Here is a 115,343-nt window from a genome sequence, read left to right as displayed (position 1 = left end):
TGGTATTGCGCCAGACTGTCGAAGTAACTGCGCCAGGTGGCAGCCGGCGCCTCCACACCCGGCACTGGTGGCGTGTCTGTATTGGGTGCTGCGGCCAGGATGTCATAACGGCCATTGCCGGCCCAGGGCTGGGCGCTGTCCAGCCAGGCGGGGAAAGGGAGGTCGCGCAGGGTTGTGAACAGACGCGCGCTGTCGGGCTGCCAGTCCAGTTCGTCAAAATGCAGGCTCATGTCCGGGTACCGATGGGCTGCGCTACAGTGAAGCCATGTTGACGCTGAGTATTTGCGTAAAGTAAGAGGTCGAAAACTACGCAATACGAGGTCAAATGGGGGGCGGGGCAGGGCATATGCGGTATCTTTTGCAGTCGCGTTAGCGGGCCGTTAAATTGACATTCCCACGCCTTGGAATTAATGTGGTGCGCCGAATTTGAGCCGGGGCGACATCGTAAGCCCGGCCACCGTCACAAGTAAACCCGGGAACCTCGACAGAAGGTAGAGGCAGTGGCCGGCTTTTCAGGAAGCGGCGTTGAACCAGCATGGAAAACAGAATGAAGAAAAGTACCGAGATCGACCTGATTGCCTCTCTCAACAACCCGTTTGCCACCGTGGATGAACAGGAATTCAAGGTACCCGGCCAGCTGGCGTCGGCACCCGGTTTGTACGAAAAATCCCTGAAGGCGGGCTGGGAACTGCAGCAGCGCCCGCTGAGAGCAGCGGGTGTGCGCAATACCCAGCGTCAACACCAGAAGAACCGGATGACGATCTGGGAGCGCATCGACTACCTCGCCGATGCTGCGCCCACGATCCTGTACCAGAACTGGGGGCCAAATCTCGACGGCGCCTCACTGGTCACGGCCCTGATCAAAGTCAACGGTCGCGACGTCGCCATCTACGGCCACGATTTTACGGTTCGGGCCGGCTCCATGGATGCCACCAATGGCAAGAAGCTGGCGCGGCTGTTCGAGTTGGCGGCCAAGCGCAAGATTCCCGTGGTCGGTCTCAATGATTCCGCAGGCGCCTATATCCCGGCTGGTGTCGGCGGCCTGGACGGCTATGCCGATGCCTTTACTGCGCTGCGCAAGATCAGCGGCGTGGTACCGAGCATCATGTGCATGTTCGGGTTCAACGCCGGTGGTGGTTCCTACCTGCCGCGCCAGGGCAGCTTCCTGATCCAGCCCAACGACACTTTCTTTGGTCTTACCGGCCCCGGCGTGGTGAAATCGGTCCTTGGTGAAGATGTGACTCCCGACGAACTCGGTGGCCCGGGGGTCCACAGCCAGAGCGGCGTTACCGATTTCGTGGTGCCGGACGAAGTGGCGGCATTGCGCAAGGTGCGGGCACTGCTGAACTACCTGCCGGACAACAACAGCAGCCTTGCACCCTACCTGGCATCCTCGGACCCTGTCAGTCGCAAGACCTGGGATATCGATATCCTGCTGAAAAAGGCCTTCAATTCCCCAACGGGCTACAATACCCCCATCGATATCAGCATTCTCATCCAGCAACTCTGCGACCACGGCGATTTCATCGAAATCCAGGCCGAGCGCGCCCGCAACACCATCACCGCTCTCGGGCGCCTTGGCGGCAACGTGGTGGGTTTCGTGGCCAACAACTCGGCGGTGGCCTCGGGCCAGATTGATATCGATGCGGCTTACAAGAACGCGCGTTTCATCCGCTTCTGCAATCTGTACAACATTCCCGTTATCTTCCTCGAGGATACTACTGGCTTCCTGCCCGGCAAGGAGCAGGAAGCACGCGGTATCGTGCAGGCCGGCCGCGCCATGCTCGACGCGATTGTCGATCTGCGCACACCGCGTTTCCTGGTGCTGGTGCGCAACGCTTTTGGCGGTGCCTACGCGTCCTACAACAACTATCCCACCGGGGCCGACTTCGTTGTTGCCCTGCCGACCACCCGGGTAGCGGTGATGGGGCCGGCGGGAGTGGAGTACGTGTACAAGGATGAACTGCGCCACATTCGCGCCGGCGTAGCCGACAAGATTGCCGCCGAGACCAGGGCGCAGATGACGGCGGGCCTCTCCGCTGACGAGGCGAAAACTGCCGCTACCCAGCTGGTCAATGCCTGGGTTCGAGCCGAGGAACAGCTGCTGGCCCAGCGCTACGAACAGGAACTGATGAACCCGAACGAGGCGCTCAGTCTTGGCTCCATTTCCCAGATCGTGATGCCCTCGGATCTACGCCAGGTGCTCGCCGAGCACATGGACTTCTGCCTGCGCCACTACACCGCGGAGCCGCTCACATCCGTGCAACGTGAGTTCCACTAAGCCCGCTCCGACTCCCGACAGAAAGACAGACAGACTGAGGAAAGATCGCGTGTCCAACGAATACTATCTGCGCAACCCCCTGATCCACCGCGACCGGCGTCTCGCGCGGCAAGTATCGCCCTGGGTGGCGCAGTTTGACTGCAGCGACCTGCGGCCGCTGATTATCTGCCGCGGCCCCATCCGCAAGGAGGCGATGGACGTCTTCGGTGAAATGGGGATTGAACATTTTGGCATCCTGCTCTCCGAGAAAGACTCGATTGTGTACCAGAATGCGCTGGCGCCTGAGCTTCGCTCCCTGACGGATCCAGACCGGGTTCACCGGGTGCCGGACTACACCGGCGCCAACAAGGAAGAACGCGACCAGCGCATCGCCCAGATCATCAGCATTGCCCGCGACAACAATTACAATGCCATATTCGCCGGCTATGGCTTCATGGCCGAGGACGAAACCATGGTGGCCGCCATGGAGCGCGCCGGCCTCAAATTTATCGGCCCCTGTTCACGCACCGTGCACGATGCCGGACTCAAGGATGAAGCCAAGCGCACCGCACTCAAGTCCGGTGTCTCGGTGACGCCCGGTATCGACAATGGCACCGCCCTGACCCTGTTGAAGAAATACCCCGATGTCGCCGCACTGACCGCACTGTGTCAGGCCGAAGGCCTGGCGGTAGACCCCGAGGTCCTCGACGATGACTCCCTGAGCATCGAAGACAAGGCCGACAAGGTATTGGCTGCGTCCTACAACAAGGGTATCGATCTCTACACGGTGGATGAACTCTGCGAAACCCTCACTGAAGCCGTGGGTCGCATGCAGGCGGATTATCCGCGCAACCGCGTGCGGCTGAAGGCGATCAGTGGCGGCGGCGGCAAGGGCCAGCGCATCCTTGGCGTCGGCCAGGCCGAGCGTACCGCGGAACTGGTTCGGGAAATCCTCAACGAGGTGAAGACCACCGGCGTTGGCGACAACAAGAACGTACTGGTCGAACTGAATATTGAGACCACTCGCCACCAGGAAATCCAGGTGCTAGGCAACGGCGACTGGTGCATCACCATGGGCGGCCGCGATTGCTCGCTGCAGATGCACGAGCAGAAATTGCTGGAAGTTTCGGTCACCGTGGAGTCCCTGCGCCGGGCCGTAGAGCAGGCGGAGGCGGCGGGCCAGGAGATTGAGGCCCAGGTGCTGCGCCAGGACCTGGTGACCCTGGAGGAAATGGAAGACGAGGCTGCCCGCTTCGGTGCTGCGGTGGGCCTGGATTCAGTGTCGACCTTCGAGTGCATCGTCGACGGCGACAAGCACTTCTTCATGGAGATGAATACCCGTATCCAGGTGGAGCACCGGGTGACCGAGCTCTGCTACGCGCTGCGCTTCTGCAATCCCGATGACCCCAACGACAGCTTTGTGGTGGAATCCCTGGTGGAGGCGATGGTGCTGCTGGCGGCCCATGGCCCGCGCCTGCCGAAGCCCAGTCGGATCCTGCGCCACAACGACAGTGTGGAGGCCCGCCTGAATGCGACCAACCAGGCGCTGCAGCCCTCCGCTGGCGGTGTGATCGAGTACTGGAGCGACGCCCTCGAAGGAGAGATCCGCGACGACCAGGGTATCAGCCTGCACAATCCCGACTCCGACGTGTTCATGAAGTACACCCTGGCCGGCGCCTACGATTCCAATATCGCGCTGTTGCTGACAGTGGGCGAAAGCCGGCTTGAGACCTATGAGAAGATGGCGGAAACCATCCGCCGCACCCGCATGCGCGGCAAGGATCTCGCCACCAACCTGGAGTTTCACTACGGTCTGGTGAACTGGTTTATTGGCCAGAACATCAACGCCCGGCCGACCACGCGCTTCATCGTGCCCTACCTGACAGCGGTGGGTGAGCTCAAGGACCAGGCCAACAACATCGATCTGGACTTCGCCTGGCGGGAAATCTGCCGTGCGCGAGTCAAAGGGCTGGAGGAGGCTGCCGCCAAGGCCCTGCACAGCGCGATGGAGCTGAAACAGACCCTGTTGCTGCGCCCCCTGCAGCGTCTGCTGGAAGAGCCCCATGTGCTCAGTGGCTGGCTCAGCATCAACCGCGACTGCTACACCGTGATCGAAGGCAAACTGAGCTGGAACGAGAATCCGGTGGAGTTGCTTGCGGATACCTACCACTTTCTCAACATGGACTTTACGCCGGGTGCGCCCGCTGCCCGCATGATCTGGGGCCATGACCACGATATCCTGCAGCAGGCGCTGGATTTCTACGCTGAACTCAACAACCGCCTCGACGCGCCGGACTGGATCGCCCTGCAATCCCTGCTGGCAGAGGACGCAGCGCCGACAGGCTTTACCGGGGCCAGCTGGAACGAGGTTCGCTCCGCACACCTGGGTTTTCAGGCCGGTGTCGATATCATGGCCGTCCTGCCCAGCATTGCTGAAGCCACCGGCTACTACAGCCTGACCGTGAACGATGACCTCAGCATTCACATTCCGGAAGGCCTGCTGGACCCGGAACACCAGGCCCGTATGGCCAAGGTGCTGGTGCCGCCCGTGGCCGCCCGTGGCGACGAGATCCTGGCTGAGAGCGGAGGCATGTTCTATGGTCGCGAATCGCCGCAACACGAACTTTTCGTCTGCGAGGGCGATCACTTCGAGGCCGGTGACCCGCTGTACATCGTTGAAGTCATGAAGATGTTCAACAAGGTCTATGCACCTTTTGCCGGCACCATCGACAAGGTGCTGGTGGAGACCGACGGGGTCATCATTCACAAGGGCCAGCCCCTGTTCAAGATTACCCCCGACGAAAAAATCGAAGTCGTGGCCCCGGAGGAGATTGCAGCCCGCAAGCGCAAACTCACCGCCGGCTTCCTGCAGCAAGTACTTTGAGAGGCAGACCATGATTACAGCCCTGGACCATATCGCCATTGCAGTGCCGGATTTCGACAAGGCCATCAAGCGCTTCATGGAGGACTTCGGCCTGCCCTTCGAGGGCACCGAGGATGTGGCGCCGGCCAAGACCTCAACGGCCTTTTTCCCGCTGCCGCCCACCAACATTGAACTGGTGCACCCGCTGAACGGCGAGGGCCCCATCGCCACCTACCTGGAAAAGCGCGGCGGCGGCCTGCACCACTTGTGCTTCCGCTCGGATAATATCGAGGAGGACGTAGAGCGGCTCAAGGCCAGGGGTTACCAGTTCCTCTCGGACGCACCGACCCCCGGCGCCCACAACTCCCGGGTGATCTTCATTCATCCGAAAAGCTGTGACGGCGTCCTGATCGAAATCAACCAGCCCGCCGACGAACACTGAGCGGGCCCGCGGAGACAGTTACCATGAGCGACAAGATCTACGACCCGGCCAGTGCCAACCCTGAAAGCTGGCGTGTTGAAGCGGAGAAAAGCCTCAAGGGCAAGGGTATCGACGCGCTGACCTGGAACACGCCGGAAGGGATCGACGTCAAGCCCCTGTATACCGCTGAAGACCTGGAAAACCTGCAGTACACCAATACCATGCCGGGACTCTCGCCCTACCTGCGCGGGCCCCAGGCCACCATGTATGCGGGCCGCCCCTGGACCATCCGCCAGTACGCGGGCTTCTCCACCGCCGAGGAATCCAATGCCTTTTACCGCAAGGCACTCGCCGCCGGGGGACAGGGCGTGTCGGTGGCCTTCGACCTCGCCACCCACCGCGGCTATGACTCCGATCACCCGCGGGTGGCCGGCGACGTTGGCAAGGCCGGTGTCGCCATTGATTCCGTCGAGGATATGAAAATACTCTTCGACGGCATTCCGCTGGAGCAGGTCTCGGTATCGATGACCATGAACGGTGCGGTGCTGCCGATCCTGGCGGGCTATATCGTGGCCGCGGAAGAGCAGGGCGTGAAACAGGAGCAATTGGCGGGCACCATCCAGAACGACATTCTGAAAGAATTCATGGTGCGCAACACCTACATCTACCCGCCGGCGCCGAGCATGAAGATCATCGGCGACATCATCGCCTATTGCTCGCGCAACATGCCCCGGTTCAATACCATTTCGATCTCCGGGTACCACATCCAGGAGGCCGGTGCCAACGCCGCGCTGGAACTGGCCTACACCCTGGCAGACGGCAAGGAGTACATCCGCACCGCCCTGGCGGCGGGCCTCGATATCGATGAGTTTGCGCCGCGCCTGTCCTTCTTCTGGGGCATCGGCATGAACTTCTACATGGAGATCGCCAAGCTGCGCGCAGCGCGCCTGCTGTGGACACGGATCGTCAGCGAGTTCAATCCGAAGAATCCGAAGAGCTCGATGTTGCGCACCCACAGCCAGACCTCCGGCTGGTCGCTGACCGAACAGGACCCCTACAACAACGTGGTGCGCACCACCATCGAAGCCATGGCGGCGGTCTTTGGCGGCACCCAGTCCCTGCATACCAACGCCCTGGACGAGGCGATTGCCCTGCCCACGGAGTTTTCCGCCCGCATAGCCCGCAATACCCAGCTGATTATCCAGGAAGAAACCGGCATCACCAATGTCGTTGATCCCTGGGGCGGCTCCTACATGATGGAAAGCCTGACACAGTCGATCGCCGACAAGGCCTGGGAGCTGATCGAAGAGGTCGAGCAGGCCGGCGGCATGGCCAAGGCGATCGAGACCGGCATGCCCAAGCTGCGCATCGAAGAGGCTGCGGCGCGCAAGCAGGCCCGGATCGACCGCGGCGAGGATGTCATCGTCGGGGTCAACAAGTACCGCACCGATGATGCCAGCGTGTTTGATGTGCTGCAGATCGATAACGATGCGGTACGCACTTCCCAGCTGGCGCGGCTGGCAAAGGTCCGGGAGAATCGTGATGAGGCTGCGGTGGAAGACATCCTCGAGCAGATCTACCAGGCGGCGGTCAGTGGCGAGGGCAACCTGCTGGAATTGTCCATCGAGGCGACCCGGCGCCGGGCCACGGTGGGGGAAATCTCCTTCGCCATGGAGCGCGAGTTCGGCCGCTTCAATGCCCAGGCCCAGACCGTGTCCGGCGTCTACGGCTCCGCCTTCCAGCAGGACGAGAATTGGCAGGGGATCAGCATGGATATCGATGAGTTTGTGGCCAAATACGGCCGCCGTCCGCGCATGCTGGTGTGCAAGATGGGCCAGGACGGTCACGACCGTGGTGCCAAAGTGGTCGCCACCGCCTTTGCCGATGTCGGCTTCGATATCGACCTGTCACCGATGTTTTCCACGCCGGAAGAAGTCGCCCGGCAGGCGATCGAGAACGACGTGCACGTGGTCGGCGCCTCATCGCTCGCAGCGGGTCACAAGACCCTGATTCCGCAGCTGGTGGAAGAGCTGCGCAAGCAGGGCGCGGAGGATATCGTGGTGATTGCCGGCGGCGTGATTCCGCGGCAGGACTACGACTTCCTCTACGAGGCCGGGGTCAAATGCATCTTCGGTCCGGGCACCCCGATTCCGGTCTGTGCCCGGGACGTGCTGGACGCGGTCAACGAGGCCCAGGGCGCGGCCTGACGCTGTGACCGGGATTGATCTCGAGGCGTTGCGCGGGGGCAACCGACGCGCCCTGGCCAAGGCCATTACCCTGGTGGAGAGCTCTTTGGAGACTCATCGGGAAGAGGCCCAGCACGTGCTGGAGGCGCTGTTGCCCGACACCGGCAACAGCATCCGCGTCGGCATATCCGGGGTGCCCGGAGTCGGCAAGTCGACCTTTATCGAGACCTTCGGCCTCTATCTGATCAGCCAGGGCAAGAAAGTCGCGGTGTTGGCGGTGGACCCCAGCTCGCCCATAGCGGGAGGCTCGATTCTCGGCGACAAGACCCGCATGGAACAGCTGTCGCGTCGCGACGAGGCCTTTATCCGGCCGTCGCCATCCTCTGGAGCCCTCGGCGGCGTGGCGCAGAAAACCCGGGAAACCATGCTTCTGTGCGAGGCTGCCGGTTACGACGTGATCCTGGTGGAAACCGTGGGGGTCGGCCAGTCCGAGTACCAGGTGGCCGGCATGGTGGACTTCTTCATGGTGCTGATGCTGCCGGGCGGGGGTGACGAGCTGCAGGGGATCAAGAAAGGCATTATGGAACTGGCCGACGCCCTGGTAATCAACAAGGCCGACGGCGACAGCGTGATGCTCGCCAAGCAGGCCCGGCAGCACTATTTGTCGGCCATGCACCTGCTGCGCCACAGCAGTTTCTGGACCCCGCAGGTAGTGACCTGCTCGGCGCTGAAGAACCAGGGCATCGACGCGGCCTGGGGCATGATCGTGGACTATTATTTCCAGGCCCTCAAGGCCGACGCGTTCCAGCGCAAGCGCGCGCGCCAGAACCGCGACTGGATGCGGCAGCTGCTGCATGAATTGTTGCTGCAGCGCCTGCGACAGAATCCGCGTATCAGCGCCCTGTTGCCGAAGCTGGAGCAGGCGGTGGAGGAGGGCAGTACCACGGCCTATCTGGCCGCACGGCGGCTTATTGAGCTATTGTAGGCAAGTGAGCTGCTATTCCGATTAGCCGGCTGTCAGTGGACTGACCCCCATGCGTTTCCAGCCCCTGGAAAAACTTATCAATCTACACGACGGCTACCGGCGTCACTTTCGCTTTGACGCACTGGCGCTTCTGTTGCTGCAGGACCAAGGCGAAGTGTACCTGATCGAACCCCGCTGCCCGCATCGGGAGCATCCCCTGGAAAACGCTCGCATTGAGCACGGCATGCTGGAATGTCCCCTGCACCACTATCGTTTCGCGCTCACGGACGGGCGCCTGCTGCGCGCTTCGGAGGAATCCTGCCGTAACCTGAAGACCTGGGCGTTGGTCTATGAGGGCAACGAGGTGGGTCTTTTGCTGCCTGACTGAGCCCGCCCCAACTGCTCCCGGCAGGCCCGCTGCTGCCACATCTGCAACGAATTCCCCCGCCTAACGTGTCCCATAGTGAAGGAAATATTTCATCAATCCTGAAATATATTTTCATCTATTCTATAAAATACCTAACAAATACCGTTTAAGCCTCTGAATATAAACAATAATATGTAAAAGTATTTTTTGAACAATTTCTTTGACTGAAATAAAACCTACATATAGGATTAAAGCATGAAAGAAAATAAATCAAAAAAGATGCAGGCTGATGGCGGTCCCGGGCTGCGCCAGAGGATTCTCCAGCACTCGGGCGAGCTCAGTCGCCAGCAGCGCGTGATCGCCGATTATCTGCTCAATCACCTGTCCGAAGCACCGTTCCTGTCCATTCTGGAGATTTCCGAGACCACCGGCACCTCCGAGGCGACGGTAGTCCGCTTTGCCCAGCGCATCGGCTACAGCGGCTATGCCCGCCTGAAAATGGCGCTGGTAGAAGCCCTGCGTGAGGAGCGCGCCCTGCAGGCCAGCGGCGGCGGTGCGCCTCCGCGCCAGGACATCCACAAGGACGCTCTGGCTGCTGTCGCCCGGCTGGCGGTGCACAATATCGGACGCACGGTGGATGAGCTGGACCGGGCCCAGTTCCGCGGCGCCGCCACCGCGCTGTTTCGCGGTGACCATATTTTTACCTTTGGCCTGGGTATTTCCGCCCACCTCGCGGATCTCGCCGCCTACCTGTTCACCGAACACGGGCTGCGTGCCAATAGTCTGGGAACACGCTACACCTCTCCCCGGGAACAGCTCGCAACGCTGCGGGCAACGGATATCGTGCTCGCCTTCTCCTTCCCTCCCTATTCGCGGGACACCCTGGAAGTGCTGCAGGAAGCGGCGGAGCGGGGCGTGACAACGGTCGCCATAACCGATCGGGCCACGGCGCCGGCGGTGGCCCTGGCCACCCACCCGCTACTGGTGTCCGCCCAGGGCATGACCTTCACCAGCACCACTGCTGCTGTCGACGTACTGCTGAACGCCCTGATCGTGGAGATCGGCAGCCACCACAAGGACGAGGCGGTGGAGGCCCTGTCCCGTATCAATCGCATACTCGACCAGGGGAGCAATGTCGTCGATGGCGAGTGAGGCGGGGAGCAATGCGTCCTCGCGGATGCCCGATACCTACCTGATTCTGGGTGCCATCGCGCTGCTGGTGTACGGTGTGAGCTTCCTGGTTGATCCCGGGGTGTTCGCGGTTGAGGAAATGCTCCGCGATGGTCGGGTCGTTTCCCTGATTGAACCCGACAGCTTTCGCAGCGTTCCTACCGGGGGCTTGCCGCTGTTTGCCAGCGATGGGCAGCCTGGCTTGTTTAACGCTCTGTATGAGGGCCTGGTGTCCGGCAGCCGCAGCGGCGGCGCGGTGGGCATTATCGCCTTTATCCTGGTCACCGGCGGTGCCTTCGGCGTGGTGATGGCCACTGGTGCCATTGACCGCGGCATCGGCCGGATTGCGGGGCTCTGTGGCGACAACAGCAATCTGCTCCTGAGTAGCCTGTTCCTGGTGTTCTCCCTTAGCGGTGCGGTGTTTGGCATGGGTGAGGAGGTGGCCCCCTTTGTGCTGATGCTGCTGCCGGTCATGCGGCGCCTGGGTTATGACGGCGTGACCACCGTGATGGTGACCTATGTCGCCACCCAGATTGGCTTTGCCACTTCCTGGATGAATCCTTTCAGCCTTGCCATTGCCCAGGGTATCGCGGGCCTCCCGCTGCTCAGTGGCATGGAATTCCGCCTCGGACTGTGGCTTGTCTTTACCCTGAGCGGCCTCCTGCTTACCCTTCACTATGCCGCCCGTCACCGGGCTGAGCCCCAGCAGGGGCTGGCCGTGGTCACGGAGAATCTCGATGCGCCCCTTCGGCACGGTGACCGCTGGATTCTCGCGGCCCTGTTCCTGACCATAGCCTGGTTGATCTGGGGTGTGGTGGCCGCCGGCTACTACCTGCCCGAGATCGCGACCCAGTTCGCGGTGCTGGGCATCCTGGCTGGCGCACTAGGCTGCTTCTTTCGACTCAACGATCTCACCGCCAACGCCGCCGTGGAGGCGTTTCGCCGCGGCGCCATGGATTTGTTGCCGGCGGCGATGGTGGTCGGCTTTGCCCGCGGCATCGTGTTTTTGCTCGGTGGCGACGACCCGACCGCGCCGAGCCTGTTGAATACCTTTCTCTATCACGCCAGTGCGGCACTCGGCGGGCTGCCGGCAATGCTTGCCGCCTGGCTGATGCTGCTGGGCCAGAGTCTGTTCAATTTCTTCGTCAGCTCAGGGTCGGGCCAGGCGGCGCTGACCATGCCGCTGATGGCGCCGCTGGCCGACCTGGTTGGCGTCAGCCGCCAGATCGCCGTCCTGGCCTTCCAGTTGGGGGACGGGCTGACCAACATCGCGGTACCCACCTCCGCAGGACTCATGGCCAGTCTCGGCGCCGCGCGTGTGGACTGGCTGCAGTGGCTGCGAGCCAGCGCAGTGTTTCTGTTGGTGCTGCTGGTGCTGGCCAGTGTGGGAATCCTGGTTGCCAGCGCCGTTGGTTACCAGTAGCGATTACGGTTTGGAGACTTGATGCTTACTCTGATTGACAACGCTTTCGTCCATGCACCCCGGCCACTTGGCGTGCAGCAAGTATTGGTCGCGGACGGACGCATTGCCGCGGTTGCCACGCAGATTGACCTTCAGGGTGCAGCGCTGCAGCGGCTTGATGCCGGCGGCCGCTGGTTGCTGCCCGGCTTCGTCGACCTGCTGACCCACCCCTGCGGCGGCGGTGGTGAGGGTGGCTTTGGCAACCGCACTGCCGAGTTGTCGCTGGCGGACTTTGTCCGCGCCGGGGTCACCTGCCCGGTGGGTGCGCTGGGGACCGATGCCCTGGGTCGCAGCCTGGAGGTTCTCTATGCCAGCGTCATGGCCTTGCGCGCCCGCGGACTGGATGCCTACATGTACAGCGGTTCCTACCGGGTGCCCCCGGTCACCCTGACCGGTGATGTGGCTCGGGACCTGGTCTTGATCGAGCCCGTGATCGGCGTCGGCGAGGTCGCCATCGCTGATCACCGCGGCACCCAGCCCAGTCCGGCGGAGCTGCGTCGGCTGGCGTCGGAAAGCCGCCTCGGCGCGACCATTGCCGGCAAGCGGGGCGCGGTACTGGTTCATGTGGGCGAGGGCGAACAGCGTCTTGCCCCCCTGCGCGCGGCGCTGGCGGACTCGGCTCTGCCGGGCAGCAGCTTCATTCCAACCCACTGCAATCGCAATCAGGCACTGTTGCTGGAAGCGTTTGACCTTGCCCGCCGCGGTGCCACGATCGACTTTACCGCGTCGACCACTCCGGAATTCATCGCTGCCGGGGAAGTGCCGGCGCTGGACGGGCTGCTGCAGGCCCTGGAGGCCGGCGTGGATCCCGCCTGCATCACCCTGTCCTCGGACGCCGGCGGCTCCCTGCCCCTGTATCGGGACGGTGAGCTGTGCGGGCTACAGCAGGCGGGGCCAGGCGCATTGCTGGCGCTGCTGCGCGAGGCACTGCGGCGTGGCGTGACTGATCTGGAACCGGTGCTGGCGGCCATGACCTCGAATCCCGCCCGCGCCCTGGGCCTCACGCGCAAGGGCTGTATTGCCCCTGGCGCGGACGCCGACCTGTTGCTGTTCGACCCCGAAACCGGGCGTCTCGAGGACGTCATGTGTCGGGGCCAGTGGCTGCTGCGTGACAACGATCTCACCGTTACTCCCATTACCGTTCAATCCTGACTTTCCGGAGAGCATTACCATGCAACGCACACCTAGACACATGAGTCCGCGCCCTCTCGTCATCGCCTGCAGTCTCGCTGCCGCAGCGCTGAGCCTGCCAGCCACTGCCCAGTCCGGAGCGCCGGCGCTGGAAGAAGTGCTGGTCACCGGTACCCACATCAAGGGCCTGGACCTGAAGGGCGCGGTACAGGCCATACAGATCAATCGCGAGGATATTCTCACCTCCGGGGCGGAGAGCATCGGTGAACTGATGCAGGACCTGACCGTCACCGGTGGTGGCACCGGCACCTTTTCCACCTCGACCGCGGGCGCGCTTTCCGGGGACACCCCGGTGGGCGCTTCCTCGGTATCCCTGCGCGGCCTCGGCACCGGTTCAACCCTGACCCTGATCAACGGCCGCCGTGCCTCTGTCAGCGCCTTCGCCAACGGCCAGGCCTCGTTTATCGACATCAACTCCATCCCTGCCGCGGCCATCGAGCGGATCGAGATTCTGCCCAACGGCGCCTCCGCCACCTACGGCGCTGACGCTGTTGCAGGGGTGGTGAACTATGTGCTGCGCCGGGATTACGAAGGCATCGAGATTTCCGGTTCCTACGGCGACTCCTGGGAGAGCACCGATGACAGCCGGCGCAATCTCAATCTCCTGGCGGGCGCCGGCAACGAGCGCCATCACGTGATGGCGCTGGTGGACTACTATGACCGCTCCGCGACCTTTGCCCGTGACCGGGAAATCAGCCGCGATTCCGTGCGACCCAGCCAGCAGGGCTTCCATCCCTCCTTCAACGACCTGTTCTTCATGTTCTTCGACCAGACCGAGGAGCCCGCCGATGGTGGCTGCGCCGCGGAGGATTTTGGCAGCGGCAACCTCGGCGAATTCTGCGAGGTCAACAACAACCGCTTTGTCTCGGTGCTGGACGAGTACGAGAGCATCGGCGGCATGCTGACCTATGAATTTACGCCCCGGGAGGGCTTCCGCTGGTTCAATGAGGCGATCTACCAGAAAACGGATTCCAACGGCACCAGCTCTCCCGCCAACTTCTCGCGCACGCCCATTGATCCGGAGAGCCCGCTGTGGCCCGAGGCCCTGGTGGAGGACATGGTCGAGGAGGGCAGCATTGAGGGGTTGGAGCAATTCAGCGATTTCTACGGTTTCCCGATCTTCGCCTGGGGCAAGTTCCCCGAGCCGCGGGCGGTGAACGTGGAGTCGGAAACGCTGCGCGTGGTGTCCGGCATCGAAATGGATCTCAGCGCCGGCTGGCAGCTGGAATCGGCACTGACCTACGGTCGCAACGAATCCACCCAGCGCGGGATTTCCGGCCTGGTAGTGTCCGAGGCGTTCTACGACGCCAACCTCGGCAATCTCTGCACTGACGGTAGCCGGGTAGAGCGCTGGGACGTGAATCTGGTGCGCCCCAGCGCCAGCTTTGTTGGCGATACCTGCGAAGAGCAGGGCAAGACGACACTGTGGTACAACCCCTTCGGCGGCCAGACCCAGCAGGCAGACGGCATCGATGAAGCGATTCGCACCACAGCGGAGCGCAACGGCGAATCCGAGCTGTTCGCGCTGGATGCGGTCGCATCAGGCCCGGTATTCGACTTCAACGGCCGCACTGTGCAGCTGGCCGTGGGCGGTGAATGGCGCCGGGAGGAAGTGCGCGACACACCGGCGGGTGTGGCGGTGGCGACCACCTTCAACCCGGAGCCGATCCTGGGCTTCAGCTCGACCTCCGCCGACGCCGAGCGCGACCAGTGGGCGCTGTTTGCGGAATTCTATATTCCCCTGACGGACAATCTCGACCTGCAGCTGGCCGGTCGCTACGACGATTACGACAGCTTTGGCAGTGACTTCAATCCGAAGGTGTCCCTGCGCTACCAGCCGCTGGAGAGCCTGGTATTCCGCGGTAACTACTCGACGTCCTTCCGCGCGCCGTCGCTGGCCCAGGTCGGCGCAGGTACGTTGCTCAGTTCCTACACGGTGGACTGTGGGGAAACCCCCGCGGCCTGTGCCGGCGACGCCGGGGCCAGCGGTGAAGCCCTGCTCTCGGAAGACGTGTCCAACGACGACCTCGAGCCAGAGGAGGCCGATACCTGGGGCATCGGCATGCTCGTTACCCCGACCAATGACATCGATATCACCCTCGATTACTGGAATATCAGTTACGAGAACGTCATTGGTATCGACGAGGACGACTTCATCCGCCGCGCCCTGAATGGCGAGTTCGCGGTCGTGGGCGAGGGCGAGCTGGCCACCGGTACGCCGGGTCTGGAGGTGGTCAACGACTTCGTGGTCGACGCCCACTTCCAGCTGACGAATCTGGGCTTCGAGGATGTCCAGGGTGTGGACCTGACCTACACCCAGGTCCTGGATGCCGGCCCCGGCACCCTGACCTTTACCGCGGATATCACCTACCTGCTGGAGTTCGAGCGCCAGGCCTCCAGCGCCTCCCCGGTGATCGATGAAGCCGGCGAGTTCCGTTTTCCGGAGCTCTTGGCCAACGCCCGCCTGCGCTACAGCATCGATGCCTGGCGTGCCAGCCTTGGGGTGCGCCACACCGACGGCTACCGCGATGACCCGGCGCCGCGCACCCTTGAGGCCGTGGGCCTGCCCGCCGATGCGCAGGTGAACGTGCCTTCCTGGACGGTCTGGGACATGAGCGTGGGTTATGACCTCAGCGAGGTCAGCAACCTGTCGCTGTCGGTGCGCAACCTGTTCGATCGCGAGCCGCCGCAGGTGCTGGGGCTGTCCTCCAACGTGGACTACATCAACCACGATGCCATGGGCCGCTTCCTGACTCTGCGCTATACCCACAGCTTCTAGGAGTGATGCCGATGCGCTACTGGCGGATTCTGCTGCTGGCCCTGCTCTGGGGCCTGGCCCAGCCCGGGTCCGTGGCAGCGCAGGCAGCTGCCGCGACGCAGGCGGCCGAGGTGCATGCCCAGGGCAGCCTGGTCATTGTTGGCGGCGCCCTGCGCACCGATAATGAAGCGGTGCACCGGGCGTTTATTGAACGGCTTCCAGCGACCGGCCCGGTGGTGATTATACCGGTGGCCAGCGGTCAGCCTGCGACCAGTGCCGCGCGCTTCGCTGCCACGCTAGAGGGTTACGGTGTGGCCCCGGAACGGCTGGTCACCTTCCCGCTGGCGCTGCTGGATGACCCGACCACTGAAGCACTGGACGAGAGCGGCTGGGCTGACAATGCCTGGGACGCTGCGCAGGTCGCGGCTGTGGCCGATGCCGCCGGCTTCTGGTTTACCGGTGGAGACCAGGTTCGTATCGTCACCAGTCTGCGCAAGGCCGATGGTAGTGCGTCCCCCTTGCTGCGCCTGGTTGACGCCCGTCTGGCTGCGGGTGCCGTGGTGGGAGGGACCAGTGCCGGGGCGGCAATTATGAGCCGGGACATGATCGCGGGTGGCGACAGCTTTACCGCGCTGACGCAGCCCTTGGCGGAGCACTATGCTGCGACCGAGGAGCAGGACAGCGGGCGCCTCAGTCTGCTGCCGGGCCTGGGATTCTTTACCGCCGGCATTGTCGATCAGCACTTTGATCGCAAGGCGCGGCTGGGACGGCTGGTTCGCGCCCTGGCCGCCACCGGCGCTGAGGCCGGCTTCGGGGTGGATGAGGACACCGCCCTGGTGGTCGATCTTGCGCAGGGGCGTGGGCGGGTCGTGGGCAGTGGCAGCGTGGTGCTGCTGGATGCCGGCAGTGCGCAGTTTGCACCGGGGACCGATCGGCTTGCCCTTGGCCTGCGCCTGGGAGTAGCCCACGATGGGGTGGAGATTGACCTGGCAAGCCAGCAACTGCTGAACGGTCTGGGCAAACCGACGGTCGCAAACCCCTATTACAACCACCAGCCCCGACACGGCGGCGGCATGGCTTTCGCCAATGCCCGTCTCGATCAGCTGCTGGGGCATGATCTGCTCGACAACCGCCGCAGCGACGAACTCCGGCGCCTGAGCCTGGACGGCGAGGGCACTCTGGTGACCTACCGGTTCTACGAGACCGCCAGCAGCCAGGGCTACTGGGATGACAGCAACGGCGATCGCTATAGCGCCAGCGGCGTGGGCTTCGATATTCTGCTTGGGCGCTGAAGCAAGCCTGATCCCTCCCTGCTGGCACAGGGCCCCGGGAGCCGTTACTGTTATGGCCGTGTGCCGTTGCCGTCAGGAAGCCTGTCCATGCTCGCCGTGATCAACCTTGTTGTTTTCCTTGCCCTGTGCATGTTTCTGTTCAGCCTGCGCCGGCGCGGCTGGAAGCTCTCCCGCCAGATTCTGGCGGGACTGGTGGCGGGCGTGGTGTATGGTCTGGGGCTGCAGCTGCTGTACGGCACCCAGTCCACTGTCGTGACTGCGACCCTGGAGTGGACCGGCGTGGTTGCAGCGGGCTACATCAATCTCCTGCGCATGATCATCATGCCCCTGGTCCTGGTGATGATGGTCGCCGCGGTATTGAAGCTGCGCGAAGTCGCGGACCTGGGGCGCATTGGTGGCGCCGTGGTCGGCCTGCTGATTGGCACCACGATGATCGCTGCGTTGGTGGGCATCCTGGTCACCAGCGCTTTTGGCCTTACCGCCGACAGCATCACCCAGGGCGCTCGTGAACTGGCGTCCGCCGAGGCGCTGGCGCAGCGCTACGAAACCGTGTCCGGTCTCAGTCTGCCCGAGGTGCTGGTGCGCTTCGTGCCCGCGAACATTTTCCACGACCTCACCGAGGCCCGCCCCACTTCGATCATCGCGGTGGTGCTGTTTGGCATCCTCTTTGGCATTGCTGCACTGGGTGTTGCCCGGGACAATCCCTCCCGTGGTGCACAGATCGAGGCCTTTGTGGAAACCACGCGCCTGATCGTGATGCGGCTGGTACACATTGTCATGGCGCTCACCCCCTACGGTATCCTGGCCCTGATCGGCGCTGTGGTGGCGAGTTCGGACGCTGGGGACATAGTGACGTTGCTGTCCTTCGTGGTCGCCTCCTATCTGGCGATTGCCATCATGTTTGCGGTCCACGCTGGCCTGCTCCTGCTGCACGGCGTCGGCCTGCCCACCTATTTTCGCGCGGTGTGGCCGGTACTGGCTTTTGCCTTTACCTCGCGCAGTTCGGCGGCGACCATTCCGCTCAACGTGGAAACCCAGGTCGAGTCGCTGCGCGTGGCAACGCCCATCGCCAGCCTCTCGGCCACTCTGGGCGCGACCATTGGCCAAAACGGCTGCGCCGGGATCTACCCGGCCATGCTGGCGGTGATGATCGCGCCGTCGATGGGGCTGGATCCGCTGGCGCTGGATTTCATGGCGGGATTGATCGGGGTGATTGCCATCAGCTCCTTTGGCGTGGCCGGGGTGGGGGGTGGGGCGACCTTTGCCGCGCTGATCGTGCTGCCGGCGATGGGGTTTCCGGTGACGGTGGCGGCGGTGCTGATCTCCATCGAACCGCTCATCGACATGGCGCGCACCGCGCTCAACGTCAACGGTTCCATGACCGCGGGTGTGGTGACCCAGCGCTGGCTGGGCGCCAGTATCGCGAAGTGACTACAGCGGCACGCTGCGAAACTCGATATGCGGGGCGCTGTGGCGCCACAGTTCATTGAACAGGTCCAGGTAGCGCTCTGCCCTGGCGCGGGAGTCGGGTTCGCAGAACGCGGCCTTGTCCGCCTCTGCCGGCTTGCAGAGCACGCCGCTGCGATCCTTTATTACCAGGGTTTCTCCTTTCCAGTCCGGGTGCTCGTTCAATTGTTGCAGCAGTATCGACGAAGGCAGGCGGCGTGCCAGGGCCAGCAGACGGTGACCGCGCTGCACCATGGGCCTGTAGTCACTGACCAGGATCCGCACCCGGGATTGGCGCGAGCGCCTGGCCAGTGCGCTGAGCGCCTCGGCAAGGCCCCGGTCGTCGAATACCCGGTGGTCCAGGTCGGGGCTGAGAATGCAGATTTCCCGGGAGGCATCTGTCGCCAGGGCCGTCGCCCAATCGGCAAAGGGCTGCGGGTACTCAATGCCGCTGGTGTAGACCCTGCCCAGGCGGGGCTGCAGCTGCTGGCGCATGGCGATATGGGCGATGCCCGCTTCCGCGAAGGGCTCGCCTTCAGGCTCGAAGCCGGCGCGGCGGTAGAAGTCGGCAGCATGCTGCTGGGCGTGCAGGTAGACCTCGTTCAAACCCTGTTCGCGGGCGGCGTCGACCAGTGCCTGTAAAACCGCTGCGCCATAGCCATGGCCGCGGTGTGACGCCAGCACGGCCATGCGCCCGATCTTGCCCTCCGGCAGCAGGCGCCCGCAGGCAATGGGAACGCCGTCCAGGGTCCCAAGAACGTGCAGGGCATCCTCGTCGCGGCCGTCCCACTCGATTTCCCGCGGTACCTGCTGTTCGACAATGAATACCTGCTCCCGCAGCGCGCGCAGGGTCTCGCGGTCAGTGTTCCAGGCCGCTACGCGCAGTTCCAGTTCCGGTAATGTGTCAGTCGACATCCAGGGCCCCCTGATCCAGCAGGAATTCCAGCACGGATTGTACCGTGGGAACGGCCGGCAAGGGCAGCGGTTCACCCGCACACAAAATGCACAGCGAATCCCTGGCAGAGGCGGGAAAGCCTTCGCTGGCACCGTTGGCAAATACCCGGATGCCCGTGTCTGCCACCTGCCAGGCAACACGCGCCCCGGGTGCGAGTCTTGCGCTGCCCGGTTCGCCGAGCTGCAGATGAAGTCTGCGCAGTGCCCTGCCTGCGGGTGGCTCCAGAACGCTTTCGGTCACCAGCTCGCCAAACCAGCTGTCATCCCCGCCGGCCTCCAGCAGCGCTCGCAGCTGCTGCAGTGTATTGTCAATGTCGCCACCAGTGATTTCTCCCGCTGCAGTCGCGCTGTCGCGCCCCGGATCCCGCAGCAACAGACTCTGTGGCAAGTGCTCCAGGCGCGCATCCAACCAGCGTGACAGCAGGTCTGCCATGCGCGGTGCCCTGAAGCCCAGGGAAAAACAGGTCGAGTCACCGCGGGAAATGCCCCAGTGGGCAACACCGGGCGGTAGGTACAGTACATCGCCGGTGCGGAGCGTGTATTCCGCCTCGCCATGAAACTCCGCCAGGAGTTTCAGGTCCGGGTGTGGCAGCAACGACGTAGTGTCATCGCAGCGCTGGCCGATGCGCCAGCTGCGCTCGCCCGCGCCCTGCAGCAGAAATACGTCGTAGAGATCGTAGTGGGGACCAATGCCGCCACCGTCATTGGCGTAGCTGACCATGATGTCGTCGAGACGCCAGCCGGGAATGAAGGCGGCCAGCGACCGTAGTGCAGCGACCTCCTCCAACAGCTGATCAACCCCCTGTACCAGCAGGGTCCAGGGGTGGCCGCGATCGAAGTCACTGGGCTGGAAAGGCCCGTGTTCGAGCTGCCAGGCCGCGGCGGTTGCCGGGTCGCCACGACATTCCGCAATGCGGGACTCCACCTCGGGCTCCAGGGCCAGCCCTGCCAGTTCTTCCGCGCTGACCGGCGGTACGAAGTCGGGTACCCCCGCGCGTATCAGCAGCGGCTCCCGCTGCCAGTAGCGCGCGAGAAAGTCGCTCTGGTCCAGCGCCAGCATGGCGCCGTCAGTCCTCGCGGATGGCACGGGCCTGGGCGGCCGCGTTGCCGGTGTAGCGGGCCGGGGTCAGCGCCAGCAGCTGCTCCCGGGCTTTTTGCGGCAGCGCAAGAGCGTTGATGAATTGTTCCAGGGTTTCCCGGTTCATGGCCTGGCCGCGGGTCAGTTCCTTGAGTTTCTCGTAGGGCTTTTCGATGCCGTAGCGGCGCATGACGGTCTGGATGGGTTCGGCGAGCACCTCCCAGCTGTGGTCCAGGTCCTCCGCCAGCCGGGCGTCGTTGAGCTGCAGCTTGCCAATGCCCTTGAGGCTGGCCTCGTAGGCGATCAGGCTGTAGCCGAAACCCACGCCCATGTTGCGCAGCACCGTGGAATCGGTCAGGTCCCGCTGCCAGCGACTGACCGGCAGCTTCGCCGCCAGGTGCTGGAACACGGCGTTGGCCAGGCCCAGGTTACCCTCGGAATTTTCGAAGTCGATCGGGTTGACCTTGTGCGGCATGGTGGATGAGCCCACTTCACCGGCGATGGTGCGCTGCTTGAAGTAACCGAGTGAAATGTAGCCCCAGATATCACGGTCCAGGTCCACCAGGATGGTGTTGAAGCGGGCGACGGCGTCAAACAGCTCGGCCATGTAGTCATGGGGTTCAATCTGGGTGGTGTAGGGGTTCCAGGTCAGCCCCAGGCCGCTGACAAACGCTTCGGCATTGGCCTGCCAGTCGACGTCGGGGTAGGCGGAGAGATGGGCATTGTAGTTGCCCACCGCGCCATTGATTTTGCCCAGGTACTCCATTGACTGCAGTTGTCGCAGTTGCCGCTGCAGGCGGGCAACCACATTGGCTATTTCCTTGCCCATGGTGGTGGGGCTGGCAGTCTGACCGTGAGTCCGCGACAGCATCGCCGCTTCGGCGTGGCTGCCTGCCAGTTCCGTGAGGGCCCCGATGATCTGGCCCATGGCGGGCAGCAGCACCTGCTCCATGCCGTCCCGCAGCATCAGTGCGTGGGACAGATTGTTGATGTCCTCGGAGGTGCAGGCGAAGTGCACGAATTCGGAGATCGCCTCCAGTTCGGTGTTGCCGGCAAAGCGCTCCTTGATGAAATACTCCACCGCCTTGACATCGTGGTTGGTCGTGGCCTCAATGTCCTTGATGCGGCGCGCATCGATCAGGGTGAACCCCGTAGCAATCTGCTCCAGCAGGCTATGGGCGGCCGGCGACAGTGCCGGCACCTCGGCAATGTCTGGCATCCGCGCCAGCTGCTGCAGCCAGCGCACCTCCACCAGCACGCGGCGCTTGATCAGGCCGTACTCGCTGAAGACTTCGCGCAGGCTGGCGGTTTTGGCGCCGTAGCGGCCGTCGATGGGCGATACGGCGGTGAGGGCATTGAGATCCATGCTGTACTCCAGAAAACCTGTCAAATAATGTTAGATCACGTCCAGCTCGCGAGACAGCCGCTGTGCACGGGCTCCGATGGCCCGACGCTGCAGCACCAGCTTCCAGCGCCGGCCACCGAGCTGACGCCAGAGGAAAGTCGCGCGAATGCCCGCCAGCAGCAGGGCGCGGATGGTGTCCGCAGTCTGGCTGTTCTGCAGATGCTGGGCGCTGCCGCTGACCTTGATCCGGAATTTCAGGTTGCTCAGCGTATCCTGATAGATGCCCGAGACGCTGTGGCAGATGTCCTTGCTGTGCGCGGCAAAATGCTCGGCGCGGAAGCTGGCGTGTTGCAGTCGCGAGCGCACGACCGCCATCATGGCCGGGTCCGCCGAGAACTTGCGCTCCAGGTAGAGCAGATTGAAAATGTAGCGCACCATATCCCGCTGTTCCGGCGAGTGCTGGTTGTGCAACACCATTGCCAGTGTGTCCAGCCCCAGCTTGATCCCGGGCAGGCCACCGTAGACCGCTTCAACGCTGTCCGTGTCGAAGGCAAACAGACTGTTCAGCGAAGCCTGCAGGAACGCCGGTGGGCAGGATCCCGTGCGCGAGACCTGATCCACCAGGCGCGCGGCCTGGGCGACGCCCGCGAGGGCGATGGTCTGCTCGTCCAGGCCACTGCGCCCCGGTTGGCCCGCCTCAACAGGTGCGCTCAATGATACCTCCTCCGAGACAGCGTTCGCCGCTGTAGAACACCACGGACTGACCCGGTGTGACTGCGCGCTGGGGAGCGTCGAACGCCACCCGGCAGCCATCTTCGGCGGCTGTCACCGTGCACTCCTGGTCCGCCTGCCGGTAGCGGACCTTGGCCGTGCACCGCAGCGGCAGGGCTGGTTCTTCGCCAGCGATCCAGCACAGCTGGCCGGCCTGCAGCGTGCTGCTGAACAGCGCCGGGTGGTTGTTGCCCTGGGCCACCAGCAGGACATTGCGTTCCAGATCCTTGGCGACGACATACCAGGGAGCATCGTCGTGATTGGCGAGTCCGCCGATACCCAGGCCCTGGCGCTGGCCGATGGTATGGTACATCAGACCCTGGTGGCGCCCGAGCAGCTCGCCTTCCAGGCTGTGAATCTCACCGGGCTGGGCGGGAAGGTACTGCTGCAGGAAATCCTTGAAGCGGCGCTCGCCGATAAAGCAGATGCCGGTGGAATCCTTTTTGCCGTGCGTCACCAGGCCGTGGGCCTGTGCCAGCGCCCGGACTTCGGGTTTTTCGATAGCGCCGATCGGGAACAGGGTTTGGGCCAGCTCCCGGTGGCCCACGGCGTGCAGAAAGTAGCTCTGGTCCTTGTTGCTGTCCAGACCGCGCAGCAGGGTGGCCTTGCCCTCGCACTCGCCGCGGCGTGCGTAGTGTCCGGTGGCAATGCAGTCGGCACCGAGCATCAGGGCGTAGTCGAGGAAAGCGCGAAACTTGATTTCCCGATTGCAGAGGATGTCCGGGTTGGGTGTGCGGCCGGCGCGGTATTCCGCGAGGAAGTGCTCGAATACGTGATCCCAGTACTCCGCGGCGAAATTGGCCCCGTGCAGGGTGATCCCCAGCTTGTCGGCAACGGCCTGGGCGTCCGCGTAGTCCTCCTTCGCGGTGCAGTATTCGGTGCCGTCATCTTCCTCCCAGTTCTTCATGAACAGGCCTTCGACGCGGTAGCCCTGCTCCTTGAGCAGCAGCGCGGCAACGGAGGAGTCGACGCCGCCGGACATGCCGACGATCACTGTGGTGGCTGCGTTGAGGCTCATGGCGGTGCAATCAGGTCCAGCGGATAACGGAGCCCGCTGCGGTGCTGCTCGATAGCGGCGAGCACCAGCGGGCTGCGCATTCTAGCAGAATTGGACACAATTGCCTCGTAATCCAGCCAGTGCACGGCAAGGATGTCCGGGTCCAGCTTCGCCCCTGCCCGGGGCTCAAGCGCACTGGCGCAGAAGGTGGTGCGATAGTAGGTCGCGCCGTTGCCTGGCGCGTTGTACAGCGCAAGTCCCAGAACCCCCTCGAGAGACACCAGCCAGCCGGTTTCCTCCAGGGTCTCCCGCAGGGCCGCCTGCTGCAGCGACTCGCCGCGCTCGAGGTGCCCCGCAGGCTGGTTGAAGACGATGCGGCCGCTGCTCTTGTCCCGCTCTTCCACCAGCAGATAGTGTCCTTTTCGCTCGACCACCGTGGCGACAGTGACATGTGGATACCAGCTCGACATTACGGTTGTCTCCGCGATCCTGGCGCTGGCTTGCCGCGTGCTGAGCCGCCTCGCGACACCGGGCGGCGCACCACGAGGCGGCGGTACTCCCCCGGCGCCAGGCCCTGCAGCGTCCAGTCACCAACCCGGTGGCGGATCAGGCGCAGGGTGGGCAGGTTCACCGCCGCAGTCATGCGCCGGACCTGGCGGTTGCGGCCTTCGCGAATGCTGAGTTCCAGCCAGCTGTCGGCAACGGTCAGACGCCTGCGCACCGGTGGATCACGGGGCCAGAGGCCTTCCGGTTCCGGAATGCGCTGCACCCTGGCGGGCAGGGTGGGGCCGTCCTTGAGTTCCACACCAATTTGCAGGCTGAGGATAGCGGCATCGTCGGCGATACCCTCGACCTGCACCCAGTAGGTTTTCCACAGTTTGTGGCGTGGATTGGCAATCTGCTGTTGCAATCGGCCGTCATCAGTCAGCAGCAACAGCCCCTCGGAGTCATAATCGAGGCGCCCGGCAACACGGAAGCCCGGTGCCTGCAGATAATCCGCGAGGGTTGCCCTCGCGGCACCTGCAGGTTCCCGGTCAGTGAACTGGCTCAGCACCTGGAACGGCTTGTTGAGGAGAATCAGTGTAGCCATCAAAGCTCCTGGGTGCGGCCAAAAATCTGCCCCCGGTTAATCAGAAACAGCAGGAAACCTGATACACTAGGCGCCGTTTTAGAGGGGCATCCTGCAAGGATACCGCACCCCGAGATTCAATGGACCCACATCTACGGAGAACAATCTATGGGCTACAAGCATATCCAGGTGCCGGCGACCGGTGAAAAAATCACGGTCAATGACGACTTCAGCCTGAACGTCCCCAACAACCCGATCATCCCCTACATCGAGGGCGACGGTATCGGTGTGGATATCAGCCCGGTCATGATCAACGTGGTTGACGCCGCAGTGGAGAAGGCCTTTGGTGGCCAGAAGAAGATCTCCTGGATGGAAATCTACACCGGCGAGAAAGCAGCCGAGTTGTACGATGGCGACTGGTTCCCGGAAGAGACCCTGGCGGCGATCAAGGAGTACTCCGTGGGCATCAAGGGCCCGTTGACGACCCCGGTAGGCGGCGGCTTTCGCTCCCTGAACGTGGCCCTGCGTCAGGAGCTGGACCTCTATACCTGCCTGCGGCCGGTGCGCTGGTTCGAAGGTGTGCCCTCGCCGGTGAAGGATCCCGGCTCCTGCAACATGGTCATTTTCCGCGAGAACTCGGAAGACATCTACGCCGGTATTGAATACCAGGCCGGCACTCCGGAAGCGCAGAAAGTCGTGGATTTCCTGATCAAGGAAATGGGCGCCACCAAGATTCGCTTCCCGCAGGAAGTGGGCATCGGCATCAAGCCGGTCTCCGAGGAGGGCACCAAGCGCCTGGTGCGCAAGGCCTTCCAGTACGCGATCGACCAGGACCTGCCCTCCGTGACCCTGGTGCACAAGGGCAACATCATGAAGTTCACCGAAGGCGCCTTTCGCGACTGGGGCTATGAACTGGCTCAGGAAGAATTTGGCGGGGAATTGCTGGACGGCGGCCCCTGGGTGACGTTCAAGAACCCGAAGAGCGGCAAGGACATCATTGTCAAGGACGTCATCGCCGATGCCATGCTGCAGCAGATCCTGACCCGACCCGGTGACTACAGTGTCATCGCCACCCTGAACCTGAACGGTGACTACTTGTCCGATGCCCTCGCGGCCCAGGTCGGCGGCATCGGCATCGCGCCCGGCGCCAACCTGTCCGACACCATCGCCCTGTTCGAAGCGACCCACGGTACCGCGCCCAAGTACGCCGGTCAGGACAAGGTCAACCCCGGTTCCCTGATCCTCTCGGCGGAAATGATGCTGCGCCACCTGGGCTGGAACGAGGCTGCCGACCTGATCATCAAGGGCATGAACGGTGCCATCCAGAACGGCACGGTCACCTATGACTTCGAGCGCCTGATGGAAGGGGCGACGCTGGTGAGCTGTTCCGAGTTTGGTCAAAAACTGATCGACAACATGTAATTCCGTTCGCGGCGTTACCAGCAAGGGCTCGTGGCAACACGGGCCCTTTTTTGTGCTCCGTTCTTCACGGTATTCCCCCTGATGGCGACCCCCCCTGACGCTGTCGCATCCCCCGGCATACGTACGCCGTGTCCGGAGCGGCGCAAGGTGTGGGGCGACCTCCTGCCGTGACGAATACACTTGGGGTCACCGGGCGCCGGCGGCGTGACCCTCCACCGCCACGCAACCTTGAATTGACTTATAATGAGCCCATATCCACTATCTGGTCATGGCAACGACATGAGAGGAAAGGCGTGAACGAAGTACCCGTAGTTGGTCATTGGCGGCTGTCTGCCGGCGATGAGCAGCGCGACAACGACGGCGGCTTGACGCTGCAGGAGTCCAAGCCGGAACTCAAGAAGCCGCCGCTGTTCAAAGTTGTATTGCTGAATGATGACTACACGCCCATGGAGTTCGTGGTCGAGGTGCTGGAAGTGTTCTTCCGCATGAACCGTGAACAGGCGACCCATGTCATGCTGACAGTCCATACCAAGGGCAAGGGCGTATGTGGTATCTATACCAGGGACATTGCCGAGACCAAGGCGACCCAGGTCAATCAGTACGCGCGGGAGAACCAGCACCCGCTGTTATGCGAAATCGAGGCATCTGAGGGCTAGCAGCCCGGGAGTGGTAAAGTATGCTGAGCAAGGACCTGGAACTGACGCTGAACGAGGCGTTTCGGGAGGCACGGGGCAAGCGTCACGAGTTCATGACGGTGGAGCACTTGTTGCTGGCACTGCTGGACAATAACGACGCAATTCGTGTCCTCAAGGCCTGCGGCGCTGATATCAAGGCTCTGCGGGGTGATCTGGTCGAGTTCGTGGATGCCACTACGCCACTGATTCCCGAGGACAATGACGAACGCGAGACCCAGCCGACCCTGGGCTTCCAGCGGGTGCTGCAGCGGGCGGTATTCCACGTCCAGTCCTCCGGTCGCAGCGAAGTCACCGGTGCCAATGTGCTGGTAGCGATCTTCAGCGAGCAGGAGAGCCAGGCCGTTTACTTCCTCAAGACCCAGAGCATTGCCCGCCTGGACGTCGTCAATTACATCACTCACGGCATTTCCAAGGTGTCCGAGGACAACGAGGGCGGTGAACCCGGTGCGGCAGGTGCCGAGGGTGTGCCGACAGAGGAGGGTGAGGGCAACCCGCTGGACAATTTTGCGACCAACCTCAACGAGGAAGCCAAGGCCGGGCGCATTGACCCACTGATCGGGCGCATACCGGAAGTGGAGCGGGTAGCCCAGATCCTGGCCCGCAGGCGCAAGAACAATCCCCTGCTGGTGGGCGAGTCCGGTGTTGGCAAGACGGCCATTGCCGAGGGGCTGGCGAAAATGATTGTGGACGGCGAAGTGCCGGAGATGCTCAAGGACAGCGTGGTCTACTCGCTGGACCTGGGCGCCCTGCTGGCCGGGACCAAGTATCGCGGTGACTTCGAAAAACGCTTCAAGGGCCTTTTGGCCAATCTGAAGAAGCGCGAGGGCGCGATCCTGTTTATCGACGAGATCCACACCATTATCGGCGCGGGCGCGGCCTCCGGTGGCGTCATGGATGCCAGCAATCTGCTCAAGCCGCTGCTGACGTCAGGCAAGATGCGCTGCATTGGCTCAACCACGTTCCAGGAATACCGCGGCATTTTCGACAAGGACAAGGCCCTGAGTCGCCGCTTTCAGAAGATCGACGTGATGGAGCCGACGCCTGATGATGCCTACAAGATCCTCAAGGGGCTGAAATCGCGCTTTGAGGAACACCACGGCCTGCGCTATACCAACAAGGCCTTGCGGGTCGCCACCGACCTCTCGGCCCGGTACATCAACGACCGATTCCTCCCGGACAAGGCCATCGACGTCATTGACGAAGCCGGTGCCTATCAGCAGTTGCAGCCGCCGTCGAAGCGGAAAAAAGTGATCGGGGTGGCGGATATTGAGGCCGTGGTGGCGAAAATAGCCCGAATTCCGCCGAAATCGGTCAGCTCGGATGACCGCGAGACCCTGCAGAAACTCGAGCAGAACCTGCAGATGGTGGTGTTTGGCCAGGATCGGGCCATCAGCAGTCTGGCGACGTCGATCAAGCTGGCGCGTGCCGGGCTGCGCTCCGGTGACAAGCCCATCGGCTCGTTCCTGCTGGCAGGCCCCACGGGTGTGGGTAAAACCGAGGTGACGCGCCAGCTGGCGCGGGTGCTGGGGCTGGAGCTGATCCGCTTCGACATGTCCGAATACATGGAGCGGCACACAGTGTCGCGCCTGATCGGTGCGCCTCCGGGCTATGTCGGCTTCGACCAGGGTGGTCTGCTGACGGACGCCGTGACCAAGCATCCGCATGCGGTCATCCTGCTGGACGAGATCGAGAAGGCTCACCCGGAAGTGTTCAACCTGTTGCTGCAGGTCATGGACCACGGTGCCCTGACCGACAACAACGGCCGCAAGGCCGACTTCCGCAACGTTATCCTGGTGATGACTACCAATGCTGGCGCCGAGAGCATCAGCCGCCGCACGATCGGGTTCACCACCCAGGATCACAGCACCGACGGGATGGAAGCGATCAATCGCCTGTTTACGCCGGAGTTCCGCAACCGTCTCGACAGCATTGTGCAGTTCGAGCCTCTTGGCGAGGACATTATCCTGACCGTGGTGGACAAGTTCCTGACCGAGCTGCAGGGTCAGCTGGACGAAAAGCGGGTAACGCTGGACGTGGACGAGGATGCGCGCCTGTGGCTGGTGGAGAAAGGCTACGACCGCAACATGGGCGCCCGGCCGATGGCCCGGGTCATCCAGGAGCACATCAAGAAGCCGCTGGCGGAGCTGGTATTGTTCGGTTCCCTGTCCCAGGCCGGTGGGGTGGCCCGGGTGCGCGTGAACACGGCACGCGATGACCTGGAGGTGCTGGTCGAGGAAACCGAGGCCGAACCGGCCTAGGAAAAGCCTACCGCTCGCGGTAGGTGATACGGCCCTTGGTCAGGTCATAGGGCGTGAGTTCCACCCGTACCTTGTCGCCGGTAAGGATGCGAATATAGTTTTTACGCATCTTGCCGGAGATATGGGCGGTCACAACGTGTCCGTTCTCCAGTTGGACGCGAAAGGTGGTATTGGGCAGGGTGTCGATAACCTCGCCCTCCATTTCGATCTGGTCTTCTTTTGCCATGCGGCGGCAACCCCTCGTAAAATCAGGGGCGCATTTTGCCCTAAAGCCGCCGCTGGTGCCAGTTCAATCTCCGGCACAAGTGCCGCTCAGTTGCCGAACAGCTTGCCAAAGGCCTTGCCGATCTCCTTGCCGGCGTTTTCTATCGGATTGGCCGCTTGATCTTCGGCTTCATCCTCTGGCTCGGCGGCTTTCTCCGCCGCGTTACCACCGAGGATCCCGGACATGAAACCGCCTTCACCGCCACCGGTAGCGCCTGCCCCGAACAGGCCACCCAGCCCGGACAGGTCTGTGGGCTCTGCGGGCAGCACGAAGCGGGCGTCGGCGACCTGGGTTTCGGTGATGGCAGTCACGCGCATGTCTTCGCCATAGCGCAACACACCGAGGTTCATGCCATCCAGTTGCGCCTGCAGGCGGTCGTGGGTGCCCTGTTGGGCGAGCATGCTGGACATGGTTGATGCCATGCGATGGACGGCGTCGCGGAACCCCATGGCACGGCGATCCGAAGACAGCACCATGTCTGATTCCTGGCGCCTGCCTTCCTGATCGGTATACTTGAGGTTGTACACTTCTCCGGGGATTCCGGCGACCGTTTCGCTGCGGCCGGTGGCTTCCAGTGATTCCACATTGACCGCAGCCATATCGGGAATCGCGGACTGGGCCATGTTGCCGAACATGGACAGGGTCTGCTTGACGTCGATAACCATGATTTCGCCGTCGTTGTCGGTGACCGCATAGATCTGCTCGCCCCGCACCAGCATGTAGCTGTTTTCCTGATTCATGTTGATGCGCAGCTGGTCGCCCTCGTATTCGAAGGACATCCTGTTGCCCTCGGCGTCGACCACCTCGGCGATATCCGCGCTGGCGGGGCCGGCACTGAGCCCAAGGGCCAGCAAGAGGGCCGGGTAGAGCGCGCTGCGTGCTGTTGTGATCATGTCGGTTCTCCAAATCTGGGATATGTAGGTTTCGGGGTGGCTGCTCCCGGTTGCTGTCTAGTATCGGCGTTGCGCCCACAGAATTCCAGTCGTCACCGCTTGTATCCGGGGGCGTATCAGCCGCTGCGGATCTGCTGATAGGCTGACAGTGCCGCCTCCCGGGCCTGGCGGTGATCAACCAGGGGACGCGGATAGTTGTCGCCGAGGACAACACCCGCCGCGGACAACACCTCGTCTGTAGCCTCCCAGGGCCGGTGTAGCCAGCGATCCGGCAGGCGGGCGACTTCAGGTACCCAGTGCCGCACATAGGCGCCGTCGGCATCGAACTTCTCGCCCTGGATGACCGGGTTGAAAATGCGGAAGTAAGGGGCCGCATCGGCGCCGCTGCCGGCAACCCACTGCCAGCTACAGGTATTGCTGGCGGGATCCGCGTCCACCAGGGTATCCCAGAACCAGCGTTCCCCTGCCCGCCAGTGGGTCAACAGGTGCTTGCTAAGGAAAGACGCCGTCACCATGCGGATACGATTGTGCATGTAGCCGGTGTGCCACAGTTCACGCATCCCGGCATCCACGACCGGGTACCCGGTCTGGCCTCGCTGCCAGGCCCGCAATTGCGCCTGGTTGCCCAGCCAGGGGAAGTCGGAGAACTGCTCCTTGAAGGGCTTTTCCGGAATGGTCGGGAAATGATACAGCAGGTGATAGGAGAACTCGCGCCAGCCGAGTTCGCTGAGGAACTTGTCCACCTGATCCTGCTGCTGTGGATTGCGCGCGGCGAGTTCCCGGGCCTTGTGCCAGATCTCGCGCGGCGAGATCTCGCCAAAACGGAGGTGTGGCGACAGCCGCGAGGTGGCATTCTCGGCCGGGTGGTCGCGGCCGCTGGCGTAGCGCTGCAAGCGGTGGCGCAGGAATTGCTCCAGGGCGTGCCGGGCCCCTGCGGTGCCGGGTGTCCACAGCTTTGGCCAATGCGCAGCCCAGTCCGGATTGCGCGGCAGCAGCGCCCAGTCCTCAAGCGAGTCGGAGCTGCTCTGTGGCTTGCTCCAGGTGACCCCGGACGGGGTGCGCAGCGGCAGCCCCGGACCGTTCTGGCGCCGGCAGTGGCGCCAGAACGGGGTGAAGACCTTGAACGGCTCTCCCGTCTGGTTGGCGATACTTTCTGGCTCATGCAGCAGCACGCCAGGGAAGCGCTTGAGGTGTACACCGCCATCGAACTCCTGCCTCAGCCTGGTTTCAAGGGCCCTCTCCCAGGGGCTGTAACTGCGGCTGAAGTGAATGGCACCGGCGCCGCTGACGGCGGCCAGTTCCTGCAGGCAGCTCACCGTATCGCCGCTGCGCAGCACCAGCTGCCCGCCACCGGCGGCGATATCGGCGGCCAGTGCCCGCAGGCTGTGGTGCAGCCACCAGCGGCTGGCGCCACCGTGAGCGCGATCACCAGCGGCGTCGTCATCGAGAATGTAGACGGGCAGTACCGGGCCGTTGGCCGCCGCAGCTGCAAGGCCCGGCAAGTCAGCCAGACGCAGGTCGTTGCGGAACAGGTAGATGGTTGTGGTCATGGTTGTCACTCGAGGACAGGGCAGTCGGGCAGAGGCGCATGATAACCCTTCGAGTGGCCTGCAACCGCGTACGTGTCCAGTTTTTGTCCCTGTTCTCCAGAGGATCCGCCTGCCACGGTTAATCTGGCTTTTGTCAGGGCAGCGTATTGATTGCTAACCCCACTGGAGAGGTAAAAAGTATGAAAGTGTCACGATCGTTGTGCCTGGCGGCAGTTCTGGCCACCATTGTTGGCTGTAGCGACAGTTCGGACAGTCCCGCCCAGCCGGAGGTGACCCCTCCGCCACCCCCGCCGCCAGCGGTCCAGCCCGCTCAGCTGCGCGTCACCCACGCCGGCGCGGATGCTCCCGATGTCAATGTGTATGTCGACGGCGAGCTTGCCCTGGAGGAGGTGGCATTCAGGCAGAGTTCCGGATTGCTCACAATTGACAACCCCGGCTCGATTGAAGTTGAGGTCAGGGGGGTGCTTGCGGATGGTTCCGAGGTCACCGTCATCGGGCCAGTGGAACTGGTGTTGGAGGAAGGTGTCAGGACCGATGTCGTCGCCTATGACGCGCTGTTTGATGCTGACGGAGAGCTGAATCTAAAGGCCAAAGTACTGGATCCGGTAGCCATTGAAGAAGATATTTCCGGTGTTCGTGTGTCGGTCATGCACGCTGCGCCTGTGGCTGGCGATGTGGATATCTACGTGACGGGTCCCGATGATCCCCTCGCTTCAGCCGCCCCGATTGATGCCGGGTTTGGTGATGCGCTCGGCCCTCTTGCGCTGGAGCCCGACACCGACTATCGGGTCAGGATTACCGGTGATGGCAGCGATGCGGTGGTGTACGACAGTGGGATCCTCAGTTTCCCCGCTGGCACTGAAGTACTGGTACTGGCAATCAATAACACCTTCAAGGTCGGCAGCAATCCTGTCAACCTGCTGGCGGTCGGTGCAGAGGGCGCAACAGAAGTTGTCGACCCGAGCATGGGTGCGTCCGTGCGTGTGGTGCACAATTCGGCAGATACGCCCGCCGTGGATGTGATTGTCGATGGAGCGACCGTACTTGCCAATGTGCCGTTTCCGGCAGCAAGTGCCTACGGAGATATCGAGGTGCCCGCGGGGACCTACAATGTGGTGGTCGCCGCCAACGCGGATAACAGTATCGCACCGATAGATGTCGACCTTGCTCTGGAGCAGACTGCAAGCTACACAGTGCTGGCCCTGGGCTCATTTGCGGCCAATTCAATCGAGGCTTTGGTTACCAGCGATGACCGCAGAAACATTGCCACTGCCGCCAGAGTCGAGGTCATCCACGGTTCCTCGATCGTCGCTGGCGAGATTCCGGTCGACGTCTATCTCACTGCCGACGGGGTGATCGCGGACGCCGATGCGGCAATCTCGGATCTCGCCTATCCCGGCACCACTGGGCAAATCGCGCTGACGCCGGGAAACTACTGGGTCACCGTTACCGCTGCCGGTGACAAGTCGGTGGTGGCGTTCGACAGCGGCGGCACGGTCACTCTCGAAGGGGGCGTCAACTATACTGTTATCGCCCGCGATCCGTCGCCGGCGGAAATTGCCGGAAGTCCGCTGATAGAGTTGACGATTCTTGTCGACTGAAGTCGCAAAAGGAAAGGAAAAACCCGCGCCAGAGAGCGCGGGTTTTTTTTGTCCTGTCCATCCCGCAGCTCAGGTATGGGCGGGGTGGCTGGCGCGGTCGCCCAGGATGTTTGCCAGCTCGTCAAGTAGCGGTTCGCAGGGCGTCGCCAGTTTCAGGCTGGCGATGGTGTCGGCGCGGGTGATGCCCGGGTTGATCACAATCAAAGGCTTGCCCGCGGCATGGGCCGCGCGGCAGAAGCGGAAGCCCGAGTAGACCTGCAGGGAAGAGCCGACAACCAGCAGGGCATCGGCAGCCGCGATTGCAGAAGTGACACGCGCAACTCGCTCCCTGGGTACCGTGCCGCCGAAAAAAACGACGTCGGGTATCAGGCCCCCCCCACAGACAAGGCACTGCGGGACAACCGTATGTCGCGCCTGGCTATCGGGCAGGGACATGTCGCCATCTGGTCTCGAACCGGCGCCGGCCGCCAGCGAGGAAAGGTGAGGGTTTGCCTGTAGGAGTCGGTGCTGCATGCCATCGCGTGGAGAATACACCCCGCAGGTGAGGCAGCGCACCCGGTCCAGACGCCCGTGCAGATCGACTACCGCGTCGCTGCCGGCACGCTGGTGCAGGCGGTCCACGTTCTGGGTGACCAGCAATTCAATGGCGCCGGCGTGTTCCAGCCGGGCCAGGGCCCGGTGCGCCATATTGGGGTTGGCATCGCGGACCCCCGGCCATCCCAGCCAGGACCGGGTCCAGTAGCGTTGCCGGATGGCGGGGTCCTGGAGGAAGTCCCGGTGCTGTATCGGAGTGCTGTAGAGCCACTGCCCGTCGGCGTCACGGTAGGTGGGGATACCCGAACTGGCGCTGATGCCCGCGCCGGTAAGTACCACCAGACGCGGCTGCTCCTGGAGCACGGCCAGCAGCTGTTGCAGTTCAGGCATGACATTGTTCATGATGGTGTCTTACGCTGCTGCGGAAGAGGAGAGGACATGCACATCCTGATCACGGGAGGTACCGGTTTCATCGGCCAGGCTCTGGTGCCGCATTTGCTCCAGGCGGGGCATCGCATCAGTATTCTCAGCCGCAGCCGGCACCGGGACACTGCCCAGTGTACTTTCTTGCGCTCCCTGGAAGAGTTGTCGCCTGATTCCGCGCCCGACGCGGTCATCAATCTTGCTGGCGCGTCCCTTGCGGGAAAGCGTTGGACCAGAGCCTACAAGGAGGAGCTGGTCGCCAGCCGCGTACAGGGAACCCGGGCGCTGGTGACGTATTTTGCTGAATCTGCCGAGCCCCCGCGGGTACTGCTGAGCGCGAGTGCAATCGGTTACTACGGTCCGCGCGGAGATGACGCGCTGACGGAAGAGGCAGCGCCCGGCAGCGGCTTTTCCAGCGAGCTGTGCCAAGCCTGGGAACAGGAGGCCGCCCGTGCAGCGGAGGCGGGAATACGCACCTGTCTGCTGCGCCTCGGCGTGGTTCTGGACCGGCAGGGCGGTGCCCTGAAGGAGATGGCGTTGCCGTTCCGTTTCGGTGTGGCGAGCTGGCCGGGCAGTGGCCACCAGTATCTGAGCTGGATTCACCGTCAGGATGTGGTGGCCGCAATGGAGTTTCTGCTTGCCGAGGATACGCTGGCAGGCCCCTTCAACCTTACCGCGCCAGGTCCGGTAACCCAGCGCGAATTCTGTCATGCCATGCGCAAGCACTTTCGGACCCTTCCAGGAATGCCCGTGCCCAGCCCTGTGATGCGGCTGCTGCTCGGGGAAATGGCTGGCGAACTGTTGCTCAGTGGCCAGCGGGTGTTGCCCGCCGGCCTGCGACGCGCCGGCTTCGAGTACCGCTATCCCGGCATTGACGACACACTGGCAGCGATTTTCGGTACTCAAGCTGGCGACAGGTTGCCGTGATCACGGGCGGCATCCTGTACAGTACTGTTGTGGCTCAGTTTTTCCAGCGCTGAACGCTCAAGTTGACGCACCCATTCGCGGCTGACCCGCATTTTGTCGGCAACTTCTGCCCGACTCAGGGGTGGCCCCCGATGCAGGCCCCAACGTGCGATGACGACCTCCTGTTCCGCAGGCTCCAGTTGCTCTATCTCCTGCAGCAGGCAACGTTGCAGGGAGGCGGTTTCCGCGCGTGCGGCAATGTCCTGAAACGGGCCGCCGGGAACGCTGTCGAGCAGTGATTCGTCATCATCCGCGTACTGTGGCTGGTCCAGGGATACGGCCATATTGCGCAGCTGTCGCAGCTGCCGGGCTTTTTCCGGTTCGATGCCGGCCGCGCTGGCAAGCGCTTCCTCGGAGGGTTCCTCTCCGGTGCTCGACCAGATGGCGTTGCGCTCACGGTAGAGTTTGCCTACCTGCTCGCGCACGTGGGTGGGGTATCGGATCAGTGCTGCGCCGTCGTTGACGTAGCGGCGCACCGCTTGCGAGATCCAGTTGTAGCAGTAGGTGCTGAACCGGTAGCCCTTGTGCGCCTCGAATTTCTCCGCGGCGCGAATCAGGCCCAGCGTCCCCTCCTGGATCAGGTCACGGTAGGGGGCGCCCTTGCCCAGGTATTTCCCGGCTATGGAGTAGACCAGGCGCAGATTGTGCAGAGTCAGGGTGTCACGGGCCTGGTTGAAGCGCGACAACGACAGTTTGAGACTCGCCGACTGGGCCGGCTCCAGACGGTAGCGGCGAACGCTCCGATCGGTGCCTTCCGCGGTCGCTTGCCACGCCAGCAGGGCGTCCGCCACCCGACATTTGGCGTCGTGCTTGTTATGGCGGCCGACCACACTGGCCATGCCGACCAGCAGGCTGGCCGGCAGAGCCATCTCGGTTGCGATTTCCCCGGCCGCAACAAGGTCATCAGCTGCCAGTGCTGATGCCAGCTGGACTACCCCACTGGCATGCGCTCCGCCGGGCAGGTACGCCACCAGTTCGCGGCGCAGCAGGAAGTGATGGTCGCGGTTGTCGAATTGTGCAACATCTGGTGGCTGGGCGACGATCCGGTCCAGCAGGTCGCGGAAGAATGCGCGCCCTCCCTCGCTGGCGAGCAGCAGTGCCTGGATGTCAGCTACGGCCTGCCATTTGCTGCCGTCAATGTCGCGCTCCTGGCCGGCACTCAGCAGTGGATAGCGGCGGGCTTCCGCAAACAGCCGTTCCAGTTCCCTGTCATCGGTTTCAGTTTTCCAGTTTTCCACAATACAGCTCCTTCCTGGTTTGCTGTTTATACGCCCTCTGGCATTTCCTTGGACAAGCAAACCAGACAGTTGTCCAGATAACATGCGAACACAAGTTGGGCAACTCATCCAGTCAGGCCATCGCAGCGTAACAAGTTCGACCAACTATCGAGGCTCTGCTCATGGATCAGGCTGTTATGGAACCCCGCCCCCTCTACGGAATTGGCACCGTTGCCCGACTTACGGGTCTCAAGCCGGATACACTGCGGGTGTGGGAGCGTCGCTACGGGCTGGGAGCCAGTCACAAGTCGGCAACTGGACGACGCCAGTATACCCAGGCCGATCTGGAGCATTTGCAGCTGGTTGCTGCGCTGGTGAGCAGCGGCTCCCGAATCGGTGAAATTGCCTCTACCGAACGCAAGACCCTGGAAATGCTGCTCCGCAGCCGCGGCAAGAGTGGCCGTGCTGCGGTGCCGACGCCCAAACCGAGAGTCATTTTCATTGGGCTCCAGCTCTGCGAGTGGCTGGAGGAACACCAGGGTTGCCTGGCAGGTGTGGATGCACTGCTGGTGCGGCTGCCGCTGGCGGAGATCAGCCCGCAGTTCTGCGAGGAAATCGGTCCGGCTGATTCCCTGGTCGTCGAATGTGCCAACCTCAGTGGCTCGCAGACCCGGCAAGTGGGGGATCTGATGCGGGACCTGGACGTCGAGAAGGCCCTGGTTACCTACCAGTTTGCCAACGAGCGCTGGCTGCAGGCGCTGGAACAGCAAAACATTGCTGCCACCACCTTCCCCCCGGAACCCGCTTATCTGGCGTTTGAACTCGCCCGCAGCGTGGCGGACAAAAGCACCAGTCAGGGGGATGCCAATCTCGGGGAATTGATGAGCGCCAAGCCGCGCCAGTTCAGTGAGCTGCAGCTGCGTGCAGCCCGGCAACTGAAAAGTACCCTCGACTGCGAGTGCCCTCGCCATATCGCCGACCTGATCCGTTCACTCAGCCATTTCGAGGAATACTCTTCGAGCTGCTCAATCGAAAACTGGCACGATGCGGCTGTACACGCCTGTATCTATGCCTACACCTGCCAGGCTCGCTGGCTGATGGAGCGCGCCCTGCAGGCGGTACTGGAGGAACGCGGGGAGGAGTACCAGGGGCTGCTCAGGGACGTCGCCGACAGCCCCGTGGGGGATGCCGCCTGAACGCGGGGGTATCACCGCTGCTGATCGCTGTCTGCAGCAGTACCTGTTGCCCGCCCCAGCAACAGCGCTTGCCAATGAGGGCTGTCACGCACGGCCCACGCCCAGAGCAGTATCGGCGCCACTGTCGGCACGATCAGCGTACTGAACTGGTACAGTAGCGCGATGGCGGAGGGTGGCGGCAGGGGCAGGGAGGAGGCCTCGTGCATCATCGGCCCGACAGCGACCATCACGTCCTTGAAAGCGACCGCCACGAAGCCTGTAAACATCAGGAACCACAGCACAATCACGCCTCTGGCATAGCGTCCAAGAGAGTCCTTGATGCGGCTGGCACAGTGCAGCGCTGTGTAGAAAGGGATGGAATAGGACAGGAGTCGGACACTCTGCGGGAACGCCAGTTGATACTCTGCCTGGGCGAGGGGAACGATGGCATCGTCACGCTCGCCGAAGCGACTGAAAACCATCAACTGGTGTTGATCCAGCGTTACCGAGTGGATGATATCCGGAGCCGCCCAGGGCAGGGCAAATTGAGTCAGCCAAATGGCAGGCGCTGCCGGCAGTGCCCCGAGGCCATACCAGAGTGCAAAGCAGGGGATCATCAGCAGGACCACCAGTCCGATGAATCGGTACAGGGTCATGCCTTGGTGACCGCTATCGGCCGGCGCCGCTCCAGGAAGCGCAGGTACAGGACAAACACAATCAGCACGTCAAGCATGATAAATACTGGCCGCAGGTACAGATGAGTCCATTCGAATATTTCATAGTTCCACTGCCCGAGGTAGAAAAGGCTGATGATGCGGGCAATGTTGAGCACCTGGATGGTCAGGAAGCCCGCGAGTATGGCCCCGATCCGAAAGAGCCAGGGCGCGGGATAGGCGAGAACGCCGGCAATCAGCACGATCGCGGCTTCGACGCCGTTGCACCCTGATTCTATGGATACCGCAAAATTGTTGACGCTGTGGGCAATAACCCTTCCGTATGCGAGCACGTTGCCGTCGAAGGGCGTGATCAAGGCGGCGCTCAGGGTCGCGAGCGAAGCGGTAAAAGGCTGAATGACCGCTGCCTGCACCGGCTGCAGCATTTCCACAGTGAACAAACCCACCAGGACCGACATGAAGATAACAATGAACTTTGCCATGCTAATGCTATTATGCGCTCCCGTGGCGGTTTCTGGACGGGATCGAGAATACCACAGTGGAGCGAAAAGGTGACACAGACTGCGCGGGCCATAGGAATTGTGGTGACCCTGGCGATGCTGGTGTTCAGCGGCTGGATGTATCTGCAAACGGGCGACTGGGTGGCAATGGTGTTCGCTGTGGCGAGCCTTGGTTACGGTATCTTTTTCCTGTCAGTTACCCCCCGCGACAGGGACGCATCATGACTGCGCACGGTATGCGTCTGTTGCTGGCGGCGATGCTGGCGCTGGCTCTGGGCGGCTGCAGTAGCCTGATGCAGGGGATCGAAGCCCCCAAGGTCAGTGTGGACAGCGTGCGCAGTCTTCCTGCCGGGGGTAATGGCCCACGCTTTCAGGTCGTCCTGCGCATCGCCAATCCCAATGCCCGGGCCCTGGATATCGCCGGGATCAGCTATGGCATGCAGCTGCTGGGACGGGAGCTGATCAGTGGGGTCAGCAACCAGGTGCCGCGCATCGAAGGGTATACGGAAGAACAGGTTGTCATCGACGCCGGGGTGAATCTGCTGGAAGTGCTGCGCCTGCTTGGCAATCTGGGTCACAGCCGCGGCGATGTGCTGGATTACCGGTTCACCGCCAAGATTGACTTTCGCGGCCTGCTGCCGACGCAGTACATCGAAGACAGCGGCAGCATCGCCCTCGCGGCGTTAACCCAGCAATGACTGGGCAAAAATCAGCAGGATGATGACCGGGCAAACCACGCGCACATAGCCGGGCCATATCTTCCAGAACAGGCTGTGCTCAACCAGGTCATTGCCCTTGCGCAGCTCCTGCAGCAGCTGATCCCGGCGCCATACCCAGCCAGCGTAGAGGCAGAACATGAAGCCGAGCAGCGGCTGGCTGTAGCGGGTGGTGGCGGCTATTACCAGTCCGAACAGCAGCTCGAAATTGAGCAGGATCACCGTGCTGGCAATGGCGATCAGGATACCGATCACCACCACCGCAACCTTGCGGTCGACACCGTGTTCCTCAATGGTATAGGCCACCGGCACCTCCAGCATGGAGATGGAGGAGGTGAGGGCGGCGATGCTCATGAGGAAGAAAAATACAAAGCCCACCAGCACTCCGGCCAGTCCCATGGTGTCGAACAGCCGTGGCAGGACGTTGAAAATCAGCGTGTCCTCGGAGATCAGCTCGCCGGTCGCGGTAAAGATTTCCACGCCGTTGTGCAGTGCCACGTACATGGCCGGCAACACCAGGAAGCCGGCCATGACCGCGATGCAGATGTCGACCAGCGTGACCAGGCCACCAACGACCGGCAGGTTCTCGCGATCGCTGATATAGGAGCCATAGATCAGCATGGTGCCGACGCCCAGTGACAGCGAGAAAAAGGCGGCCCCCAGCGCTTTCAGAATCAGATCCGGCGCCAGCGCGCGCTCGAAGTCCGGCAGCAGGTAGACACGCAGCCCGTCCATGGCGCCATCCAGGGTGAACACGTACACCACCAGGAGGACCAATGATACCAGTAACATGGGCATCAGCCGGCTGGACCAGCGTTCAATACCCTGCTGCACACCCTCGGAAATTATGCCCACCGTCAGCGCCATGAAGACCAGCATGAATCCCAGGTTGCGGGCAAAGCCGAACTCCGTCAGCCACGCGGCGACAGTGTCGAACCGGAACAACTCCACCAGAGCGGCCAGGCAGTGCGCCAGCATCCAGCCGGCAACAATGGCGTAGAAGCTGAGGATAAAACTGGCGACGATAAAACCGGTGACACCGGTCGCAGTGCCAATCCGTCGCAGTCCGGTATTGGGTGAGATCAGCCGCAGCGCATTGGCGGCGTTGGCATGAGCGTGCCGGCCTATGATCAGCTCTGCCATGAGTGCCGGATAGGCGAGAGTAAAGGCCAGCACCAGATAGACCAGCAGGAAAGCCGCACCGCCATTGCTCGCGGCCTGGGTCGGGAACCCCCAGATGTTGCCAAGGCCGACGGCGCTGCCGGCCGCTGCCATGATAAAACCGAATCTTGAACTGAATTCGCCCCGGGGAGATGCCATAGTCTGGTCCATCAGTGCCTGTCTTATTGTCTTCCGCAGTATACCACGATGGCTGCCGGTTCGGCCCGGTCTACGGGTTGACTGTAATCACGCAGCTGCGCTGCGCGCTCTTGTCGTGCTTGCCGATACCGAAAATCCTCAATACCAGGCGGGGCAGGAACAGCAGGGCCTCGCTGGTCATGTCCAGGGTAGTGGTGACAGGGGACACCGAGGTCCGTGGGCTGGCCATGTCCCCCCGCAGACTGATGCTGGAAGGGATCTGGATGCTGCGGGATTTCGAGCGCGGAGTGAGCGTCAGGGCCAGGGTCCTGGCGGGGAGGTTGAACTCGCCGCTACCGGTGGCGATCATGTTCGGTGATTCCACGAAGATGTCATTGCTGCGGGCGACGCCATCCTCCAGGCTGAACTGGGCCATCACGCAGTCCAGGTAGGTCGATTCCTCCCTGGCAGCGCCGGAGAACAGCCAGGTGAGGATGCCGCTTGCCAGCACATCATAGGCGGCGCCCTCAATGGTCGCGGCTTCCAGCGCGACCCCCACCGTGCCGTCCAGCTGGGCCAGCAGTTCGGCTCCGGTGGCGCCCTGACCGCTGAGGCCCCCGCGCACGTTCAGGGCACCGCTGATATCCGTCTCGATACCGAGGTCGCGCGACAGGGTGTTGAGCGGAATCGATTCCGCCTGGCCCGCGATACTGAGTCCCGGCGGGGTCAGGCTGATATCGATCACGCCGCGGATCTGGGCGGGAGCAGTGGCATAGACAAAGTCGAATTCCCGCAGCAGGTAGGTCGTGTCGGCGCCGGTGATGTGCACGTTGATGTCGTCGAAGCGGCTCTCGTCTCCCTGCAGACTACCCAGCGCCAGCCGCAGGTCCAGCGGGTACGTCGGTGCGAGCTCCAGCAGCCGTTGCAGCGTCGTGTTCTCGGCGACAGGTTCCAGCTTTTCTGCTGGCCGGTAGCTATCCTCATCGGTACCGGTGGCCTGCAAGCCCAGATCACGCAGTCTCGCCAGCGGCGACTCCAGGCTGGCGCTCAGGCCGCTGAGCTTGCCCTCACTGTGGCTGGCCTGGACATTCAGCGCCAGTTCCGTAGTGCCCACCCGGGTTTTGCTGGCAAGCGTGGCGGTGGCCGGGTCTATGCTCAGGGCCATGGAACCCCCCACCGGTGCCAGCGGCAGACCGCTCAATGCCTCCAGTAGGGCGCGATCATCGCTGCCGAAATCCAGGGTAAATTCGCCCTGCCAGGTCTGCTTCGCATTGTAGTTTCCGCCTCCATCCAGCCGCAGCTGCAGGGGGGATGATGACGGGCTGGCCAGCGCCAGATGTGACAGCGAGTAGTCGCCACCGCTGGCGTACATCTTGAAGCCCCCGGTCAGTGTGCCCAGGTTCACCGGGGGCGTTGTTGCCGGCGTCAACAGGGCGATGAGCCCGCCGATGTCCAGGTGATCCACGGCACTTTCCAGGCTGATCTCGCGCCCGCCGGCAATATCCCGGGCACTGCCGCGAGCCGTGATATCCAGCTGGGGGCCAGCCACTCTGGCAGTGATGTCCTGCAGGTCGATACGCTGGTCGCGCTGGCGCGCCCTGGCGGTAAGCTCCAGCCTGCCCAGGTCCGGCAGTGGCGATCCGGCGAGATCGGACAGGGACGCGAGCTCCTTTGCCCGCAAGTGCAAGCTGGCCTGCCCACCCAGGGGCCGGTAGTCCTCTGCCTGGTACAGCCGCACACCTGCCTCACTGAAGGTTATCTCAAGCTGCTCATGACGAACTGTCCCGACGCCGCCAGTGAGCGTCAGTTCCGCGCCGTTGCCCGTCAACCTGGTGCTCGCCTCCAAACTGAAGCCCGCAGGCAGCGATTGCCCCAGCCATCCGGCCGGCACCGCCAGATCAGAACTGGCCGCCGCAAGCGCTACATCAATGTCCTGGATCCCGCCCGGATCGTCCAATCGATCCAGGTCAATGCGCGCTGTGCCGTCAGTGGCGCGCAATAGCGTGGCAGCGGCGGCGCCCAGTTGTGCCTGGATATTTTGTATGCCGAGATCACCCTCCGCCTCCACCAGCCTGGCCGAGAGTTGCCAGGGGCCGGCATCAAAGCCGATCGGCTGGCTCAGCCAGGGATCGAGAACCGCAAGACCTGGTGCATGGGCGTGGAGGGTAAAGTCGGCGTCGGCGGGCAACTCGGCGCTGCCGAGGCTGCCGGGGCCAGAGGAACCGTTCAGGGTAATCCACAGTCCCTCACTGCTCTGGGTCACAATGGATAGCTGGTCGACGGCAGTCGCCGCCAGCGTCCCCGACAGGGCAATGCTGGCCCGGATGCCGCCCAGTGGTGCCAGATCCAGCTCGAGCCAGCGCAGAAAATACTTCAGAGAGTCCATTTCCCCGGACGCGATCAGGGACAGGGTCGGGTCCGCGCCATCGACCCGCTGCAGATCGCCGCTGGCCTCAAAAAAGTAGGCGGGACGGTTGTCCAGTTCAAAGCCGGCAGCGGAGAGTTCGTAGTCTTGCAGGTCGCCCGACAGTCGCCCCCGCAGCGACAGGGCGCCGGCCAGTGGCGGCGCAGCGGGAAATGCCGCGAGCAGGGTGGATACCTGCGGAAACCGTGCGTTGACTGTCACATCATAGTGAATGGACTCCGCATGAGCTTCAAACAGGCCCTCCAGCCGGGCTTCGGTGGCGCTATCCGGTGCTTCAACACTGGCCGTGAAGTTGACCCCGCCGCGATCCAGCTCCCGCCTGATGGAGCTCAGCGTGAGCGCAACGTCCAGCGGTGCGCCGTCTATGTCTGCGCGCAATTCGGCGGAGAACCCGTCGCTGCCGGTGCGTCGCCCGGAGAGGTTCTCGACTGGAAATATGGACACGTCACCATGCTGGTTGATGACATGGATCGTGGCGACATCCAGCTGCTGCGGCAGGAAGCGCAGGTACTGCAACCACTGCTCCGGGGTAGGGTCTTCAGCGGCGTCATCGGCGGCCACGTAGACGATGACGCTGTCTGCGCTCAGGGTGGTGTTGGCCAGGTCCTGTTGCCGGAGGTCCCGAAGGCGGCTGTCACCATTGAAACCGAGGACCGAGATCAGCGCGGGACCATCTACACCTTGCTGGTAAAGGTGCAGTGTCTCCAGGCTCAGGCCGACTGTGCGCGGCCGGATTTCCAGGCCCGTGATCTCCAGTCGGTAGCTGCTGAACCGCTCCACGCCCCATTGCAGTGTGGGCACCAGCAGCGCCGGCGAGGACAGCAGGACAGCACCGGCTGCCAGCAGTGCCAGCAGCAGCGCGACAGGCAAAATCCAGAGCTTGCGCATGTCCACCAAACAGGGAATTCAGTTGCCGCCAGTGTAGCACGCGGCGCGGCCGCAACTTGTTCACCAAAAGCGGTGTGCTATCATGCCGCCGCGCCGGTTATGGCGCCTCCACGCAGCGCCCGGGTGGTGAAATTGGTAGACACAGGAGACTTAAAATCTCCCGATCATTGCGATCGTACCGGTTCGATTCCGGTCCCGGGCACCAATGGTCGATATGAGGTAGTGTTACTGCATACCAAACAACGGACGCAACCACCGAGAGCGGCGCAGGAACAGTTCTGTTATCAGCAGGCAGCCGCCGACAGTGCCTGCAGCCACCAGCATCACCTCCAGCGCATGGGGCAGACGCAACGGGGTCAGATAGAAAGCCAACGGCACGATCAGGCTCTGATGCAGGATGTACCAGGGGTAAACCACCGCGTTGGCTCGCGGTATCCAGTTCCAGGGACGGTTGAGCCAACGCTGGGCTGCGCCCAATATGGCCAGTAGTGCGCACCACTGGTATGCGGCTTGCGTGCCTCGCGAGATAGCCATCCAGTTCCAGTCCGCCAGGGCGATCAGGCCGGTCTCACTCAGCTGTCGTACGCCCAGGCGCAGGCCTATGATAAGACACAGGGTCAGAATGGCCAGGCTGAAACTGACTGGCAACAACCGGTCTATGCGCCGCCAGAATGGCTCCGAGCGTGCCACAGCAAAGCCGAAGAGGAACATCGGCAGGTAGATTGCATGGCTGAACCAGTCGTCGAATAGCGCATGCGTGGCCTGGAAGCGCGGCTCAAGCCAGTAGAGGCCGGAGAACAGATATAGGATCGGCAGAGAGATCAACACCCCGGTTGGCCATCGGCCAGGCAGGATCTTCCCGATCCACATGAGGCTCCTGAGACGGGCGTAGGCAAGAGCCAGCAGAGCCAGCAGCAGTATCGTGTACAGCCAGAGATACGGCAGAAACCAGAGATGGTTCCAGGTAAATCCAAACGCCGCGCCGGCGAAGCCACCCTCTGGCCAGGGTCGAAACTGCAGGTAGCGGAGCATGAAGTCAAAGAAGCCAGGTGCGACGGCGTTATTGGACACTGCTTCGCAGTAGGCCTGTATGGGGACCACCGCGACGATGCCTACAGCCAGCGGCAGGAGCAGGCGCGTGGTTCTTCGCCCGGTGAAGGCCAGTAGCCGCCCCGGCTTCACGGTGAGCCCCAGCGCGAGCCCCGACACCAGGAATATCAGCGGCATACGCCAGCGGTTGACAGCAATCATGGGCCACTGCAGCCATTCCCATTGCTGTGGACTCTTGAAGTGGAATCCCCAGTCGGCAACGTAGACCATGCCGATGTGGTAGGCGATTAGAAGCGCAAAGGCGAGCACACGCAGGGCATCAATATCATAGCGGCGGTTCATCAGACAATCACTCGGATGACGGAAAAGTTCGGAGCAGCCTGGCGCAGCGCCTGTCGCCTGCCCAGAGCGTGGGGACGAATAGCCGGGAGTGGGGGGCGAACGGTGGGTGCCGGGGATGAATTTCGGCTAGAATCCCGCCAATGAAAGCTGACAGTGCAGAATGGTATCGGCGCTACGCGCCGCTGAGCCGCTACGTCGAGACCAGTTACTGGATTATCGTCTACACGGTTTCTGCCGTGTTCAACAGCATCACCGAGGTCATGGAGATCCAGCGGCGCGGACTGGATATCGCCCCATGGGAGCCCGTGGTCTGGGAATCGACCAGCGCGTTGTCTTTCCTGTTATTGATCCCCGCCCTGGTGATCCTGACGCGCCGGACTTCTCTTCAGGTTAACAACTGGCGACGAGTTCTATTTATCTATTTGCTGGCCAGCGTGGCGTACAGCCTGGGCCATGTCCTGATGATGGTCAGCTTTCGCGAAGCGGTTTACTGGCTGGCCGGTGGCAACTACAGCTTCGGACCGTGGCCACGCGAGCTTATATATGAATACATGAAGGACGTGCGCTCCTTCCTGGTCAATGTCCTGATCATCCAATTGTATCGCTTTGTGCTGCTGCGACTCCAGGGGGAAGCGCGCATACTCGACCGGGGGCCAGATCCGGAACCCGATCCGGGCTCCCAGAATCGCCCCGCGCGCTTTCTGGTCAAGATGCTGGGGCGCGAGTTCCTGGTCGATGCCGCGCGAATCGAATGGGCCCAGGCGGCCGGCAACTACGTTAACCTGCACGTAGGCGAGCGTGATTACCCCCTGCGCAGCACGCTCTCCGCGCTTGAAGACCGGCTTGATCCGGAGCGTTTTGTACGAGTTCACCGAAGCTACATTGTCAACCTCGACTGTGTCGCCTCCATCGAACCGCTGGATTCAGGCGACGCCCGTCTTCATATGCTGGGCGGCCGCACCATCCCCTGCAGCCGCCGGTATCGGGAGGCACTGCTGACGCGGCTGTCTCCGGCTGCATGAGGAAATGGTCGAGTCCCGCGTCGGTTCCTTCCGGTTCCAGCATGCCGGGTCCGTGAGTTGACTACCGCCGGTTCACTTTGTTGCACCCTCTGCAGTCGATTCCGCCACCACCGGCTTGCGCCACCAGTACCCGCCACTGCCCATGGCCTGCCAGGTCCAGCGCAGCCAGCCGAGCAGGGCCGAGGCCAGCCATACCGACCACAGCAGGATCGCAAGCCGGTACACCCATAGCGGCGCGCTCACAATACTGATTTCGGGCAGCGCGGGCGCGCTGCGGTCGACAAACCAGCGCAGTTCGCTACTGCTGGAACCGTTGCCCACGACCTGCATGTCCGGTTGCCCGAGCAGCCCGGCGGGAATCACGCTGAACAGCACTATCAGCGCCAGCACGGTCAGCAGGCCCAGGCCCAGCTGGACGCCGTTGCGCTGCCTGCCCGTGAGCTCGGCCCCGTTGCGCTCGCGCCAGTCGACCGCCAGCAACCAACTCGCCACCAGTACCAGTGCCGGCCAGGAAACGGTGGAGAACCCCAGGCCCAGCAACAGCCAGTGATGCAAGCGCAACGGGGTGCGGCCGCTGCGTGAGAGCGCGAAGGCGACCAGCAGCATCACCGCCAGGGCGGCCCAGTACAGCACTGCGGGTCCCAGCAGCGGGCCACCGGTCCAGAGCACCCAGCGGCGGTCGGAGAGGGTGGCAGTGGTACTGACATTGGCCGCTGCAACGCCAAGGTCCGGAACCGCGCTGCGCCAGAGGATTCCCGTGCTTTCCGGCTGGTGCCAGCGCACCACCAGCTGTTGCTCGCCCGGGGCCAGCGCCAGGCGCAGGGCGCCATCCTCCGCCTGCAGGTTTTGCGCACGGTTCTCGATGTTTGCCTCCAGCAACTCCGCCCCGGGCGGCAGTTGCACGGTATGGGTACCTGCACGGGTGGCACGCAGGCGCGCGTGCAGGGTGTATTCCGCGCTGCGTGCACCGAGACGGATATCCAGTCCCACCCGGTCCGCTGCCAGCCAGGGGCCCTCCAGTGGCGATATTGGCGCAATCTCCAACATCAGGGTTTCCCCCGGCAATGGTCGGAAGTGCTGGCGGCCGCCGGGATCGTTGATGGCGACCAGGGGCGTGCCGCTGGCGTCCACCCGCCACAGGCCCGAGCTGCTTATTTCCCACTGCTCGCTGCGTTCGTCCAGGGCACCAGCGGTCACCTCCATGTGGGTCACCGGCGCGATGCTCGACAGCCACTGTCGCTGCTCTGTGCCCGCCGGCAGTGTCAGCTCAACCGCACCACCGCGCACGGCGAGATTATCGTCCAGCGGATTTTCGCCCGGCCACAGAGGAACCGTCAGGACGAGGTTGCCGCCAGCCGGAGCGAGGCGTTGCACCCTGGTCTGCAGGCGCCATTCGTTGCCCAGGTACAGCTGTCGTTGCACCCGGTAAAACGGGCTGGCGTCGAAACCCCGGCGGCTCAATGCCGGCGCCTCCGCGGCAGTCCCGGCCCTGGCGGTTTCCCGGTGCAGTTCCAGGGTGTCGCCGGCAAGACGTCCGGCGCTGACCCCGGCCGCGCTCCAGCCCGGGCCAGTATCCACAAGGACCGCCCGCGGCGGAATGGCAAACTGCAGCGAGGCCCTGTCTGCCTGGGCTGTCAGGGCGGCCCGCAATTCGACCCGGTGCACGCCCCGTTGCAGCCACAGCCAGCGCTCATTTCCGCTCCGGCGCAGACTGTTGACCTCTGCGCCGTCAACCCTGAGTTCCAGCACTTGCCACCCCGGTTGCACCCGGGGCAGCGCCAGACCGGCGTCAGCCGCGGCATGCACATCCATCCGCAGGTGCAGATGGCTGCCTTCGATTCGGAGTGCGAGCGCGGGCAGTTCCAGGCAGGCGGGCGCGCACGCGGGTGGCCGCAGGAGCCATTGGCGCAGTTCCTGCAGCTGTTCCGGGGGCGGTATTGGACCATCCGCTGCAGTGGCCTGTAGCGGCACCAGCAGCGTGGTCGCAAGCAATACCAGCACCAGGGGCACCGCAGCGCTGCTGCCCATGCCGGATCGTGGAGAGGGCAGTTGAGCCCGGAACCAGCGCCAGCACAGTGCCCCGAGCGCCACCACGGTGAGCACGCGCAGCAGGGTAGTGAGCCAACGCGGCAGGATGACCAGGCGCATGGTCTGCTCGCTGACAACCGGGCCACTCCAGCTGAGCTCGGCGCGGCGCCAGCTCCAATCCGGCTGCCCGGGCCCGGCCAGGGCCTGGGGGCTGATTTCCGCAGTGGGGGGCGGCTCACTGGCCAGAACAGAGTCGGGTGCCACTCTGTCGAAGCGTACTCCTCCAGCCGCGAATTTTCTGCTCTCCGCGCTGGCCGGGGCGGCCGCCTCCGCCATGTCCTGTCCCGTCTGGACGATGCTGCGATGAAGAGGCTGGGCCTGATCAATCTGGTACAGCTCCAGCTGCGGATAGAGCGCCAGCCGCAATTGTCCGGCGATAAAGGGCAGGGCGACCAGGACCAGCCCGATCACCAGGCCCCGATACACCACCCCGATAGCATTTGCGAACAACCCGCTGCCTCCAACTGCTTGACGCAACAATTGCACGGCGGCGGTGCCGCCCAGCAGGTACAGCAGGACCGGGTAGTCCGGATAAGCCAGGGCCAGCAGGAGCAGCCCCAGCAGCCCCCAGGCACGGCCCAGCAGGCGTCCCAGCAGCATGCCGGTCACCAACACCAGGAACAGGTCCAGCAGGTCCCAGCCTGCGAGCCACGTATGCGGCGCCCGGTCTGCGCCTGGCGCCGCGACCAGAATCTGCCCCGGCGGCAGGTGCAGGGTCGTGTCGATGCGGTCAAAGGTCTGATCCCAGCCGCTGACCCGGATGTTGCCGTCGCTTGGCACTCTGGCACTGGCCCGCAGCGCGAGCTCCAGGGTTCGCAGTTCTACGCCGCTGCCGCCGTCCGTGCCCGCGCTGAGGGGCTGGGGTACACCGTCGAGCTCTGCTCGCAGGAGACGCCAGGGCGCGCTCTGCTGCAGACGCTGGAGGCCTCCGGTGGTGCCAGTGATAGTGTCGGTGACATGCAGGACGGGCTGGTGAAAATCCAGCCAGGCCTGACGCAGCAGTGTGAGTCGGGGCCGTCCGACGCTGCCGAGTCCGCGGCTGCGGAGCTCGGTGGCCAGGGTTTCACCGGCATCGAGGCGCCAGGCCGGAAGCTGCCTCCAGGCTGCCGGAATGTTTTCCTGCAGCGGATCTACCGCACGGCCGCCGCTCAGTTCCAGGGTCCGCAGGGCGGGGTCCGCGGTATAGCTCCACAGCTCACTGTCGGGCCAGGGCGCCGTGCCGGCGATTGCGCTCAAGGTGGGCAGCGAGGAACGGGCGCGGGCAACTATGGTCACGCGATGCTCTCCGGGTCGCAGCAGCAGGAACAGGCCCTGTTCCGGATGCAGGCCCGCTTCCAGCGATGAGGTCAGACTCATGGCTTCGAAATCCGCTGGCAATACCGGTCCCAGCGCCAGCTCCCGCAATGCGCCGGACACCGTCAGACGGAGCCGGGTTTCAAGCAGAACCGGGACGCCGTCTTCAACCCGCCGGAACACCTCGATCTCAAGTGCGTCGGCAGCCACAGCGCTGGCAGTGTCAGTCCTTGGCAAGCCCAGCCATAGTCCTTGTTGGTCGTGTTCGGGGGCAACGCGGGCCTTACCGTCCACGGACAGCGTAACCCAGCCATACAGTGCGGGCAGGGGCAGATAATTGGGTCGCTCGGACCAGTCCAGACGGCCCTCTATGCGGTGGCTTCCCGCGGGCAGGCGCAGGGCCGGCAGGCCGTCGTGACGTACCACCGGCCAGGCCTCGCCGTCGACCAGCACCGCGTGCGGCCACAGTGCAAAACTCCCGGGTAGCGGCAACCAGTCTTCGGCGTAGAGCGTTGCGCCGCCCCGGAAAACGGCTCCACGGTTGTCCACAATGAGGTCCAGGCGCTCCGGCCAGACGCAGGCCCAGGCCGCTGGTTCTGGAATCCGGGAAGAGTGCAGCAGCGGGCAGCGGTGTTCGGGAAGCTCCCGCAATACCCACGCCTGCCAGTCACCCAGCGGTTCGGGCACGGCGATGGTTTGGGCCTGTACCCAGAGTGGCAACAAAAAAAAGGCAAGAAACCTGAACATTCTATCCTCCTGCATCCGGGGCCAGCCGCGCCGTCAGCTGGTCGAGTCCCTCGCCTTTGCGCAGGTTGAGGTCCACCTGCGGAAAGGCAATTTCGATGTTGTGCTCGCGGAACAGGCGATCGACCTCCCGGTTCAGCTCATCAATGGCTGGCAGACGGTCGCCGACATCCTTGACGTGCACTCGCAGTTCATGTTCCAGGGTACTGTCGCCGAAATTGAGGAACAGTACCTGGAGAGGTGGGTCCTTGAGCACGCGCGGGTTGTCATTGGCAACCTGCTGGAGCAGCTTCCGCGTCAGCGCCAGATCGGATCCATAGGCAACTCCGACACGAATTGACACCCGGGTTATGGTGTCGTGCAGTGACCAGTTGATCAGCTGTCCGGTGACGAAATTCTTGTTGGGGACGATGATTTCCTTGCGGTCGAAGTCAGTGATCGTGGTGGCGCGAATCCGTATTCGGCTGACAGTGCCCGACAGGTCTCCGATAGTGACGACATCGCCGATACGAACCGGGCGCTCGAACAGGATGATAATGCCGGAGACCGCGTTGGCGAATATTTCCTGCAGACCGAAACCCAGGCCCACGCTGAGCGCGGCGACCAGCCATTGCAGCTTGTTCCAACTCACGCCGAGGGCGGCGAGCCCGGTAATGAAGCCGACGCTGACGATCACATAACTGAGCAGGGTGGTGACCGCGTAGCTGCTGCCCTGTTGCAGATTTATCCGCGACAGCACAAGGATTTCCAGTAGCCCCGGGAGGTTGCGCGCGAGCGCGACGGTGAACACGATGATGAGCAGGGCACCGAGTACATCCGCGGCACTCATCGGCGCGAGCTCGGGTACCTCGCTGCTGCCAGCGTTGTACTCCCAGAGGGTGATGGAGTCCAGGTACGTTGTGGCGCTCACCAGATCCGACCAGACCAGATAGATGAGGAGCGAAAACAGCGCCAGCATCGCGAGCTTCGCCAGGCGCAGGGATTGCTCGTTGACCTGGGCAATGCCGAGCTCAGGTACTTCCACTGCCACCTCGTTCTCTGCGCCTTCGCGACTCAGGTCTGCTTCGCGACGCGCAACAGCACGCTGGTAGGCGAGGCGGCGTCCGGCCACGCTCAGGTTGCGCACGATGGTGCCCTCGACAAGCATCCACAGGACTATCAGGTACAGGGTATACCAGTACCTGTGGGCGAGATTCACCGCCGTGTACTGGAATCCCCAGAAGGTCATTCCGGCGAGGAGCAGGGGCGTTGCCGCCAGCGCCAGAGTGATGCCAAAGTGGGCCGTTCTCGAACTGTAGAGCGGTTGCGTATTCCACATGCTGCGTCCCAGCAGTATGCCCAGCAGAGTCATGCCGACAATGATAAACAGGCGCCCCAGCGCATCCTGCTCCTGGTAGTCGGGGATCTCCACGTTGATGGTAGTGACCAATACCAGCGGCAGCAAAATCCAGGCGGTATTGCGGACCAGGTTGTGCAGCTGTTGCACCAGTCTGTTTTGCCAGCGGAAATGCCGCCCGGCAAGCCCTGCCGGATCCAGGACTCGATACAACAAATGCAGTATGAACCAGGCGAGTGCCAGCTGTATCAGCGCCGTACCGGTTACCGGCAGTACCGGTTCCAGGCGCAGGCACATCAGACCCGTGGTCACCAGCACCAGCGGTACCGGGGCGACCTGAATCACCGTCAGCAACAGTGCCAGCGGCGTATGGGCGGTCGTATCCTGGCGGAAGTGCCTGACTTCCTCATGCAGGGTCGCCAGTCGCGCCCGGAGCTTTCCCCGGACACGGAAATAGACGCCAAGCAGCGCCAGGAAGGGCAGCAGCCAGGGCCAGTTCTCGCGCAGATTGGTGAACAGGTCGCCTGTCAGTTCGGTGAGATCCAGGTCCTGCCATTGCGATTTCAGGATCACTGGCAGGGCCGTCAACCATTTACTGTCGACCGGGCGGGTACTGGCAACCCAGATCAGCTGGTCATCAATCCTGCGCCGGAGGTTGTCGCTCAGGGTTCGCAGGCGCTGCTGGTTGAGCTGCAGGGCAATGGCCTGGCTGAGTCGGGCATTGGTAATGGGCTCCAGCTGCGCGATCAGGCTCGCCCGGTTGCTGATGACCTTTTGCATATCCGCCCGCAGTGCCTGCTGCTGTTCCCTTGGCAGCACTGCAAGAAGCCGGTCCACCAGTTGCGCCTGATCCTCCAGCTCACTCTTCATTGCGTTCAGCTCGAACTGCCGCAGCCTGAGGTCGGCGATCTGGTCAGTTGTGGTGAGGGAGCCACGGACCCCGGGCAGCTCCCGTTTCTGTTGGTGAAGGATGCGCGACAGCAGCACGCTGCCCTGCAGGACCTCGATCTGTTGCTCCAGAGCCTGCTCGATCTGCAGCAGGCTTTCGATTTGCTGGGCAGTGGCGATGCCACTCCGGGTCATCTCTCCGACATTGACCGACGCGGCCAGCAGCTCCTCGCTGAGTTGCTGGTTGAGCTGGACGTGTTTCCGCAGGAGTTGGTGGTGGCTGGTCAGGTGCAGACTGTCGGTGGCTTCCGAGACTGTCTGCAATGACTGGCTGCGCCGGGTTTCTTCGAGAAGATCCTGAAGTGTGTCTGTTTCTGTTTCCAGCGCACTGATTTGACCACGCAGCAGTGCCCGCTGGGCCTCGGCAAGCTCATGCAGGACAGCGTTGCTCAACAATTTGCGCCGCAGCAGACTAGTGGTTTCAGTCAGACTTGCCTGCTCTGCCCGCAGGCGGGCGATACGGGCACGCTTGAGCCGACTCTCTGGCTGCCGTTCGAGCTGTCGCAGTTGCTCATTGAGCTCCTGTTCACGTGCCTGGTTGCTCGCGATTTGGCCCTGTGCTGTCTCTGGCAGGGTTTGAGCCGCAACCAGCTCGCCGTTGACTGCCGCCAGCTCGCCCTGCAGGGCAAACATGACGCTGACCTGTTCCCGCAGCCGCGCCTCAAGCGTGTTGAGGTCTGCGGCCTGAAAACTGCGTCGAATGGACTCGGTCGAGGGCGGCTGCAGGCTCTCCAATTGTTGCCGGTAACGGCGTAGTTGTTCGGGAGCTCGCTCGATCAGGGCGTCCAGGGCAGCCTGACTCTCCAGCTGTGCGTCGCGCCTGCGCAGAAATTCGATCCCTGACTGGTACAGCTCCTGGAGTTCCTGCTTCTCGGCATCGGACTGGCTGGCCTCGACGACTTGCTGCATTTCGTCCTGCAACGATCCAATACTGTCAGAGGTGGCGGCAGCTGCCAGCTGCGGCAGGGCGCAAGCGAGCAACAGCAAGGTGACGATTCGGCCAAACCTGAACATCGGCAGCACTTCCAGCGTTAATTGCGAGCAAGGGTAGTCTGCCTGTCGCTGTTTGGGAAGAAGCTGGTATCCTTTGCCCAGACCAGACAGCAGCCCACAGGAGCTTCCCCTTGGAACAGGCACTCAGAACCATGCTGGCCATGCAGGACCGGATGAACACGCGGATCCATCCCCACTGGATCAGCCAGGAGTTCGCCTGGTACCGCGCGCTGTGGATCGAGTGCGCGGAGCTGGTCGAACACTATGGCTACAAATGGTGGAAAAAGCAGTCTCCGGACCTGGAGCAGGTCCAGCTGGAGGTCATTGATATCTGGCATTTCGGGCTCTCGGCCCTGTTCGCCAGCGGCGACAGCATTGACACCATGGCCGCGAGCATTGCAGCGGAAGTCGGCGATTTCCAGCCGCAGGGGCTGGGGGTGCGCGAGGCCACCGAGGCGCTGGCCCTGCATTCGCTGCAGACCAGGAGCTTTTCGCCGTCCCGCTTCTGGGAGCTTCTGCTGGCCGCGGGGCTGGACTTTGAGCGTCTCTACAGTGCCTATGTTGGCAAGAACGTGCTCAACTTTTTCCGCCAGGATCATGGTTACCAGGATGGCAGCTACCAGAAATTGTGGCAGGGGCGAGAGGACAACGAGCATCTGGTAGAGGTTCTGGCGACGCTGGACAGCAATGCCCCGGACTACGCCGACTGTGTCTATGCTGCCCTGCAGGCCCGCTATCCCGGCACCGCGGTGACCGCCAGCGCATGAACGGCGCAGAGGAGGGCCTGTCCACTACCGCGCTGGCACGGGCCCTGGAGATTCCGGTGCAACAGCTTTTTGTCACTCTCAAGGATTACGGCTGGATCCAGCGCCATGACGACACCTGGCTGCTGACGCCCAAGGGCGAATACGAGGGTGGCCGCTACCGCGACAGCAAACGCTTTGGTCGCTATATTGTCTGGCCGCCGGCGCTGGCGCAGCACCCGCTGCTCAGCGCCATCGAATCCAACCAGCGTATTACTGCCAGCCAGATGCGGCGCTATTACCCGCGCTTGCAGCCACGACAGCTGAACCGGGCACTGGCCGAGCTGGGGCTGCAGCAGCACAGTATCCTGGGCTGGGAACTGACGGAGTTCGGCCGCCAATTGGGCGGGCAGCAAACCGAGAGCGAGAGCACCGGCGCGTTCTATGTCAACTGGCCCCACGAAATTGTCGATCACCCGGTCATTCACCGGGAACTGGAGCGTCTCTCGGGCCAGCCCGACTGCGCCAGCGGCGAGGGTGTGTTGCCCGCGCAGGATCCCCAGGCGCCGGACCTGTTTGCTCCAGAGCAAGCCGGCGCGCCGGCCCTGGGGCGTGGTTGTAGCGGTATCGACGGCCACCGCACGGACTCCCGATTGCAGGCGCTGGTCTGCAACTGGCTGTATCTGGCACAGCTGGCGCATGCCACGCAGCGTGCGCTGCCGGTGGAGGAATCCCTGCATGCGGACTTCTACCTGCCCGCTGGCAGTGTCTACATCGACTGCTGGCAGGACGGTGCGGCGCCGTCACACCTGTCCGCCAAGCTGCGCAACAAGGAAGTCTGCAAGGACCACGGACTGCGCTATCTCGAGGTCAAGGACAGTGATGCCGAACGCCTGGACGAAGTCCTCGGGCGCGGTCTGCTGGCCTTCGGCATCCGCTGCTAGTCGAATCGCTGCAGCAGTACTCCACACTCCATATGGTCGGTGTAGGGGAACTGGTCGAACAGGGACAGCGCCGCCACCCGGTGTGTCTGGCTTAGCTCCGACAGATTGGCGGCCAGGGTCTCGGGGTTGCAGGATACGTAGAGGATGGTGGGGAAGCGCCGCACCATCGACGTCGTGGCCGGGTCCAGCCCTGCCCGCGGCGGGTCCACAAACACCGTGTTCAGCCGGTACTCCGCCAGCGGCTTCGGCAGGCCGGCCAGGCGCCGGAACACGCGTTCGCCATTGATCGCCTGGGTTACCTCCTCGGCTGCCAGCCTGATCATCTGCACATTGTCGACGTTGTTGGCCTCCAGATTCCACTGGGCCGCGCGGATGGAGGTCTTGGCCAGCTCGGTGGCGATCACCTGGCCAAAGTGCCGGGCCAGAGGCAGGGTGAAATTGCCGTTGCCACAATATAGCTCCAGCAGATCGCCGCCGAGAGGTGCTGCGGCGCGACAGGCCCACTCGATCATCCGCACGTTGACCTTGGCGTTGGGCTGGGTGAAGGCCTGTTCGTACTGGCGATAGTGGTAGTCGCGGTCGCCTATGTGCAGTCGCTCGGTGACAAAGTCGCGACCGATCACTTCCTTCTGCTTGCGGCTGCGCCCGACCAGGGCAATGCCCAGGTCGGTAGCGAGGGCTGTCGCCCGCGCTCGCCAAGCCTCCTCCAGCCGCCGGTGATAGACCAGCGTTACCAGGGTGTCTCCCGCCAGGGTGCTCAGGAATTCCACCTGGAACAGCTTGCGGCGGAGCTCGCTGTCATCCCGCAGAGATGCCAGCAGTCTCGGCATCAGCTGCTGGATGTGTTCGCAGGCAATGGGAAAGTGTTTTATCGGCACCGGCGTGGCGGGTTCACCGCGGCGGAACATCACATAGTCGAGGTCGTCGCCATCGTGCCAGAGACGGAACTCGGCGCGCATGCGAAATCCTGAGCTCGGCGAGGCCACGATTTCCGCAGCGGGGCCGCCGAAGGGCGCCAGTAATCCCTGCACACGGCCACTCTTGGCAGCGAGCAGTTCGTGGTAACGTTCGGGGTCGAAGGTACTCAGGGGCATGGGTGGCTACAGGCAGTTGTCGGGTTTCGGGAGGCCGGCGATCTTGCTGCCGAGCTTGGCCGGCGAGCCGGGGAAAAGGGACAGCAGGTAGATGCTCTTGCCCTTGTCGCGCCCCAGCTGTTGCGCTACCCACTTGACCAGGGGGCGCATGGCGGGGGAGCTGTCAAAGCGCTGGTAGTAGGCTCGCAGCAACTCGATAATCTCCCAGTGCGCGGGGGTCAGCCGGATATTCTCGTTCTCTGCAATTTGCTGCGCGACTTCGGGAGTCCAGTCCCCCAGGTCCCGCAGAAAACCTTCCCGGTCGAAGGCGCTATCTGGCAGCACGGACGCTAGTACCAGGCCAACTGACGGCTATAGCGCTCGGTCAGGGCGACGAAGCCATCGTCATCCACGACAGTAGCGCCGGGCAGCAATCGACCTTGTATGCCCGCCAGGGCGGCATCGGCTTCGAGTATGAATACGGTGACGCCGCTGGCGTCCAGCAGCGCGGCCGCTTCACTGCCGGCCAGTGCCGCGTAGACACCGTCGCCCAGCAGCAGCAGGGCATCATCCGGCCCCAGCAGCGCCACGCAATCGCGCAGCGCAGTGTGGGCGGGAGAGCGACTGACGGTGTGCAGCAGCATGGCTCAGAATCCCAGGACGTGGTCGTGACGGGCCAGCAGCGCCTGTACGCCGGCGGCATCCAGCCACTGGGCGCCCTCGGGCAGGGCGTCCGGCGGCAGGCCCAAGGCGGATGCGGCGGCGGCATCCACATACAGTGTCTCGATGTCGTACAGTGGCAGTGAATCGATCACCTTGCGGAGGTTGCGCACACCCGCCGCACGGCTGTCCTGGCCCGGCAGCAGCTGCAGCACGCCCTCGCCCTGGAACAGCAGCGTCACCGGCTGGTCGAAGGCTGCCGCCGCCAATGCAGTATCCAGCGCCGAGCGCGGCAGGCTGCTGCCCGGATGGGCGTGACGGCTGACCACCAGGATGGATTTGCGCGCAGCCGCGGGCACAGGGCTCATCCGAACGTCACCAGACGGTCTGCGGTCTGGGCCGCCTCGACCAGCAGGCCCAGGCCGCCCAGCTCGAAGGCCGGGTGCGCAGTAGCGGCGGGGCGCTCGTGGCGGGTGGCCTCGGTGCTGTCCAGGAGGCCGCGCTTCAGGGCGGAGCTGATGCAGAGGATGAGTTCGGTCTGGTGCTCCGCGGCCAGCTGTACCCACTGCTCCAGAGCGCCCTGCTCATCCTGGGGCGTGACCGCGCTGGCAAGGCCGGTCAGGGTGCCGTTGTCGAGAAAGAAAACCCGCTGCAGGTGGTGGCCCCGGGCCAGCAGTGCGCGCGCAAACCGGGCTGCGGTGAGACTGCTGTGGCCGGAGGCAGGGCCGGCGAGGACCAGCAGGGCGTAGCTCAGGGGCATGTCAGCAGCTCAACAAAAAACCCCGGCACTGGCCGGGGTTCGGGGCTTTCACCACTGCTGTCTCAGTCATCGCCGCCCAGGGCGGTGAGCAGGTGCAGCATGTGGATGAACAGGTTGTAAATGTTCAGGTACAGGCCCACGGTGGCGCGGATGTAGTTGGTTTCGCCCCCGTGAATGATACGGCTGGTATCGAACAGGATCAGGCCGGACATGATCATGACCACTGCCGCGGAAATAGTCAGGGACAGTGCCGGGATGGCCAGGAAGATATTGGCAATCATGGCAACCACCGCCACTATCAGGCCCACCATCAGGAAGCCGCCCATGAAGGAGAAGTCCTTGCGGGTGGTCAGTGCGTACGCGGACAGGCTGAAGAAAACCAGCGCGGTGCCGCCCATGGCCTGCATCACCAGGGAGGGGCCGCCGGGCATCGACAGATAGTGGTTCAGCATGGGACCAATGGAGGCTCCCATGACGCCGGTGAAGGCGAAAATGGCCAGCAGCCCTTTGCTGGTATCGGCCATCTTGTGGACCACGAACAGAAGCCCGAAGCCAACCAGCATCAGCACCAGGGCGGCGCCGTGGGGCAGGCCCACGGCCATGGAAATGCCGGCGGTGACCGCGCTGAACAACAGGGTCATGCCCAGCAGCATGTAGGTGTTCCTGAGCACCTTGTTGGTGCTGACCACAGACTCCATGCCCGCTGTGTTCAGATTGTAGAAACCTTTCTCTTGCATCGCTTGCTGCTCCATTGCCGTGCACACGTGGTGCGTTCAACCATTGGACTCAATGTTAGAGCCAAAGTTTCCAAAAACCAACTGTTTCCGCTCGGCACTATGGCGATTATAGCCATAATAATCAAATGGTTATTAAGGGTCCGCTGTCCTCGCCCGGTTGTTGCGGCCGGCTACTGACGGCCCGCTTCACGGTGCCAATCCGTATGGATTGGTAGTCCGATTGCGCTTTTTTGCCCGCCTGCGGCTGCAGATCTCCCGCTGCCGCTTCGCAGGCGACGGGGCAGGGCTTTAGACTGTGCTCCAGCGCGTGGTTGCGGCCGCGGCCGGGCAAATTGGGCAAGACCTCATGAGGACTAGGCATTATGAAAGTATTGGTTGTAGGCGGTACCGGCCTGATAGGCGGGCATGCGGCGTTGTATCTCGCCGGCAAGGGGCACGACGTTACCCTGATGGCGCGGTCAGCGCCCTCGGTGCCGGCCCTGGCAGAGTTGCCCTTTATCCCTACACATTATGTGGAGGATGATGTTACCGATGGCCGCCTCGCCGGGTTTGACTGGCTGGTTTTTGCCGCCGGCGTCGACATCCGCCAGTTGCCCCAGGATGGGTCCGTGACCGAAGACGCCTTCTACACCCGCTACAATACCGAGGGTATACCGCGTTTCTTTGCCGCCGCGAAGGCGGCGGGCATCAAGCGTGCAGCCTATATCGGCACCTTTTACCCACAGGTGGCGCCGGAGAAAATCGAGACCAGCCCCTACGTGCGTTCGCGCGCGCTCGCCGACGACGCCATCCGCGCCATGAGTGATGACACCTTTGCCGTCTGCAGCCTCAATGCCCCATTTGTTCTGGGCCATCTGCCGGGGCTGGAGGTCGAGCATCTGTACTACAATTATCTGTACGCCAAGGGCTTCATGGAGGGCGTGCCAATGTTTGCCCCTGAAGGCGGCACCAACCACATCACCACGCCCTCCCTGTCGGAGGCGGTACTCGGCGCCCTGGAACACGGCGAGTCCGGTCGCGCCTACCTGGTGGGCGATGAAAACCTGACCTGGAAGGCCTATTTTGAATTGTGGTGCGATGCGGTGGGCAATCCCCAGGACCTGGAAGTGCGCAGCGAAGAGCACCCCTTGCTGCCGGACGTCATCATGTTTGCCGGCCGTGGCGCCACCGTCAGCTACCAGCCGGAGGGCGTGGAGGAGCTCGGCTACGGCACTGGGCGGGTGGCGGCCACCATCGCGGAGCTGGTGGCCCACTTTGAGGCCCGCCAATGAACCAGGACGCGATCCCAGGGTCCCTGGCTGCGCGCTATGCGCAGCTGGTGGATGGTCGGGATTTTGCCGCCATGGAAGCCATCATGTGGCCTGAGTTCACCCAGGAGGGTCCCGGCTTCCGGGCTGAATCCCGCGCTGTCTTCATCGGCAACCTCGAGTTCCTGCGCCAGTTTGACCGGACGTTCCACCTGCTCGGGCAAGTCAGCGGGGAGTGGCAGGGCGATACCTGCAGGGGCGAGACTTACTGTGTGGCCTCCCATTTCTACCAGCGTGACGGCCGCGAGCTGTGCCTCGACATGTACATCCGATATCGGGACGTGATTGAGCTCCGGGATGGCGATGCTCGCTACCTGCAGCGCGATCTCATCGTGGTTGCCCAGGATGAGCGCGAGGTGCGGGCACCGTCCTTCGGCGGCTAACAGTCCCCAACAGGGGGCAGTTTTGGCGTATCCTCGAGCTGATGAGCAAGGCTTGAGCTGATGCGCTAAAAGGACGTACCTGTGTTGGATCGCTTAACAGAAATCCGCCTGCCTGCCCTCGGCGCAGGAATGCGAGCAGGGCTGGGTGGGGGCTATGGCCTGGCCGGCCTGCGCGCCGACATCATGGCCGGACTCACCATTGGTACAGTCGCCATTCCCCTGTCCATGGCGCTCGCGATAGCCATCGGCGTGCCACCCCAGCACGGTCTGTACACGGCCATTATTGCCGGCGCGCTGATTGCGCTGGCGGGTGGTTCGCGTTTCAACATTTCCGGGCCTACCGCCGCGTTCGTGGTCATTCTTATCCCCATTGTGCAACAGTTCGGGCTCGGTGGACTGCTCCTGGCCACCATGATGGCGGGAGTCATACTCATTGCTTTCGGGGTCAGCGGTCTCGGACGCATGGTGATGTACATACCCTATCCGGTGGTGCTGGGGTTTACCGCGGGTATCGCGGTGGTCATTGCGGTGTTGCAGCTGCCGGACTTCTTTGGCCTGGTGATCGAACAACCCGGTGTGCACTTCCCCGACAAGGTCGCGGGCATCGTCCGGGCATTGCCGGCGATCAACCCCGCCGAGCTGGGTGTGGGTGTCTTCACGCTGGTCATATTGCTCTCCTGGCCGCGGCTGCGGTTGCCCATACCCGCGCCCCTGGTGGCCCTGACTTTGGCGGCATTGGCGGGCTGGGGACTGGAGCGCGTACTCGGTACATCCTCTTTTTCCGTGGCAACCATTGCTTCCCGCTTCAGCTGGTCAACAGGCGCTTTGTCCGGCAGCGGCATCCCGCCGGTATTGCCGGAGCTGGCGTTGCCCTGGCGCTTGCCGGGGGCGGATGGGCTACCGCTGGTGGTGGACTTCAGTCTCTTCAGGGCCCTGCTGGGGCCCGCTGTCGCCATTGCCATTCTGGGCGCGATCGAATCGCTGCTCTGTGCGGTGGTCGCCGACGGCCTGACCAAAACCCGCCACGACTCCAACGCGGAGCTGGTGGGACAGGGTATCGGCAATCTGGTGGCGCCCCTGTTCGGTGGTATCACCGCCACCGCGGCACTGGCGCGAACGGCCACCAGCATTCGCAGTGGCGCGCGCTCGCCGGTGGCGGCACTGGTCCACGCCCTGGTGGTACTGGCGGCGCTGACTTTCCTCTCGGGGCTGCTCGGGCTGGTGCCGATGAGTGCGCTGGCGGCACTGCTATTGGTGGTTGCCTGGAACATGAGTGAATCCCGTCATTTCCGTCACACCCTGCGCTCGGCTCCGCCGGGGGATGTTGCGGTGCTGGTGGTCTGCTTCCTGCTTACGGTGCTGTTCGACATGGTCATTGCCGTGGCGGTGGGCATCGGCCTGGCGGCGGCGCTGCTGATCGGACGCATGGCGGGCCTGAGCCACACCCGGCAATTGCACAAGGCGGCGGAGCCGCTGCTGCAGGGCTTGCCCGACAGCGTCGCAGTCTATGACATGAGCGGCCCCCTGTTTTTTGCCGCTGCCGAGCGCGCGCTGGCAGCCCTGCGGGTGGTGGACCCGGGGGTGAAGGTAGTGATCATCGACATGGGTGATGTGTCGACCATGGATTTTACCGCCATCGTGGCGCTGCAGTCCCTCATTGCCGACCTGCACAGCGAGGGCATTGCCGTGATCATGGCGGGACTGCCGGCACGGATCATTCTCAAGCTCAAGCGGGCGGGGATTCATCCGCAAAAGGGTCAGCTGGCGTGGGCCTCCAGCCTGGCCCAGGCGGGTGCCCGGGCGCGCCGCTGGAGCGCCCGGTGAGCGGTATCAGGCCAGCACTTCCAGCCCGCGCTCAATGCACCACAGGGCGGACAGGGCACCGAGCAGGTAGACCGGTAGCGGCCGCAGTTGTGCCTGCCACTCGCCGACAAGCCGGCGCAGGCTCTGCCACAGGAGCAGGGTCAACAGGATAAAGGCGATCTGGCCCAGTTCGATGCCGATGTTGAAGAACAGCAGGGCCAGGGGCATATTGCCTGCGGGCAGCCCGGTCTCCGCCAGGGCGCCCGCAAAACCCATGCCGTGGAGCAGGCCGAACCCGCCTGCCAGCCACCAGGGATGGCGCCGAAACAAGCTGCGTTCGCCGCTCTGGCTCAATGCCACCGCGAGCCAGAAGATACTGACGGCGATGGTGAACTCCACCAGGGCCACGGGATAGTCGAAAAATCCCAGAGTGACCAGGGACAGGGTGACACTGTGGCCGACGGTGAAGGCGGTGATGGTCCACAGCAGGCGAACGTTGCCGCCCACCAGCAACAGCAGGCCGAACACAAACAGCAGATGATCAATACCGGTCCAGATGTGGTCGACGCCCAGCACCGTGTAGTCCGTCATGACCTGGCCTGCGCCCGGCTCCTCCGGTACCGTAAACCGCGGCTGCTCCGCGTTCAGCACCTGCTGGTACTGGCGCCCGTCCAGCAGGGTCAGCATCAGCATCACGCTGGCCTGGTTGGCGGCGAGGCCGTTTACCCCCAGTGTCTGCCCCACCAGGCCGGCGCCACCCAGGCCCGCGCAGTGCAATTGCAGGCTGGTGACCAGCCCGGTCCCTTCGGGCTGGGCCGGGCTGGCACTGGCCACGCTGCAGTCCTCCGGCCAGGCCGGTGTCAGTGGTACCGGGCTGGTGGCCTGGGCCGGTGTCTTCCAGACCACGTTGTAGGAACCTGGGGCCAGCTCCACCAGTTGCAGCAGCGTGGGTGCGAAGCGGTGGGCCTGTGCCGTCGTGCCCAGGCAGGCTGCCAGCAGCAGGATAGCGAACCTGGCCAGGCGTATGCAGCGGTTCACAGCAGCAACTCGTAGCGGTCGGCGAGCACCGCGATGGCGTCTGCCAGCGCCTGTTTGCGCGCCTCCAGCTCAAGGTCACGCCGCAGAATGGGGCGAACCTCCTCCAGTTTGGCGGGCCGAGCCGGGGTGACACTGTCCACCCACACGTAGTGCCAGCCGTAGGCAGAGCGCAGCGGTCCGTGCCAGCGGTTTGGGGTCGGATCCGTGGCCATCAGATTGCTGACGAATACAGCCCCGAAAATCCGGGCAAGCTGGTCCGGTGTCTGGGCGCGGAAAGTGTAACCGTGCATGAAGGGTGAGCTCAGTTGCAGGGCAGCTTCCGGGTCCATGCCTGCGCCTTCGATTCGCGCCACCAGGGTTTCCAGCTCCGGCTCCCGCTGGCGATCGAAGAAAAGCTGCAGGATCGAATAGCGGGGAGGGTGTCGCAGTTCCTCGGCGCGCTGTGCAAACGCGGCGGCTATCGCCTCGGCGGATGGCGGCTGCGGTGGATTGGTCGCCAACAGCAGCTGTTCCATGACCTGCAGCAGCCGTCGCCGCACGACTTCATCGCCCAGATGCAGCCGCAGGTCCAGGGCGCGCTCGAACAGCTCGGCGTCAGTGTCACCTTCCGCGCCGAGGCCCAGGAACTGCATGTTCAGCACCAGGCGCTGGAACACCACCGGGTCCTGATGGTGCAGATTCATGCTGACTGCGTGCTGGAACAGCATGTCCTGTTCCAGCTCCGCCCGCAGTATCCGCTCCAGTTCGGCACCCTGGGGGCGCCGGCCGGTGGCCGCATGCCACTGACTGATGAGGCCCTCAACACGTGCGTCACCGAGCGGCCCGACCACGGGTTTGGGTACAGGGAAGAGCTGACTCTGCAGCCAGAACAGCAGCATGCCCAGAAGCAGGAAGTGGAGCCAGGGGCGGCGGAGAAGTGTTCGCAACAACGTGTAGATCTCTTGGATTGATTCAAGGGCGCGATTTCATTCGCATGGTCGCACCCGGCTACCGCAATGGATAGTCGCAACTGTCTGGATCCAGTCCGGGTATGGAGTTTTACACCCTGCCTGCCTGCAGCTAGTTGCAGGCCACATTGCAGACTGCGGCATAGGCTGTGGACTCCTGTTGCAGCACGACGTGCTGGATGTCGAAGTGTTGCGCCAGCAGTGTCGTAGCCTGCCGCAACAGCGCGTCGTCAGCGGAGGCGGTCTCCGAAAGCACAAGGTGGGCCGTGACTGCGTTTTCCGAGGTGCTCAGGGCCCAGATGTGCAGGTCATGCACAGACACTACTCCGGGCAGGGAGAGCATGCAGTCGCGCACGGCGTCCAGGTCCACACCCTCGGGAACACCGTCGAAAAGCAGGTGTAACGAGCGCCGGAACAGAGACCAGGTGCCGATGATCACCACCAGGGCGATAAGCAGGCTCATGACCGGATCCACCCAGGTCCAGCCCTGCCACAGGTATAGAAAGCCGGCAATCACTACGCCCAGCGAAACCAGGGCGTCTGCAGCCATGTGCAGAAATGCGCCGCGCAGGTTCAGATCCCGCTTGCCGCCAGCAACGAATAGCCAGGCGGTGACGGCGTTGATGACCACACCAATGCTGGCCACGATGATGACCGTCGTTGCGGCCATGCCGGCGCCGGCCTGCAGGCGCTGCAGGGCCTCCCAGGACAGTGAACCCATGGCCAGCAACAGGACAATCGCATTGGTGAAGCTGGCCAGGATGGAGCCACGGCGCCAGCCGTAGCTGTGGCGCCGGTTCGTCGCCAGTCTTGCGGCGGCAAAGGCAGCCCAGGCCAGAACCAGCGCGCCGACATCACTCAGGTTGTGGAAGGCGTCCGCAAGCAGCGCCAGGGACTGTACCTGCCAGCCATACCAAGCCTCGATCGCCACAAAGGCCGAGTTGAGGCCAATGCCGATGGCAAACGCCTTGCCATAATGTGTCGGGCCATGGTTGTGTGCCTGCATGTTATCCTGTTCCACTCCCTACAACTGTGCTCTGTCATGAATCATCTAGCCCATGCCTTCCTTGCCGGCGCCAATCCCCAGCATCTTGTCGGCAATGTGGCGGGAGACTTCCTCAAGGGCCCGCTGCAGGCGCTGGACCTGGTGCCGGGGATCAGGCAGGGAGTACAACAACATCGGCGGATTGATGCCTTCGCCGACGGGCATCCACTGCTGGCTGAACTCAGGGGCACGTTTCCGGCCATTCAGCGCCGGTATGCGGGTATTGTGCTGGATGTTGCCTTTGATCACTATCTCATTCGTCACTGGGAGCGTTTTGCAGCCAGGGGGCGCCGGGAATTCATTGACAGCGTCTATGGCACACTCTCCGAAAATCGCCGGCGACTGCCCGCTCCGCTGGCTGGATACCTGCCGCGCCTGATCGCCCATGACTGGCTGGATCGCTGCGCCACCATGGAGGGCGTGGAAGCAACGCTGCACGGCATCTCCCGGCGCCTGCGGCGGGATAATCCGCTGCCGCTGGCGGCTGCTGTCATCGCCCACAAGGACGCCGAGCTGGAGCGTGTTTTTCTGGCATTTTTCCCCGACGTCCTGGCGTTTGCGGCGTCGACGCCGGACTAAGGTCCTGGCTCCTGCTGGCAAGGTAGCCTGCGTGCCAGCCGGCTCAGCTGGCCATCCAGGACGGGAATGGCAGTTTGTGTCGCATGAGGAAATCCGGGTTGAACAGCTTGCTGTGGTAGCGGCTACCGGCATCGCACAGGATCGTCACGATCGTGTGTCCCGGGCCCAGTTCCCGCGCCATGGCCACCGCCCCGGCGATATTGATGCCCGAGGAACCGCCCACCGAGATCCCCTCGTGCTTGAGCAGATTGAAGATGTACGGCAGTGCAGCATCGTCATCCACCTGGCAAGCGAAATCCGGCGTCAAGCCATCGAGGTTGCCTGGCAGGAAGGATACACCAATGCCCTCGACGATGGAGTTGCCTGCACCCCGCAGCGGGCCGCCGTCAAAATGGCTGTACAGCGCCGAGCCCATCGGGTCCACCAGGCCGATCTTCACCGCCGGCTTGCGTTCGCGCAGGGCCGCAGCAACCCCGGCCAGGGTTCCCCCGGTGCCCACCGCGCAGATGAAGCCGTCCAGTTTGCCTCCGGTCTGGGTCCAGATCTCGCGGCCCGTGGTTTCATAGTGCACCATCCGGTTGGCGGGATTGTCGAACTGGCGCGCCCAGGTGGCGCCATTGGGCTCGCTGCTGGCCCGGCCCCGGGCCACATTCTCGGCGGTGTGGATGTAATGCCCGGGGTTGTCGTAGGGAGCCGACGGTACCAGGATCAGGTCCGCCCCCAGCATTTCCAGCTGGTCGATTTTCTCCTGGCTGGCAGTCTGCGGCATCACGATCACCGACTGATAGCCCAGGGCGTTGGCCACCAGCGTCAGACCGATGCCGGTATTGCCCACCGTGCCCTCGACGATAACACCGCCAGGGTGGAGCTCTCCCGCCGCCTCGGCGGCGCGAACAATGCCCAGCGCGGTGCGATCCTTGACCGAGCCACCGGGGTTCATGAACTCCGCCTTGCCGTAGATATGGCAGCCGGTGAGTTCCGAGACCTCCCGCAGGTACAGCAGGGGAGTGTTGCCGATCAGGTCAAGAATCCGGGATTTTTCTGGCATTGGTTACTCCCAGGCTGGTGGTTTGCGGTGGCACGGGCTCCAGACTACCCGCACAGTCAAGTGTAGTGCATCACCCTGTTGGGGATCGCGGTTGCGCTGAACATGGCTGCATTTTACTGCCAGCCGTCCTATGATGGGACATCTGAGAACCGAGGTCACTCCAGTGTCAGGACAGATCAGGGTAAATAATGGCGGGGGCGGTATGATAGCTTTTTTGGGCAAATTCCCCTGGGTGTTAGTGGTCATTGCCTTCCCGGTCATCATGTACCAGCTGCAGGTGGACATGGCGGCCCAGATCCACTTCGGCTTCGCCTATATCGCGATCGGGGTATTTGTGCTGTTCGTCGAGTTCTTCAAGTCCGGCGATATCAATGCCGCGTCCTTTCTGCTGGATCTGTTCTGGTCCATTGTCGCGGTCATGCTGGGGACGGCCCTGATGACCTGGTTCCTGCTGGAGGGGCGGCCCGCGAGCAACGCGGGCGAGAGCTGGCAGCAGCTGAACTATTTCCACTGGTTCGGCTGTGCGATTGTGCTGGGTGACGCCATCATCAGCCCCTTCAACGCATTCCGCACCGCGTTGCGCAATCTCGGGCTGGGAGCCTCTGTGTGACAGGGCTGCCCGCAGTTTCGCGGGCGGTGGCGGTCGCCTATCGCTGCCGTTGAGCAGGTTTACGTGAGCGAATCCCGGTGGCACACGCTTTCCACTGCGGAACTGGAACAGCTACTGCAGGTCGATGCAAGCGTCGGGCTGCAGCCACAGGATGCCGCGGAGCGCCTCGCCCGGCACGGGCCGAACCAGCTCGCCGAGTCCCGCTTCCACCCGCTGTGGCGGATCGTCCTCGAGCAGTTCCAGGACTTCATGATCCTGGTGTTGCTGGCTGCTGCCCTGGTAGCCGGATTTGTTGGCGATCTGGTCGATACCGTGGCTATCCTGGTGATTGTTGCGCTCAACGCCGTCATCGGTGCGGTTCAGGAGTCGCGTGCGCAACGGGCAATGGCTTCCCTGAGGGCGATGGCAGCGCCTGTCGCAGTCGTACGCCGTTCTGGCGAGATCCTTGAGGTACCTGCCATTGAGCTGGTTCCCGGCGACCTGGTTCTTCTGGAGGCGGGCAGCCTGGTGCCAGCGGATCTGCGTCTGCTGCAGGCAGCGGACTTGCAGGTTGACGAGTCCATGTTGACCGGTGAATCCACCGGCGTATTGAAACATGTACAAGCGCTGGCGGAGCCCGACCTGCCGGTAGCCGAGCGGCGCAATATGGCCTTCAAGGGCAGTCAGGTAAGCGTTGGCAGGGCCGAGGGAGTGGTGGTGGCGACTGCCGCCGCCACCGAACTGGGCCGGATAGCCGACCTGCTGGAGCAAACGCCGCAACTCAAGACACCCTTGCAGCAGCGTCTCGCTCGCTTCGGTCGCCGCCTGGCGCTGGTGGTGCTGGCAATTTGCGCGCTGATTTTTACCGTCGGTCTACTGCGCGGGGAGCCTGCGCTGCTGATGCTGCTCACCGCCATCAGCCTGGCGGTCGCGGCCATTCCCGAGGCCCTGCCCGCGGTGATCAGCGTGGCGCTTGCGTTCGGCGCATTGAGCATGGGACGCAAACACGCGCTGGTGCGCAATCTGCCCGCCGTCGAGACCCTGGGGTCGGTCACCTTTATCTGCACCGACAAGACCGGGACGCTGACCGAGAACCGGATGCACGCCGAAAGCTTTGTCGTCGACGGCCAGTCCTGTGCCCGCATACCGCAAGGAGCCGAACGCCTGGGCCAGGCACTGGCTCTCAGTAACGACGTGGAGGCCGGTGCCGGCGGTTCTCTGCGCGGCGAACCTACCGAAATTGCCCTGTTTCAGGCGGCGCTGAACGACGGCTACGACAAGAACGAGTTGGCGAGGGAGCTGCCCAGGGTGGCCGAGCTTCCGTTTGACGCCGAGCGCAAGCGCATGTCGACCCTGCACGGCGCGGCAGGTGGAGTGGTCGTATTCTGCAAGGGGGCACCGGAACAGGTGGTGCCACTGTGTCCCTCGGCGGACGCCAGCAAGGTGCTGGCGGAGGCCAATCGACTTGCTGCAGAGGGCTATCGGGTGCTCGCCCTGGCCACTCGCGAGCTGCCCCGGCTTCCGGATGCCGCTGAACTGGCCGCGGTGGAGAGCGACCTGACCCTGCTGGGCCTGGTCGCCCTGATCGACCCGCCGCGCCCCGAGGTTCCGCAGGCGGTACGGGACTGCCTGGCCGCTGGCATTACCCCGGTGATGATCACTGGCGATCATCCTGCTACCGCGCTGGCGATCGCGCGTCGCCTGGGTATCACTGACAGTGAATCCACGCTGATAACGGGCTCGGAGCTGGTACAACTGCCCGATGCGGAGTTGCAGGCAAGGATACGGAAATTGCGGGTATACGCCCGGGTCAGCCCGCAGCAGAAGATTCGCATCGTCAAGGCCCTGCAGGCGGCCGGCGAGTTCTGCGCCATGACCGGTGACGGGGTCAATGATGCCCCGGCGCTGAAACAGGCCGATATCGGTATCGCCATGGGGGCCAAGGGCACAGACGTTGCCCGCGATGCCGCCGACATGATTCTGCTGGATGACAACTTTGCCACGATCGCCGGCGCGGTACGCGAGGGCAGGCGGATATTCGACAACATTCGCAAGTTCATCAAGTACACAATGACCAGCAACTCCGGCGAAATCTGGGTGCTGCTGCTGGCTCCTTTTCTGGGGCTGCCGATCCCCTTGCTCCCCATCCATATTCTCTGGATCAACCTGGTCACGGACGGTCTGCCCGGCCTGGCGCTGGGCGTTGAGCCAGCCGAGCGTGGGATCATGCAGCGCCCGCCGCGGCCACCCGGCGAAAGCATCTTCGCTGGCGGGATGTGGCAACACATGATCTGGGTGGGGCTGCTGATCGGCGGGATTACCCTGAGTGCGCAGGCCTGGGCGCTGGGCAGTGGTGCAGCACACTGGCAGACCGTGGTATTCACGGTGCTGGTGTTCTGCCAGTTGGCCAATGTACTCGCCATTCGATCCGAATCCGAATCGCTGTGGCGGCAGGGGCTGTTCAGCAACAAGCCGCTGTTGCTGGCGGTGGCGCTGACCGTTCTGTTGCAACTGGCGGTGATTTATCTACCAGTACTGAATGGCATTTTCAAGACCCAGCCCCTGGACGCGGACGAGTTGCTGGTCTGTTTCAGCTTGCCGCTGCTGGTGTTGCTGGCGGTGGAGCTGGAAAAGCTGTTGCGGCGAAGGGGGCTGATCTACCGGCAACCGGTTTAAAAAAGGCCCCCGGTTGTCGGGAGCCTTTTCAGTTGCGCAGTGCGGCTCGGCGCCCCATTGATTCGACAAGTCTGACCGGTCAGGCAGCGCCCGGTGAGCGGCGCCGGCGCGCCAGCCCGGTTCCTCGTCATCGATCACGCCCTCGAAGCCGGCGTTGACTGCGAGCCAACCGTTGCGGAACGCATCGCGTTCGATCGCCAGCGCGGTGATCGACAACTGGTTGGCGACCAAGTCGAGGATGCCGCTATCCATGCCCGAGGTCAGGAACGCGAACGGGTTTGTAAAGTCGCCCAGGTCGAGGAACAGGCCGTCCAGATCAATGCCGGCGGACTCTGTGGCCTTGAACTCCACCTTCTGTGCCATCGCCGGGACGAAGGCGCTGGAGCGACAGGGTGCGCCTTCCTCTTCCTCCTGCTCCCCACCGCCGCCCTGGTCGGTGGTGCCGGGATTGTCGGTTTTTTTTACATTTTGGATTCGAAATCCGCCCAGGCTGTCCAATATATCTTATTTATCAATGCGTTGAAGTTGTGGCATAGGTTTTGCTTAATACTAATGTGGATGATCAGGGAGCTGACAAGCAGGGCGGCTGTCGAGATCTCGGGAAATTACTTAACCAGATTCAAGGGACTAAAGTCATGGCGACAAAGATGAAATGCCTGATTGCGGGTGCGGTGCTGGCAGCCGCTACAACCGGTCCGGCCCATGCCGCACTCATTACGGCAACCAATTCCACGGGCGGCTCAGCCGATCAATCGTTCATTGATCGTTCGGTTGGCATAGTATCGACCGGAACCATTCTTGACCTCGATATCACGGTGGAATGGAGCAAGTGTGGTTCGGGTGTAACCGCTGACTTTTTCTGCAGCAGCGGCGGCTTTCCTTATCCGGGTGAAGCCTTCATGAACCTGACTGGACCGACCGGGACCAATGTTGTGTTGTTTTCCAGCAGCTATTTTTCCGGGCCGGGCAGCAGCATTGACGTGACCAATACCTTCAATGACGAGGCCGTGTCCTCTCTGCCGACCACCATTCAGTCGGGAACGTTCCAACCGGTCGGTGCCCTGTCCGCCTTCGATGGCGACGATGTCGCCGGCACGTGGACGCTGCGGATAGGTGATACGGTCGGTGCGGATCCCATCCTGTTCCGCTCCTTCACCCTGAATATCAGGACAACAGGCGACAGCGTCAGTGTTCCCGAGCCCGGCTCCCTGGCATTGTTCGGTCTTGGCCTGGCCGGTCTGGGCTTCTTGCGCCGTCGTCGCAGCTGATCAACTGACGCTTTTTCCCCGGCTTTCACGTCGGCTAGGCAGCAAGCAAAAAAAAGGGGCGCCCGCAAGGGCGCCCCTTTTTCTGTTTGTGCGCCAGGCATGGCGCGTAGCGCCGTGACTGGCGCTGTTCCGGTACACGTGGTGGTGGCCGGATGACTTGGCGGTGCAAGTCCGCCATCGGCCCGGTAAGGGGAACGATTAGCCGAACGGCAAGGGTGTCTACCGCGAGGTGGAATCTGAAGGAAGCCGCAGGCAAAACACTGGCCCGACGAAGACTAGGCGTCCCCCAGGAATCGCATAGGAGGCGGTCGCAGTGGGTAAGAAGGCAAATATCTTCGAAGCCCGGTACTTGCACGGAAACGGCGGACGTAGATGCGGCGGGTATAAGTGGGAAGGTCACGCGCATTACCCTGGGAGGTCTGATGCCCTGCCATCGGCTACCGCCATTGAGAGGTGGCGGGATGGGGTATCAGAAGTCAGCAGAGGCCATAGTAGGTGGTTTACCGGCCACTGAAGGGCTGAACATGTGGAACAGATTGGGGACCTGATTCTCGATGACACTGGAAAGAGCAGACAGGGTGGTTGAAACACCGCCCCTGATCACCGGGGAGCGCGGGCAGTACCTGCGCGGTACGGCGGACCAGTGCGCGGGTGACACGGTGAGGAGGGGCTATCCCCATGAGGAGCCGATGGATGTGATATCGGCGGTCCTGGAACGACCGAATATGCAGCGGGCCTACGACCGGGTGATGCGGAACAAGGGCGCACCCGGCGTGGATGGGCTGACGGTGGCCGATCTCAAAGGTTACCTGAAGGTCCACTGGCCCCGGCATAGGCAAGAGTTGCTTGAGGGGACGTACCAGCCACAGCCAGTGCGAGCGGTAGAGATACCCAAGCCCGGTGGTGGTGTGCGCCAGTTGGGGATACCCACGGTGCTGGACCGGCTCATTCAGCAGGCACTGCATCAGGTATTGAGCCCCGTGTTCGAACCGGGGTTCTCGGAATCCAGCTACGGGTTCAGGCCGGGACGGAACGCGGGTCAGGCGGTAAAGCAGGCCCGCGACTACGTTGAGGCGGGATACCGCTGGGTAGTGGATATCGACCTTGAGGCGTTCTTCGACCGGGTCAACCACGACATGCTGATGGCACGCGTGGCGCGGCAGGTGAAGGACAAGCGGGCATTGAAACTGATACGCGGGTACCTTGAGGCGGGCATCTGCACCGGCGGACTGGTGACGGCGAGGCGGGAAGGCACCCCACAGGGTGGCCCCTTGTCACCGCTGTTATCCAACATCCTGCTGACCGATCTGGATCGGGAGCTGGGAAAGCGCGGGCACGCGTTCTGCCGCTACGCCGATGACTGCAATATCTACGTCAGAAGCGAACGGGCGGGGGAGCGGGTGCTGGAATCAGTCACGCACTATCTTGAAAAGACCCTGAAGTTGAAGGTCAATCGGGAGAAGAGCGGGGTGGGCCGCCCTTGGCAGCGAAAGTTCCTCGGCTACACGGTGTGTAATCGGAGGTACAACGTTCGCCTGAGAGTTGATCCGAAGGCGGTTAAACGCCTGCGGGGCGACTTGAAGGCGATCTACCGCCGGGGCCGTGGGCGTTCGCTGGGCCGGATCATTGAAGAACTGAACCCCAAATTACGCGGATGGATTAATTACTTCCGTCACATCGGGGTCAAGAGCGTTCTGGAGGAGCTGGACGGCTGGATACGCCGCCACTTACGCCAGGTACTGTGGCTTCAATGGAAACGGTCCTATACGCGTGCGAAGAACCTGATGCGACTGGGGCTTGAGGAAGAGCGGGCGTGGAATAGTGCCCAGAACGGGCGCGGTCCCTGGTGGAATGCCGGCGCCTCGCACCTGAATCAAGCTCTGCCGAAGAAGCTCTTTGACCGGTTGGGACTGGTATCGCTGATAGACTATTATCACCGGCTCAAATGGGCCATATGAACCGCCGTGGTACGGAACCGTATGCCCGGTGGTGTGGGAGGACGGCGGGAGCAATCCCGCCTCCTACCCGATTGGCGGTGGGCCAGGGATGAATCACAACAGCCTCAAGGCTGTTGTGACCCCTCCGGGCCTTCGGCGCTGCGCGCCTCGTTGCAAAACGCTCCCGGGGTCGCGTTTTGTCGAACCGGGGGGTTCGAACCAAGTCCGGGCTCATCCACCACCAAAAAAAGGGGCACCCTTGGGGGAGCCCCTTTTTCTTTGATTGGCGGTGGGCCAGGGATTCGAACCCCGGGAGGGTTGCCCCTCAACGGTTTTCAAGACCGCCGCTTTCGACCACTCAGCCAGCCCACCGGATTGTTTTCCCGCGTTGCGCGAGAGTGCGCGATTATACAGGGCCGCTCCGCGCACACAAGAGCCTGGTCCCAGGCAAGTGCCTGCAGAGTTGCAAGCATTGCTATTGCTGTTATGTTGATCGGCGTTCATGCGAGCTGTCGGTGAAGTTGTGGAGACATCCGAAGACTACGGTGCGGTGTCACCAAACCGCAGAGGGTCGTAATGGAGCACATAGACCTGCGAGGCTGTTGGTCATTCCGCGGGCTCCCCGGCTATACTCTTGGTAAAGTTTAGCAAGAGAGTAACGTTATGGGTTTCGCATTGTCCGAACTGCAACTCACCAGCTCCGCCTTTGGCAACGGAGATAACATCCCGGCACAGTACACTGGGGAGGGTGAAGATCTGTCCCCGCCTCTATCCTGGAACAATGCGCCGGCAGATACCAGGGCGTTTGCGATAATCTGCCACGATCCGGATGCGCCACTGGTCAGCCCACGCGGGACCTACGGGTTCGTGCACTGGGTGCTCTACAATATCCCTGGCAACGTCACAAGTCTGGCAGCGGGTGACAGCGGCTACACCAACGGCAAGAACGATTTCGGTGATGCCGCTTATGGCGGGCCGATGCCGCCCAACGGGCATGGCGATCACTCGTACTATTTCTGGGTGCTTGCCCTCGATGATGACGCGCCGCTCGAGGAGGGGCTCACCCTGTGGGAGCTGCTGGCGAGGATCGAGCCGCACCTGCGGGGGATGAATCGCCTGGTTGGCCGCTACCGCCGCGATTGAGGGGGGATCTCCCCTGGCAGCCGCTCAGGGATTCGAGCCCCGGGAGGGTTGGGGCTTGCATCTGCTCCAGTGGTGTCTGCGCTAGTGCTTGTGCCCCAGCTTGTATTGGAGATAGCGGCTCTTGCGAAAGAAGTCTTCCTGTTCGTTGTCACCCAGATCGGCAAAATCATATAAGGTATAGGTGTTGATGCGGGCCAGCGCCTGATCGATCTCCATGCGACTGGTTACCAGTTGATCGAGAGACCAGGTTTTGGTGGCGTTGCCGGTTTCGCGCCGTATGGACGCCGGCAGGTCTATCTGCGGCAGATAAGTCACCACAACATGGGCGCCATCGCTGTTCTTGCCGGCGTATTCAACTGCTGTCAGACAATGAACCTCGCTTTCACCGATGGCCTTGAGCTCGTTCAAGCTGGAGGCTGGGAAAATCTGGTACATCGAGAGCCAGTCATTGGATGGGTGGGTCGGTGCGGGGTCATGCTCCACGCCGATGGACTCGACGTCAAAATACTCTATCAACTTGACCAGTGTCTCCGAGTAGCGTTCGTATACCTGGGTAAGATGGTCGTCGGGAGACAGGTAGATCAGACGTGATGGGGTTTGCCGCAAGATAGTGATCTCCCGCTCCTTGTCGGCATCGTCACTACTTGATATCAAGTAGCGAGCGCCGACGATTTCATCGGGCTTGTAGCAGGCTGTGCCCGCAGCGGTACTCGCCGAGGCGATGGCAAGTGTGAGGAAAAGGGTTGTCCTGTACATGTTCGCTCCTGAAGTAAAAAGACCATCGGCCACTGGCCGATGGTCTTGAAAAGTATTGCTGGTGAGTGGATCAGTTGGCCGCAGCATTCGCCCTGGCAATCAGATCCAGAGCATAGTCGGTGATGTGGAACAAAACGTTCTGTTCGTTGGTGCCGCGCACCAAGGATGCTCCCGGGCCGCTTGCATATACCGCGACGTCCTCTCCGGCATGAGTTTCCGATGACAATGGAATCAGTGCTTCCTGATGGTAGCCCGGAGCCTCGGTGTCCACCGAACTGATGTCTACCCTGCCACTGGTGATAGCGCATCCGTACCCAGCATCGGAATCCGTCTCGGAGCCAAGGTCACAAAAGCCACGGCCGTTGGTATAGCCCAGAGTCGTAAAGGGCAATCCGTCAGCAGCCAGCGCCTCGGCATCAGAACCCGCGTAGATGGCCTTGCCGAGTATCGGATTGCCGCGCTTGACGTAGCCGCCAATGGTAAAGACATGGCTGTGGTCCGCCGTGACCAGGATGAGCGTATCTTCGTCGCTGGTCAGATCTACCGCTGTCTGGACCGCCCTGGCGAACTCAATTGTATCCGCAAGGGCACCTGCCGCATTGCCAGCGTGGTGTGCATGGTCAATCCGTCCCGACTCGATCTGCAGAAAGTACCCATTGGGGTTGTTGTCGAGAACTCGAATGGCCTTGGAAGTCATCTCGGATAGTGACGGCTCACCTGCGATGTCGTTGCTGCGGTCGAGTTCGTAGTTCATGTGGGATTCCTGGAACAATCCGAACACCTTGTCGGTTTCCTCCGTGTTAATAGCATTGAATCCGGCGTTATCGGTCACGTACACACCCTCTGGATACAGTGCCTGCCATTCCGATGGTAGGTCGCGGCCGTCGGTGCGGTCACCCTCAGCGCCAGCGTTGACCGGTTTTTCCACGTTAAACGCGGTGCTGTTTGGAAGGAAGTGACGGCGGCCCCCGCCCATAACAACGTCAATACCGTCAACCACATAGCCCATCTCTTCCAGCCGGGTCTCGAAAGAGATGAGTTGGGAAGCGATATCTTCCTGCACCCCGAAGCAGTTGCCGCTTGCGGGAATATCGGAAATGTCCTCATAGTTGCGATCAACGGACTTGGCGTAGTTGGCGCCGGGGGTCGCGTGCGTAATGCGTGCTGTAGAGATGATCCCCGTAGACATTCCGGCAATTTCGGCGAGTTCCAGACTGGTTACCAGCTGGTTACCCGTGTTGCCGGTAGTGCAGTCGCCCCGAACTACCGTTTGGTCGTATCCGAACACACCGATGTCGGTCTTCACGCCTGTGACCATGGCGCCCATGGTGCCAGCAGAATCTGGCACCTGTGAGTTGGTGTTGTATGTCTTTGCCAAACCAGCAAACGGGAACCTGTCGAAAGAGAGATCGTTGGATTCCGGCCCGTCGAAGTCGCGCGAGACCCCATCTTCCCAGGTCATGCCTTTGAGCTCTCCATCGCGAATACGCGCAGCCGTTACTGTAGACGGCCCCATGCCGTCACCAACGAACAGAATGACGTTTTTCGCCGCTCCACGGACCTCGCTCAGATCACTGCTGGACATTTCAGCAACGCGCCCTTCGCCGTTAACATAGAACGCGTTGTCAACGTTGTTGCGCAGATCCATGCGATCCAGAGACGACCTGGACTGCTCTTGCCCTTCGTCCTGAGCGGGGTCTTCAGCAGGCCCTGGCGGGGCGGGTGTCGTGTCATCTCCATTATCGCTGCAACCGATCAAGATCAGAGACATCAACGCTGCCGCAAGCAGTTTGTATTCATTCTTCGGTTTCATTGTCATTAGCTCCTTACTCCCCGATCAACGGCCGAGCGTTATTCATAATGTGAAAGACCATGCTCTGTTCAACGGTGCCGCGCACAAAAGCCGAACCCGGGCCGGTGGCGTGGATGGTGATATCTTCGCCAGCATGCGTTTCCGAATCGAGAGGAACCAATGCTTCCTGGTGGTATCCATCCGTCTCTGTTTCGACAGCGCTGAGATCGCTGCGCATGCCGGCAGTAATAGCGCATCCATATCCTGCATCAGAGTCGGTTTCGCCGCCAAGATCACAGAAGCCCCGACCGTTGTTGTAGTTCAAGGTGGTAAAGGGCAGTGAGTCGTGCGCCAGTTCCGGGCCGGCCCCTTCGGAATAGACGGCCTTGCCGAGGATTGGATTGCCTCGTACCACGTAGCCGCCCATGGTCATGACATGGCTGTGGTCGGCCGTAACAAGAATCAGCGTGTCGTCGGGATCGGTCGCATCGTATGCTGCCTTCACCGCTTCCGCCATCGCGATGGTGTCGGTGAGGGCGCCTGCTGCGTTGCCGGCGTGGTGGGCGTGGTCTATACGGCCGGATTCCACCATCAGGAAAAATCCGTTGGGGTTGTTGTCCAGCACCTCTATTGCTTTCCTGGTCATCTCTGCAATTGACGGCTCACCGGCGATGTCATTGCTGCGGTCTGCCTCGTACTGCATGTGGGACTCGTTGAACAGGCCCAGGATCTTGTCAGTGCTCTCGGTATCGATCGCGTCGAATCCGGCCTGGTCGGTAACGTAGACAGCCCCGGATCCGTACAACTCCAGCCACTCGGCAGGAAGATCACGGCCATCGGTGCGATCGCCTTCCGCGCCCGCGTCTGCTGGCTTCTCCACATTGAAGCCGGCGTCGTTCGGGATGAAGTGGCGGCGACCGCCACCCAACACTACCTCGATACCATCCACATCAATGTTCTCGAAGGAGGCTTCCATGTTCGATTCGAAATTGATCAGTTGGCTCGCGATATCCTCGATTTGACCAGCACAGCTACCATCCTCGGGTATGTCGGAAACATCTTCATAATTGCGGTCGGGCGTCTTGGCGTAAAGCGCTCCAGGTGTGGCATGGGTGACGCGAGCGGTCGAGACGATTCCGGTGGACATGCCCGCAACCTCGGCCATTTCAAGATAGGTAGCCAACTTGTTGTCATCGCCGATGGAGCTGCAATCGCCACGTTCGACGGTTTCGTCGTAGCCAAATACTCCAATGTCAGTCTTTAAACCGGTGACCATCGCACCCATGGTTCCCGCTGAATCCGGTACCTGCGAATTGGTGTTGTAGGTTTTCACCAGGGCGGTATGGGGAAAATTCTCGAAGTAGAGTTCATTCTCTTCACCAAATTCAGCTCCGGCGCGCTGCGCTTCGAGAATGCGCGCCGCCGTCAGAGTGCTGATACCCATGCCGTCGCCGACAAACAGAATCACGTTTCTGGCAGTGGCAGAGGGGGCGCTCATGGTCTGTTCCTTGAAAGCGATACTGTCATTCGCTTGCTGGAACCAGGGGCTGGAAGTCTGATGGTCAGGGAGGACCTGAGTGTTCCCGAGGGCGCTCGCAGTTGCAAGTGCAACAGCGATGCAGATTCTGGTTTTCTTTGTAATCATGCTCGACACCTTGTTGAAGTTGAAGATCGGTAGTTTTCAGAGATTCGCGATACTTGAAGAATGCCCATAAAATGTGACATTAAGGCGAAGGAGTCTTTACAAGGAGATGAAGAAGGCATGACTGCCCCGGGGGCTGTTGTGGCCCCTCTTGGGCTTCGGCGCTGCGCGCCTCGTTGCAAAACGCTCCCGGGGCCGCGTTTTGTCGAACCGGGGGGGGCCGAACCAAGTCCGGGCTCATCCACCATCAAAGAAAAAAGGGGCACCCTTGCGGGAGCCCCTTTTCCTTTGATTGGCGGTGGGCCAGGGATTCGAACCCCGGGAGGGTTGCCCCTCAACGGTTTTCAAGACCGCCGCTTTCGACCACTCAGCCAGCCCACCGTATTGTTTTCCCGCGTTGCGCGGGAGTGCGCGATTATACAGGGCCCACTTGCGCGCACAAGAATCTGAGTCCCTGTGCGCGCACATTTCACCTGCTGATCAGCCTTCGGCAGCCCCCCGTGTGCCAGCGCCTGACCGCTGACCGCGTGGATCATTGCTGGCGCGCGGAGCGTTGCCGCCACCGCCCTGGACCGGGGGATACTGCTCTTCCCGGAACAGGGTCGGGTGGACAGTGGTGATCTCGACCCGGCCGGGCGGACGCGGTGCGATCCGGGGGTCGTTGGCCGCGCGACCATCAGCCGTAATGCCCGCGGGCTTGCTGGCGGCGGGAGCGGAGGGGGCGACCGGAGTCGTTTCGGGCGCGGGTTCTACCTCGGCCTCTTCAGCAGCGGCTGGTTCCACATCGGCCTTTGCCGTTTCAGGTTCGGGAGTCGCCTCAGCCAGCGGCTCGGCACTTTCCGCTTCCGGTTCAACCTTGGCAACCACTTCAGTTTTGGCTCCTTCCACTGCCTCGGCGGGGCTGGCATCCGCTCCAGAGGTATCTGCGCCGGTGTCCGCGGTTGACTCAGCCTCAACCGCCGTCACGGGCGCGCTGGCCTCGGCGCGAGCCTGGGCCGGGTCAAGCGCCTGCTCAGCGCTGCTGTCATCGCTGTCTCCCGCTTTGACAGCGTTTTCTGCAGTCGCATTGGTCACTGCTTCAGCGTCGGCCTGGGCACGCGGGCGGCGACGGCGGCGGGGCTCGCCGCGCTTCATGTCGCTGGGACGCTTGCGCGGCTTGTCAGCGTTTTCTTCCTGCAGTTGGGCGAAGATCTCCAGACTGTCGTCATCACTGGCATCAGTATCGATGTCTTCCTGCGGCTGTTCGACAGGCTCCGGTCGCTTTTCCCCGTCGGGACGGCGTCGCCCCTTGCCGCCACGCCTGCGCGGCTTGGGTGCGGAGGCCTGTTCCTCGGAGGAGGAGTCATCCTGCTGCGAGCGCTGTTCACTTTTCTGGACTTTTTCGGGCTTTTCAGCTTTTTCCGGCTTCTCACCCCGTGGCTGCTCGCTGCTGCGCTCGGTGCGTTCACCGCCGCTGCGCCGACGGCCACCGCGACTGCGCTTGCGGCCACTGCCACCGCGGCTCTCCGCTTTCTTTTCGGTATCGTCGTCCTGCTCCTGGGCGGCAGGTTTGCGGGGTTTCGCAACCGGCTCCTCGGCCTTGCTCGCTTCTCCGAACAGCATGCCCATCAGGCGTGTTACCAGGCCGGTCTTGACCGGCGCTGCAGTGGGTGCGGGCGCTGCTGCAGCCCTGGTCCTGCCACCGCGGCCGCCGCTATTGCGTTTGCGCTCCGCGGGAGCTTCCGTTGCCTCGGCTGCCGGTGCGACTTCAGGAGCCGGCATCTGCGGAGCGACGCGCTGTACCGCAGCCTGCTGGACCGGGATATTGGCAGAATGGGAGTCGCTGATGAGATCGGCATCGGGAACGGCGATGTCAATCTTGTAGCTGACCGCGCGGTCTTCGCTGACTTCATCATCGCGCAGGCGCGTCACTTCAAAGTGCGGCGTTTCCAGGTTTGGGTTGGGGATGACCAGGAGCCGGGTCCGGGTCACCTGTTCGATCTCGGACAGGGCGGCGCGCTTCTCGTTGAGCAGGTAGGCCGCCACGTCCACCGGCACAATGCCGCGCACTTCGGCGCTGCGGTCCTTGATGGCTTCCTCTTCCATCAGGCGCAGGATGGACAGGGCCAGTGATTTGGTATCCCGAATCGATCCCTGGCCGGTACAGCGCGGGCACACAATGGCGCTGGTCTCACCGAGGGAAGGGCGCAGACGCTGGCGCGACATCTCCAGCAACCCGAAACGGGAAATGCGCCCAACCTGGACCCGGGCGCGGTCCAGCTCCAGCGCATCGCGCATGCGGTTCTCCACGTTGCGCTGGTTTTTCGCGGCCAGCATGTCGATGAAGTCGATTACCACCAGGCCACCCATGTCCCGCAGACGCAGTTGCCGCGCGATCTCGTCAGCGGCTTCCAGGTTGGTCTGCAGGGCGGTGTCCTCAATATCGGAACCCTTGGTGGCTCGGGCCGAGTTGATGTCGATGGAGACCAGGGCCTCGGTGGGGTCAATGACTATGGAGCCGCCGGAAGGCAGGCGCACTTCGCGCTGGAATGCAGTTTCGATCTGACTCTCGATCTGGAAGCGGTTGAAGAGGGGGATGGAGTCTTCGTAGCGCTTGATGCGATTCTTGTATTTGGGCATCACCATGCTGACGAACTCTATCGCCTCAGCCAGGGCGTCATCGGAGTCGATCAGGACCTGGTCGATGTCGTCGCGCAGGTAGTCGCGCACGGCGCGGATGATGACGTTGCTTTCCTGGAACAGCAGTGCGGGGGCCTTGACCTCCTGGTTGGCGGTGGTGATCGATTCCCAAAGCTGCAGCAGGTAATTCAGGTCCCACTGCAGTTCCTCCGTGGTGCGGCCAACGCCGGCGGTGCGGATGATGACGCCCATGCCGTTGGGAATCTCCAGGCCGCCCAGGGCTTCACGCAGTTCACTGCGGTCGTCACCCTCGATGCGCCGGGAGATGCCGCCGGCCTTGGGGTTGTTGGGCATGAGGACCATGTAGCGGCCGGCCATGCTGATGAAGGTGGTGAGTGCGGCGCCCTTGTTGCCGCGCTCTTCCTTGTCAACCTGAACGATGATTTCAGTGCCTTCCTTGACCACTTCCTTGATCTTCAGGCGGCCCTCGACATTGCCCGGATCCTTGTAAAAGTACTCGCGGGCAATTTCCTTCAGCGGCAGGAAGCCGTGGCGCTCGGCGCCGAAGTCGACAAATGCGGCTTCGAGGCTGGGTTCAACACGGGTAATCCTGCCTTTGTAGATGTTGGATTTCTTTTGCAGACGGGTGCGGTTTTCGATGTCCAGATCATACAGACGCTGGCCGTCAACGAGGGCAACGCGCAGCTCTTCGGGCTGGGTTGCATTGATAAGCATTTTTTTCATGTTTGCCATTTACCTGGTGCGCGCAGGCCTGGCGGGGCGGGGAATCAGCCATACAGCCGGCATCGCTGCCGGACATAACCGAGTATGCGTGCCTGTCGCAGGTGCTGCCGGCCGTTGGGGCCGGGTCGCATTGCGCCAGTGGCAGTACTCCGTACGCTCAGGTGATTTGTATTGTGGCGGCTCTCCGCGGGGGAGTGCCGCCAGGCAACGCTGGCAAGGGGCCCCGCGCTGGCGCGGGCCTGACCTTTTTGTTAGGGTCGCATCACCTGACGAATACGACCGCGTTGCCTTGAGCAATTACTGATTCTGTGACCCGGCATAGGTACTGCGCGGTTCATAATGTATCGGTGCGGAATTGCCTGTTAAGGCCCGGGGCAGAGCCCGGCGGGTAGCGCGCACCGACAACCTTTGTGTGCCTGCACGCGCAAGTGCGGGTATCATCTATCCGATGGAGCCTTGCGATTACTTCGGCAGGCCCTGCTGTCACCGGAACGGCTGCGTCGTGCGTCGGAGGCAAAAACAGTGCCCCGAGCCCAGCTACACGGCGCGGAGTATAACCTGAAACGGTAAGTGCTTCAATTATCAAGTGATTTCCAGAAACGATGAGTGATTCCAGCTCCAGGCAGGTGACAAGCGGGGTCCGCCAGCTGCTGATCGAGGCGGACAGCGCCGGTCAGCGGCTGGACAACTACCTGTTGAAAGTACTCAAGGGCGTGCCCAAGACCCGTATCTACCGCGGTCTGCGCAAGGGTGAGTTCCGCATCAACAAGGGCCGGGTCAAGGCGGACTACCGCCTGGCGGAGGGCGATGTATTGCGAGTACCGCCGTTGCATCAACCGGAGCCGGGGGCGGCGCCCGTGATTCCGGGGTTCTGGGCCGGCGCGATACAGGACCGTATCGTCTACGAAGACCCCGGGTTGCTGGTCATCAACAAGCCCTCCGGGCTGGCGGTACACGGCGGCAGCGGTTTGAACTTCGGCCTGATCGAATGCCTGCGTCAATTGCGTCCGCAGGACCGCTATCTGGAACTGGTCCACCGCCTGGATCGGGATACATCGGGGTTGATCCTGGTGGCGCGCAAGCCCGCGATCCTGCGCGAGTTGCACCGGCAGTTGCGCGGCGACGGTGTGGACAAGCGCTACCTCGCCCTGGTGGCGGGGCGCTGGCCGAAGGAGCGGCGCATCGTGGAGGCGCCGCTGCAGAAAAACATCGTCCAGTCCGGTGAGCGCATGGTCAAGGTGGCGAAGGAGGGCAGGGCCTCGATTACCGGCTTTGCGGCGCTCGAGCAATTTCCGGAGGCGACGCTGGTGGAGGCGCGGCCGCATACCGGTCGCACTCACCAGATCCGGGTCCACGCCCAGTTCGCTGGGCACCCGATTCTCGGTGATGACAAGTACATGGACGACGCTACCCGGGCACTGGCTCGCAGGCTGGGGGTAAAGAGACTGTTCCTGCACGCCCGCGCGCTCTCCTTTACCCTCCCGGACCAGCCCCGACTGCAGCTTGAGGCGCCGCTCGAGCCTGAGCTCGAACTGATATTACAAAATATGCGTAACTAACTGATTATGATAGTTATATTTGACTGGGACGGGACCCTTTGCGACTCTGTGGAGCAAATTGTCGCCGCCATGCAGACGGCGGCAGAGGAGTGCAGGCTCCCGATCCCCGAGGCGGCCGCGGTGCGCCACATTATCGGCCTCAGCCTGCCGCAGGCCATGCCCATTTTGTTTCCGGGGCAGCCGCTGGCAGCCTGGGACAGGATGCGAGAGGCTTATTCACGCTGTTATGTCGCGCTGGATCAGGGGCCGGCGCGCCTGCACACAGGCGCGCTGGAAACCCTGGAGTCCCTGCGCGGCTCCGGCTTCGAGCTGGCCGTGGCGACGGGTAAAAGCCGTCGCGGCCTGGATCGGGTGTTGCGCGGCCTGGGTCTGGAGAATTATTTTGACAGCACCCGTTGCGCCGACGAGACCCGCTCGAAGCCGGATCCGCTGATGCTGCAACAGATTCTGGCGGAGCGTAGCAAGACCTCGGAACTGGCGTTGATGGTGGGTGACTCGGAATACGATCTGGCCATGGCGCGACAAATCAATATGGCGTCAGTCGGGGTCAGCTTCGGCGTGCACTCGCCTGCGCAGTTGGCGCAGCATCAGCCACGGGCCGTCATCGACAGCCTGCTGGACCTCTGCGCTTTGCCGGAACTGATTGCTCACGCCAGGACCGGGTAGCCCGCCTGCTGCAGCAGGCTGGTGAGGCCTATCAGTGGCAAACCTTCCAGGCTGGTGGGGTCGTCGCCACGCATGCGCTCGAACAAGGTGATACCCAGCCCTTCGCACTTGAAACTGCCGGCGCAGTCGAAGGGCTGCTCCCTGTCCAGGTAATTGTCGATGGCGGTGCTGTCCAGGGCGCGAAACTGCACGGCAAAAGGCGCCACCAGTACGGCCTCGAAGTCGGCTTCTTCGCGGCACAGGGCCAGCCCGGTGAAGAACTGCACTGTCTTGCCGGCGCTGGCCAGGAGCTGTTGCCGGGCATTGGCGCGGTTGCCGGGCTTGCCCAACAGGGCTCCATCCAGGGTCGCGACCTGGTCGCTGCCGATGACCAGGCTGGCCGGGTGGGCACTGCTGATGGAACGGGCTTTTGCCAGCGCCAGGCGTGCTGCCAGAGATTCGGGGGCCTCCTCCCGCCGCGGGGTTTCATCCGCGTCCGGTGCCAGGCAACGGAATGGCAGTTGCAGGCGCTGGAGCAGCTCTCGGCGATAGGGCGAAGTGGAGGCGAGGATCAGATCCATGAGCAGTTTTCCGTGGCTGCGGGCGGGCGCCCTGAACTGGTTGTATTCTAAAGAATTTTTTTGACAAAGGGGGAAACCGCCCCTATGATGCGCGCCTATGTTGACCGACCCCCTCCCCGACACGCTGGATGTCCGCAAGGCCGCCACGCGTGGCGCGATCGCCAGGGGCACGTTGAAACCGCTGCAGTTGCCCCGTTTTCGGGATCTGCTCGCCGCAGGCGAGGGCATTATCGAAGCGGAACTGACGTTCTCCAGGGACGAGGAGGGCAGGTATGTTGTGCGGGCCATCACCAACAGTACGGTGACGGTAACCTGCCAGCGGTGCCTGCAGCCGATGCCGGTGCAGTTGCATGCCGACAGCACCCTGGCGGTGGTCTGGACGGACGAACAGGCCAGGCAGTTACCTGCCTCACTGGAACCGGCCATTGTGACTGAGGAGGAGTGTTCGCTGCGGGAACTGGTCGAGGATGAGCTGATACTGGCCTTGCCGCCCTTCAGCTACCACGAGCAGGCGGATTGCAACACAGTTTTGGCGGACCTGACCGCGGAGCCCGAAGCAGACGGGCCCCCGAAGAAGTCCAACCCGTTTGACGTGCTGGCGCAGTTAAAGCCCGGCGATACCCATCAGGAGTAAGACATGGCTGTTCAAAAGGACAAGAAATCACGTTCACGCCGCGGTATGCGCCGTTCCCACGACGCTCTCACCGGCCCGACCCTCAGCGTGGACCAGACGTCCGGTGAAACCCACCGTCGTCATCACGTCACTGCGGACGGTTTCTACCGTGGCAAGAAAGTCGTCAACACCGGTAACGACGAGTAAGTCCGGACCCGATTCATCGGGCGCGGCAGGCACCTGCGTGCCGACTGCACTGGAAAACACAAAACGGGAGCCCAGGCTCCCGTTTTGTGTTTGCGCGCCTTCTTTTCCGCTCTGTTCTACAATGCCGGCAGACAGGCCAGATCTGGCCTGAACCTGCCTGCACGTCATCGAGGAGACCTGCCACACCATGACCGCCCGTCACATTGCTTTTGTTTTTCCCGGCCAGGGCTCGCAGAAGGTAGGCATGCTCGCCGCTGCGCACACCGAGTACCAGACTGTTCGCGATACTTTTGCCGAGGCATCGGAGGCGCTGGATCTTGATCTGTGGGCGCTGGTGCAGTCGGGGCCGCAGGAGGCGCTGAACCTGACCGCGACGACACAGCCTGTGCTGCTGACTGCCAGCGTGGCCCTGTGGCGCGCCTGGCAGACGTCCGGTGGGGTCGCACCCGCCCTGCTTGCCGGCCACAGTCTCGGCGAGTTTTCGGCGCTGGTCTGCGCGGGTTCTCTGGACTTTGCCGATGCGGTATCCCTGGTACGCCAGCGCGGCGAGTTCATGCAGACCGCGGTGCCGGTGGGTGAGGGCGCCATGGCCGCGATCATCGGCCTTGATGACGACAGCATCAACCGCATATGCGGCGAAATTGCCGCAGAAGGTGTCGGTGAGGTTGCGGCGGTAAATTTTAATTCCCCCGGGCAGGTAGTTATCGCAGGCCATGCCGCAGCGGTGGAGCGCGCGAGTGCCGCTCTCAAGGCAGCCGGGGCGAAACGCGCCCTGCCGCTGCCCGTCAGCGCGCCATTCCATACGGTTTTGATGCGACCTGCCGGTGAGAAGCTGGCCCAGGCCCTGGCGACAGTGCCTGTCAGTGCCCCCGCGATACCTGTGGTACACAATGTGCATGCCCGGCCGGAGTCCGATCCGGAGCGCATTCGCGGTCTGCTGGTGGAACAGATCTACAGTCCAGTGCAATGGACGCGCTGTGTCGAATACATGGCCGCCAATGGCGTACGCAGCGTCGTGGAATGCGGCCCCGGCAAGGTCCTCAGCGGTCTCAACAAGCGCATAGACGGGGAACTCGACAGCTATTCGGTGGAGGAGCCAGCGAGTCTGCAGGATGCCATCGCTGCGCTTGCAGCCGCCTGAAGGACATTTAACACGCAATTGGGAGCGAGAGCATGAGCAATGACAGCAAAGTGGCCCTGGTCACCGGCGCCAGCCGCGGTATCGGCCGCGCTATCGCCGAGCAACTGGCAGGTGATGGCTATACCGTCGTCGGCACCGCGACCACGGAACAGGGGGCGGCGGCGATCAGCGAGTACCTCAAGGCGGCGGGTTATGGCGGCTGTGGGATGTCACTGGATGTCGCTGATCAGGTGGCGGTTGACGATTGTGTGAAAGGCATCACCTCAGAGTTTGGAGCGCCGCTGGTGCTGGTCAATAATGCCGGCATTACCCGCGACAATATTCTGCTGCGGATGAAGGCGGATGAATGGCAGTCGGTTATCGATACCAATCTCAATGCACTCTACCGGGTCAGCAAGGCCTGCCTGCGCGGCATGACCAAGGCGCGCTGGGGCCGCATCGTCAACATCACCTCGGTGGTGGGCGCGATGGGCAATGCCGGCCAGAGCAATTACGCTGCCAGCAAGGCGGGGGCTGAAGGTTTTTCCCGCGCCCTGGCACGAGAACTGGGTTCGCGGGCAGTAACGGTGAACTGCGTTGCGCCTGGCTTTATCGATACCGACATGACTCGCTCACTGTCGGACGAGCAACGCAGCCAGATGCTGGGCCAGATTCCTCTCGGCCGGCTCGGCGAGGCAGAGGAAATTGGCGCCCTGGTTGGCTTTTTATGCAGTGAAGTGGCAGGCTACATCACCGGCGAGACGATTCACATCAACGGCGGTATGAACATGGCCTGAGTCTCGGGCTTCAAGGCGGGCCTTGCCGGTCCAAAAAAAATTATTACTCGGCGGAAAAACAGAGTAAAATGCCGCCTCGGGCCGGGTGACCAGGTTTCATTCAGAATTAAATTTTCAGGAGTTACCAATACAATGAGCAGCATCGAAGAACGCGTTAAGAAGATTGTCGCAGAACAGCTTGGCGTTAAAGAAGAAGAAGTACAGACGGAGGCATCGTTCGTTGAGGATCTGGGCGCCGATTCCCTCGATACCGTTGAACTGGTAATGGCGCTCGAAGAAGAATTCGAGACAGAAATCCCCGATGAAGAAGCCGAAAAGATCACCACTGTGAAGTTGGCGATTGACTACATCAAGGAAAACCTCGCCTGATCTGATTCTCGGTAAACCGGAAAGCCGCCTCAGTGTTTTGATGGAGCGGCTTTTCTTATTTATGCTTCCAGTTCCTGAGTCAACCGGGGAGTACGTGCGGTGATTGGCAGACGCGTTGTAGTCACAGGCCTCGGCATGGTCAGCCCCGTGGGGTTGAATGTCGATGAGACCTGGGCAAATATTCTTGCGGGCAAGAGCGGCGTTGCGCCGATAGTCGATTTCGACGTCGCCTCCTACACAACCCGTTTCAGCGCCAGTGTCCGGGGCTTCGATCCCGCGCCCTATTTCAGTGACAAGGATGCCCGCAAAATGGATATCTTTGTCCAGTTCGGCATGGCTGCAGGTATCCAGGCCATGCTCGATTCCGGCCTCGAAATCACCGAGGGGAACGCGGACCGGGTTGGCTGTGCCATCGGCTCCGGCATTGGCGGCATTGGCCAGATCGAGAAGAATTCCGAGATCGTTGCCAATTCCGGCCCGCGCAAGGTTTCTCCCTTCTTCGTCCCCGGCTCCATCATCAACATGATTTCCGGCAATCTTTCAGTGCGCTTCAATATGCGGGGGCCGAACCTCGCAGTGGTAACCGCCTGTACCTCCGGTACCCATAACATTGGTCTCGGTGCGCGCCTGATTGCCCTGGGCGATGCGGATGCGATGCTGGTGGGAGGTGCGGAAATGGCGACCACTCCGGTCGGGCTCGCCGGGTTCGCTGCCGCCCGCGCGCTGTCCACTCGCAACGATGATCCCGCCGCAGCCTCGCGCCCCTGGGATCGCGACCGCGACGGGTTTGTGCTCGGTGACGGCGCCGGCGTCCTGATGATTGAAGAGTACGAGTCCGCCAAGGCTCGCGGCGCGCACATCTATGCGGAAATCAGCGGTTTTGGCATGAGTGGCGACGCCTACCACATGACCCTGCCGCCGGAAGACGGTCGCGGTGCAGCGGCTGCAATGCGCAATGCCATTCGCGACGCCGGTGTGGCCATTGACCAGATCGATTACATCAATGCACACGGCACCTCCACCAATGCGGGCGACCTGGCGGAAAGTCGCGCCATTGAGGCTGTGCTGGGTACTGCGGCCGAAGCGGTAGCGGTGAGTTCGACCAAGTCCATGATCGGCCACCTGTTGGGCGCCGCCGGGGCAGTGGAGGCGATTTTTGCCATTCTCTCGCTCCGGGATCAGGTTGCCCCACCGACCATTAATCTGGACAACCCGGACCAAGGCTGCACCCTCAACTACGTTCCCCATACTGCCCAGGAGCGTCAAATACGCTACGCACTGTCGAATTCCTTCGGTTTTGGTGGCACCAACGGGTCGTTGTTGTTCAGTCAGCCTGGCTGACGCCGCGCGGGTGGTGGGCGAGGCCAATACCAATACCTGGATTGACGGCGTCCCAGCTGACGCGTTACCCCTTCCTGATCGCGCTTTTGCCTATGGCGACGGTCTGTTCGAGACCATACTGCTGCGTGGCGACCGGCCCCTGTTGCCTGAGTTCCACCTCGACCGCCTGGGGGCGGGCCTGCAGCGTCTGCACTTTCCCGATTGCCTTGAGTCCGTGCGCAAGCACCTTGCGCAAGCCGCGGCCTCCAGTCCTGATTCGTCTCCCTTCCGGGTGCTGCGCCTTACGGTCAGTCGCGGCCCCGGGCCGCGAGGTTACGCGCCTCCAGCGGACTGCCGGCCAAGGGTGATCATCAGCGTTTCGGCGCTCGCGAGTGATCCCACCGAGATGGCAGCTCCGGCAAACCTCGGAGAGACTGCGGTGCGCTGGGCGCGCCAGCCCCTGTTGGCGGGTCTCAAGCACCTCAACCGGCTGGAACAGGTGCTTGCCGCTGCCGACTGTGATGCGCAGGGCACTGATGAAGTCCTGTTGCTGGAGCAGTCTGGTGCGCCCCTGTCGGTATCTGCGGGCAACCTGTTTCTGGTTGCGGGCAAGAGTCTGTTGACGCCGGTGCTGAATGAAGCCGGGATCGCCGGCACCCGGCGCCGCCTGGTACTGGAGCGGCTCGCCACAGCCTGCGGATTACGGGTAACGGAGTCGCGCCTGGAGCTGTCACAGCTGCTGGGAGCGGACGAATTGTTCTACTGCAATACGGTTGTCGGCTTGCGCCCCGTGGCGGCGTTTCGCGACCGCCGCTGGCGCCGGCACCCGGTAACCCGGGACCTGCATGCCGCGTATGTGGAGTGCCTGCGCGAGTGAAAGACAGGGCGCGGATCCTGTTGACGCTTGCGCTGGTGGCAATGGTGCTGACGGCACTGGTGGCACGCGAAGTGGTACAGCGCTGGTCGGCTCCGCTGAATCTGCCCGAGAACGGATTGGTAATGAGTGTGCAGCCCGGCGACAGCCTGCGCAGCGTTGCCAGACGCCTGCATGACCAGGGCGTCCTTCCCCACCCCGAGTTGCTCGTCGCCTGGGCGCGCTACCATGGCCTGGATGCACGCATTCGTCGCGGCGAATACCGGCTGGTCCCCGGGCTGAGCGCAGAATCGTTGCTGGACCTGCTGGTCAGCGGCCAGGTGATTCAGTATCAGGTGACCCTGCCGGAAGGTATTGTTCTCAGCCGGGCCTTGGCAATCCTGGCCGCGGAGCCGACGCTGGAGGCAGTGCTCGACGGTACCGATGACCCGCGTCTGCTGCAGCTGGTGGCGCCACATGAGGCTCCCGAGGGGCTGTTTCTTCCCGAATCCTACCGTTACGAGCGCGGTGCCAGTGACCTCGATATACTCCGTCGCGCTCACGATGCCCTGCAGCGGGCCCTGGCTGCCGAATGGGAGCAGCGTGCGCCGGACCTGCCCTATGCCACGCCCTACGAGGCCCTGATAATGGCGTCCATCATCGAGCGCGAGACCGGTGTGCCAGAGGAGCGCGAGGAAATTGCGGGCGTATTTGTGCGGCGGCTGGAGCTCGGCATGCGGCTGCAAACAGACCCGACCATCATCTATGGTCTCGGTGAATCCTTTGACGGCAATCTCCGACGCCGGCATTTGCGCGATGCAGGCAATTTGTTCAATACCTATCGCCACGGCGGTTTGCCGCCGACGCCCATCGCATTGCCGGGCAGAGCTGCGATTCACGCCGCGCTGCAGCCCGCAGCTGGTGACGCCCTGTTTTTCGTCGCTCGCGGCGACGGTACGCATGAATTCAATGCCACCCTTGAAGGCCACGAGCGGGCTGTGCGTAAATATCAGTTGCAGCGACGGGATGACTATCGCTCGACACCAGGGACGCAATAGCAATGCAAACAGGACGCGGCTTGTTTATCACTGTCGAAGGGGGCGAGGGCGCCGGCAAGTCCACCAATATCGCCTGTATCGCCGCCTACCTGGAGAGCCACGGAGTAGAGTTGGTGGTTACCCGTGAACCTGGCGGCACCCGCCTGGGTGAGGAGATTCGCGATGTTTTGCTGCGGGTTCGCGAGGAGCCCGTCGCGCCAATGGCGGAACTGTTGCTGTTGTTTGCGGCGCGTGCCCAGCATCTGCAGCAGGTTATTCAGCCCGCCCTGGCGGCCGGTCAGTGGGTTATTTGCGATCGCTTCACCGATGCCAGCTACGCCTACCAGTGTGGCGGGCGGGGGATGCCGGCATCCGCGGTGCGTACCCTGGAGACGCTGGTGCAGGGCGAGCTGCGCCCGGACTACACCCTGTTGCTGGACGCGCCGGTGGAAACCGGCCTGGAACGGGTGCGTGGCAGGGGTGAGCTGGACCGTTTCGAGCAGGAGCAGCTGGCGTTCTTTCAGCGGGTACGGGACACCTATCTGCAATTGGCGCGGGAAAGCAGTGGTCGCTACCACCTGGTTGATGCCAGCCTGCCGCTTCCTGAGGTACAGGAGCGCCTGCAGGAAATCTGCGAGGAGCTTTACGCTTGCTGGCGACCGCGACACCCGGGGCGGCCATGAACCTGCTTGAGCTGCCACCCATCAGTGCCCCATTGCCCTGGCAGGGTGAGGCCTGGAATCGTTTACAGGAACAGCTGGAATCAGGGCAACTGCCGCACGCGTTATTGTTGGCGGGTCCTGCGGACATTGGCAAGGCGCGCCTGGCGCTGGCGCTGGCGCGCCTGCTGCTGTGCCATGCGCCGGTGGCGGGGCACAATTGCGGCACCTGTCCGGGTTGCCGCTACAGCCAGTCCGGCAGTCACGGCGACTTTCGCTGGCTGCAGCCGGAGGGCAAGAGCAAGGTCATCAAGATTGAACAGATTCGGGATGCCGTGGCCTTCGCGTTTCGCACCGCCAGTTTCGGCAGGCGCAAGGTGCTGGTTCTGGCACCGGCCGAGGCCATGACCACGAACGCCGCCAATGCCCTGCTCAAGTGCCTGGAAGAGCCCGCCGGCGACACCCACATCATTCTCGCTTGCGAGCGGCTGCAGGGCGTACCTGCCACGGTGCGCTCGCGCTGTCAGCTATTGAAATTGCCGCTGCCACCCACGACGCAGTGCCTGCCGTGGCTGGACCACCTGACCGGAACACGCGAGGCCAGTGCAGACCTTCTGCACCTGGCCGCAGGCATGCCGCTGCGGGCGGAACGCCTGTACCGTGAATCGGGTAGCGACAGTCTGCAGGCGCGGCATGCGGGCCTGCAGGCACTGGCGGCCGGTGAACCCGCGGTTGCCCGGGTGGTCTCGCTCTTCAGTCAGCTGGATCTGGCGCTGGCACTGGAGGAAATTGCGCTATTCCTGCAGCAACATCTGCGCCAGCAGCGCGCCGCCACACTACCGGATTGCCGCGACCATTTTCATTTGCTGGATCGCCTGCAAAGACTGCGTGGAGCCGTTGCCGCCGGCTCCAACCCGAATCCACAGCTGGTGCTGGAGAGTGCCCTGATGGGCCTGCGTGACTGCTTTGGCAAGCCGCAGGGCAATGCTACTATGGCGACTCGGACCGGGGGGATACAAACATGAGTGATACAGCTGCAGGCAGTCGCAACGGCATTCTGTCGCTCACCATCAAGGACAAGGCGGTACTCTATTCCGCCTACATGCCGTTTCTCAATAACGGTGGACTGTTCGTGCCCACCAACAAGAGCTACAGCGTCGGCGACGAAGTCTTCATGTTGCTGACCCTGATGGACGAGCCGGAAAAGATCCCGATCTCCGGCAGGGTGGTCTGGGTCACACCGCGAGGCGCCCAGGGCAATCGCACGGCGGGTATCGGGGTGCAGTTCAGTGAGCAGGATGCGGTCGCCAACAGCAAGATCGAAAACCATCTCGCGGGATCCCTCAGCTCCGACAGACCCACCCACACCATGTAGCGGCAGCAAAAAAATGGGTCCCGAAGGGGACCCAAGAAGACCATTAGGAGTGAAACACAAAGGGATTGCTTCCCTGTAGGAGCAAAAAGGGACTCCTGCGACCGTTAGCTAAATTCAGGGATGTAACGGCCACGACATAAGTATCGTCGATCAGTGGTAATTTTCCACATGAAAGCGGCGGATTATTAGGCTAATTCGGAATATATTGCTTGATTCACGCTTCGAAAAGTAATAAGGGCTCTCTTGGCCGTGTCTTCTGAATTCCTCTCTGGTGTGGTGGAGGGGTTTTACGGGCGTCCCTGGGGCCAGCAGTTGCGGCTGGATTATGCGGATATCTTGTGCCAGCTCGGCCTCAACAGCTTCCTCTACGCCCCCAAGGCTGACCCTTTCCTGCGCAGGCAGTGGCAGAATGACTGGCCCGCAGCCGAATGGCGACAGCTGCTGGAACTGAGTCGCCACTATGCCGCTGCAGGGCTGCGCTTTGGTATCGGCCTGTCACCTTTTCAGCTCTACGCCGGCTATGGCACGCTGGAGCAGCGGCGCCTGCGGGGCAAGATCCAGCGGCTGAACGAGCTGGAGGCGCCCCTGCTCGCGGTACTTTTTGACGATATGCCCGGCGACCAGGCAGACCTCGCCGGGCGACAGGCTGAGATCGTGGCCGACATTGAGCACTGGACCACGGCCGCCCGGTTACTGGTCTGTCCGACCTACTATTCATTTGATCCGGTGTTGGAGCGGCATTTCGGCCCGCGGCCGGCATCCTACTGGGCGGAACTCGGCCACCTGCTGCCCGCTGGGGTCGACGTGTTCTGGACCGGCAATGAAGTCTGTTCGAAGTCCATTCTGGCCCGGGATGTGGCGCGGGCGCGGGCGGCGCTGGGGCGGCCTCTGGTACTGTGGGACAACTATCCGGTGAACGACGGCGCATTGCGCAGTCGCCACCTCTATCTGGAGCCGCTGGCGCAGCGTCCTGAGTACGCAGCCGACGCACTGCGCGGGCACTTCTGCAACCCGATGATCCAGGGGCTGTGCTCAGTGCCGGCCCTGCTGGGGCTGGCGCGGCTGTATGCCGGGGAGAGGGCGGCCGGCGACGATGTTCCCGGCGCAATCCTTGGCGCGGCTGCCTGGCAGCAGTTGCAGCGCGACAGCGCCCTGTTTCGCGATCAGGGGCTGGATATGCCGGAGAAGCGCCGCAGTGATCTCGAGGCTCTCTACCGCACACTGCCGGGACCCGCAGCAGTCGAAGTGGTGCGCTGGCTGCGCGGCGAGGATGCTTTTGACCCTGCCTGCCTGACCGATTGATCGCCACCGGCTGTGTCTGCGGTGAATGCCTGCGCGGTTGTGTAGAGGCTGGGTTTGTGGCAGAATCTGCGCCCTTGTGAGAGCTCCAGATTGCGCGTGGACGGGGCGTTTACCCCTGAAGAATCAAAAAGTTACGGCGTGTTTGCAGGATTATTCCAGCATGCCGACCGGGCGCAATGGTAGTTTCCCTACAGGCGGAAGTGGCGAAATTGGTATACGCGCTGGATTTAGGTTCCAGTGCCGCAAGGCGTGAGAGTTCGAGTCTCTCCTTCCGCACCAACTTGCCGTGACCTTGCCCCGGGCAAGGTTGCACCAGATGACCGGGCGCCGTGGCGCCCTCTACCGATTGGATTGTGAGGAATAAGCATGCAGGTGTCCATTGAAACGACTTCAGGCCTGGAGCGACGTTTGACCGTGGGTGTTCCCGCCGCGCGCGTTGACAGCGAGGTCGATTCCCGGCTGCAGAAAGCGGCCCAGAACGTGCGCTTGCCAGGCTTTCGCCCGGGCAAGGTGCCGATGAAGGTCATGCGCCAGCGCTTCGGTGCCGGCGTGCGCCAGGAAGTGCTTGGCGAGGTCATGAGTCGTTCCTTCCAGGAGGCGGTAGTACAGGAAAAGCTGCGCCCTGCCGGCCAGCCCAGCATCGAGCCGCGGAACCTGGAGCCCGGCAGGGACCTGGAGTACGTGGCGACGTTCGAGGTGTTCCCGGAAGTGGAAGTGGTCGCCATGGCCGGTTTCGAGGTGACCCGGCCGGCGGCGGAGGTCACCGATGCGGATATCGACACCATTATTGATGTGTTCCGCAAGCAGCAGGGTAGCTGGGACGAGGTGCAGCGCGCCGCCGCTACTGGCGACCAGGTCAATATTGACTACACCGGCACCCGCGATGGCGAACCCTTCGAAGGTGGCAGCGCAGAGGGTGCTGACCTGGAACTGGGCTCCGGGCGCATGATCCCGGGCTTCGAGGATGGTATCGTCGGCATGCAGCCAGGGGAAGAAAAGACCCTGGACCTGAGTTTTCCCGATGACTATCACAACGAGGATCTGCGCGGGGCCGCCGTGGAGTTTGTGGTCAAGCTCAACAGCATCAAGGAATTGACCCCGGCACCACTGAACGACGAGTTGTTCAGGCTCTATGGCGTGGAAGAGGGAGGTGAGGAACAATTTCGCAAGGAAGTTGCGGAAAATATGAGCCGGGAGCTCAAAAATGCCGTAAACAACAAGGTCAAGCAGCAGGTGATGGACGCGGTAGTTGAAGCCCACAAGGCGCTTGAGGTTCCCCGGGCGCTGGTTGCCCAGGAAATAGACGCGCTCCGCGGGCAGATGTTCCAGCAGTTTGGCGGCGCCGCACCCGAGGGGCTGGATCTCAAGTCGATACTTCCCGACGACATGTTCCGGGACAACGCCGAGCGCCGCGTCAAGCTGGGCCTGATCCTCTCCGAGATGATCAACAAGCACGGCCTCAAGGCGGATCCCGCCAAGGTGCGTGCAACCATCGAGGAATTGGCCGCCACTTATCAGGACTCGGAAGAGGTTGTTAACTGGTACTATGGGAACCCGGACCAGCTGGCGTCGGTAGAGTCCAAGGTGCTGGAAGACAGCGTCGTGGAAAAACTGCTGGAAGACGCCAACATCACGGAACAGGCCTGTACCTACCAGGAAGCGATCGCCCAGGCGCAACAGAACCAGGGCTGACCCAAGACCGGGCACCACCGCAGGTGGCGCCCGCCAGATTGATAGCCAAGGAACAGTCGACCATGTCAAACCTGCCAGACGGCCGTAACAGCAACACCATCAGCAACCTCGGTTTGATCCCGATGGTTGTGGAGCAGACCGCCCGCGGGGAGCGCTCCTATGACATCTACTCGCGCCTGCTCAAGGAGCGGGTCGTATTCGTGGTGGGAGCGGTTGAAGACCACATGGCGAACCTGATTGTGGCCCAGCTCCTGTTTCTCGAATCCGAGAACCCGGACAAGGATATCCACCTCTACATCAACTCGCCCGGGGGCTCGGTTACCGCGGGGATGTCGATCTACGACACCATGCAATTCATCAAGCCGGATGTCAGCACCATGTGCATCGGTCAGGCGGCGTCAATGGGGGCTTTCCTGCTCGGTGGCGGAGCCAAGGGCAAGCGCTTCATCCTGCCCAATGCCCGCACCATGATTCACCAGCCCAGCGGCGGTGCGCAGGGCCAGGCCTCGGACATCGAGATCCACGCCCGTGAGATTCTCATCATTCGCCGGCGGCTCAATGAACTGATGGCCGAACACACGGGTCAGACGCTGGAAACCATAGAGCGCGACACCGAGCGCGATCGCTTCCTGAATGCGGAGCAGAGCAAGGAATACGGTTTGGTCGACGAGGTCATCAACCGCCGGGCTGCGGCGGCGAAGTAACTGGCCCCTATCTCCACAGCGGTTCCGCGGGACTTGCAAATGGTGGGAAAAAACATCATCTTTGAATAAGGTGAGTTGGCAGAATACACGGACCACAGGGCAGAGCATGACTAAAGACACCACAAAATCAGGCGACGACGGTGGCAAGCTGCTGTATTGCTCATTTTGCGGCAAGAGCCAGCACGAAGTACGCAAGTTGATTGCCGGTCCATCGGTGTTCATCTGCGATGAGTGTGTGGATCTATGCAACGACATCATCCGCGAGGAGGTGCAGGAAAGCAGCAGTGAAGCCAAGCGCGACAACCTGCCGACGCCGCACGAGATCAAGGCCATTCTCGACGAGTATGTGATCGGCCAGCAGCGTGCCAAAAAAGTACTTTCTGTCGCTGTCTACAACCACTACAAGCGTCTGCGCCACGGCCAATCCAGTACCCGCGGTGAAGACGTCGAACTCGGCAAGAGCAATATCCTGCTGGTGGGTCCAACCGGCAGCGGCAAGACATTGCTGGCCGAGACCCTGGCCCGGCTGCTGGATGTGCCCTTCACGATTGCCGACGCGACCACGCTGACCGAAGCGGGCTATGTGGGGGAAGACGTCGAGAACATCATCCAGAAGCTGTTGCAGAAGTGCGACTACGATGTCGAGAAAGCCCAGGTAGGTATCGTCTACATAGATGAAATCGACAAGATCTCGCGCAAGTCAGACAATCCATCCATCACCCGTGACGTTTCCGGGGAGGGTGTGCAGCAGGCGCTGTTGAAGCTTATTGAAGGCACGGTCGCGTCGGTGCCGCCGCAGGGCGGGCGCAAGCACCCACAGCAGGAATTCCTGCAGGTGGACACCTCCAATATCCTGTTCATCTGTGGCGGCGCCTTCGCCGGTCTCGACAAGGTTATCCGCAACCGTTCGGAAAAGGGCGGTATCGGCTTCAATGCCGAGGTCAAGAGCAAGGACGAGCGCCGCAATGTTGGCGAGTTGCTGTTCGAGCTGGAACCCGAGGACCTGGTGCAGTACGGCCTGATCCCGGAGTTTGTCGGCCGCCTGCCAGTGATCGCGACCCTGGAAGAACTGGACGTGCCGGCTCTGGTGCAGATTCTTACCGAGCCGCGCAATTCCCTGACCAAGCAGTACAGCAAGCTGTTCGAGATGGAGGGCGTTGAAGTCGATTTCCGCGAGGACGGTTTGCGCGCGGTGGCAGAGCGCGCCATGGAGCGCAAGACCGGGGCCCGGGGGCTGCGCTCCATCCTCGAAGGGGTGCTGCTGGACTCCATGTACAACATCCCTTCCCGGAGCGATGTCAGCAAGGTGGTTATCGACGAATCCGTGATTCGCGGCGACTCGGAGCCCCTGCTGGTCTACCAGAATCACGAACCCGCTCCCCGGACCGCCTCCAAGGACGACTGAGTGCGGTCCGCCCGGCGGCCGCATTTGTCCGCCGCTGCCTCGGCGGCTTGTGTTTTCTGGAGGCGCCCCCATCTATGGGTCAGGCGTGACCATTTCTAACCCGGAGATTCCTATGGGTTCATCATCTGTTGTTGATCTTCCTCTGCTGCCCCTGCGCGATGTCGTTGTGTACCCGCACATGGTATTGCCGCTGTTTGTGGGGCGCGAAAAATCCGTCGAGGCGCTGGAAGACGCCATGGCCGGTGGCAAGCAGGTCCTGCTGGTAGCGCAGCGCAATGCCGCCGACGACAATCCCGGTGTAGACGACATCTACCAGGTGGGTACGGTTTCCAACATCCTGCAATTGCTCAAGCTCCCTGACGGCACCATCAAGGTATTGGTGGAGGGCAGTTACCGGGCTGTGATTGATAACGTCGATGATGAAGGCCGCTTCACTGTGGCCGGTGTGCGGGAAATCGAAAGTGAAGAAATCCCCGACGACGAGGCCGAGGGGCTGCTGCGCTCCACCGTCTCCCAGTTCGAAAAATACGTAAACCTGAGCAAGAAAGTTCCCGCGGAAGTGCTGACCTCCCTCTCGGGCATCGACGAACCAGGACGGCTGGCAGATACCATCGCCGCCCACATGAGCGTGGACCTGCAGGAGAAGCAGAAGATCCTGGAGGTGGCCCAGGTGCGTGCGCGGCTGGAACATCTGATGGGCCTGATGGAGGCGGAAATCGACCTGTTCCAGGTCGAAAAACGCATCCGCGGCCGAGTCAAGAAGCAGATGGAGAAGAGCCAGCGCGAGTATTACCTGAACGAACAGATGAAGGCGATCCAGAAGGAGCTGGGAGATCTCGATGAAGCTCCCAGCGAACTGGATGACTTGCAGGCACGCATTGAAGATGCGCGCATGCCCGACGAGGCCAGGACCAAGGCGCTGGCGGAGTTGAACAAGCTCAAGATGATGTCGCCCATGTCCGCCGAGGCATCGGTAGTGCGCAGCTACATCGACTGGATGGTCAGCGTGCCCTGGTCCAAGCGCAGCAAGGTCAAGCATGACCTGAAGCGCGCCTCGACCATTCTCAACGAAGACCACTTCGGACTGGAGGAGGTCAAGGAGCGTATCCTCGAATACCTGGCGGTACAGAAGCGCGTGCGCAAGGTCAAGGGCCCGGTCCTGTGCCTGGTGGGTCCGCCCGGGGTCGGCAAGACGTCACTGGGTGAATCCCTCGCCCGTGCCACCAATCGCAAATTTGTGCGCATGGCGCTGGGCGGAGTCCGGGACGAAGCCGAGATTCGCGGCCACCGCCGTACCTATATTGGCTCAATGCCCGGCAAGCTGCTGCAAAAAATGTCCAAGGCCGGGGTCCGGAACCCGCTGTTCCTGCTCGACGAAATCGACAAGATGGGCATGGATCATCGGGGTGACCCTGCATCGGCGATGCTGGAAGTGCTGGATCCGGAACAGAACCACGCCTTCAACGACCACTACCTCGAGGTCGACTATGACCTCTCGGATGTCATGTTCGTCTGTACCTCCAATACCATGAACATCCCCGGTCCGCTACTGGATCGCATGGAGGTCATTCGTATCCCCGGCTATACCGAGGACGAAAAGGTCAACATTGCCGAGCGTTACCTGATCCCCAAGCAGCTGCGGCAGAACGGTCTGGCCAAGGACGAGGTCAGCATTGCCGAAGGTACCGTGATCGACATTATTCGCTACTACACGCGGGAAGCCGGGGTGCGGTCACTGGAGCGGGAGATTGCCAAGATCTGCCGCAAGATGGTCAAGCGCTTCGCCCTCAATGAGGTCGACTCCGATACCGTGGTGACGGCGGAGATGCTCCCGGATCTGCTCGGGGTGCGCAAATTCAACTACGGGATTGCGGAAGACGAGAACAAGATCGGGCAGGTTACCGGGCTCGCCTGGACGTCGGTCGGCGGTGAATTGCTCACCATCGAGGCCGCGTCCGTGGCCGGCAAGGGCCGCTATGTCAAGACCGGTTCCCTGGGCGATGTGATGCAGGAGTCCATTCAGGCGGCGACCACGGTGATCCGCAGCCGCTCGCAGATGCTGGGTATTCCGGCATCCTGGCATGAAAAACATGACGTCCACATCCATGTCCCCGAAGGGGCGACCCCCAAGGACGGCCCCAGCGCCGGCGTCGCCATGTGCACCGCGCTGGTCTCGGTCTGTGCGGGAATCCCGGTGCGCGCCGATGTGGCGATGACCGGGGAGATTACCCTGCGCGGCGAGGTGCTGCCCATCGGTGGTCTCAAGGAAAAGCTTCTGGCAGCTCGCCGCGGCGGCATCAAGACCGTCATCATTCCGAAGGAGAATGAGCGCGATCTCAAGGAAGTGCCTGACAATATCAAGCAGGACCTGCAGATCCGGCCGGTGAAATGGATTGACGAAGTGCTGGCTATCGCCCTGGAGCAGATGCCGGAACCGCTGACCGACGAGGAGTATCTGGCGCCGGCTCCGGGTACCGGGCAGGATAGTGGCCAGGGCGAGAAAAACCGGATTAATACGCACTGAAACAGGGGTTTCGGTTGACCCTGAGTTGAGCTCTGGTATACAGTCGGAGCCCTGAATCCAGCGGTGTTCCTCCCTGTTGCGGCGTCTTTGGGCGCCCGGGATGGGTCACCCGGAAACACTTTCTGGTGCATTCCGCCGTACCATGAATTTGGTCGCGCTTTGCCGCGGCTACACTGAGCGACACTTTGTCAAATAACACTCCAAGGGGATATTTGTGAACAAGACCGAACTTATCGATGCCATTGCCGCCGCCGCTGACCTGCCCAAAGCTTCCGCCGGCCGTGCCCTCGACGCTGTTGTAGACAGCATTACTGAAGCGCTTGGCAAGGGCGACCAGGTGACGCTGGTGGGCTTTGGCACCTTTGCCGTAAAACACCGCGCCGCACGTGAAGGCCGCAACCCGCAAACCGGGCAAAGCATCCAGATCAAGGCGTCCAATGTCCCCGGCTTCAAGCCCGGCAAGGCGCTCAAGGATGCAGTCAACACCTGAGTCACAATGTCAGGGACAGGCCCCCGGCCGGTAACCCGCAGTTTCCGGCTCCGCCAGTGATGTTGTAACTGTCCAGGGAAAGGCGCACTCAAGGGTGCGCTTTTTTGTTGATACACAGTGGAAAAATGACCCATGCTTCAGGATATTCGCAAGAGCACCCAGGGAACCGCCGCCAAGGTTGTAATCGGCCTCATTGTCATTTCCTTTGCCCTCTTTGGTATCGAATCGATTCTTCTGGGTGGCGGTGGCAACAGCGTCGCGGAAGTCAACGGTGAATCGGTCACTCCCCTGGAACTGCAGCAGGCGGTGGATACCCAGCGCAGGCAGCTGATGGCGATGATGGGGAATGACCTGGATCCGGAGCTGCTGGATGAGCAGCGCCTGGGCGCTCGGGCGCTGGAGGGTATCATCAACCGCAAGCTGTTGATGCAGTCCGCCCGTGCGCTGGACCTGACTGTATCCGAGGCGGAGCTGGGAGCTGTTATCGGTGGTATGGAGCAGTTCCAGATCGACGGCCAGTTCTCGCCGGAGATGTACAGGAGCCTGCTGGCGTCCGCGGGCTATACGCCCGGGACCTTCAAGCAGGCGTTGCAGGATGACCTGGTGCTGAACCAGCTCCGCTCGGGGCTGGCAGGCAGCGATTTCGCGACCTCCGCCGAAATGGCGCTGAACGCCCGTATCCTTGCCGAACAGCGCGACATTCGCTATCTGACGATCCCGCTGGAGCCGTTCCTCGGTATATCGGAGCCCGATAGCGCCGAGATTGAGGCCTGGTATCAGGCCAATGAGGAGCGCTTCATGACTCCCGAGTCGGTCGTGCTTGATTATGTCGAATTGACCCTGGAGGATTTCCGCGAACCGGTGGCGGAGCGTGATCTTGAGGAAGAGTACCGGATCGAACTCGGCAGCTACCAGTACCAGACCGAGAATCGGGTGGCGCATATCCTTCTGCAACAGGCCAGTGGCGAGAGCGATTCCGAGTTCGCCGGCCGCGTCGAAGCAGTGCAGGCGGCGCTGGATGCGGGCGAGGAGTTTGCGGCGGTTGCCGCAGAGCGTTCCGACGATATTGGCTCGGCAGGTAATGGCGGTGATCTCGGTTTCAGTGCCGGCGATGCGTTTCCCGAAGAGATGGAAGCAGCTATTGCCGAGCTGGACGTCAACACCATTTCCGAGCCAGTTGTGACCGAGGCTGGCACCCACTTCCTGCTGGTAACAGAGCGCCGCGAGGCCGACCCGCCCAGTCTTGCCGAAATGCGCCCGCAACTTGAGGCGCGCCTGCAGGATCGCGACGCCCGGGTCGCGCTGCTGCTGGCAGTGGAACAACTGCGTGATCTTGCATTTACCGCGAGCAACCTTTCGCGACCGGCGGAGGAACTGGGTTTGGAGGTCAAGCGTAGCGGCCCCGTAACCCGTGACCAGCAAGCCGGTCCGCTGGCAGCGCCCGCGATTTTGCGCGCAGCTTTCTCGGAAGATGTTCTCGAGTTGGGGCACAACAGCGAGGTCGTTGAACTCAGCGACGACCGTTTTGTTGCTGTGCACCTGCATCAACACAACAAGCCCGAGTTGCAACCGCTCAAGGCGGTGCGGGAAGAAATCGTTGCGGCACTGACCCGGGAGCGGGCGCAGGAAGCACTTGAGCGCGCCGCCGAGACAGCGGTCGCGGCATTGGCTTCTGGTGAAGACACGGTCGAGGCCATTGCGCAGCGCGAGGGCTACGAGTGGCAGGTTGAAATCGGGGCGCGACGCGACAATCGCACCGTGCCAGGCGCAGTGCTGGAGCGCGCCTTCAGCCTGCCGGCGCCTGCTGCCGGACCGGTAGTTGACTATGTTGTCGAAGCCTCGGGCGATGCCCGGGTACTGCAGCTGGTGCGGGTCGAGGCCGGCGAGCTGGCCAGCTTGCCGCCAGAGCAGCAAGAGAGCCTGCGGCAGCGTATCGGCGGCGAGTTTGGGGCCGTGCTGCAGGTTGAACACGAGCAGGCCCTGCGTGCCGACGCCGAGATTTCCGTTCTTTGACGCCAACTGACAGGATAGTGACCAATACCATGGGCAGACGCATTCTTACGCTCAACCAGATTTCAGTGAAGGGGTTGGAGCGCCTGCCCCGGGATGCTTACGAAATTGCCAGCGAATTCACCCATCCGGACGCCATCCTCCTGCGCAGTCACAAACTGCAGGCGGCGGATATTGCCGATTCGGTGCTGGCGATTGCCCGTGCCGGTGCCGGGGTCAACAATATTCCAGTGGCGGAATGTACCCGCCGTGGCATACCCGTGTTCAACTCCCCGGGCGCCAACGCCAATGCGGTCAAGGAGCTGGTCGCTGTCGGCCTGCTGCTGGGTTCCCGCGGCATCATCGAGGGTCTGGCCTACGTCGATGGCCTCACCGGCATCGCTGACGCCGCGGAACTGCACCAGACCCTGGAAGCCAACAAGAAAAACTTCAAGGGCAATGAGCTGCGCGGCAAAACCCTGGGCATAGTCGGTCTCGGCGCGATCGGCTCCCTGGTGGCCGACATGGCCCTGACCCTGGGAATGGACGTGATTGGTTACGATCCCGCCCTGTCAGTGGATGCTGCCTGGCGACTGTCCAGTCAGGTGCGCAAGGCAGATACCTTGTCGGCAGTATTCACGCGCAGCGACTACGTCACCCTGCACCTGCCGGCGCTGGAGTCCACGCGTGGGCTGGTCAATGCCGAAATGCTGGCGGCGATGCCTGCCCACGCCTGCCTGCTGAACTTTGCCCGCCAGGAGATTGTCGATGAGGCTGCGTTGCTGGCGGCTTTGGAGCGTGGTCAGCTGCGCAAGTATATCGCCGACTTCCCCAGCCCCGCACTGATCGGGCGCAGGGATGTGGTGCTGATGCCGCACATTGGCGCCAGTACCGACGAGGCCGAGGACAACTGCGCCGTCATGGCCGCGGACCAGCTGCGCGACTTTCTCGAGAACGGCAATATCCGCAACTCGGTGAACTTCCCGACCTTGCAGCTGGAAAGGGCGGGTGGCTGCCGCCTGGCGGTCACCAATACCAACGTCCCGAAAATTCTCGGGAGTGTACTGTCCATCCTGGCCGAGCTGGACATCAACGTTGTCGACATGCTGAACAAGAGCCGCGACGACATCGCCTATAATCTGATCGACATGGATGTTTGCCCCGCCGAGTCCAGCCTGGCATCCATGCGTGCGCTGGATGGCGTGGTCAATGTCCGAGTGATTCCGTAACCGGAGGCAGGGACAATGGCCGATGCGCTCGATACCCTCGCAAGTCAGGTTCGCAAAACCCGCAATTTCGACAATCCTCCCCTGGAGCGCTGGCATCCACCACTGTCCGGGGATATCGATATCCGCATCGCAGCGGATGGTGGCTGGTACCACGAAGGCAGGATCATAGCCCGCGAGGCGATTGTGCGCCTGTTCGCCAGTATCCTGCGGCGCGAGGAAGACGGCGACTACTACCTGGTGACCCCCGGAGAAAAATGGCGTGTGCAGGTTGAACTGCACCCGCTGATTGTCACCGAGATCAATCAGCGCGAGGAAGCCAACAGTCCGCTGCTGGTTGCGCGCCTGAATACCGGCCGCGAGGTACCCATAGACAGGGATCACCCCCTGTTCCTGGAGCCCGCTGTCGGCGATGTTGCCGCCATTTCCCTGCCCCACGGACTCAGTGCCCTGTTGTCACGGGCTGCCTGGTATCGACTGGTGGAGAGCGCGGAGGAGAGGGAAGGGCGCCTGCAGGTCACAAGCGCCGGAGAGTGGTTCCCGCTGCAGTAAACTGCAGCGGGAACAGGTGGCCTGCGCGGCCCGACCTGCCCGACCCGACCTACGCGGCCCGACCTACGCGGCCCGACCTACGCGGCCCGACCTACGCGGCCCGACCTACATGTTCGGGTAGTTGGGCCCGCCAAAGCCTTCCGGAGTGACCCAGGCGATATTCTGCGCGGGATCCTTGATGTCGCAGGTCTTGCAGTGGACGCAGTTCTGGGCGTTGATCTGGAAGCGCTGACCCTTGGCATCTTCCACGATTTCATATACGCCCGCCGGGCAGTAACGCTGGGCCGGCTCGTCATACAGTGGCAGGTTCTTCGCCAGCGGCACATCCGGGTCGATCAGGGTCAGGTGGCAGGGCTGGTCTTCCTCGTGGTTGGTGTTGGACAGGAATACCGAGGACAGGCGGTCGAAAGTGATCTTGTTGTCGGGCTTCGGGTAGACCGGCTGCTTGCTCTCGCTGGCCGGCTTCAGGGTGGCGTAATCCGGCACCGTATCGTTCAGGGTAAAGGGCAGTTTGCCACCGAAGATGGTCTGGTCGATCCATACCATGGCCGAGCCAAACAGGAAGCCGAACTTGTGCATGAAGCCGCTGAAATTGCGGGTGGTGTACAGCTCTTCGTGGAGCCAGGAATTCTTGACCTTGTCGGCATAGGAGGCCAGGTCAGCCGGAGCCGATTCCCCCTGGGCGAGCGCCTCCACCACGGCTTCCGCGGCCAGCATGCCGCTTTTCATCGCAGTGTGGTTGCCCTTGATTTTCACCGCGTTGAGAGTGCCGGCATCGCAGCCGATCAACAGGCCGCCGGGAAAGTGCATCTTCGGCAGGGAGTTGTAGCCGCCTTTGGCAATGGCGCGCGCACCGTAACTCAGGCGTGAGCCACCTTCGAGGTACTTGAGTGTTTCCGGGTGCAGCTTCCAGCGCTGGAATTCCGCGAAGGGGTTCAGGTGGGGATTGCTGTAGTTCAGGTCGGTAATCAGGCCCAGATAGACCTGGTTGTTTTCCGCGTGATACAGGAAGGCGCCACCGCTGGCACCGTTTTCCTGCAGCGGCCAGCCGAGGCCGTGTACGACCAGGCCCTCCTGGTGCTTGTCCGCGGGGATTTCCCAGATTTCCTTGATGCCTATCCCGTAGTGCTGGGGATCCCGGTCCTTGTCCAGTTCCAGCTGGCGGATCAACTGCTTGCCCAGATGGCCCCGACAGCCTTCGGCGAACAGCGTGTATTTGGCGTGCAACTCCATGCCCGGGGTGTAGCTGTCCTTTTTTTCGCCATTGGCGCCAATGCCCATGTCGCCGGTGGCGATACCCTTGACGCTGCCGTCAGGATGAAACAGCACTTCTGCAGCCGAGAAGCCCGGATAGACCTCGACCCCCAGGTTTTCCGCCTGCTCCGCCAGCCAGCGACAGACATTACCCATGGACACAATAAAGTTTCCTTCGTTGTGTGTGGGCTTGGGGATCATGAAGTTCGGCAGCTTGATCGCTTTTTTCGCGCTGGTGTAGAAGAAAAAGCGGTCTTCCGTCACCTCGGTCGGCAGCGGTGCTCCCATTTCCTTCCAGTCCGGAAACAGTTCCGCGAGGGCGCGTGGTTCCAGTACCGCACCGGACAGTATATGGGCGCCGACCTCGGAGCCCTTTTCCACAACGCAGACGGTGACTTCGCGCTCCTGCTCCTGGGCCAGTTGCATGATGCGACAGGCGGCGGACAGACCCGCGGGTCCGGCACCAACAATCACGACGTCAAATTCCATTGATTCACGTTCCACGGCAGCATCCTCTGGTTGCGGGGGCAGACAAGCTATTCAATTCCGGTCTGATAAAAGCGGTGCAAGTATATAATTTTTAACGGTTAAAGGCCATCAGCACGATGGATGCCCGGTATCCAGGTTGTGTCCACCATGGTTAATTTACTGCCACCTGACCTGCGCGGCCCGACCTGCGCGGCCCGACCTATTGACCTGCCGTGGCTTTGGCGGCAACATACCCGCCCGAACTCAAACCAGTGGCCCTCCATCCCCGGTCCGGCCTCTGCAACCCACCCGAAACTAGCGTTGGAAATCCTATGAAGGTTCTTGTTGCCGTAAAGCGCGTCGTTGACTACAACGTCAAGGTCCGTGCCAAAGGCGATGGCAGTGATGTTGATCTGAACAATGTCAAAATGGCCATCAACCCGTTCTGTGAAATCGCTGTCGAGGAAGCCGTGCGGCTGAAGGAAGCCGGTGTCGCCACGGAAGTGATCGCGGTATCCGTGGGCGAGAAGCCCTGCCAGGAGCAGATCCGCACCGCGCTGGCGCTGGGTGCTGACCGCGGTATTCACGTAGAAACAGAGGGGCGCGTGGAGCCGCTGGTCGTGGCCAAGTTGCTCAAGGGCGTGATCGAGAAAGAGCAGCCGCAGCTGGTCATCCTGGGCAAGCAGTCCATCGATGGCGACAACAACCAGACCGGGCAGATGCTGGGTGCACTGGCCAACTTGCCCCAGGGCACTTTTGCCTCTGAAATCAAGGTTGAAGGCGACAATCTTAATGTCGTTCGTGAAGTGGATGGTGGCTTCCAGACCGTTCGCCTGACGCTGCCGGCAATCGTCACCACCGATCTGCGCCTGAACGAGCCGCGCTACGCATCGCTGCCCAATATCATGAAGGCGAAGAAGAAGCAGCTGGATGTGTTCACGCCCGCTGACCTGGGTGTCGAAGTCACCACGCACCTGACCCAGATCAAGGTCGAGCCGCCGCCCGAGCGCCAGGCGGGCATCAAGGTTGAGGACGTCGCCCAGTTGGTCGACAAATTGAAGAACGAGGCGAAGGTAATCTCATGAGTACACTGGTTATTGCAGAGCACGACAACAGCAGTCTCAAGCCTGCCACCCTCAATGCCGTTGCCGCAGCCGAGGCCATGGGTGCCGAGATCGATATCCTGGTAGCTGGCGCCGGCTGCAGCGCCGTTGCCGACCAGGCTGCGGCCGTGCCTGGCGTGGGCAAGGTGCTGCTGGCGGACAACGCCGCCTATGAACATCAGCTGGCGGAGAATGTCAGCCTGTTGATCGCCGAAGTGGCGGCCAACTACGATAACATCATCGCTCCCTCGACCACCAACGGCAAAAACACCTTGCCGCGGGTTGCCGCACTGCTGGATGTCGCCCAGATCTCGGACATTATCTCGGTTGAATCCGCGGATACCTTCAAGCGCCCGATCTATGCCGGTAACGTGATTGCCACTGTGCAGACCACCGATGCCAAGAAGGTGATCACTGTGCGCACCACCGCCTTTGATGCCGTTGCGGCAGAGGGTGGTTCCGCCAGCATTGAAGCGGTTGACTCCGTGCATGATGCGGGCATTTCCACCTTTGTCGGCGAGGAAGTGGCAGTATCCGATCGTCCCGAGCTGACTGCCGCGCCGGTCGTTATTTCCGGTGGTCGTGGCATGCAGAATGGCGACAACTTCAAACTGCTGGAGGGGATTGCAGACAAGCTGGGAGCCGCCATTGGTGCCTCACGCGCAGCTGTGGATGCCGGCTTTGTTCCCAATGACATGCAGGTTGGCCAGACCGGCAAGATTGTGGCCCCGGATCTGTACATAGCCGTCGGCATTTCCGGTGCGATCCAGCACCTGGCGGGGATGAAGGATTCCAAGGTTATTGTCGCCATCAACAAGGACGAGGACGCGCCGATCTTCCAGGTGGCCGATTATGGTCTGGTGGCAGATCTGTTCGACGCTCTCCCCGAGCTGGAAGCCGCGCTCTGATCATCTGCGGCGGGTAATATAAAAAAGCCGGCTGCAAGCCGGCTTTTTTGTGTCTTCGGACCGCGGGTAGTGCGGATTCTACTGGCGTCGCCGGAACAGCGGTTGCGGGTCGTCGATAGCGCCCTGGTAGTGCTCGGAGAAGATGTCCAGCTGCCGCAGCCCCGCTTCCAGGCGGGACTCATCGCTGAACTGGAAGGCGTCGAAGCCGCAACGACGCAGGTAATGCAGCTGGTCGGGGAGGAAAGCTCCCACGGCCCGCAGTTCGCCTGCATACCCACGCTCGCGCAGTTCCCGGGCGTAGGAAAACCCGCGCCCGTCCGTGAACAGGGGGAAATTCACTGCCACCAGGCGGACCGCGTCCAGCGCCGGCAGCAGTTCGCTGACGCCGTCGCCAGGTTCGATTTGCACCGCGGAGCCCGCCTTGTCGGCAAGGGACAGCCATTGGCTCAGGGTGGGCAGGTGCGATTCCGGTGCTGTCTCGGCTTCGGCCTCAGGCGGTAGCCAGGGATCGCTGGTAATCTGGCCCTGCTTAATGAGTCTTGGCATAGACTCGCTCCTTGAAGGGTTCGATACCGACCCGGTTGTAGGTTTGCAGAAACGTTTCCTCTTCCTGGCGCAGGCCGACGAAGGTGTCGAGGATATTCTCGACCACATCCGGAATGTCCTCCTGACTGAAAGACGGGCCCAGGATCTTGCCGATGGCGGCCTGCTTGGACTGGCTGCCACCGAGGCTGACCTGGTAGAACTCGGCCCCTTTCTTGTCTACTCCGAGGATACCAATGTGGCCTATATGATGGTGGCCGCAGGCATTCATGCAGCCGCTGATATTGAGTTCGATCGGGCCCAGGTCATACAGGTAGTCCAGGTCTTCGAAGCGGGCCTGGATGGCTTCGGCAACAGGGATGGATTTGGCATTGGCGAGGGAGCAGTAATCGCCGCCGGGGCAGCAGATGACATCGGTGATGTAGCCGATGTTCGGTGTCGCCAGGCCCGCAGCTTGCAGCTGCTGCCACAGGGTGTAGAGTGCGCTGGTCTCGACATCCGCGAGTACCATGTTCTGCTGGTGAGTGGTGCGCAATTCGCCGAAGGAATAGTTATCCGCCAGGTCCGCGAGCAGTTCCAGTTGGCGATCGGTGATGTCTCCGGGAGCCACACCGGTCGCCTTCAGCGAGATGCTCACGGCGCGGTAACCGGGGACGCGGTGCGCCAGGGTGTTGCGCGCAACCCAGTTGCCGAAAATGGGCTCTGCCGCGCAGCGATCCCGCAGGGCCTCGGCAGCTGCTTCACCGTCCACTTGCGCGTAGGGCGGTGCGGTAAAGAAGGATTTGGCGCGTGCGATTTCCTCGTCGGTGAGGGTGCTGGGACCGTCTTTCAGCAGCGCCCATTCCCGTTCCACCGCGTCCCGGAAAGCCTCGACTCCCATGGCCTTGACCAGGATCTTGATCCGCGCCTTGTACTTGTTGTCGCGGCGACCGTGCTGGTTGTAGACCCGCAGGATTGCTTCCAGGTAGGTAAGCAGGTGGCGTTTTTCCAGCCACTCGCTGATCACGGAACCGATTACCGGAGTGCGGCCGAGGCCGCCACCGGCAAGTACCTTGAAACCATACTCGCCGGCGGCGTTGGCCAGCAGTTCAACACCGATATCATGAGCGTGAATGGCAGCGCGGTCCTGCTCGCTGGCGCACACCGCGATCTTGAACTTGCGCGGCAAAAAGGCGAATTCCGGGTGCAGTGTGGACCACTGGCGAATGATCTCGCACCAGGGGCGCGGGTCTTCACGTTCGTCGGCGGCCACGCCGGCAAACTGGTCTGTGGTGGTATTGCGTATGCAGTTGCCGCTGGTCTGGATCGCGTGCATCTGTACGCTGGCAAGCTCCTCCAGAATGTCCGGCACCTCTTCCAGTTGCGGCCAGTTCAGCTGGATATTCTGCCGGGTGCTGACGTGGGCATAGCCCTTGTCGTAGTGGCGGCTGATGTGGGCCAGCTTGCGCAACTGGGTGCTGGACAGCAGCCCATAGGGTACGGCTATGCGGAGCATGGGCGCCAGGCGTTGCACGTAGAGCCCATTCTGCAGTCGCAGCGGCAGGAACTCAGCGGCGCTCAGTTCGCCAGCCAGGAAGCGCCGCGTCTGGTCTCGAAACTGGGCCACGCGTTCATCGACAATGCGCTGATCATATTGGTCGTAAAGGTACATCGAGAGGTCCTAATAGCAGGAGCGTTTGTAGCGGAGGCGCTACCTTACCAGAAAACCCGGGAGACGATTTATGCTGATTTTTTATAAGTTTAGAACTCGCGCTGAGCAATGAGACGGGCTTCCATCCTGGAATTTCCTGATATAATCCCGCGAACCGGTACGCCGGCCCGACGCCGCGCCCACAGCAGACGAGGAGTTCCCGCATGTCAGGTTCAACCAGGAAAGACGATGGCATGGCCGACGCCATTGCCGCCACCGCCATCATTGCGATTGTTGTTGTTGCTTCCTACCTCTGGTTGGCGGCAATGCCCGGCTAGGCGCCCCCGGCTAGGCGCCCCCACTAGCCCGCGCTTTTCAGTACCAGCTGTACGATAATCACCATTGCCACAATAAACAGCAGGGTAAAAATCAGGCCGGCGGCAATAAAGACGCCGGCCTTGCCCTGCTTGAAGTCGCGCTCGCGGTTGCGGCTGCTCTGAACTCCGAGGCCAGCTGCAAATACGCTGCTGATGACGTGCCACGGACGCAGGCGGTGCTTGCCAGCGTCGGTTGACTGCTCTTCGTTCTCCCCTGCGGGGGCGTGTTCTGCTTCGCTGTGGTCAGACATGATTCTGCTCCAAATAATCAGTTGTGGTCGCCGTGTCTGCGCTCAATAGTCCAGCACCGGCGCCAGCCAGCGCTCCACCTCGGCAATACTCATGCCCTTGCGGGCGGCCACATCCGCGACCTGGTCGCGGCCGATCTTGCCGACGGCAAAATAGCGCGCGTCCGGGTGTGAAAAATAAAACCCGCTTACCGATGACGCCGGCGACATGGCGTAACTTTCCGAGAGCGTGACACCGCAGGTGTCGGGAGCCTGCAGCAACTCGAACAGGGTGGCTTTCTCGGTATGATCTGGACAGGCCGGATAGCCGGGTGCAGGGCGAATGCCGCGGTATTTCTCCCGGATCAGTTCCTCGACACTCAACTGCTCATCCGCTGCATAACCCCACAGCTCGGTGCGCACCCAGCGGTGCAGGTACTCGGCGAAGGCCTCGGCCAGGCGATCGGCCAGGGCCTTTACCAGGATGCTGTTGTAGTCGTCGTGCTCGGCCAGGAAGCGCTCCGAGAGTTCGTCGACACCGTGACCGGTGGTGACGCAGAAGGCGCCCACATAGTCGGGGGCCGCTCCGGCGGGGGCCACGTAATCTGCCAGGCACAGGTTGGGTTCGGCATTGGGCTTGTCCATCTGCTGCCGGAGGTGGTGCAGGGTGGCGATGATCTCGCTGCGGGATTCATCCGCAAACAGGTCGATATCGTCGCTGCCATTGCGCGCAGCGGGCCAGAAGCCCAGGGTGGCACGGGCAGTTATCAGTTTTTGGTCGATGATTTTCTGCAGCATCGCCTGGGCGTCAGCGAACAACTCCCGTGCCTGCTCCCCGACCACTGCATCCTCAAGGATTTTCGGGTACTTTCCCGCCAGTTCCCAGGAGATGAAAAACGGTGTCCAGTCAATGATATCCACCAGCTTCTGCAATGGGAAATCATCCAGCACCCGGGTGCCGATAAAGCTCGGCTTCGGAGGCGTATAGCCATCCCAGTCCAGTGCCGGCGCGTGCGCCACTGCCTCGGCGTAGGGCAGCTGACGGGTGCGCGGCTGACGGTTTGCAACCCGCTCGCGCACCGCGGTGTATTCGCTGCGCCGCTCGGCGACATACTTTGCCTTGCCCAGGCCCATCAGGGCAGTCGCCACGGATACGCTGCGGGAGGCGTCCGGTACGTAGACCACCAGGTCGTTCTGGTAGCGCGGCTCGATCTTCACCGCGGTGTGGGCCTTGGAGGTCGTGGCGCCGCCGATCATCAGCGGCACCTGGAAGTCCTGGCGCTGCATCTCGCTGGCGACATGCACCATCTCGTCCAGCGAGGGCGTGATCAGGCCCGACAGGCCGATGATGTCGACGTTTTCCTCGCGGGCGACGCTGAGAATCTTTTCACAGTGGACCATGACCCCGAGGTCGATGACCTCGAAATTGTTGCACTGCAGGACCACGCCAACGATGTTCTTGCCGATGTCGTGGACATCGCCCTTGACCGTGGCCATCAGGATTTTGCCATTGGTCTGGTTGCTGTCGGTCTTCTCTGCCTCGATGTAGGGCTGCAGGTAGGCCACCGCCTGTTTCATGACCCGCGCACTCTTGACCACCTGGGGCAGGAACATCTTGCCTTCCCCGAACAGGTCGCCGACCACGTTCATGCCGTCCATCAGCGGACCTTCGATGACCTCGATCGGGTGCGCGAACAGTTGCCGGGCCTCCTCGGCGTCCTCCAGAATGAAGCTGTTGATGCCCTTGACGAGGGCGTGTTCGATGCGCTTGCCGACCGGTTTTTCGCGCCAGCCCAGATCCTCCACGCGCGCGCTGCCGGTGCCGCTGTCGCGATAGGTCTCGGCCAGCTCCAGCAGCCGCTCGGTGCCGTCGCTGCGGCGGTTGAGGATCACGTCCTCGACTGCGTCGCGCAGCTCTCCCGGCAGCTCGTCGTAGACCGCCAGCTGGCCGGCGTTGACGATCCCCATGTTCATGCCGGCGCGGATCGCGTGGTAGAGGAATACCGAGTGGATTGCCTCGCGTACAACGTTGTTGCCGCGGAAGGAAAATGACACGTTGGAAACGCCGCCGGAGACGAGGGCACCGGGCAGCTGGTCGCGGATCCAGCGCGTGGCTTCGATAAACTCCACGGCGTAATTGTTGTGCTCTTCGATGCCGGTGGCGACCGCGAAAATGTTGGGATCGAAAATGATGTCGTTGGGGTTGAAGCCGACCGTGTTGACCAGCAGGTCCCAGGAGCGCCGGCAGATGGCCTTGCGCCGGCCCAGGTTGTCAGCCTGGCCGTCCTCGTCGAAGGCCATGACCACGACTGCGGCGCCGTAGCGCTTGCAGAGGGTGGCCTGCTCGATGAATTCGGCTTCCCCGGCCTTGAGACTGATGGAGTTCACCACCGGCTTGCCCTGGATACAGCGCAGGCCGGCCTCGATCACCGACCAGCGCGAGGAGTCGACCATGATTGGCACCCGGGAGATATCCGGTTCGGAGGCCACCAGGTTGAGGAAGGTCACCATCGCCTCTTCGGCGTCGAGCATGCCCTCATCCATGTTGATGTCGATGATCTGGGCGCCGTCCTCCACCTGCACCCGGGCAACATCCAGCGCGGCCTCGTAATTGCCGTCCAGGACCAGGCGCTTGAAGCGGGCGGAACCGGTGACGTTGCAGCGTTCCCCGACATTCACGAACAGGCTGTCGGCATCGATGTTGAAGGGCTCCAGACCGCTGAGGCGACAGGCCGGCGGCCGCTGGGGCAGGGGGCGCGGGGCAATGCCGGCCACTGCCCTGGCGATGGCCTCGATGTGGTGGGGCGTGGTGCCACAGCAGCCGCCCGCAAGGTTGAGAAAGCCGCGTTCGGCAAAGCCGCGGAAGTCCGCGTACATGTCGTCGGGAGTCTCATCGTACTCGCCGAAGGCATTGGGCAGGCCGGCGTTGAGGTGGGCGCTGAAAAAACACTCGGCGGCGTTGGCCAGTTCTTCCAGGAAGGGGCGTATTTCCTTGAAGCGACGGCCGCAGTTGCTGCCCACGATCAACGGTTTGGCGTGGGCAACGGCGTTCCAGAACGCCTCCGGGCTCTGGCCCGACAGCACCCGGCCGCTGGTATCCGGGAAGGTCACCGAAATCATCAGTGGCAGTTCGGTGCCCATTTCCGCAAACACCGATTGCACGGCAAAGATCGCGGCCTTGGCGTTGAGGGTATCGAATACTGTTTCGATCAGGATCAGGTCGACCCCGCCTTCGATCAGGGCGCGAGTAGCGACTGCATAGTCTTCCTGCAGCTCCGCGAAATAAATGTTGCGGGCGCCGGGATCATTCACGTCCGGCGAGATGGAGGCCGTGCGCGGCGTGGGGCCGAGGATACCCGCTACATAGCGCGGCTTCTCCGGCTCCCTGGTGGTCAGTTCGTCGGCCACCTGGCGGGCGATGCGGGCTCCGGCCAGGTTGAGTTCAGTGGCCAGTTCCGACAGGTTGTAATCGCCCTGGGCAACTGCGGTACTGTTGAAGGTATTGGTGCCGATAATGTCGGCGCCGGCTTCGAGGTAGCGGCGGTGGATGCGGGCGACGATGTCAGGACGGGTCAGGGACAGCAGGTCGTTGTTGCCCTTGAGATCCGCCGGGTGTGCGCCGAAGCGCTCGCCGCGGTAGTCTGCCTCCTGCAGGTCCTCGGCCTGGATC

The 115,343-nt window shown here is 62.5% G+C and carries 96 protein-coding genes and 4 tRNA genes (2 of these 100 cut by a window edge); 58 read left to right on the top strand and 42 right to left on the bottom strand.

Annotation, left to right across the window (positions count from 1 at the left end; translation table 11 throughout):
* Nucleotides 1-230, bottom strand: partial view of an aminodeoxychorismate synthase component I gene (pabB, locus tag RLO07_RS17125; protein ID WP_462293353.1) — the beginning only. 1,135 nt of this gene lie to the left of the window's left edge; 230 of the gene's 1,365 nt are visible here — the first part of the coding sequence; its start codon is at nucleotides 228-230; its stop codon lies off the left edge, out of view.
* A gap of 317 nt (nucleotides 231-547) precedes the next feature.
* Here pabB and RLO07_RS17120 point away from each other — a divergent pair, with 317 nt between their 5' ends.
* The 12 genes from RLO07_RS17120 to RLO07_RS17065 all read left to right on the top strand — a co-directional run bounded on the left by RLO07_RS17120 (nucleotide 548) and on the right by RLO07_RS17065 (nucleotide 18,365).
* Nucleotides 548-2,281, top strand: a complete 1,734-nt coding sequence (locus RLO07_RS17120; RefSeq protein WP_462293352.1) for an acyl-CoA carboxylase subunit beta — start codon at nucleotides 548-550, stop codon at nucleotides 2,279-2,281.
* Nucleotides 2,282-2,330: 49 nt separating this feature from the next.
* Entirely contained in the window at nucleotides 2,331-5,144 is a 2,814-nt protein-coding gene (locus RLO07_RS17115; protein WP_462293351.1) for an ATP-binding protein, read from the top strand.
* A 10-nt stretch (nucleotides 5,145-5,154) separates the two neighbouring features.
* Entirely contained in the window at nucleotides 5,155-5,565 is a 411-nt protein-coding gene (gene mce / locus RLO07_RS17110) for a methylmalonyl-CoA epimerase (protein WP_462293350.1), read from the top strand.
* A 23-nt stretch (nucleotides 5,566-5,588) separates the two neighbouring features.
* Nucleotides 5,589-7,751, top strand: a complete 2,163-nt coding sequence (gene scpA, locus RLO07_RS17105) for a methylmalonyl-CoA mutase (RefSeq protein WP_462293349.1) — start codon at nucleotides 5,589-5,591, stop codon at nucleotides 7,749-7,751.
* 4 nt (nucleotides 7,752-7,755) lie between these two features.
* Entirely contained in the window at nucleotides 7,756-8,715 is a 960-nt protein-coding gene (gene meaB, locus RLO07_RS17100) for a methylmalonyl Co-A mutase-associated GTPase MeaB (RefSeq protein ID WP_462293348.1), read from the top strand.
* A 49-nt stretch (nucleotides 8,716-8,764) separates the two neighbouring features.
* On the top strand, nucleotides 8,765-9,082 hold the full coding sequence (locus RLO07_RS17095; protein WP_462293347.1) for a Rieske (2Fe-2S) protein: 318 nt from the start codon (nucleotides 8,765-8,767) through the stop codon (nucleotides 9,080-9,082).
* A gap of 234 nt (nucleotides 9,083-9,316) precedes the next feature.
* Nucleotides 9,317-10,213, top strand: a complete 897-nt coding sequence (locus tag RLO07_RS17090; protein ID WP_462293346.1) for a MurR/RpiR family transcriptional regulator — start codon at nucleotides 9,317-9,319, stop codon at nucleotides 10,211-10,213.
* Nucleotides 10,203-11,654: a putative basic amino acid antiporter YfcC gene (yfcC, locus tag RLO07_RS17085; RefSeq protein ID WP_462293345.1), complete on the top strand. Its 1,452-nt coding sequence runs from the start codon at nucleotides 10,203-10,205 to the stop codon at nucleotides 11,652-11,654. The genes RLO07_RS17090 and yfcC overlap by 11 nt, the downstream gene beginning before the upstream one ends.
* Nucleotides 11,655-11,675: 21 nt before the next feature.
* The gene (iadA, locus tag RLO07_RS17080) at nucleotides 11,676-12,845 is read left to right on the top strand and encodes a beta-aspartyl-peptidase (RefSeq protein ID WP_462293344.1); all 1,170 of its coding nucleotides are present in this window, start codon (nucleotides 11,676-11,678) and stop codon (nucleotides 12,843-12,845) included.
* A gap of 19 nt (nucleotides 12,846-12,864) precedes the next feature.
* Entirely contained in the window at nucleotides 12,865-15,663 is a 2,799-nt protein-coding gene (locus tag RLO07_RS17075) for a TonB-dependent receptor (protein WP_462293343.1), read from the top strand.
* An 11-nt stretch (nucleotides 15,664-15,674) separates the two neighbouring features.
* Complete coding sequence (locus RLO07_RS17070; RefSeq protein WP_462293342.1) at nucleotides 15,675-16,934, top strand: cyanophycinase; 1,260 nt, start codon at nucleotides 15,675-15,677, stop codon at nucleotides 16,932-16,934.
* Nucleotides 16,935-17,021: 87 nt separating this feature from the next.
* On the top strand, nucleotides 17,022-18,365 hold the full coding sequence (locus tag RLO07_RS17065; RefSeq protein ID WP_462293341.1) for a cation:dicarboxylate symporter family transporter: 1,344 nt from the start codon (nucleotides 17,022-17,024) through the stop codon (nucleotides 18,363-18,365).
* Here the strand turns inward: RLO07_RS17065 and RLO07_RS17060 are convergent, their stop codons facing one another.
* Genes RLO07_RS17060 through RLO07_RS17030 form a run of 7 tightly spaced genes read right to left on the bottom strand, consistent with a single transcriptional unit; the run spans nucleotide 18,366 to nucleotide 24,615 of the window.
* Nucleotides 18,366-19,295 (bottom strand): GNAT family N-acetyltransferase, encoded by a 930-nt coding sequence (locus RLO07_RS17060; protein WP_462293340.1) that lies wholly within the window; start codon nucleotides 19,293-19,295, stop codon nucleotides 18,366-18,368.
* Nucleotides 19,285-20,394: a cupin domain-containing protein gene (locus RLO07_RS17055; protein WP_462293339.1), complete on the bottom strand. Its 1,110-nt coding sequence runs from the start codon at nucleotides 20,392-20,394 to the stop codon at nucleotides 19,285-19,287. The genes RLO07_RS17060 and RLO07_RS17055 overlap by 11 nt, the downstream gene beginning before the upstream one ends.
* 7 nt (nucleotides 20,395-20,401) lie before the next feature.
* Complete coding sequence (purB, locus tag RLO07_RS17050) at nucleotides 20,402-21,778, bottom strand: adenylosuccinate lyase (RefSeq protein WP_462293338.1); 1,377 nt, start codon at nucleotides 21,776-21,778, stop codon at nucleotides 20,402-20,404.
* Nucleotides 21,779-21,808: 30 nt separating this feature from the next.
* Entirely contained in the window at nucleotides 21,809-22,471 is a 663-nt protein-coding gene (gene hflD / locus RLO07_RS17045) for a high frequency lysogenization protein HflD (protein ID WP_462293337.1), read from the bottom strand.
* The gene (gene mnmA, locus RLO07_RS17040) at nucleotides 22,455-23,546 is read right to left on the bottom strand and encodes a tRNA 2-thiouridine(34) synthase MnmA (RefSeq protein WP_462293336.1); all 1,092 of its coding nucleotides are present in this window, start codon (nucleotides 23,544-23,546) and stop codon (nucleotides 22,455-22,457) included. The genes hflD and mnmA overlap by 17 nt, the downstream gene beginning before the upstream one ends.
* On the bottom strand, nucleotides 23,543-23,995 hold the full coding sequence (locus RLO07_RS17035; RefSeq protein WP_462293335.1) for an NUDIX hydrolase: 453 nt from the start codon (nucleotides 23,993-23,995) through the stop codon (nucleotides 23,543-23,545). Before RLO07_RS17035 ends, mnmA begins: the two co-directional genes overlap by 4 nt.
* Nucleotides 23,995-24,615, bottom strand: coding sequence for a pseudouridine synthase (locus RLO07_RS17030; protein ID WP_462293334.1), 621 nt, complete (start codon nucleotides 24,613-24,615; stop codon nucleotides 23,995-23,997). The genes RLO07_RS17035 and RLO07_RS17030 overlap by 1 nt, the downstream gene beginning before the upstream one ends.
* Nucleotides 24,616-24,762: 147 nt before the next feature.
* Here RLO07_RS17030 and icd point away from each other — a divergent pair, with 147 nt between their 5' ends.
* From icd to clpA, 3 genes are all read left to right on the top strand, one after another.
* Nucleotides 24,763-26,016, top strand: a complete 1,254-nt coding sequence (gene icd, locus RLO07_RS17025) for an NADP-dependent isocitrate dehydrogenase (RefSeq protein ID WP_462293333.1) — start codon at nucleotides 24,763-24,765, stop codon at nucleotides 26,014-26,016.
* Nucleotides 26,017-26,309: 293 nt separating this feature from the next.
* Complete coding sequence (clpS, locus tag RLO07_RS17020; protein WP_462293332.1) at nucleotides 26,310-26,672, top strand: ATP-dependent Clp protease adapter ClpS; 363 nt, start codon at nucleotides 26,310-26,312, stop codon at nucleotides 26,670-26,672.
* Between the two features lie 20 nt (nucleotides 26,673-26,692).
* Nucleotides 26,693-28,969: an ATP-dependent Clp protease ATP-binding subunit ClpA gene (gene clpA / locus RLO07_RS17015; protein WP_462293331.1), complete on the top strand. Its 2,277-nt coding sequence runs from the start codon at nucleotides 26,693-26,695 to the stop codon at nucleotides 28,967-28,969.
* Between the two features lie 7 nt (nucleotides 28,970-28,976).
* Here clpA and infA read toward each other — a convergent pair whose 3' ends face one another.
* The 3 genes from infA to RLO07_RS17000 all read right to left on the bottom strand — a co-directional run bounded on the left by infA (nucleotide 28,977) and on the right by RLO07_RS17000 (nucleotide 31,677).
* On the bottom strand, nucleotides 28,977-29,195 hold the full coding sequence (infA, locus tag RLO07_RS17010; protein WP_027948202.1) for a translation initiation factor IF-1: 219 nt from the start codon (nucleotides 29,193-29,195) through the stop codon (nucleotides 28,977-28,979).
* An 86-nt stretch (nucleotides 29,196-29,281) separates the two neighbouring features.
* Nucleotides 29,282-30,127: a hypothetical protein gene (locus RLO07_RS17005; RefSeq protein WP_462293330.1), complete on the bottom strand. Its 846-nt coding sequence runs from the start codon at nucleotides 30,125-30,127 to the stop codon at nucleotides 29,282-29,284.
* Between the two features lie 116 nt (nucleotides 30,128-30,243).
* Nucleotides 30,244-31,677 carry a cryptochrome/photolyase family protein gene (locus RLO07_RS17000; RefSeq protein ID WP_462293329.1) on the bottom strand — a complete coding sequence of 478 codons (1,434 nt, stop codon included), beginning with the start codon at nucleotides 31,675-31,677 and terminating at the stop codon, nucleotides 30,244-30,246.
* A 179-nt stretch (nucleotides 31,678-31,856) separates the two neighbouring features.
* Here RLO07_RS17000 and RLO07_RS16995 point away from each other — a divergent pair, with 179 nt between their 5' ends.
* A complete protein-coding gene (locus RLO07_RS16995) occupies nucleotides 31,857-33,278 on the top strand; it encodes a DUF4397 domain-containing protein (protein WP_462293328.1) in 1,422 nt (473 codons plus the stop codon).
* A 69-nt stretch (nucleotides 33,279-33,347) separates the two neighbouring features.
* Here RLO07_RS16995 and RLO07_RS16990 read toward each other — a convergent pair whose 3' ends face one another.
* Nucleotides 33,348-34,202: an NAD-dependent protein deacetylase gene (locus RLO07_RS16990; protein ID WP_462293327.1), complete on the bottom strand. Its 855-nt coding sequence runs from the start codon at nucleotides 34,200-34,202 to the stop codon at nucleotides 33,348-33,350.
* A 48-nt stretch (nucleotides 34,203-34,250) separates the two neighbouring features.
* Between RLO07_RS16990 and RLO07_RS16985 the strand changes: the two genes are divergently transcribed.
* Nucleotides 34,251-35,162 (top strand): TIGR01777 family oxidoreductase, encoded by a 912-nt coding sequence (locus RLO07_RS16985; RefSeq protein WP_462293326.1) that lies wholly within the window; start codon nucleotides 34,251-34,253, stop codon nucleotides 35,160-35,162.
* On the opposite strand, the gene RLO07_RS16980 is transcribed toward RLO07_RS16985, so the two are convergent.
* The gene (locus tag RLO07_RS16980; protein ID WP_462293325.1) at nucleotides 35,138-36,439 is read right to left on the bottom strand and encodes a sigma-70 family RNA polymerase sigma factor; all 1,302 of its coding nucleotides are present in this window, start codon (nucleotides 36,437-36,439) and stop codon (nucleotides 35,138-35,140) included. The genes RLO07_RS16985 and RLO07_RS16980 overlap by 25 nt on opposite strands.
* 176 nt (nucleotides 36,440-36,615) lie before the next feature.
* Here RLO07_RS16980 and RLO07_RS16975 point away from each other — a divergent pair, with 176 nt between their 5' ends.
* Nucleotides 36,616-37,614: a MerR family transcriptional regulator gene (locus tag RLO07_RS16975; RefSeq protein WP_462293324.1), complete on the top strand. Its 999-nt coding sequence runs from the start codon at nucleotides 36,616-36,618 to the stop codon at nucleotides 37,612-37,614.
* 11 nt (nucleotides 37,615-37,625) lie between these two features.
* Here the strand turns inward: RLO07_RS16975 and RLO07_RS16970 are convergent, their stop codons facing one another.
* Nucleotides 37,626-38,249, bottom strand: a complete 624-nt coding sequence (locus RLO07_RS16970; RefSeq protein ID WP_462293323.1) for an exosortase H-associated membrane protein — start codon at nucleotides 38,247-38,249, stop codon at nucleotides 37,626-37,628.
* Nucleotides 38,246-38,749 carry an exosortase H gene (gene xrtH, locus RLO07_RS16965; RefSeq protein WP_462293322.1) on the bottom strand — a complete coding sequence of 168 codons (504 nt, stop codon included), beginning with the start codon at nucleotides 38,747-38,749 and terminating at the stop codon, nucleotides 38,246-38,248. The genes RLO07_RS16970 and xrtH overlap by 4 nt, the downstream gene beginning before the upstream one ends.
* A 69-nt stretch (nucleotides 38,750-38,818) precedes the next feature.
* Here xrtH and RLO07_RS16960 point away from each other — a divergent pair, with 69 nt between their 5' ends.
* Both RLO07_RS16960 and RLO07_RS16955 read left to right on the top strand, forming a co-directional pair.
* Entirely contained in the window at nucleotides 38,819-38,992 is a 174-nt protein-coding gene (locus RLO07_RS16960) for a hypothetical protein (RefSeq protein ID WP_462293321.1), read from the top strand.
* Entirely contained in the window at nucleotides 38,989-39,465 is a 477-nt protein-coding gene (locus RLO07_RS16955; protein WP_462293320.1) for an LEA/WHy family protein, read from the top strand. Before RLO07_RS16960 ends, RLO07_RS16955 begins: the two co-directional genes overlap by 4 nt.
* Here the strand turns inward: RLO07_RS16955 and RLO07_RS16950 are convergent.
* Both RLO07_RS16950 and RLO07_RS16945 read right to left on the bottom strand, forming a co-directional pair.
* A complete protein-coding gene (locus RLO07_RS16950; RefSeq protein WP_462293319.1) occupies nucleotides 39,451-40,803 on the bottom strand; it encodes a sodium-dependent transporter in 1,353 nt (450 codons plus the stop codon). The genes RLO07_RS16955 and RLO07_RS16950 overlap by 15 nt on opposite strands.
* A gap of 70 nt (nucleotides 40,804-40,873) precedes the next feature.
* A complete protein-coding gene (locus RLO07_RS16945; protein ID WP_462293318.1) occupies nucleotides 40,874-44,095 on the bottom strand; it encodes an AsmA family protein in 3,222 nt (1,073 codons plus the stop codon).
* A 117-nt stretch (nucleotides 44,096-44,212) separates the two neighbouring features.
* Here RLO07_RS16945 and RLO07_RS16940 point away from each other — a divergent pair.
* A tRNA-Leu gene (locus RLO07_RS16940) sits at nucleotides 44,213-44,300 on the top strand.
* A gap of 20 nt (nucleotides 44,301-44,320) precedes the next feature.
* Here RLO07_RS16940 and RLO07_RS16935 read toward each other — a convergent pair.
* Nucleotides 44,321-45,487 carry an acyltransferase family protein gene (locus RLO07_RS16935; RefSeq protein WP_462293317.1) on the bottom strand — a complete coding sequence of 389 codons (1,167 nt, stop codon included), beginning with the start codon at nucleotides 45,485-45,487 and terminating at the stop codon, nucleotides 44,321-44,323.
* Between the two features lie 140 nt (nucleotides 45,488-45,627).
* Here RLO07_RS16935 and RLO07_RS16930 point away from each other — a divergent pair, with 140 nt between their 5' ends.
* The gene (locus RLO07_RS16930) at nucleotides 45,628-46,509 is read left to right on the top strand and encodes a LytTR family DNA-binding domain-containing protein (RefSeq protein ID WP_462293316.1); all 882 of its coding nucleotides are present in this window, start codon (nucleotides 45,628-45,630) and stop codon (nucleotides 46,507-46,509) included.
* A 72-nt stretch (nucleotides 46,510-46,581) separates the two neighbouring features.
* Here the strand turns inward: RLO07_RS16930 and RLO07_RS16925 are convergent, their stop codons facing one another.
* Both RLO07_RS16925 and mscK read right to left on the bottom strand, forming a co-directional pair.
* Nucleotides 46,582-50,637 carry a hypothetical protein gene (locus RLO07_RS16925; RefSeq protein ID WP_462293315.1) on the bottom strand — a complete coding sequence of 1,352 codons (4,056 nt, stop codon included), beginning with the start codon at nucleotides 50,635-50,637 and terminating at the stop codon, nucleotides 46,582-46,584.
* 1 nt (nucleotide 50,638) lies between these two features.
* On the bottom strand, nucleotides 50,639-53,932 hold the full coding sequence (gene mscK / locus RLO07_RS16920; RefSeq protein ID WP_462293314.1) for a mechanosensitive channel MscK: 3,294 nt from the start codon (nucleotides 53,930-53,932) through the stop codon (nucleotides 50,639-50,641).
* A gap of 110 nt (nucleotides 53,933-54,042) precedes the next feature.
* On the opposite strand from mscK, the gene RLO07_RS16915 reads away from it, so the two are divergent.
* Both RLO07_RS16915 and RLO07_RS16910 read left to right on the top strand, forming a co-directional pair.
* On the top strand, nucleotides 54,043-54,678 hold the full coding sequence (locus RLO07_RS16915; RefSeq protein ID WP_462293313.1) for a dUTP diphosphatase: 636 nt from the start codon (nucleotides 54,043-54,045) through the stop codon (nucleotides 54,676-54,678).
* Nucleotides 54,675-55,598, top strand: coding sequence for a hypothetical protein (locus RLO07_RS16910; protein WP_462293312.1), 924 nt, complete (start codon nucleotides 54,675-54,677; stop codon nucleotides 55,596-55,598). The genes RLO07_RS16915 and RLO07_RS16910 overlap by 4 nt, the downstream gene beginning before the upstream one ends.
* Here RLO07_RS16910 and trmA read toward each other — a convergent pair.
* The 6 genes from trmA to RLO07_RS16880 all read right to left on the bottom strand — a co-directional run bounded on the left by trmA (nucleotide 55,595) and on the right by RLO07_RS16880 (nucleotide 58,828).
* Nucleotides 55,595-56,692, bottom strand: coding sequence for a tRNA (uridine(54)-C5)-methyltransferase TrmA (gene trmA / locus RLO07_RS16905; RefSeq protein WP_462293311.1), 1,098 nt, complete (start codon nucleotides 56,690-56,692; stop codon nucleotides 55,595-55,597). The genes RLO07_RS16910 and trmA overlap by 4 nt on opposite strands.
* Nucleotides 56,693-56,698: 6 nt before the next feature.
* Nucleotides 56,699-57,016, bottom strand: a complete 318-nt coding sequence (locus RLO07_RS16900; protein ID WP_462293310.1) for a TusE/DsrC/DsvC family sulfur relay protein — start codon at nucleotides 57,014-57,016, stop codon at nucleotides 56,699-56,701.
* Nucleotides 57,017-57,021: 5 nt separating this feature from the next.
* Nucleotides 57,022-57,315, bottom strand: a complete 294-nt coding sequence (gene tusB / locus RLO07_RS16895) for a sulfurtransferase complex subunit TusB (RefSeq protein WP_462293309.1) — start codon at nucleotides 57,313-57,315, stop codon at nucleotides 57,022-57,024.
* A gap of 3 nt (nucleotides 57,316-57,318) precedes the next feature.
* Nucleotides 57,319-57,699 carry a sulfurtransferase complex subunit TusC gene (gene tusC, locus RLO07_RS16890; RefSeq protein ID WP_462293308.1) on the bottom strand — a complete coding sequence of 127 codons (381 nt, stop codon included), beginning with the start codon at nucleotides 57,697-57,699 and terminating at the stop codon, nucleotides 57,319-57,321.
* The gene (gene tusD / locus RLO07_RS16885) at nucleotides 57,696-58,091 is read right to left on the bottom strand and encodes a sulfurtransferase complex subunit TusD (protein WP_462293307.1); all 396 of its coding nucleotides are present in this window, start codon (nucleotides 58,089-58,091) and stop codon (nucleotides 57,696-57,698) included. Before tusD ends, tusC begins: the two co-directional genes overlap by 4 nt.
* 62 nt (nucleotides 58,092-58,153) lie before the next feature.
* The gene (locus RLO07_RS16880; RefSeq protein ID WP_462293306.1) at nucleotides 58,154-58,828 is read right to left on the bottom strand and encodes a Bax inhibitor-1/YccA family protein; all 675 of its coding nucleotides are present in this window, start codon (nucleotides 58,826-58,828) and stop codon (nucleotides 58,154-58,156) included.
* A 362-nt stretch (nucleotides 58,829-59,190) separates the two neighbouring features.
* Between RLO07_RS16880 and RLO07_RS16875 the strand changes: the two genes are divergently transcribed.
* From RLO07_RS16875 to dauA, 3 genes are all read left to right on the top strand, one after another.
* Entirely contained in the window at nucleotides 59,191-60,099 is a 909-nt protein-coding gene (locus tag RLO07_RS16875) for an NAD-dependent epimerase/dehydratase family protein (RefSeq protein ID WP_462293305.1), read from the top strand.
* A complete protein-coding gene (locus RLO07_RS16870) occupies nucleotides 60,096-60,518 on the top strand; it encodes a nuclear transport factor 2 family protein (RefSeq protein ID WP_462293304.1) in 423 nt (140 codons plus the stop codon). The genes RLO07_RS16875 and RLO07_RS16870 overlap by 4 nt, the downstream gene beginning before the upstream one ends.
* Nucleotides 60,519-60,602: 84 nt before the next feature.
* Nucleotides 60,603-62,342 (top strand): C4-dicarboxylic acid transporter DauA, encoded by a 1,740-nt coding sequence (gene dauA / locus RLO07_RS16865; protein WP_462293303.1) that lies wholly within the window; start codon nucleotides 60,603-60,605, stop codon nucleotides 62,340-62,342.
* A 6-nt stretch (nucleotides 62,343-62,348) separates the two neighbouring features.
* On the opposite strand, the gene RLO07_RS16860 is transcribed toward dauA, so the two are convergent.
* The 3 genes from RLO07_RS16860 to RLO07_RS16850 form a co-directional block, all read right to left on the bottom strand.
* Nucleotides 62,349-63,359, bottom strand: coding sequence for a HupE/UreJ family protein (locus RLO07_RS16860; RefSeq protein WP_462293302.1), 1,011 nt, complete (start codon nucleotides 63,357-63,359; stop codon nucleotides 62,349-62,351).
* The gene (locus tag RLO07_RS16855; protein ID WP_462293301.1) at nucleotides 63,356-64,285 is read right to left on the bottom strand and encodes a peptidyl-prolyl cis-trans isomerase; all 930 of its coding nucleotides are present in this window, start codon (nucleotides 64,283-64,285) and stop codon (nucleotides 63,356-63,358) included. The genes RLO07_RS16860 and RLO07_RS16855 overlap by 4 nt, the downstream gene beginning before the upstream one ends.
* 133 nt (nucleotides 64,286-64,418) lie before the next feature.
* Nucleotides 64,419-65,312, bottom strand: coding sequence for a cation diffusion facilitator family transporter (locus RLO07_RS16850; RefSeq protein ID WP_462293300.1), 894 nt, complete (start codon nucleotides 65,310-65,312; stop codon nucleotides 64,419-64,421).
* A 36-nt stretch (nucleotides 65,313-65,348) separates the two neighbouring features.
* Here RLO07_RS16850 and RLO07_RS16845 point away from each other — a divergent pair, with 36 nt between their 5' ends.
* On the top strand, nucleotides 65,349-65,930 hold the full coding sequence (locus RLO07_RS16845; RefSeq protein WP_462293299.1) for an acyl carrier protein phosphodiesterase: 582 nt from the start codon (nucleotides 65,349-65,351) through the stop codon (nucleotides 65,928-65,930).
* A 43-nt stretch (nucleotides 65,931-65,973) separates the two neighbouring features.
* On the opposite strand, the gene RLO07_RS16840 is transcribed toward RLO07_RS16845, so the two are convergent.
* A complete protein-coding gene (locus RLO07_RS16840) occupies nucleotides 65,974-66,978 on the bottom strand; it encodes a cysteine synthase A (RefSeq protein ID WP_462293298.1) in 1,005 nt (334 codons plus the stop codon).
* Between the two features lie 202 nt (nucleotides 66,979-67,180).
* Between RLO07_RS16840 and RLO07_RS16835 the strand changes: the two genes are divergently transcribed.
* The 4 genes from RLO07_RS16835 to ltrA all read left to right on the top strand — a co-directional run bounded on the left by RLO07_RS16835 (nucleotide 67,181) and on the right by ltrA (nucleotide 73,469).
* Entirely contained in the window at nucleotides 67,181-67,588 is a 408-nt protein-coding gene (locus RLO07_RS16835; protein ID WP_462293297.1) for a hypothetical protein, read from the top strand.
* Between the two features lie 63 nt (nucleotides 67,589-67,651).
* Entirely contained in the window at nucleotides 67,652-70,243 is a 2,592-nt protein-coding gene (locus tag RLO07_RS16830; RefSeq protein WP_462293296.1) for a cation-translocating P-type ATPase, read from the top strand.
* Between the two features lie 635 nt (nucleotides 70,244-70,878).
* Nucleotides 70,879-71,511, top strand: coding sequence for a PEP-CTERM sorting domain-containing protein (locus tag RLO07_RS16825; RefSeq protein WP_462293295.1), 633 nt, complete (start codon nucleotides 70,879-70,881; stop codon nucleotides 71,509-71,511).
* Nucleotides 71,512-72,065: 554 nt separating this feature from the next.
* Entirely contained in the window at nucleotides 72,066-73,469 is a 1,404-nt protein-coding gene (gene ltrA / locus RLO07_RS16820) for a group II intron reverse transcriptase/maturase (protein ID WP_433962350.1), read from the top strand.
* Nucleotides 73,470-73,732: 263 nt separating this feature from the next.
* Here the strand turns inward: ltrA and RLO07_RS16815 are convergent.
* Nucleotides 73,733-73,820 (bottom strand) — tRNA-Ser (locus RLO07_RS16815).
* A 291-nt stretch (nucleotides 73,821-74,111) separates the two neighbouring features.
* Between RLO07_RS16815 and RLO07_RS16810 the strand changes: the two genes are divergently transcribed.
* Nucleotides 74,112-74,591 (top strand): YbhB/YbcL family Raf kinase inhibitor-like protein, encoded by a 480-nt coding sequence (locus RLO07_RS16810; protein ID WP_350131481.1) that lies wholly within the window; start codon nucleotides 74,112-74,114, stop codon nucleotides 74,589-74,591.
* An 81-nt stretch (nucleotides 74,592-74,672) separates the two neighbouring features.
* Here the strand turns inward: RLO07_RS16810 and RLO07_RS16805 are convergent, their stop codons facing one another.
* The 5 genes from RLO07_RS16805 to rne all read right to left on the bottom strand — a co-directional run bounded on the left by RLO07_RS16805 (nucleotide 74,673) and on the right by rne (nucleotide 82,144).
* A complete protein-coding gene (locus tag RLO07_RS16805; RefSeq protein WP_350131478.1) occupies nucleotides 74,673-75,347 on the bottom strand; it encodes a hypothetical protein in 675 nt (224 codons plus the stop codon).
* 70 nt (nucleotides 75,348-75,417) lie between these two features.
* On the bottom strand, nucleotides 75,418-77,160 hold the full coding sequence (locus RLO07_RS16800) for an alkaline phosphatase (protein WP_350131475.1): 1,743 nt from the start codon (nucleotides 77,158-77,160) through the stop codon (nucleotides 75,418-75,420).
* A gap of 13 nt (nucleotides 77,161-77,173) precedes the next feature.
* A complete protein-coding gene (locus RLO07_RS16795; protein WP_462293294.1) occupies nucleotides 77,174-78,784 on the bottom strand; it encodes an alkaline phosphatase in 1,611 nt (536 codons plus the stop codon).
* 290 nt (nucleotides 78,785-79,074) lie between these two features.
* A tRNA-Ser gene (locus RLO07_RS16790) sits at nucleotides 79,075-79,162 on the bottom strand.
* A 99-nt stretch (nucleotides 79,163-79,261) separates the two neighbouring features.
* Nucleotides 79,262-82,144, bottom strand: coding sequence for a ribonuclease E (gene rne, locus RLO07_RS16785; RefSeq protein WP_462293293.1), 2,883 nt, complete (start codon nucleotides 82,142-82,144; stop codon nucleotides 79,262-79,264).
* A gap of 602 nt (nucleotides 82,145-82,746) precedes the next feature.
* On the opposite strand from rne, the gene rluC reads away from it, so the two are divergent.
* Nucleotides 82,747-83,703, top strand: a complete 957-nt coding sequence (rluC, locus tag RLO07_RS16780) for a 23S rRNA pseudouridine(955/2504/2580) synthase RluC (RefSeq protein ID WP_462293292.1) — start codon at nucleotides 82,747-82,749, stop codon at nucleotides 83,701-83,703.
* A 6-nt stretch (nucleotides 83,704-83,709) separates the two neighbouring features.
* Nucleotides 83,710-84,369 (top strand): HAD-IA family hydrolase, encoded by a 660-nt coding sequence (locus tag RLO07_RS16775; RefSeq protein WP_462293291.1) that lies wholly within the window; start codon nucleotides 83,710-83,712, stop codon nucleotides 84,367-84,369.
* Here RLO07_RS16775 and RLO07_RS16770 read toward each other — a convergent pair.
* Nucleotides 84,351-84,929 carry a Maf family protein gene (locus RLO07_RS16770; protein ID WP_462293290.1) on the bottom strand — a complete coding sequence of 193 codons (579 nt, stop codon included), beginning with the start codon at nucleotides 84,927-84,929 and terminating at the stop codon, nucleotides 84,351-84,353. The genes RLO07_RS16775 and RLO07_RS16770 overlap by 19 nt on opposite strands.
* Before the next feature lie 97 nt (nucleotides 84,930-85,026).
* On the opposite strand from RLO07_RS16770, the gene RLO07_RS16765 reads away from it, so the two are divergent.
* The 21 genes from RLO07_RS16765 to RLO07_RS16665 all read left to right on the top strand — a co-directional run bounded on the left by RLO07_RS16765 (nucleotide 85,027) and on the right by RLO07_RS16665 (nucleotide 105,163).
* Nucleotides 85,027-85,563 carry a YceD family protein gene (locus tag RLO07_RS16765; protein WP_462293289.1) on the top strand — a complete coding sequence of 179 codons (537 nt, stop codon included), beginning with the start codon at nucleotides 85,027-85,029 and terminating at the stop codon, nucleotides 85,561-85,563.
* Nucleotides 85,564-85,566: 3 nt separating this feature from the next.
* Nucleotides 85,567-85,749, top strand: a complete 183-nt coding sequence (gene rpmF / locus RLO07_RS16760) for a 50S ribosomal protein L32 (RefSeq protein WP_462293288.1) — start codon at nucleotides 85,567-85,569, stop codon at nucleotides 85,747-85,749.
* Between the two features lie 187 nt (nucleotides 85,750-85,936).
* A complete protein-coding gene (gene fabD, locus RLO07_RS16755) occupies nucleotides 85,937-86,890 on the top strand; it encodes an ACP S-malonyltransferase (RefSeq protein WP_462293287.1) in 954 nt (317 codons plus the stop codon).
* 32 nt (nucleotides 86,891-86,922) lie between these two features.
* A complete protein-coding gene (gene fabG, locus RLO07_RS16750; RefSeq protein WP_462293286.1) occupies nucleotides 86,923-87,666 on the top strand; it encodes a 3-oxoacyl-ACP reductase FabG in 744 nt (247 codons plus the stop codon).
* Nucleotides 87,667-87,798: 132 nt separating this feature from the next.
* Complete coding sequence (gene acpP, locus RLO07_RS16745; RefSeq protein ID WP_027951009.1) at nucleotides 87,799-88,035, top strand: acyl carrier protein; 237 nt, start codon at nucleotides 87,799-87,801, stop codon at nucleotides 88,033-88,035.
* 99 nt (nucleotides 88,036-88,134) lie between these two features.
* Nucleotides 88,135-89,376: a beta-ketoacyl-ACP synthase II gene (gene fabF / locus RLO07_RS16740; RefSeq protein ID WP_462293285.1), complete on the top strand. Its 1,242-nt coding sequence runs from the start codon at nucleotides 88,135-88,137 to the stop codon at nucleotides 89,374-89,376.
* A 13-nt stretch (nucleotides 89,377-89,389) separates the two neighbouring features.
* Nucleotides 89,390-90,232, top strand: coding sequence for an aminodeoxychorismate lyase (gene pabC, locus RLO07_RS16735; protein ID WP_462293284.1), 843 nt, complete (start codon nucleotides 89,390-89,392; stop codon nucleotides 90,230-90,232).
* Nucleotides 90,229-91,266 (top strand): endolytic transglycosylase MltG, encoded by a 1,038-nt coding sequence (gene mltG, locus RLO07_RS16730; RefSeq protein WP_462293283.1) that lies wholly within the window; start codon nucleotides 90,229-90,231, stop codon nucleotides 91,264-91,266. The genes pabC and mltG overlap by 4 nt, the downstream gene beginning before the upstream one ends.
* Before the next feature lie 2 nt (nucleotides 91,267-91,268).
* Nucleotides 91,269-91,928, top strand: coding sequence for a dTMP kinase (gene tmk / locus RLO07_RS16725; protein ID WP_462293282.1), 660 nt, complete (start codon nucleotides 91,269-91,271; stop codon nucleotides 91,926-91,928).
* Entirely contained in the window at nucleotides 91,895-92,929 is a 1,035-nt protein-coding gene (gene holB, locus RLO07_RS16720; protein ID WP_462293281.1) for a DNA polymerase III subunit delta', read from the top strand. The genes tmk and holB overlap by 34 nt, the downstream gene beginning before the upstream one ends.
* Nucleotides 92,926-93,279 (top strand): PilZ domain-containing protein, encoded by a 354-nt coding sequence (locus RLO07_RS16715; RefSeq protein WP_462293280.1) that lies wholly within the window; start codon nucleotides 92,926-92,928, stop codon nucleotides 93,277-93,279. The genes holB and RLO07_RS16715 overlap by 4 nt, the downstream gene beginning before the upstream one ends.
* Nucleotides 93,280-93,528: 249 nt before the next feature.
* Nucleotides 93,529-94,581: a beta-N-acetylglucosaminidase domain-containing protein gene (locus RLO07_RS16710; protein WP_462293279.1), complete on the top strand. Its 1,053-nt coding sequence runs from the start codon at nucleotides 93,529-93,531 to the stop codon at nucleotides 94,579-94,581.
* A 194-nt stretch (nucleotides 94,582-94,775) separates the two neighbouring features.
* Nucleotides 94,776-94,860, top strand: a tRNA-Leu gene (locus tag RLO07_RS16705).
* Between the two features lie 87 nt (nucleotides 94,861-94,947).
* Nucleotides 94,948-96,273 carry a trigger factor gene (gene tig / locus RLO07_RS16700; protein ID WP_462293278.1) on the top strand — a complete coding sequence of 442 codons (1,326 nt, stop codon included), beginning with the start codon at nucleotides 94,948-94,950 and terminating at the stop codon, nucleotides 96,271-96,273.
* Between the two features lie 62 nt (nucleotides 96,274-96,335).
* On the top strand, nucleotides 96,336-96,977 hold the full coding sequence (gene clpP, locus RLO07_RS16695; RefSeq protein WP_462293277.1) for an ATP-dependent Clp endopeptidase proteolytic subunit ClpP: 642 nt from the start codon (nucleotides 96,336-96,338) through the stop codon (nucleotides 96,975-96,977).
* A 106-nt stretch (nucleotides 96,978-97,083) separates the two neighbouring features.
* Nucleotides 97,084-98,382 (top strand): ATP-dependent Clp protease ATP-binding subunit ClpX, encoded by a 1,299-nt coding sequence (gene clpX, locus RLO07_RS16690; protein WP_462293276.1) that lies wholly within the window; start codon nucleotides 97,084-97,086, stop codon nucleotides 98,380-98,382.
* Between the two features lie 112 nt (nucleotides 98,383-98,494).
* Entirely contained in the window at nucleotides 98,495-100,906 is a 2,412-nt protein-coding gene (gene lon, locus RLO07_RS16685; protein WP_462293275.1) for an endopeptidase La, read from the top strand.
* 214 nt (nucleotides 100,907-101,120) lie between these two features.
* Entirely contained in the window at nucleotides 101,121-101,396 is a 276-nt protein-coding gene (locus tag RLO07_RS16680) for an HU family DNA-binding protein (RefSeq protein WP_462293274.1), read from the top strand.
* 132 nt (nucleotides 101,397-101,528) lie between these two features.
* Complete coding sequence (locus RLO07_RS16675) at nucleotides 101,529-103,409, top strand: SurA N-terminal domain-containing protein (RefSeq protein WP_462293273.1); 1,881 nt, start codon at nucleotides 101,529-101,531, stop codon at nucleotides 103,407-103,409.
* Nucleotides 103,410-103,438: 29 nt separating this feature from the next.
* Entirely contained in the window at nucleotides 103,439-104,614 is a 1,176-nt protein-coding gene (locus RLO07_RS16670; RefSeq protein WP_462293272.1) for a phosphoglycerate dehydrogenase, read from the top strand.
* Between the two features lie 15 nt (nucleotides 104,615-104,629).
* The gene (locus RLO07_RS16665) at nucleotides 104,630-105,163 is read left to right on the top strand and encodes a DUF1285 domain-containing protein (protein WP_462293271.1); all 534 of its coding nucleotides are present in this window, start codon (nucleotides 104,630-104,632) and stop codon (nucleotides 105,161-105,163) included.
* Between the two features lie 105 nt (nucleotides 105,164-105,268).
* Here RLO07_RS16665 and RLO07_RS16660 read toward each other — a convergent pair whose 3' ends face one another.
* Complete coding sequence (locus tag RLO07_RS16660) at nucleotides 105,269-106,921, bottom strand: electron transfer flavoprotein-ubiquinone oxidoreductase (protein WP_462293270.1); 1,653 nt, start codon at nucleotides 106,919-106,921, stop codon at nucleotides 105,269-105,271.
* 296 nt (nucleotides 106,922-107,217) lie between these two features.
* Here RLO07_RS16660 and RLO07_RS16655 point away from each other — a divergent pair, with 296 nt between their 5' ends.
* Nucleotides 107,218-107,970 carry an electron transfer flavoprotein subunit beta/FixA family protein gene (locus RLO07_RS16655; RefSeq protein WP_462293269.1) on the top strand — a complete coding sequence of 251 codons (753 nt, stop codon included), beginning with the start codon at nucleotides 107,218-107,220 and terminating at the stop codon, nucleotides 107,968-107,970.
* A complete protein-coding gene (locus RLO07_RS16650) occupies nucleotides 107,967-108,896 on the top strand; it encodes an electron transfer flavoprotein subunit alpha/FixB family protein (protein WP_462293268.1) in 930 nt (309 codons plus the stop codon). The genes RLO07_RS16655 and RLO07_RS16650 overlap by 4 nt, the downstream gene beginning before the upstream one ends.
* Before the next feature lie 78 nt (nucleotides 108,897-108,974).
* On the opposite strand, the gene RLO07_RS16645 is transcribed toward RLO07_RS16650, so the two are convergent.
* The 4 genes from RLO07_RS16645 to metH all read right to left on the bottom strand — a co-directional run.
* Nucleotides 108,975-109,442, bottom strand: coding sequence for a DUF934 domain-containing protein (locus RLO07_RS16645; protein ID WP_462293267.1), 468 nt, complete (start codon nucleotides 109,440-109,442; stop codon nucleotides 108,975-108,977).
* The gene (locus RLO07_RS16640; protein WP_462293266.1) at nucleotides 109,426-111,090 is read right to left on the bottom strand and encodes a nitrite/sulfite reductase; all 1,665 of its coding nucleotides are present in this window, start codon (nucleotides 111,088-111,090) and stop codon (nucleotides 109,426-109,428) included. The genes RLO07_RS16645 and RLO07_RS16640 overlap by 17 nt, the downstream gene beginning before the upstream one ends.
* 340 nt (nucleotides 111,091-111,430) lie before the next feature.
* A complete protein-coding gene (locus tag RLO07_RS16635; RefSeq protein WP_462293265.1) occupies nucleotides 111,431-111,697 on the bottom strand; it encodes a DUF2970 domain-containing protein in 267 nt (88 codons plus the stop codon).
* A gap of 42 nt (nucleotides 111,698-111,739) precedes the next feature.
* A protein-coding gene (metH, locus tag RLO07_RS16630) for a methionine synthase (protein WP_462293264.1) crosses the window boundary here: on the bottom strand, nucleotides 111,740-115,343 show its 3' portion. The gene runs 86 nt beyond the window's last position; only the last 3,604 of its 3,690 coding nucleotides appear in the window; its start codon lies off the right edge, out of view — the gene reads right to left on this strand; its stop codon occupies nucleotides 111,740-111,742.

It is taken from the genome of Haliea sp. (assembly GCF_040221975.1).
Classification (GTDB): Bacteria; Pseudomonadota; Gammaproteobacteria; order Pseudomonadales; family Halieaceae; genus Haliea.
Note: the sequence above shows the minus strand (reverse complement) of the source record. Positions and strands in the feature narration are given on the sequence as shown.

Excerpts from the sequence above, each read along its gene's own strand:
- RLO07_RS17005 (WP_462293330.1), bottom strand. The coding sequence starts at position 30,127 with ATGATCACAACAGCACGCAGCGCGCTCTACCCGGCCCTCTTGCTGGCC.
- RLO07_RS17000 (WP_462293329.1), bottom strand. The coding sequence starts at position 31,677 with ATGACCACAACCATCTACCTGTTCCGCAACGACCTGCGTCTGGCTGAC.
- rpmF (WP_462293288.1), top strand. The coding sequence starts at position 85,567 with ATGGCTGTTCAAAAGGACAAGAAATCACGTTCACGCCGCGGTATGCGC.
- mnmA (WP_462293336.1), bottom strand. The coding sequence starts at position 23,546 with ATGAGCCTCAACGCAGCCACCACAGTGATCGTCGGCATGTCCGGCGGC.
- RLO07_RS16975 (WP_462293324.1), top strand. The coding sequence starts at position 36,616 with ATGGAACCCCGCCCCCTCTACGGAATTGGCACCGTTGCCCGACTTACG.
- infA (WP_027948202.1), bottom strand. The coding sequence starts at position 29,195 with ATGGCAAAAGAAGACCAGATCGAAATGGAGGGCGAGGTTATCGACACC.
- RLO07_RS16970 (WP_462293323.1), bottom strand. The coding sequence starts at position 38,249 with ATGACCCTGTACCGATTCATCGGACTGGTGGTCCTGCTGATGATCCCC.
- RLO07_RS16950 (WP_462293319.1), bottom strand. The coding sequence starts at position 40,803 with ATGGCATCTCCCCGGGGCGAATTCAGTTCAAGATTCGGTTTTATCATG.
- RLO07_RS16810 (WP_350131481.1), top strand. The coding sequence starts at position 74,112 with ATGGGTTTCGCATTGTCCGAACTGCAACTCACCAGCTCCGCCTTTGGC.
- RLO07_RS16645 (WP_462293267.1), bottom strand. The coding sequence starts at position 109,442 with ATGCCAAGACTCATTAAGCAGGGCCAGATTACCAGCGATCCCTGGCTA.
- scpA (WP_462293349.1), top strand. The coding sequence starts at position 5,589 with ATGAGCGACAAGATCTACGACCCGGCCAGTGCCAACCCTGAAAGCTGG.
- xrtH (WP_462293322.1), bottom strand. The coding sequence starts at position 38,749 with ATGGCAAAGTTCATTGTTATCTTCATGTCGGTCCTGGTGGGTTTGTTC.
- RLO07_RS16635 (WP_462293265.1), bottom strand. The coding sequence starts at position 111,697 with ATGTCTGACCACAGCGAAGCAGAACACGCCCCCGCAGGGGAGAACGAA.
- RLO07_RS16925 (WP_462293315.1), bottom strand. The coding sequence starts at position 50,637 with ATGTTCAGGTTTCTTGCCTTTTTTTTGTTGCCACTCTGGGTACAGGCC.
- RLO07_RS16795 (WP_462293294.1), bottom strand. The coding sequence starts at position 78,784 with ATGATTACAAAGAAAACCAGAATCTGCATCGCTGTTGCACTTGCAACT.
- clpX (WP_462293276.1), top strand. The coding sequence starts at position 97,084 with ATGACTAAAGACACCACAAAATCAGGCGACGACGGTGGCAAGCTGCTG.
- RLO07_RS17065 (WP_462293341.1), top strand. The coding sequence starts at position 17,022 with ATGCTCGCCGTGATCAACCTTGTTGTTTTCCTTGCCCTGTGCATGTTT.
- RLO07_RS16930 (WP_462293316.1), top strand. The coding sequence starts at position 45,628 with ATGAAAGCTGACAGTGCAGAATGGTATCGGCGCTACGCGCCGCTGAGC.
- tusD (WP_462293307.1), bottom strand. The coding sequence starts at position 58,091 with ATGCCCCTGAGCTACGCCCTGCTGGTCCTCGCCGGCCCTGCCTCCGGC.
- RLO07_RS17090 (WP_462293346.1), top strand. The coding sequence starts at position 9,317 with ATGAAAGAAAATAAATCAAAAAAGATGCAGGCTGATGGCGGTCCCGGG.
- RLO07_RS17060 (WP_462293340.1), bottom strand. The coding sequence starts at position 19,295 with ATGTCGACTGACACATTACCGGAACTGGAACTGCGCGTAGCGGCCTGG.
- RLO07_RS16870 (WP_462293304.1), top strand. The coding sequence starts at position 60,096 with ATGAACCAGGACGCGATCCCAGGGTCCCTGGCTGCGCGCTATGCGCAG.
- fabG (WP_462293286.1), top strand. The coding sequence starts at position 86,923 with ATGAGCAATGACAGCAAAGTGGCCCTGGTCACCGGCGCCAGCCGCGGT.
- RLO07_RS16715 (WP_462293280.1), top strand. The coding sequence starts at position 92,926 with ATGAGTGATACAGCTGCAGGCAGTCGCAACGGCATTCTGTCGCTCACC.
- RLO07_RS16985 (WP_462293326.1), top strand. The coding sequence starts at position 34,251 with ATGCACATCCTGATCACGGGAGGTACCGGTTTCATCGGCCAGGCTCTG.
- tusB (WP_462293309.1), bottom strand. The coding sequence starts at position 57,315 with ATGCTGCTGCACACCGTCAGTCGCTCTCCCGCCCACACTGCGCTGCGC.
- RLO07_RS16665 (WP_462293271.1), top strand. The coding sequence starts at position 104,630 with ATGGCCGATGCGCTCGATACCCTCGCAAGTCAGGTTCGCAAAACCCGC.
- RLO07_RS17120 (WP_462293352.1), top strand. The coding sequence starts at position 548 with ATGAAGAAAAGTACCGAGATCGACCTGATTGCCTCTCTCAACAACCCG.
- ltrA (WP_433962350.1), top strand. The coding sequence starts at position 72,066 with ATGACACTGGAAAGAGCAGACAGGGTGGTTGAAACACCGCCCCTGATC.
- RLO07_RS16995 (WP_462293328.1), top strand. The coding sequence starts at position 31,857 with ATGAAAGTGTCACGATCGTTGTGCCTGGCGGCAGTTCTGGCCACCATT.
- RLO07_RS16805 (WP_350131478.1), bottom strand. The coding sequence starts at position 75,347 with ATGTACAGGACAACCCTTTTCCTCACACTTGCCATCGCCTCGGCGAGT.
- RLO07_RS16880 (WP_462293306.1), bottom strand. The coding sequence starts at position 58,828 with ATGCAAGAGAAAGGTTTCTACAATCTGAACACAGCGGGCATGGAGTCT.
- acpP (WP_027951009.1), top strand. The coding sequence starts at position 87,799 with ATGAGCAGCATCGAAGAACGCGTTAAGAAGATTGTCGCAGAACAGCTT.
- rluC (WP_462293292.1), top strand. The coding sequence starts at position 82,747 with ATGAGTGATTCCAGCTCCAGGCAGGTGACAAGCGGGGTCCGCCAGCTG.
- RLO07_RS16935 (WP_462293317.1), bottom strand. The coding sequence starts at position 45,487 with ATGAACCGCCGCTATGATATTGATGCCCTGCGTGTGCTCGCCTTTGCG.
- trmA (WP_462293311.1), bottom strand. The coding sequence starts at position 56,692 with ATGCCCCTGAGTACCTTCGACCCCGAACGTTACCACGAACTGCTCGCT.
- RLO07_RS17035 (WP_462293335.1), bottom strand. The coding sequence starts at position 23,995 with ATGTCGAGCTGGTATCCACATGTCACTGTCGCCACGGTGGTCGAGCGA.
- RLO07_RS16850 (WP_462293300.1), bottom strand. The coding sequence starts at position 65,312 with ATGCAGGCACACAACCATGGCCCGACACATTATGGCAAGGCGTTTGCC.
- RLO07_RS16990 (WP_462293327.1), bottom strand. The coding sequence starts at position 34,202 with ATGCCTGAACTGCAACAGCTGCTGGCCGTGCTCCAGGAGCAGCCGCGT.
- RLO07_RS16800 (WP_350131475.1), bottom strand. The coding sequence starts at position 77,160 with ATGAAACCGAAGAATGAATACAAACTGCTTGCGGCAGCGTTGATGTCT.
- RLO07_RS16840 (WP_462293298.1), bottom strand. The coding sequence starts at position 66,978 with ATGCCAGAAAAATCCCGGATTCTTGACCTGATCGGCAACACTCCCCTG.
- iadA (WP_462293344.1), top strand. The coding sequence starts at position 11,676 with ATGCTTACTCTGATTGACAACGCTTTCGTCCATGCACCCCGGCCACTT.
- RLO07_RS17070 (WP_462293342.1), top strand. The coding sequence starts at position 15,675 with ATGCGCTACTGGCGGATTCTGCTGCTGGCCCTGCTCTGGGGCCTGGCC.
- RLO07_RS16670 (WP_462293272.1), top strand. The coding sequence starts at position 103,439 with ATGGGCAGACGCATTCTTACGCTCAACCAGATTTCAGTGAAGGGGTTG.
- RLO07_RS16875 (WP_462293305.1), top strand. The coding sequence starts at position 59,191 with ATGAAAGTATTGGTTGTAGGCGGTACCGGCCTGATAGGCGGGCATGCG.
- rne (WP_462293293.1), bottom strand. The coding sequence starts at position 82,144 with ATGAAAAAAATGCTTATCAATGCAACCCAGCCCGAAGAGCTGCGCGTT.
- RLO07_RS16765 (WP_462293289.1), top strand. The coding sequence starts at position 85,027 with ATGTTGACCGACCCCCTCCCCGACACGCTGGATGTCCGCAAGGCCGCC.
- RLO07_RS16640 (WP_462293266.1), bottom strand. The coding sequence starts at position 111,090 with ATGTACCTTTACGACCAATATGATCAGCGCATTGTCGATGAACGCGTG.
- RLO07_RS17095 (WP_462293347.1), top strand. The coding sequence starts at position 8,765 with ATGCGTTTCCAGCCCCTGGAAAAACTTATCAATCTACACGACGGCTAC.
- mce (WP_462293350.1), top strand. The coding sequence starts at position 5,155 with ATGATTACAGCCCTGGACCATATCGCCATTGCAGTGCCGGATTTCGAC.
- RLO07_RS17030 (WP_462293334.1), bottom strand. The coding sequence starts at position 24,615 with ATGGCTACACTGATTCTCCTCAACAAGCCGTTCCAGGTGCTGAGCCAG.
- RLO07_RS16955 (WP_462293320.1), top strand. The coding sequence starts at position 38,989 with ATGACTGCGCACGGTATGCGTCTGTTGCTGGCGGCGATGCTGGCGCTG.
- RLO07_RS16825 (WP_462293295.1), top strand. The coding sequence starts at position 70,879 with ATGGCGACAAAGATGAAATGCCTGATTGCGGGTGCGGTGCTGGCAGCC.
- RLO07_RS16845 (WP_462293299.1), top strand. The coding sequence starts at position 65,349 with ATGAATCATCTAGCCCATGCCTTCCTTGCCGGCGCCAATCCCCAGCAT.
- RLO07_RS16770 (WP_462293290.1), bottom strand. The coding sequence starts at position 84,929 with ATGGATCTGATCCTCGCCTCCACTTCGCCCTATCGCCGAGAGCTGCTC.
- RLO07_RS16655 (WP_462293269.1), top strand. The coding sequence starts at position 107,218 with ATGAAGGTTCTTGTTGCCGTAAAGCGCGTCGTTGACTACAACGTCAAG.
- RLO07_RS16910 (WP_462293312.1), top strand. The coding sequence starts at position 54,675 with ATGAACGGCGCAGAGGAGGGCCTGTCCACTACCGCGCTGGCACGGGCC.
- mscK (WP_462293314.1), bottom strand. The coding sequence starts at position 53,932 with ATGTTCAGGTTTGGCCGAATCGTCACCTTGCTGTTGCTCGCTTGCGCC.
- RLO07_RS16945 (WP_462293318.1), bottom strand. The coding sequence starts at position 44,095 with ATGCGCAAGCTCTGGATTTTGCCTGTCGCGCTGCTGCTGGCACTGCTG.
- icd (WP_462293333.1), top strand. The coding sequence starts at position 24,763 with ATGGGCTACAAGCATATCCAGGTGCCGGCGACCGGTGAAAAAATCACG.
- clpA (WP_462293331.1), top strand. The coding sequence starts at position 26,693 with ATGCTGAGCAAGGACCTGGAACTGACGCTGAACGAGGCGTTTCGGGAG.
- RLO07_RS17055 (WP_462293339.1), bottom strand. The coding sequence starts at position 20,394 with ATGCTGGCGCTGGACCAGAGCGACTTTCTCGCGCGCTACTGGCAGCGG.
- RLO07_RS17075 (WP_462293343.1), top strand. The coding sequence starts at position 12,865 with ATGCAACGCACACCTAGACACATGAGTCCGCGCCCTCTCGTCATCGCC.
- RLO07_RS16775 (WP_462293291.1), top strand. The coding sequence starts at position 83,710 with ATGATAGTTATATTTGACTGGGACGGGACCCTTTGCGACTCTGTGGAG.
- tig (WP_462293278.1), top strand. The coding sequence starts at position 94,948 with ATGCAGGTGTCCATTGAAACGACTTCAGGCCTGGAGCGACGTTTGACC.
- tmk (WP_462293282.1), top strand. The coding sequence starts at position 91,269 with ATGCAAACAGGACGCGGCTTGTTTATCACTGTCGAAGGGGGCGAGGGC.
- clpP (WP_462293277.1), top strand. The coding sequence starts at position 96,336 with ATGTCAAACCTGCCAGACGGCCGTAACAGCAACACCATCAGCAACCTC.
- purB (WP_462293338.1), bottom strand. The coding sequence starts at position 21,778 with ATGGATCTCAATGCCCTCACCGCCGTATCGCCCATCGACGGCCGCTAC.
- tusC (WP_462293308.1), bottom strand. The coding sequence starts at position 57,699 with ATGAGCCCTGTGCCCGCGGCTGCGCGCAAATCCATCCTGGTGGTCAGC.
- lon (WP_462293275.1), top strand. The coding sequence starts at position 98,495 with ATGGGTTCATCATCTGTTGTTGATCTTCCTCTGCTGCCCCTGCGCGAT.
- yfcC (WP_462293345.1), top strand. The coding sequence starts at position 10,203 with ATGGCGAGTGAGGCGGGGAGCAATGCGTCCTCGCGGATGCCCGATACC.
- RLO07_RS16835 (WP_462293297.1), top strand. The coding sequence starts at position 67,181 with ATGATAGCTTTTTTGGGCAAATTCCCCTGGGTGTTAGTGGTCATTGCC.
- RLO07_RS16650 (WP_462293268.1), top strand. The coding sequence starts at position 107,967 with ATGAGTACACTGGTTATTGCAGAGCACGACAACAGCAGTCTCAAGCCT.
- RLO07_RS16675 (WP_462293273.1), top strand. The coding sequence starts at position 101,529 with ATGCTTCAGGATATTCGCAAGAGCACCCAGGGAACCGCCGCCAAGGTT.
- fabD (WP_462293287.1), top strand. The coding sequence starts at position 85,937 with ATGACCGCCCGTCACATTGCTTTTGTTTTTCCCGGCCAGGGCTCGCAG.